General features: G+C 61.0%; 100 protein-coding genes and 2 tRNA genes (1 of these 102 running past the window's edge). 61 read left to right on the forward strand and 41 right to left on the reverse strand.

Annotation, left to right across the window (positions count from 1 at the left end; genetic code table 11):
* Positions 1 to 86: 86 nt before the first annotated feature.
* Positions 87 to 161, reverse strand: a tRNA-Gln gene (locus FJ543_RS27845).
* Between the two features lie 127 nt (positions 162 to 288).
* Complete coding sequence (locus FJ543_RS27850; RefSeq protein ID WP_140878553.1) at positions 289 to 633, reverse strand: VOC family protein; 345 nt, start codon at positions 631 to 633, stop codon at positions 289 to 291.
* Between the two features lie 223 nt (positions 634 to 856).
* On the opposite strand from FJ543_RS27850, the gene ppdK reads away from it, so the two are divergent.
* The 4 genes from ppdK (at position 857) to FJ543_RS27865 (ending at position 5,653) form a co-directional block, all read left to right on the forward strand.
* Positions 857 to 3,532, forward strand: a complete 2,676-nt coding sequence (gene ppdK / locus FJ543_RS27855) for a pyruvate, phosphate dikinase (RefSeq protein ID WP_140878390.1) — start codon at positions 857 to 859, stop codon at positions 3,530 to 3,532.
* A gap of 277 nt (positions 3,533 to 3,809) precedes the next feature.
* On the forward strand, positions 3,810 to 4,754 hold the full coding sequence (locus FJ543_RS27860; RefSeq protein WP_246678890.1) for a glycosyltransferase family 9 protein: 945 nt from the start codon (positions 3,810 to 3,812) through the stop codon (positions 4,752 to 4,754).
* Complete coding sequence (locus FJ543_RS31610) at positions 4,738 to 4,887, forward strand: hypothetical protein (protein WP_015318751.1); 150 nt, start codon at positions 4,738 to 4,740, stop codon at positions 4,885 to 4,887. Before FJ543_RS27860 ends, FJ543_RS31610 begins: the two co-directional genes overlap by 17 nt.
* Before the next feature lie 25 nt (positions 4,888 to 4,912).
* Positions 4,913 to 5,653: a polysaccharide deacetylase family protein gene (locus FJ543_RS27865; RefSeq protein WP_140878394.1), complete on the forward strand. Its 741-nt coding sequence runs from the start codon at positions 4,913 to 4,915 to the stop codon at positions 5,651 to 5,653.
* Between the two features lie 53 nt (positions 5,654 to 5,706).
* Here the strand turns inward: FJ543_RS27865 and FJ543_RS27870 are convergent, their stop codons facing one another.
* Together FJ543_RS27870 and FJ543_RS27875 are read right to left on the reverse strand one after the other, a co-directional pair.
* Positions 5,707 to 6,096, reverse strand: coding sequence for a DUF427 domain-containing protein (locus FJ543_RS27870; RefSeq protein ID WP_015318749.1), 390 nt, complete (start codon positions 6,094 to 6,096; stop codon positions 5,707 to 5,709).
* Positions 6,097 to 6,224: 128 nt separating this feature from the next.
* Complete coding sequence (locus FJ543_RS27875; protein ID WP_015318748.1) at positions 6,225 to 6,578, reverse strand: hypothetical protein; 354 nt, start codon at positions 6,576 to 6,578, stop codon at positions 6,225 to 6,227.
* A gap of 316 nt (positions 6,579 to 6,894) precedes the next feature.
* Here FJ543_RS27875 and FJ543_RS27880 point away from each other — a divergent pair, with 316 nt between their 5' ends.
* Positions 6,895 to 8,523, forward strand: coding sequence for a fatty-acid--CoA ligase (locus FJ543_RS27880; protein ID WP_140878396.1), 1,629 nt, complete (start codon positions 6,895 to 6,897; stop codon positions 8,521 to 8,523).
* A gap of 67 nt (positions 8,524 to 8,590) precedes the next feature.
* A complete protein-coding gene (locus FJ543_RS27885; protein WP_140878398.1) occupies positions 8,591 to 9,376 on the forward strand; it encodes a DUF1499 domain-containing protein in 786 nt (261 codons plus the stop codon).
* A 730-nt stretch (positions 9,377 to 10,106) separates the two neighbouring features.
* Here FJ543_RS27885 and FJ543_RS27890 read toward each other — a convergent pair.
* Entirely contained in the window at positions 10,107 to 10,439 is a 333-nt protein-coding gene (locus FJ543_RS27890; protein WP_140878400.1) for a hypothetical protein, read from the reverse strand.
* Between the two features lie 586 nt (positions 10,440 to 11,025).
* On the opposite strand from FJ543_RS27890, the gene FJ543_RS27895 reads away from it, so the two are divergent.
* The 6 genes from FJ543_RS27895 to FJ543_RS27920 all read left to right on the forward strand — a co-directional run bounded on the left by FJ543_RS27895 (position 11,026) and on the right by FJ543_RS27920 (position 16,571).
* Positions 11,026 to 12,405 (forward strand): DNA methyltransferase, encoded by a 1,380-nt coding sequence (locus FJ543_RS27895; protein WP_181174099.1) that lies wholly within the window; start codon positions 11,026 to 11,028, stop codon positions 12,403 to 12,405.
* Between the two features lie 2 nt (positions 12,406 to 12,407).
* Positions 12,408 to 12,830 carry a DUF5681 domain-containing protein gene (locus FJ543_RS27900; protein WP_140878404.1) on the forward strand — a complete coding sequence of 141 codons (423 nt, stop codon included), beginning with the start codon at positions 12,408 to 12,410 and terminating at the stop codon, positions 12,828 to 12,830.
* Positions 12,802 to 13,962, forward strand: a complete 1,161-nt coding sequence (locus tag FJ543_RS27905; RefSeq protein WP_140878406.1) for a hypothetical protein — start codon at positions 12,802 to 12,804, stop codon at positions 13,960 to 13,962. Before FJ543_RS27900 ends, FJ543_RS27905 begins: the two co-directional genes overlap by 29 nt.
* 568 nt (positions 13,963 to 14,530) lie before the next feature.
* Positions 14,531 to 15,118, forward strand: a complete 588-nt coding sequence (locus FJ543_RS27910; protein WP_140878408.1) for a siphovirus Gp157 family protein — start codon at positions 14,531 to 14,533, stop codon at positions 15,116 to 15,118.
* A gap of 3 nt (positions 15,119 to 15,121) precedes the next feature.
* Positions 15,122 to 16,072, forward strand: coding sequence for a phage recombination protein Bet (gene bet / locus FJ543_RS27915; protein ID WP_140878410.1), 951 nt, complete (start codon positions 15,122 to 15,124; stop codon positions 16,070 to 16,072).
* On the forward strand, positions 16,062 to 16,571 hold the full coding sequence (locus FJ543_RS27920) for a hypothetical protein (RefSeq protein WP_140878412.1): 510 nt from the start codon (positions 16,062 to 16,064) through the stop codon (positions 16,569 to 16,571). The genes bet and FJ543_RS27920 overlap by 11 nt, the downstream gene beginning before the upstream one ends.
* Here FJ543_RS27920 and FJ543_RS27925 read toward each other — a convergent pair.
* Positions 16,555 to 17,463 carry an MBL fold metallo-hydrolase gene (locus tag FJ543_RS27925; protein WP_140878414.1) on the reverse strand — a complete coding sequence of 303 codons (909 nt, stop codon included), beginning with the start codon at positions 17,461 to 17,463 and terminating at the stop codon, positions 16,555 to 16,557. The genes FJ543_RS27920 and FJ543_RS27925 overlap by 17 nt on opposite strands.
* A gap of 115 nt (positions 17,464 to 17,578) precedes the next feature.
* Between FJ543_RS27925 and FJ543_RS27930 the strand changes: the two genes are divergently transcribed.
* The 13 genes from FJ543_RS27930 (at position 17,579) to FJ543_RS27990 (ending at position 32,290) form a co-directional block, all read left to right on the forward strand.
* Entirely contained in the window at positions 17,579 to 18,169 is a 591-nt protein-coding gene (locus FJ543_RS27930; protein ID WP_140878416.1) for a biotin transporter BioY, read from the forward strand.
* Positions 18,170 to 18,266: 97 nt separating this feature from the next.
* Complete coding sequence (locus FJ543_RS27935) at positions 18,267 to 19,292, forward strand: NAD-dependent epimerase (RefSeq protein ID WP_140878418.1); 1,026 nt, start codon at positions 18,267 to 18,269, stop codon at positions 19,290 to 19,292.
* Positions 19,293 to 19,446: 154 nt separating this feature from the next.
* Positions 19,447 to 20,202 (forward strand): class I SAM-dependent methyltransferase, encoded by a 756-nt coding sequence (locus tag FJ543_RS27940; protein ID WP_140878555.1) that lies wholly within the window; start codon positions 19,447 to 19,449, stop codon positions 20,200 to 20,202.
* A 246-nt stretch (positions 20,203 to 20,448) separates the two neighbouring features.
* Complete coding sequence (gene rfbA, locus FJ543_RS27945; protein WP_140878420.1) at positions 20,449 to 21,330, forward strand: glucose-1-phosphate thymidylyltransferase RfbA; 882 nt, start codon at positions 20,449 to 20,451, stop codon at positions 21,328 to 21,330.
* Positions 21,331 to 21,885 carry a dTDP-4-dehydrorhamnose 3,5-epimerase gene (rfbC, locus tag FJ543_RS27950; RefSeq protein WP_140878422.1) on the forward strand — a complete coding sequence of 185 codons (555 nt, stop codon included), beginning with the start codon at positions 21,331 to 21,333 and terminating at the stop codon, positions 21,883 to 21,885. It begins immediately after the preceding gene.
* A gap of 25 nt (positions 21,886 to 21,910) precedes the next feature.
* On the forward strand, positions 21,911 to 22,981 hold the full coding sequence (rfbB, locus tag FJ543_RS27955; protein ID WP_140878424.1) for a dTDP-glucose 4,6-dehydratase: 1,071 nt from the start codon (positions 21,911 to 21,913) through the stop codon (positions 22,979 to 22,981).
* A complete protein-coding gene (gene rfbD / locus FJ543_RS27960) occupies positions 22,978 to 23,886 on the forward strand; it encodes a dTDP-4-dehydrorhamnose reductase (protein WP_140878426.1) in 909 nt (302 codons plus the stop codon). Before rfbB ends, rfbD begins: the two co-directional genes overlap by 4 nt.
* A 25-nt stretch (positions 23,887 to 23,911) precedes the next feature.
* Positions 23,912 to 25,039 (forward strand): DegT/DnrJ/EryC1/StrS family aminotransferase, encoded by a 1,128-nt coding sequence (locus FJ543_RS27965; RefSeq protein WP_140878428.1) that lies wholly within the window; start codon positions 23,912 to 23,914, stop codon positions 25,037 to 25,039.
* Complete coding sequence (locus tag FJ543_RS27970; protein WP_140878430.1) at positions 25,036 to 25,539, forward strand: GNAT family N-acetyltransferase; 504 nt, start codon at positions 25,036 to 25,038, stop codon at positions 25,537 to 25,539. Before FJ543_RS27965 ends, FJ543_RS27970 begins: the two co-directional genes overlap by 4 nt.
* Positions 25,540 to 25,603: 64 nt before the next feature.
* On the forward strand, positions 25,604 to 26,767 hold the full coding sequence (locus FJ543_RS27975) for a glycosyltransferase family 1 protein (protein ID WP_246678891.1): 1,164 nt from the start codon (positions 25,604 to 25,606) through the stop codon (positions 26,765 to 26,767).
* Between the two features lie 249 nt (positions 26,768 to 27,016).
* Positions 27,017 to 27,781, forward strand: a complete 765-nt coding sequence (locus tag FJ543_RS27980) for an ABC transporter permease (protein ID WP_246678892.1) — start codon at positions 27,017 to 27,019, stop codon at positions 27,779 to 27,781.
* Positions 27,778 to 28,518 carry an ABC transporter ATP-binding protein gene (locus FJ543_RS27985; protein WP_140878434.1) on the forward strand — a complete coding sequence of 247 codons (741 nt, stop codon included), beginning with the start codon at positions 27,778 to 27,780 and terminating at the stop codon, positions 28,516 to 28,518. Before FJ543_RS27980 ends, FJ543_RS27985 begins: the two co-directional genes overlap by 4 nt.
* 58 nt (positions 28,519 to 28,576) lie before the next feature.
* Positions 28,577 to 32,290 carry a glycosyltransferase gene (locus FJ543_RS27990; protein WP_140878436.1) on the forward strand — a complete coding sequence of 1,238 codons (3,714 nt, stop codon included), beginning with the start codon at positions 28,577 to 28,579 and terminating at the stop codon, positions 32,288 to 32,290.
* Positions 32,291 to 32,396: 106 nt separating this feature from the next.
* Here the strand turns inward: FJ543_RS27990 and FJ543_RS27995 are convergent, their stop codons facing one another.
* Entirely contained in the window at positions 32,397 to 33,023 is a 627-nt protein-coding gene (locus FJ543_RS27995; protein WP_140878438.1) for a class I SAM-dependent methyltransferase, read from the reverse strand.
* A gap of 363 nt (positions 33,024 to 33,386) precedes the next feature.
* Between FJ543_RS27995 and FJ543_RS28000 the strand changes: the two genes are divergently transcribed.
* From FJ543_RS28000 to FJ543_RS28010, 3 genes are all read left to right on the forward strand, one after another.
* Positions 33,387 to 35,375 (forward strand): nucleoside-diphosphate sugar epimerase/dehydratase, encoded by a 1,989-nt coding sequence (locus tag FJ543_RS28000; protein ID WP_181174100.1) that lies wholly within the window; start codon positions 33,387 to 33,389, stop codon positions 35,373 to 35,375.
* Positions 35,376 to 35,434: 59 nt separating this feature from the next.
* Entirely contained in the window at positions 35,435 to 36,367 is a 933-nt protein-coding gene (locus FJ543_RS28005) for a glycosyltransferase family 2 protein (protein WP_140878440.1), read from the forward strand.
* Positions 36,368 to 36,481: 114 nt separating this feature from the next.
* The gene (locus FJ543_RS28010) at positions 36,482 to 37,021 is read left to right on the forward strand and encodes a sugar transferase (protein ID WP_140878442.1); all 540 of its coding nucleotides are present in this window, start codon (positions 36,482 to 36,484) and stop codon (positions 37,019 to 37,021) included.
* Positions 37,022 to 37,063: 42 nt separating this feature from the next.
* Here the strand turns inward: FJ543_RS28010 and FJ543_RS28015 are convergent, their stop codons facing one another.
* A complete protein-coding gene (locus FJ543_RS28015) occupies positions 37,064 to 38,011 on the reverse strand; it encodes an NAD-dependent epimerase/dehydratase family protein (RefSeq protein WP_140878444.1) in 948 nt (315 codons plus the stop codon).
* Between the two features lie 17 nt (positions 38,012 to 38,028).
* Entirely contained in the window at positions 38,029 to 39,396 is a 1,368-nt protein-coding gene (locus FJ543_RS28020) for an O-antigen ligase (protein WP_140878446.1), read from the reverse strand.
* A 469-nt stretch (positions 39,397 to 39,865) separates the two neighbouring features.
* Here FJ543_RS28020 and cysD point away from each other — a divergent pair, with 469 nt between their 5' ends.
* The 4 genes from cysD to FJ543_RS28040 are packed head-to-tail and all read left to right on the forward strand — an operon-like array spanning position 39,866 to position 44,843.
* A complete protein-coding gene (cysD, locus tag FJ543_RS28025) occupies positions 39,866 to 40,771 on the forward strand; it encodes a sulfate adenylyltransferase subunit CysD (RefSeq protein ID WP_015318702.1) in 906 nt (301 codons plus the stop codon).
* Positions 40,772 to 40,773: 2 nt separating this feature from the next.
* A complete protein-coding gene (gene cysN / locus FJ543_RS28030; protein ID WP_181174101.1) occupies positions 40,774 to 42,711 on the forward strand; it encodes a sulfate adenylyltransferase subunit CysN in 1,938 nt (645 codons plus the stop codon).
* 10 nt (positions 42,712 to 42,721) lie between these two features.
* A complete protein-coding gene (gene cysQ / locus FJ543_RS28035) occupies positions 42,722 to 43,525 on the forward strand; it encodes a 3'(2'),5'-bisphosphate nucleotidase CysQ (protein ID WP_181174106.1) in 804 nt (267 codons plus the stop codon).
* 55 nt (positions 43,526 to 43,580) lie between these two features.
* Complete coding sequence (locus tag FJ543_RS28040; protein WP_140878452.1) at positions 43,581 to 44,843, forward strand: O-antigen ligase family protein; 1,263 nt, start codon at positions 43,581 to 43,583, stop codon at positions 44,841 to 44,843.
* Positions 44,844 to 44,917: 74 nt separating this feature from the next.
* Here the strand turns inward: FJ543_RS28040 and FJ543_RS28045 are convergent, their stop codons facing one another.
* The 4 genes from FJ543_RS28045 to FJ543_RS28060 all read right to left on the reverse strand — a co-directional run bounded on the left by FJ543_RS28045 (position 44,918) and on the right by FJ543_RS28060 (position 48,884).
* Positions 44,918 to 46,060, reverse strand: coding sequence for a DegT/DnrJ/EryC1/StrS aminotransferase family protein (locus FJ543_RS28045; RefSeq protein ID WP_140878454.1), 1,143 nt, complete (start codon positions 46,058 to 46,060; stop codon positions 44,918 to 44,920).
* A gap of 229 nt (positions 46,061 to 46,289) precedes the next feature.
* A complete protein-coding gene (locus tag FJ543_RS28050) occupies positions 46,290 to 47,213 on the reverse strand; it encodes a carbohydrate kinase (RefSeq protein ID WP_140878456.1) in 924 nt (307 codons plus the stop codon).
* The gene (locus FJ543_RS28055) at positions 47,210 to 47,656 is read right to left on the reverse strand and encodes an RbsD/FucU domain-containing protein (RefSeq protein WP_015318696.1); all 447 of its coding nucleotides are present in this window, start codon (positions 47,654 to 47,656) and stop codon (positions 47,210 to 47,212) included. Before FJ543_RS28055 ends, FJ543_RS28050 begins: the two co-directional genes overlap by 4 nt.
* Before the next feature lies 1 nt (position 47,657).
* Positions 47,658 to 48,884, reverse strand: a complete 1,227-nt coding sequence (locus tag FJ543_RS28060) for an ROK family transcriptional regulator (protein ID WP_140878458.1) — start codon at positions 48,882 to 48,884, stop codon at positions 47,658 to 47,660.
* Between the two features lie 228 nt (positions 48,885 to 49,112).
* On the opposite strand from FJ543_RS28060, the gene FJ543_RS28065 reads away from it, so the two are divergent.
* From FJ543_RS28065 to FJ543_RS28110, 10 genes are all read left to right on the forward strand, one after another.
* Positions 49,113 to 50,129: a sugar ABC transporter substrate-binding protein gene (locus FJ543_RS28065; protein WP_023771510.1), complete on the forward strand. Its 1,017-nt coding sequence runs from the start codon at positions 49,113 to 49,115 to the stop codon at positions 50,127 to 50,129.
* Positions 50,130 to 50,288: 159 nt separating this feature from the next.
* Positions 50,289 to 51,350 (forward strand): ABC transporter permease, encoded by a 1,062-nt coding sequence (locus FJ543_RS28070; protein ID WP_015318693.1) that lies wholly within the window; start codon positions 50,289 to 50,291, stop codon positions 51,348 to 51,350.
* Positions 51,347 to 52,129: an ATP-binding cassette domain-containing protein gene (locus FJ543_RS28075; protein ID WP_015318692.1), complete on the forward strand. Its 783-nt coding sequence runs from the start codon at positions 51,347 to 51,349 to the stop codon at positions 52,127 to 52,129. Before FJ543_RS28070 ends, FJ543_RS28075 begins: the two co-directional genes overlap by 4 nt.
* A gap of 133 nt (positions 52,130 to 52,262) precedes the next feature.
* Positions 52,263 to 54,725 (forward strand): glycogen/starch/alpha-glucan phosphorylase, encoded by a 2,463-nt coding sequence (locus FJ543_RS28080; RefSeq protein ID WP_015318691.1) that lies wholly within the window; start codon positions 52,263 to 52,265, stop codon positions 54,723 to 54,725.
* 71 nt (positions 54,726 to 54,796) lie between these two features.
* Positions 54,797 to 57,010 (forward strand): 1,4-alpha-glucan branching protein GlgB, encoded by a 2,214-nt coding sequence (glgB, locus tag FJ543_RS28085; RefSeq protein WP_140878460.1) that lies wholly within the window; start codon positions 54,797 to 54,799, stop codon positions 57,008 to 57,010.
* A gap of 51 nt (positions 57,011 to 57,061) precedes the next feature.
* The gene (gene glgC, locus FJ543_RS28090; RefSeq protein WP_015318689.1) at positions 57,062 to 58,327 is read left to right on the forward strand and encodes a glucose-1-phosphate adenylyltransferase; all 1,266 of its coding nucleotides are present in this window, start codon (positions 57,062 to 57,064) and stop codon (positions 58,325 to 58,327) included.
* Positions 58,328 to 58,429: 102 nt separating this feature from the next.
* Positions 58,430 to 59,875, forward strand: a complete 1,446-nt coding sequence (gene glgA, locus FJ543_RS28095; RefSeq protein WP_140878462.1) for a glycogen synthase GlgA — start codon at positions 58,430 to 58,432, stop codon at positions 59,873 to 59,875.
* Between the two features lie 3 nt (positions 59,876 to 59,878).
* Entirely contained in the window at positions 59,879 to 61,507 is a 1,629-nt protein-coding gene (locus FJ543_RS28100; protein ID WP_140878464.1) for an alpha-D-glucose phosphate-specific phosphoglucomutase, read from the forward strand.
* 16 nt (positions 61,508 to 61,523) lie between these two features.
* Entirely contained in the window at positions 61,524 to 63,521 is a 1,998-nt protein-coding gene (gene glgX, locus FJ543_RS28105; protein ID WP_140878466.1) for a glycogen debranching protein GlgX, read from the forward strand.
* A complete protein-coding gene (locus FJ543_RS28110; protein ID WP_140878468.1) occupies positions 63,521 to 65,155 on the forward strand; it encodes an alpha-glucosidase family protein in 1,635 nt (544 codons plus the stop codon). The genes glgX and FJ543_RS28110 overlap by 1 nt, the downstream gene beginning before the upstream one ends.
* A gap of 28 nt (positions 65,156 to 65,183) precedes the next feature.
* Here FJ543_RS28110 and FJ543_RS28115 read toward each other — a convergent pair whose 3' ends face one another.
* Both FJ543_RS28115 and FJ543_RS28120 read right to left on the reverse strand, forming a co-directional pair.
* Positions 65,184 to 66,938: a TadG family pilus assembly protein gene (locus FJ543_RS28115; protein WP_140663196.1), complete on the reverse strand. Its 1,755-nt coding sequence runs from the start codon at positions 66,936 to 66,938 to the stop codon at positions 65,184 to 65,186.
* Positions 66,939 to 67,385: a TadE/TadG family type IV pilus assembly protein gene (locus FJ543_RS28120; RefSeq protein WP_140618623.1), complete on the reverse strand. Its 447-nt coding sequence runs from the start codon at positions 67,383 to 67,385 to the stop codon at positions 66,939 to 66,941.
* A 282-nt stretch (positions 67,386 to 67,667) separates the two neighbouring features.
* Between FJ543_RS28120 and FJ543_RS28125 the strand changes: the two genes are divergently transcribed.
* The 4 genes from FJ543_RS28125 to FJ543_RS28140 all read left to right on the forward strand — a co-directional run bounded on the left by FJ543_RS28125 (position 67,668) and on the right by FJ543_RS28140 (position 73,101).
* Positions 67,668 to 69,260, forward strand: a complete 1,593-nt coding sequence (locus FJ543_RS28125; RefSeq protein ID WP_140878470.1) for a peptide ABC transporter substrate-binding protein — start codon at positions 67,668 to 67,670, stop codon at positions 69,258 to 69,260.
* A gap of 166 nt (positions 69,261 to 69,426) precedes the next feature.
* Positions 69,427 to 70,350, forward strand: a complete 924-nt coding sequence (locus tag FJ543_RS28130) for an ABC transporter permease subunit (RefSeq protein WP_015318681.1) — start codon at positions 69,427 to 69,429, stop codon at positions 70,348 to 70,350.
* Positions 70,343 to 71,464, forward strand: a complete 1,122-nt coding sequence (locus FJ543_RS28135; protein WP_015318680.1) for an ABC transporter permease subunit — start codon at positions 70,343 to 70,345, stop codon at positions 71,462 to 71,464. The genes FJ543_RS28130 and FJ543_RS28135 overlap by 8 nt, the downstream gene beginning before the upstream one ends.
* Positions 71,465 to 71,481: 17 nt before the next feature.
* Positions 71,482 to 73,101, forward strand: coding sequence for an ABC transporter ATP-binding protein (locus FJ543_RS28140; protein WP_140878472.1), 1,620 nt, complete (start codon positions 71,482 to 71,484; stop codon positions 73,099 to 73,101).
* A 39-nt stretch (positions 73,102 to 73,140) separates the two neighbouring features.
* On the opposite strand, the gene FJ543_RS28145 is transcribed toward FJ543_RS28140, so the two are convergent.
* The 5 genes from FJ543_RS28145 to FJ543_RS28165 all read right to left on the reverse strand — a co-directional run bounded on the left by FJ543_RS28145 (position 73,141) and on the right by FJ543_RS28165 (position 75,873).
* A complete protein-coding gene (locus FJ543_RS28145) occupies positions 73,141 to 73,476 on the reverse strand; it encodes a hypothetical protein (RefSeq protein WP_140823817.1) in 336 nt (111 codons plus the stop codon).
* A gap of 145 nt (positions 73,477 to 73,621) precedes the next feature.
* Positions 73,622 to 74,059, reverse strand: coding sequence for a hypothetical protein (locus tag FJ543_RS28150; RefSeq protein ID WP_140717825.1), 438 nt, complete (start codon positions 74,057 to 74,059; stop codon positions 73,622 to 73,624).
* Positions 74,060 to 74,061: 2 nt separating this feature from the next.
* Entirely contained in the window at positions 74,062 to 74,289 is a 228-nt protein-coding gene (locus tag FJ543_RS28155) for a hypothetical protein (protein ID WP_318011560.1), read from the reverse strand.
* 582 nt (positions 74,290 to 74,871) lie between these two features.
* Complete coding sequence (locus FJ543_RS28160) at positions 74,872 to 75,156, reverse strand: hypothetical protein (protein WP_140618613.1); 285 nt, start codon at positions 75,154 to 75,156, stop codon at positions 74,872 to 74,874.
* Between the two features lie 640 nt (positions 75,157 to 75,796).
* Positions 75,797 to 75,873 (reverse strand) — tRNA-Pro (locus FJ543_RS28165).
* A gap of 199 nt (positions 75,874 to 76,072) precedes the next feature.
* On the opposite strand from FJ543_RS28165, the gene FJ543_RS28170 reads away from it, so the two are divergent.
* Together FJ543_RS28170 and FJ543_RS28175 are read left to right on the forward strand one after the other, a co-directional pair.
* Entirely contained in the window at positions 76,073 to 77,593 is a 1,521-nt protein-coding gene (locus FJ543_RS28170) for a phosphomannomutase/phosphoglucomutase (RefSeq protein WP_140878474.1), read from the forward strand.
* Between the two features lie 10 nt (positions 77,594 to 77,603).
* On the forward strand, positions 77,604 to 79,838 hold the full coding sequence (locus tag FJ543_RS28175) for a mannose-1-phosphate guanylyltransferase/mannose-6-phosphate isomerase (protein ID WP_140878476.1): 2,235 nt from the start codon (positions 77,604 to 77,606) through the stop codon (positions 79,836 to 79,838).
* Between the two features lie 6 nt (positions 79,839 to 79,844).
* Here FJ543_RS28175 and betB read toward each other — a convergent pair whose 3' ends face one another.
* The 5 genes from betB to betI all read right to left on the reverse strand — a co-directional run bounded on the left by betB (position 79,845) and on the right by betI (position 86,152).
* A complete protein-coding gene (betB, locus tag FJ543_RS28180) occupies positions 79,845 to 81,308 on the reverse strand; it encodes a betaine-aldehyde dehydrogenase (RefSeq protein WP_140878478.1) in 1,464 nt (487 codons plus the stop codon).
* Positions 81,309 to 81,389: 81 nt separating this feature from the next.
* Positions 81,390 to 83,042 carry a choline dehydrogenase gene (betA, locus tag FJ543_RS28185; RefSeq protein WP_140618605.1) on the reverse strand — a complete coding sequence of 551 codons (1,653 nt, stop codon included), beginning with the start codon at positions 83,040 to 83,042 and terminating at the stop codon, positions 81,390 to 81,392.
* Complete coding sequence (locus FJ543_RS28190) at positions 83,035 to 84,039, reverse strand: threonine/serine dehydratase (protein WP_041163494.1); 1,005 nt, start codon at positions 84,037 to 84,039, stop codon at positions 83,035 to 83,037. Before FJ543_RS28190 ends, betA begins: the two co-directional genes overlap by 8 nt.
* Positions 84,036 to 85,565, reverse strand: coding sequence for a choline-sulfatase (gene betC, locus FJ543_RS28195; protein WP_140878480.1), 1,530 nt, complete (start codon positions 85,563 to 85,565; stop codon positions 84,036 to 84,038). The genes FJ543_RS28190 and betC overlap by 4 nt, the downstream gene beginning before the upstream one ends.
* Positions 85,562 to 86,152, reverse strand: a complete 591-nt coding sequence (gene betI, locus FJ543_RS28200) for a transcriptional regulator BetI (RefSeq protein WP_015318667.1) — start codon at positions 86,150 to 86,152, stop codon at positions 85,562 to 85,564. The genes betC and betI overlap by 4 nt, the downstream gene beginning before the upstream one ends.
* A 194-nt stretch (positions 86,153 to 86,346) precedes the next feature.
* Here betI and FJ543_RS28205 point away from each other — a divergent pair, with 194 nt between their 5' ends.
* Together FJ543_RS28205 and FJ543_RS28210 are read left to right on the forward strand one after the other, a co-directional pair.
* Positions 86,347 to 87,513, forward strand: a complete 1,167-nt coding sequence (locus FJ543_RS28205) for an acetyl-CoA acetyltransferase (protein WP_140618602.1) — start codon at positions 86,347 to 86,349, stop codon at positions 87,511 to 87,513.
* A gap of 27 nt (positions 87,514 to 87,540) precedes the next feature.
* Positions 87,541 to 88,545 carry an asparaginase gene (locus FJ543_RS28210; RefSeq protein WP_140878482.1) on the forward strand — a complete coding sequence of 335 codons (1,005 nt, stop codon included), beginning with the start codon at positions 87,541 to 87,543 and terminating at the stop codon, positions 88,543 to 88,545.
* A 9-nt stretch (positions 88,546 to 88,554) separates the two neighbouring features.
* On the opposite strand, the gene FJ543_RS28215 is transcribed toward FJ543_RS28210, so the two are convergent.
* Entirely contained in the window at positions 88,555 to 89,931 is a 1,377-nt protein-coding gene (locus FJ543_RS28215) for a TIGR03808 family TAT-translocated repetitive protein (protein ID WP_140878484.1), read from the reverse strand.
* A gap of 117 nt (positions 89,932 to 90,048) precedes the next feature.
* On the opposite strand from FJ543_RS28215, the gene greA reads away from it, so the two are divergent.
* Positions 90,049 to 90,522 carry a transcription elongation factor GreA gene (gene greA, locus FJ543_RS28220; RefSeq protein ID WP_015318663.1) on the forward strand — a complete coding sequence of 158 codons (474 nt, stop codon included), beginning with the start codon at positions 90,049 to 90,051 and terminating at the stop codon, positions 90,520 to 90,522.
* Here greA and FJ543_RS28225 read toward each other — a convergent pair.
* From FJ543_RS28225 to FJ543_RS28240, 4 genes are all read right to left on the reverse strand, one after another.
* Complete coding sequence (locus FJ543_RS28225) at positions 90,519 to 90,905, reverse strand: type II toxin-antitoxin system death-on-curing family toxin (protein WP_015318662.1); 387 nt, start codon at positions 90,903 to 90,905, stop codon at positions 90,519 to 90,521. The genes greA and FJ543_RS28225 overlap by 4 nt on opposite strands.
* Positions 90,902 to 91,132, reverse strand: coding sequence for an AbrB/MazE/SpoVT family DNA-binding domain-containing protein (locus tag FJ543_RS28230; protein WP_140878486.1), 231 nt, complete (start codon positions 91,130 to 91,132; stop codon positions 90,902 to 90,904). The genes FJ543_RS28225 and FJ543_RS28230 overlap by 4 nt, the downstream gene beginning before the upstream one ends.
* Positions 91,133 to 91,206: 74 nt before the next feature.
* The gene (gene scpA, locus FJ543_RS28235) at positions 91,207 to 93,327 is read right to left on the reverse strand and encodes a methylmalonyl-CoA mutase (protein WP_140726647.1); all 2,121 of its coding nucleotides are present in this window, start codon (positions 93,325 to 93,327) and stop codon (positions 91,207 to 91,209) included.
* Positions 93,324 to 94,766, reverse strand: a complete 1,443-nt coding sequence (locus FJ543_RS28240) for a methylmalonyl-CoA mutase subunit beta (RefSeq protein ID WP_140878488.1) — start codon at positions 94,764 to 94,766, stop codon at positions 93,324 to 93,326. Before FJ543_RS28240 ends, scpA begins: the two co-directional genes overlap by 4 nt.
* 341 nt (positions 94,767 to 95,107) lie before the next feature.
* On the opposite strand from FJ543_RS28240, the gene FJ543_RS28245 reads away from it, so the two are divergent.
* On the forward strand, positions 95,108 to 96,655 hold the full coding sequence (locus FJ543_RS28245) for a helicase HerA-like C-terminal domain-containing protein (RefSeq protein WP_140878490.1): 1,548 nt from the start codon (positions 95,108 to 95,110) through the stop codon (positions 96,653 to 96,655).
* A 53-nt stretch (positions 96,656 to 96,708) separates the two neighbouring features.
* On the opposite strand, the gene FJ543_RS28250 is transcribed toward FJ543_RS28245, so the two are convergent.
* Together FJ543_RS28250 and FJ543_RS28255 are read right to left on the reverse strand one after the other, a co-directional pair.
* Positions 96,709 to 97,536 carry a L,D-transpeptidase gene (locus tag FJ543_RS28250; RefSeq protein ID WP_015318657.1) on the reverse strand — a complete coding sequence of 276 codons (828 nt, stop codon included), beginning with the start codon at positions 97,534 to 97,536 and terminating at the stop codon, positions 96,709 to 96,711.
* A gap of 170 nt (positions 97,537 to 97,706) precedes the next feature.
* Entirely contained in the window at positions 97,707 to 98,369 is a 663-nt protein-coding gene (locus FJ543_RS28255) for a haloacid dehalogenase type II (protein ID WP_140618589.1), read from the reverse strand.
* Positions 98,370 to 98,522: 153 nt separating this feature from the next.
* Here FJ543_RS28255 and FJ543_RS28260 point away from each other — a divergent pair, with 153 nt between their 5' ends.
* The 4 genes from FJ543_RS28260 to FJ543_RS28275 all read left to right on the forward strand — a co-directional run bounded on the left by FJ543_RS28260 (position 98,523) and on the right by FJ543_RS28275 (position 101,730).
* Entirely contained in the window at positions 98,523 to 99,401 is an 879-nt protein-coding gene (locus FJ543_RS28260) for a branched-chain amino acid aminotransferase (RefSeq protein WP_015318655.1), read from the forward strand.
* A gap of 171 nt (positions 99,402 to 99,572) precedes the next feature.
* Positions 99,573 to 100,175: a superoxide dismutase gene (locus FJ543_RS28265; protein WP_140618585.1), complete on the forward strand. Its 603-nt coding sequence runs from the start codon at positions 99,573 to 99,575 to the stop codon at positions 100,173 to 100,175.
* A gap of 157 nt (positions 100,176 to 100,332) precedes the next feature.
* The gene (locus FJ543_RS28270) at positions 100,333 to 100,770 is read left to right on the forward strand and encodes a cytochrome c (RefSeq protein ID WP_140618583.1); all 438 of its coding nucleotides are present in this window, start codon (positions 100,333 to 100,335) and stop codon (positions 100,768 to 100,770) included.
* A 9-nt stretch (positions 100,771 to 100,779) separates the two neighbouring features.
* Positions 100,780 to 101,730 carry a cytochrome c gene (locus tag FJ543_RS28275; RefSeq protein ID WP_140878492.1) on the forward strand — a complete coding sequence of 317 codons (951 nt, stop codon included), beginning with the start codon at positions 100,780 to 100,782 and terminating at the stop codon, positions 101,728 to 101,730.
* Here the strand turns inward: FJ543_RS28275 and FJ543_RS28280 are convergent.
* The 3 genes from FJ543_RS28280 to FJ543_RS28290 all read right to left on the reverse strand — a co-directional run bounded on the left by FJ543_RS28280 (position 101,727) and on the right by FJ543_RS28290 (position 105,024).
* Positions 101,727 to 102,128, reverse strand: coding sequence for an SET domain-containing protein-lysine N-methyltransferase (locus FJ543_RS28280; RefSeq protein ID WP_015318651.1), 402 nt, complete (start codon positions 102,126 to 102,128; stop codon positions 101,727 to 101,729). The genes FJ543_RS28275 and FJ543_RS28280 overlap by 4 nt on opposite strands.
* Positions 102,129 to 102,278: 150 nt before the next feature.
* Positions 102,279 to 102,905 carry a LysE family translocator gene (locus tag FJ543_RS28285; RefSeq protein WP_140878494.1) on the reverse strand — a complete coding sequence of 209 codons (627 nt, stop codon included), beginning with the start codon at positions 102,903 to 102,905 and terminating at the stop codon, positions 102,279 to 102,281.
* Positions 102,906 to 102,924: 19 nt separating this feature from the next.
* On the reverse strand, positions 102,925 to 105,024 hold the full coding sequence (locus tag FJ543_RS28290) for a S9 family peptidase (protein ID WP_140878496.1): 2,100 nt from the start codon (positions 105,022 to 105,024) through the stop codon (positions 102,925 to 102,927).
* A 114-nt stretch (positions 105,025 to 105,138) separates the two neighbouring features.
* On the opposite strand from FJ543_RS28290, the gene FJ543_RS28295 reads away from it, so the two are divergent.
* Both FJ543_RS28295 and FJ543_RS28300 read left to right on the forward strand, forming a co-directional pair.
* On the forward strand, positions 105,139 to 105,507 hold the full coding sequence (locus FJ543_RS28295; protein ID WP_015318649.1) for a hypothetical protein: 369 nt from the start codon (positions 105,139 to 105,141) through the stop codon (positions 105,505 to 105,507).
* A gap of 450 nt (positions 105,508 to 105,957) precedes the next feature.
* Complete coding sequence (locus tag FJ543_RS28300; RefSeq protein WP_015318648.1) at positions 105,958 to 106,386, forward strand: MucR family transcriptional regulator; 429 nt, start codon at positions 105,958 to 105,960, stop codon at positions 106,384 to 106,386.
* A gap of 87 nt (positions 106,387 to 106,473) precedes the next feature.
* On the opposite strand, the gene FJ543_RS28305 is transcribed toward FJ543_RS28300, so the two are convergent.
* Both FJ543_RS28305 and FJ543_RS28310 read right to left on the reverse strand, forming a co-directional pair.
* Positions 106,474 to 106,902: a SufE family protein gene (locus FJ543_RS28305; protein WP_140878498.1), complete on the reverse strand. Its 429-nt coding sequence runs from the start codon at positions 106,900 to 106,902 to the stop codon at positions 106,474 to 106,476.
* Between the two features lie 100 nt (positions 106,903 to 107,002).
* Positions 107,003 to 107,350: a DUF5330 domain-containing protein gene (locus FJ543_RS28310; protein WP_140878500.1), complete on the reverse strand. Its 348-nt coding sequence runs from the start codon at positions 107,348 to 107,350 to the stop codon at positions 107,003 to 107,005.
* A 533-nt stretch (positions 107,351 to 107,883) separates the two neighbouring features.
* On the opposite strand from FJ543_RS28310, the gene FJ543_RS28315 reads away from it, so the two are divergent.
* The 3 genes from FJ543_RS28315 to FJ543_RS28325 all read left to right on the forward strand — a co-directional run bounded on the left by FJ543_RS28315 (position 107,884) and on the right by FJ543_RS28325 (position 110,811).
* Positions 107,884 to 109,635 carry a HAMP domain-containing sensor histidine kinase gene (locus FJ543_RS28315; protein ID WP_140878502.1) on the forward strand — a complete coding sequence of 584 codons (1,752 nt, stop codon included), beginning with the start codon at positions 107,884 to 107,886 and terminating at the stop codon, positions 109,633 to 109,635.
* Entirely contained in the window at positions 109,610 to 110,392 is a 783-nt protein-coding gene (locus tag FJ543_RS28320; RefSeq protein WP_140878504.1) for a peptidoglycan-binding protein, read from the forward strand. The genes FJ543_RS28315 and FJ543_RS28320 overlap by 26 nt, the downstream gene beginning before the upstream one ends.
* A gap of 71 nt (positions 110,393 to 110,463) precedes the next feature.
* Positions 110,464 to 110,811: a DUF1491 family protein gene (locus FJ543_RS28325; RefSeq protein WP_140718152.1), complete on the forward strand. Its 348-nt coding sequence runs from the start codon at positions 110,464 to 110,466 to the stop codon at positions 110,809 to 110,811.
* On the opposite strand, the gene FJ543_RS28330 is transcribed toward FJ543_RS28325, so the two are convergent.
* From FJ543_RS28330 to FJ543_RS28350, 4 genes are all read right to left on the reverse strand, one after another.
* Positions 110,789 to 111,814 (reverse strand): hypothetical protein, encoded by a 1,026-nt coding sequence (locus FJ543_RS28330; protein WP_140878506.1) that lies wholly within the window; start codon positions 111,812 to 111,814, stop codon positions 110,789 to 110,791. The genes FJ543_RS28325 and FJ543_RS28330 overlap by 23 nt on opposite strands.
* A 480-nt stretch (positions 111,815 to 112,294) precedes the next feature.
* Positions 112,295 to 112,864, reverse strand: a complete 570-nt coding sequence (locus tag FJ543_RS28340) for a DUF1254 domain-containing protein (protein WP_140618565.1) — start codon at positions 112,862 to 112,864, stop codon at positions 112,295 to 112,297.
* Positions 112,857 to 113,441: a DUF1214 domain-containing protein gene (locus FJ543_RS28345; protein WP_015318639.1), complete on the reverse strand. Its 585-nt coding sequence runs from the start codon at positions 113,439 to 113,441 to the stop codon at positions 112,857 to 112,859. Before FJ543_RS28345 ends, FJ543_RS28340 begins: the two co-directional genes overlap by 8 nt.
* A gap of 109 nt (positions 113,442 to 113,550) precedes the next feature.
* Positions 113,551 to 115,343: the 3' portion of a penicillin-binding protein 1A gene (locus tag FJ543_RS28350; protein WP_140618563.1), read on the reverse strand. It continues 361 nt past the right edge of the window; the window shows 1,793 of its 2,154 coding nt (coding positions 362-2,154); the start codon falls outside the window, past its right edge; it ends in the stop codon at positions 113,551 to 113,553.

Consider the following 115,343-nt stretch of genomic DNA (forward strand, 5'->3'; position numbering starts at 1 on the left):
ACTCCAAAACCCCTTCGGGCCAAAAGTGTTACCCATGTCTCCGGTATAAACCGTAACCTATGTGTCCGGAACGGACCGTCTGCGCTTGGCTGGGGCGCCAGGATTCGAACCTGGGAATGTCGGTACCAAAAACCGATGCCTTACCACTTGGCGACGCCCCAATAGCCGTCAGAGTCGCTGTGCGGCGCGTTATTAGCAGAGCAGCCGAAAAGCACAATGCTTATGAACGACCGCGAAGACGCTCGGCTGACCAGCGGTGCAATCGGCGCTTGGTGATCCACAAGCGGACTAGTGGGACCACACAGCCAGCTCGTTGCCGGCTGGATCGACGAAGTGGAAGCGTCGGCCGCCGGGGAATGAGAATATCCGCCTGACGATCGTTCCGCCGGCGCTTTCGACGGCGCGAAGGGTTTCCTCCAGATTGTCGCTGTAAAGCACGGGCAACGGCTTGGCCGGTGCTTCCGCGGCATCGGCCTGAAAGCCGCCATCCAGGCCCTCGGCGAAGACCGAATAGGTCGGCCCATAATCTGTGAAAGACCAAGCGAAGGCGGCGCTGTAGAAGGCCTTCAACCGATCCAGCGTGCCGCCGGTCGCCGGCATTTCCAGATAGTCCAGTTTTCCAGGCTGTTTCATGACGCACCTCTTGTTCCCTTTATGTTCTAGACGTCGAGCCGTGAGGTGGCAAGTCTTTTTGCCACAGGCCCAGGCGGAGTTTTTTCTTAATCGATTGTAGCGGCCGAACGGCTTGCCGACGCCTTGCCTTTCGCACTGCAGCATCATATCGCTCCAAAGTCGGGCACGGATGGAACTTTGCGTTTCGCCAATCTTTCCAATCTCCTGCAACCGGAGAGCAAGCATGACCAAATGGGTTTTCACCTTTGGCGATGGTGCGGCGGAAGGCCGTGCCAGCGACAAGAATCTGCTGGGCGGAAAGGGCGCCAACCTGGCCGAGATGTGCAGCCTGGGGCTGCCAGTGCCGCCGGGCTTTACGATCACCACCGAGGTCTGCAATGCCTATTATGCCAACGGTCGCACCCACCCGGCGGGATTGGAGGCTGATGTCGCAGTCGCCCTCGACCATATCGGCCGGCTGACTGGCCGCCGGTTCGGCGACCCGTCGAAGCTGCTCCTGGTTTCGGTGCGTTCCGGCGCCCGGGCGTCGATGCCCGGCATGATGGACACCGTGCTCAATCTCGGATTGAACGACGAGACAGTCGAGGCGCTGGCCGCCGATTCCGGCGATGCGCGCTTTGCCTATGACAGCTACCGCCGTTTCATCCAGATGTATTCCGATGTCGTCATGGGCCTCGATCACGAGGTGTTCGAGGAAATCCTGGAAGACCAGAAAGCCAGCCTCGGCCACGAGCTCGATACCGAACTGACGGCGATCGAATGGCAAGGCGTCATCGCGCTCTACAAGGCCAAGGTCGAGGAGGAACTCGGCAGGCCGTTCCCGCAGGATCCGCACGAGCAACTCTGGGGCGCGATCGGCGCGGTGTTTTCAAGCTGGATGAACAACCGGGCCATCACCTACCGGCGTCTGCACGATATCCCGGAAAGCTGGGGCACGGCGGTCAATGTCCAGGCCATGGTGTTTGGCAATATGGGCGAGACCTCGGCCACCGGCGTTGCCTTCACCCGCAACCCCTCGACCGGTGAAAAAATGCTTTATGGAGAGTTCCTGGTGAATGCGCAGGGCGAGGATGTCGTCGCCGGCATCCGCACGCCGCAGAACATCACCGAGGCGGCGCGCATCGCGGCCGGTTCCGACAAGCCTTCGCTGCAGAAGCTGATGCCGGATGCCTTCCAGTCCTTCGTCACCATCTCCGACAGCCTGGAAAAGCACTACCGCGACATGCAGGATCTCGAATTCACCATCGAGCGCGGTAAATTGTGGATGCTGCAGACCCGGTCCGGCAAGCGGACCGCCAAGGCGGCGCTCAGGATCGCGGTTGAAATGGCAAGGGACGGCCTGATCACGAAGCAAGAAGCCGTCGCACGCATCGATCCTGCTTCTCTTGACCAATTGCTCCACCCGACCATCGACCCAAAGGCCGCACGAGACATCATCGGCGTCGGGCTGCCGGCGTCTCCGGGTGCTGCCACCGGCGAGATCGTCTTTTCTTCCGGCGATGCCGAGGATCTGAAGACGCAGGGGCGCAAGGCGATCCTGGTGCGTATCGAGACCAGTCCGGAAGATATCCATGGCATGCATGCGGCCGAAGGCATCCTGACCACGCGCGGCGGCATGACCAGCCACGCAGCGGTCGTCGCGCGCGGCATGGGCAAGCCTTGCGTGTCGGGAGCCGGCTCGCTGCGCGTCGACTACAAGGCAGGCACGCTGGTCTCGATGGGGCAGACCTTCCGCAAGGGCGACATCATCACCATCGACGGCGGCAACGGCCAGGTGCTCAAGGGCGCCGTGGCGATGCTGCAGCCGGAATTGTCCGGCGATTTCGCCGCCATCATGGAATGGGCGGACGCGGTACGCCGCATGAAGGTGCGCACCAATGCCGAAACGCCGCTCGATGCCCGCATGGCGCGCTCCTTCGGCGCCGAGGGCATCGGGCTATGCCGCACCGAGCACATGTTCTTCGACGGCGCCCGCATCGTCGCCATGCGCGAGATGATCCTGGCCGACACCGAGAAGGATCGCCGCGCGGCGCTGGCCAAGCTTCTGCCCATGCAGCGCTCGGATTTCCTGGAGCTGTTCGAGATCATGGCCGGCCTGCCGGTGACGATCCGCCTGCTCGATCCGCCGCTGCACGAATTCCTGCCCAAGACCGAAGCGGAAGTCGCCGAAGTCGCGGCCGCCATGAACGTGTCGGCAGACAAGCTCAGGCAGCGCACCGAGGCCCTGCACGAATTCAACCCGATGCTAGGCCATCGCGGCTGCCGGCTCGCCGTCTCCTACCCCGAGATCGCCGAGATGCAGGCGCGCGCCATTTTCGAGGCGGCAGTCGAGGCCGGCAAGAAAGCCGGCGCGCTGGTCGTCCCCGAGATCATGGTGCCGCTGGTCGGTCTGGCGAAGGAACTCGATTTTGTGAAGGCACGCATCGACGCCGTCGCCAAGAGCGTCATGGACGAGAGCGGCGTCAACATCGATTACCTGACTGGGACCATGATTGAGCTTCCCCGCGCGGCGATCCGCGCCCATGTCATTGCCGAGTCGGCCGAGTTCTTCTCCTTCGGCACCAACGACCTCACCCAGACCACCTTCGGCATCTCGCGCGACGATGCCGCCTCCTTCCTGGAGACGTATCGCCAGAAAGGCATCATCGAGCAGGATCCGTTCGTTTCGCTCGACATTGAGGGCGTCGGCGAACTGGTGCGCATGGCGGCGCAGAAGGGCAGGGCGACGCGACCCGACATCAAGCTCGGCATCTGCGGCGAACATGGCGGCGATCCCTCGTCGATCCGCTTCTGCGAGGAGGTCGGGCTCGACTACGTCTCCTGCTCGCCCTACCGCGTGCCGATCGCCAGACTGGCAGCGGCGCAGGCTGCGGTGCAGACGGCCACGGGGCGTGGATAGACCGGTCCGAGCTTACGGTTTTGTATGAAAACTCACGCGAACGTGCTAGAGGTATCGCACAATCTCGCCATTGTTTCTGACCAATTTCGTGATGATCGCCAAACGTCTCCGGAAACATATGTTGCAGATTTCACCCGCTCCGTTCCGCTCGATCCTGATCATTCAAACGAAGTTCATAGGCGATATCGTCCTCGCTTCGACCCTCGCCAGGAACCTTCGGCTCGAATTCCCCGGTGCCAGGATCGTGTTCCTCTGCGAAGCGCACTTGGAGAGCTTCGTGATTGCGCATGGCATCGCTTCGGAGGTGGTTCCGTTCAGGCGGGCTCGCGCGCGGGGCACCCCGCTGGAGCGCGGAAAAGAGCTCTACGCAACGGTGAAGGCGCTGCGCGGCTTCTGCTTCGATTTGACGATCGACCTGACCGATTCGAAGACCTCTCGGCTTATCAGCGGCTTGGTCAACGCAAAGACGCGCGTCGGCTACAATCCCCCGGAAAGGCCTCTGAAGCTGCTGGAGCGGCAGCCCGCCAATGTGTTTGCCAAACCATTCGGGTTTGGCGGCCAGCATTTTGTTTATCGCTATCTCTCCCCTCTTGAAGCGCTCGGCATCGATCTGCGGGTGACGGTACCGAGCCTCCAGCCGCCGCCATTCGAGGCCGCGAAAGCCTTGGCGCTTCTGGGCACGCACCACATCCGTCCGAACGCCTTCGTCGCTGTCCACGCAGGCGCGAGTTTCAAGGGCCGGCAGTGGCAGCCGGAACGGTTTGCCGAGGCGATTGACCAGATTGCGGCCGAAACCGGACTGGGCATCGTCCTGGTGGGAGGGCCGGGTGAAGGTGAAACCGCCGCGCGGATCGTTGCCGAGACGGCGACGCCGGTGGTGGACCTGGTCGGAGCGCTGTCGCTCGAGACCCTACTGGCCGTCCTGGAACAGGCTCGGCTGTTTCTGGGCAATGAAAGCGGGCCGATGCATATGGCCGCTGCCGCCGGCACCCCGGTTGTCGGCCTTTTCGGCCTGACGCATCCGTCACGCTGGGGACCTGTCGGCGTGCCCAGCATCGCGCTTCGGCCGTCAATGCCATGTGACTGCGTGGCCAAGGATTTGTGTCGCCGAACCGATCCCAGCAAGGCGTGCTGCGTTTGGCGCCTGGAGGTGAAGCCGGTTGTCGAAGCGGCGCGCGAAATTCTCGCGCGCACCGAGCTGAAAAATGAACGCGCTGTCTGAGGGCGATGGAACGGCAAGACTGTCGCTGAACGGCTCGTCGACCAAGTGGGAGGTCAAATTGCCGCGCCAGGCGTTTTTCTGCTATCCCTCGTCCGATTTCCGCCTTCATGCGGGTCTTGGGATGTCGGCTTGAAACCGCCGGTCGGGAACTTGGTTCGATGCATTTGCCGCAAAGACATCTCTGCATGATGGCCATGTCGGTGGCGCTGATATCCAGCGCCCATGCCACGCCGCTGGTCGAACCCACGCTGCACATCAAGCCGGCTGCAAGCGGAACCGGTCGCGTTGCACTCACGCTCGATGCCTGCGGCGGCAAGACCGACACGCGCATTCTCTCGGCGTTGGTGGACAACAAGATACCGGCTACCATTTTCGTCACCGGCATCTGGCTGAAGCGCAACGCCGAGGCCGTCGCGATCATGCGGGCGCATCCCGACCTGTTCGAGCTGGAAAATCACGGTGGCCGGCATATCCCGGCGGTCGACACGCCACAGAAGATCTATGGCATACGCAGCGCCGGCAGCCCGGAAGCAGTCCTTGCCGAAGTCGAATCGGGGGCCGCGGCTCTGGCCACGACCGGCGAACCGGCGCCGAAATGGTTCCGTGGCGCAACAGCCGAATACAGTCCCTCGGCCATTGCGATGATCCGCAAGCTCGGCTTCAAGATTGCCGGCTTCTCGATCAATGGCGACGGTGGCTCGCTGCTCGGCGCCAAGGAAACGGCCAGGCGCATCGCCGCCGCCAAGGACGGTGATGTCATCATCTCCCACATCAATCAGCCGACCCATGCCGCCGGCGAGGGCGTGGTTCAGGGCCTGCTGGCGCTCAAGGACAAGGGCATGACCTTCGTGCGCCTCGACGATGCCGACGGAACAGGTAATCACGGCACCACCGACTAAGGGCCGGCATCACCCGAATATCAATGCCCCTGAGTGTCTTCAAGCCGAAGCGTTCAGTCCGGCTTGGCCTCGATGCTGACCTTGCTGGCGTAGAACGCGCCGTGGTCGCGGATGTCGGTCATCTCGTCGAAGGGCTGCCGATAGGCCCACATCGCGTCCTTGCCCGCTTCGCCCGCCGGCAGCACGCTCCAATAGCTGGCATCACCCTTGTAGGGGCAGTGCGTCGCGTGATCCGTTCGGCTGAGCTTGTCAAAATCGATGTCGGCGAACGGAATGTAGAAGGCGGCGGGGTAGGGGGCCTCCGTCAGCACTTTCGCCTTGGCGGAAGAAGCGATGACCGTACTGCCGGCGCGGATTGTGACGGTGCCGGAATAGGGCTCTATCGTAATGATCTTGTCGGGATTGCGCTGGAAGCCGGGTGCCGGGTTGGCGATCTTGTCCATGCTGGTTCTCCTTGCCCCGACCTTAGGTGTGGTGGGCGACCGGATAGAACAAGGCCCGTGGTCACAAACAAGCAGACACCAAGCGCCCGTGCGTGGCGCAAGACTGGCCTTGGCGTGGCAGCGGAAAATCAGGCAGCGGTTTTGAAGGCGTCCATCAGCCCGGCATAGGCGGCCGCGATGCCCGCCACCGGGTTGCTGCTTCTCGAGATCGTCTCGACCTTCAGCGCCCCTCCGACGGTTGGCAAGGTGAGCAGAAGGAACTGGCGATTGCCGCCATCACCGACGGATGCCGCCGCGACGTGCTGGCCTTCGCCTTCGTTCTGGACGCACATCTTGAACAGCAGTGTGCCGCCGACCGCTTCGAGCGCGCCGCCGACAACTTCGACGAACTCGTCTTCGGAAACGGTCTTTTCGTCCGGCACCAGATCGGCCAGGCTTTCGGCAAGCGTACTCTCGAGAACCTTATCGTCGAGCGCGTCCATGCGAACCTCTTTCAGTCGCCAATCGCACCCCTTTGCCCGTTAACGAAGCTTAACACCGACGATGGCCGGATTATGGCACTTTTTGCTGTTGGTCCGATCACGAGGAGTTTGCGCCGATGGAATCTGTTTGAAGCTCCTGCCATTCGATCGGCAGGGTCGCCAAACGAAATCAAAAAGCCCTCCGGATTCAATCGTTTGCCGATACAGATCGAACTCCGACTTTCGTCCGCTGCGTTTGTGGACGCTGGACAATTCCCCGGTTCGCTTCACAATGCGATCAAAAGCGCACCGCGAAAAGCGTGAGGAGGAACCCGGCATGCTGGGACTGATGCAGGAATGGCCGCTGCTGTGCCACAAACTGATCGACAACGCCGAGCGGCAGCATGGTGCGCGGGAGATCGTGTCGCGTTCGATCGAGGGGCCGATCGTGCGCACCACCTATGCCGACCTTCATCGTCGTTCCCTCAAGGTCGCCCAGCGCCTGGAGCGCGACGGTTTTGCCTTGGGCGACCGCATCGCCACCCTGGCCTGGAACACCGCCCGCCACATCGAGGCCTGGTACGGCATCATGGGCATCGGTGCTATCTACCACACCCTCAATCCGCGCCTGTTTCCCGAACAGATCGTCTGGATCATGAACCACGCCGAGGACAAGGCCGTCTTCGTCGACCTCACCTTCATCCCGTTGCTCGAGAAGATTGCCGGTGCCGTCAAATCGCTGAAGAAGGTAATCGTGCTCACCGACAAGGCGCACATGCCGCAAACGACCCTGCCCGACGCCGTCGCCTATGAGGAGTGGCTCGGAGAGGTCGATGGCGATTTCGCCTGGAGGAGCTTCGACGAAGGCACCGCCGCCGGCATGTGCTACACGTCGGGCACGACGGGCGATCCCAAGGGGGTCGTCTACAGTCATCGCTCGAACGTGCTGCACGCCATGATCGCGGCCATGCCCGACGCCATGGGCCTGTCGTCGCGCGACACGGTTCTGCCGGTGGTGCCGATGTTCCACGCCAATGCCTGGGGTCTTGGCCAGAGCGGCCCGATGATCGGCGCCAAGCTGGTCATGCCAGGCTGCAAGATGGACGGCGCCTCGATCTATGAATTGCTCGATCAGGAAAAGGTGACGTTCAGCGCCGCCGTGCCGACCGTGTGGATGATGCTGCTGCAATATCTGGAGGAGACTGGCAAGACGCTTCCCCATCTGGGCAAGGTCGTGATCGGCGGCTCGTCGTGCCCGCGCGCGATCATGACGAAATTCCAGGACGATTACGGTGTCCAGGTCATCCATGCCTGGGGCATGACCGAAATGTCGCCGCTCGGCACGCTGTGCACCTTGAAGCCGGACTATGCCGGCCTGGAAGGCGAGGCTCGGCTCGACGTCCAGAGCAAGCAGGGTTACCCGCCTTTCGGCGTCGAAATGAAGGTGACCGACGACGAGAACAATCCTCAGCCCTGGGACGGCAAAACGTTCGGCCGGCTGAAGGTGCGCGGCCCGGCCGTCGCCCGCGCCTATTATGGCGGTGCGGGCGCGGAGCAGTTCGACGTGGACGGCTGGTTCGACACTGGAGACGTCGCCCATATCGATGCCGGCGGCTACATGCAGATCACCGACCGTGCCAAGGACGTCATCAAGTCCGGCGGCGAATGGATTTCGACCATCGACCTGGAGAATCTGGCCGTTGGCCATCCCGATGTGGCGGAAGCCGCGGCCATCGGCGTCAAGCATTCGAAATGGGGCGAGCGGCCCCTGTTGGTCGTCGTTGCCAAGCCGGGCAAGCAACCGACCAAGGCCGGAATTCTCGATTTCATGGATGGCAAGGTGGCCAAATGGTGGATGCCGGACGACGTCGCGTTCGTCGGCGAGATACCGCACACCGCCACAGGGAAGATCCAGAAGATCACCTTGCGTCAGCAGTTCAGGGACTATCGCTTGCCGACGGATTGACAGGATGTTGCGTGTTTCCGCAAAAAGGCACTAAACCTCCATCCGGGTTGGGGCAGCGCAGAGAAGAATGGTTAGCATTCCCGAACGGCAAACGTCGAAGGCTGCCGGCTGGTCGCGGCGCACGGGCGCCTTTTCGGCGGTGCTTTTGCTGACGAACTTTGTCGGCCATCGCTTCGGCCTCGTCCAAACGCCGGTCTTCCTGTGGGTGCTGGGCATTGCTGCCCTGCTGGCGGCGCTGGCGCTGCTGTTTGCCGGCCTGGCCTTTGCAAGGCTGTGGAATTTTGGTGACCGTGGTGGCCGTGATCTCACCGTCGGCGCCTTACTGGCGCTGCTGGTGCTCACTCCCTACGGCGTTGCCGCCTACTGGGCGACGATCTATCCGCCGCTGCGGGACATTTCGACTGATTTCGATGAACCGCCCGCGCTCGATGTCAGTGACCGGACCAAGGACATGAACGCAGTGTCCCCGTCGACGCCGGGTGAGCAGACGTTGCAGACGGACAGCTATCCATTGGTCACCGCACGCAGCTACGACCTGCCGTTCGAGACCGTCGTCAATGCTGTTGAAACCGTGCTCGACCGGCGCGGCTGGGACCTTTCGGAGCCTTATCCCGAACTCGCCGGACAGACGGAGGTGACCATCACCGCCGTCGCCTCGAGTTTCGTTCTTGGCCTTCCCGCCGACGTCGCCATTCGCGTCACGGATGACGGCGACACGGTCATCGTCGACATGCGCTCCGCCTCGCGTTACGGCCGCCATGACCTTGGCGACAATGCCGCGCGCATCACTGAATTCCTCACGGATCTGGATCAGGAAGTCGCCGGCCAGATCGGCGCAGCGCCGGCCGAGTAAGGCTCATGCGGCAGGTGTCAGAGCGCGGTGGGCGTTATCCCTGTTCGAGCGCAATATACAGGGATCTTGGCCAGGAAACGCTTGTTTTGGGCGGTCTCCGCTTGGAATTGTCCAATAACATGAGAAAGATATCAGAAAAATTCCCTGCTCAATTCAACAGGGACTTTTCTTTGAGCCATCAGGGATAGAAATCGGCATAACAGTGATGCGCAGGGTGACAAATCCACGAGCGCCAGATGCTTGGGTGTGACGGTTGCGAGCTCTTGTGCTCGGCTAGTTTTGGCTTGCTTCGATTAGCTCTGGCTGCACAGCCTTGGCGCCGATATGCAGATCACTGGCGAGATGTTGGGGGCTGGGGCAAGCGGCACGTAGCGACCGGCAATTCGAAGTGGTCACAGCATCCCTTCGATCACTTGGCGGTCCTGAACCCGGTCACGCACAAGCCGGTTTCTGTTGTTGTAGGCGAGATCGGTACAATCGATTTCGATCAGCCGGATTCCATTTGCCGGCAGTACGTCACGGCGGCGTTGATCGTAGAGACGACTCTGCTCACCGCGATGGAGCCGCTAAGCGTCAGACGATTTGGCTTGTCGAAGTGAGCCACGGCTTTCGCGTGCCGTTGCTCCCGATACTCGATGGCGATGCTCAGACCCGAATAGTATGCGTCAACCGGAAGCTTGCGGCGAACGCCGTTCTTGCCGGGATCACCGCGTAGGAACTCGAAGCGTCTTTACTTTTCGGATATTGCTCCGAAAACCTCATCGCAGATGGCCAACACGTAGGCCTCATCGCTGTTAGCTCGACTCATCGCTTGGATCTTCGCCAACCCGCCCGTCGTGCTTGCGCCTCTGAACCAGCGCTCTCCGAATTCCGGTCGGATGATAGTTTGCGAATAGAATTTTTGACCGGGCACATGATGGATGCGCTCCCCGCCCTGGATCGAGATGTTACCATTGACCTTGCAAGCGGCTCCCGGCTCAGCCGCCGTATAGGCATTGGAGAATTCGTTGGCAAATCGCCGGTACCCGCAGCTCCGCCCAAGGAAAATAATCGGCAAGGCCATCGGTTCGCGGAGGCAGGCTCCCTGCCAGGCTGGAGGTCTTGAAACGGGCTTGCATTTTATGTCGCGCATTCTGCTAAAATACAACAGGCCGCTTTCCCGCTGCTAACGCGATTGCTCAAACTTTAACGGCTGCTCAACGCCTGTCAGCAGACGAGTTCAAACTTCGAGATTGCTTTTGACTCGCAGGGCAGGGGCGTTTGAAGCTCGCGGCCCGAACTTTGTTCGCGGCGCCACGCGTAATCTCGAGATCTCCGCAAACGGTTTTGTTCCCGCCTGACCTATGGCTATTCGCCACAAACTGGCCGGGCTCAATTCGCGATAATTCACCGCGGCTATTTCCCTTCTCGATTTCACGGAAACTGACCGGGAATCAATGCGCGCTAACTCATAGTGGTTAAATAGCGAGGTTCTCGGAAGGATTTCAAATATCTGTTCAACCTGATGACCATACAAGAATTGCAGCGAAATATAACACCGGTATAAGGTGCCGATAACTGGGATCGAAATCTCGTATTAGTCAACATACATCTAATAGCATCCACAAATCCTTCCAATACTAAAAAATTCGTAAAGAAGTATGCTTGACATGCGGGATTCTTTTTATAAAATTCCGATATGTAGGATAGAATTTCTGGTGGTGGTGGCGGAGCAGGCGGCAATGTCGGGCAGCGTAACCAAGATGGAAATGATGGACGTGACCGCGCTGCGTCCCTATGCGCGCAACGCGAGAATCCATTCCAAAAAGCAGGTTGCCAGGATTGCTGCCAGCATCGCCGAGTATGGTTTCACCAACCCGCCCCTGATTGACGAGGACGGCGAAATCATCGCCGGGCACGGCCGCGTGGCTGCGGCCAAGCAGCTGCGCCTACAGGGAATTCCCGTGATCCGCCTAATGGGACTGTCCGACGTTCAGAAACGCGCGCTCCGGTTGGCCGATAATAAGCTGGCGCTGGATTCGGTTTGGTCGGTTGAGTTGCTCGCCGAAGAGCTTAAAGGCCTGATTACAACAGACTTCGATCTTTCTCTGACCGGGTTCGATGCCATTGAGATTGATAAGCTGGTCACGCCCTCTTTAAGCGTCGCTGACCAGGAGGACGAGGTGCCCGCTCCGCCCAGTGATCCGGTTACGCAAGGTGGAGACATCTGGGCGCTGGGCATCCACCGAATTGTCTGCGGCGATGCTCGTGAGGTGGGCAGCTATCACGCGGTTCTGGGTGCCGAACTCGCCGATGCTGTCGTCGCCGATCCGCCTTTCAACGTTCCCATCGCTGGTAACGTAAGCGGCAAGGGATCAGTCAAGCACGCCGACTTTGAGATGGCCTCAGGCGAGATGTCCCGAAACGAATTTCGAGAGTTTCTTTCAACCGGGCTGTCGCTGGCGCGGCAGAACTCTCGCAACGGCTCGCTGCATTACGTGTTCAGCGATTGGCGGATGATCGGCCTGCTGACCGGCATTGGTGAGGAGGTGTATTCCAAGCTTCTCAACATAATCGCCTGGATAAAGCCCAATGCTGGGCTTGGCTCGCACTACAGAAGCCAACATGAGCTGATCGCGGTTTTCAAGAATGGCGACGCCGCTCATATCAACAACGTGCAGCTTGGCCGCATGGGACGCTACCGATCGAACGTTTGGCAATACGCGGGCGCTTCGAGCTTTTCCAAGATGCGCAAACGCGATCTTGCCGATCACCCTACGGTAAAGCCTCTCATGATGATCGCCGATGCGATCCGAGATGCGACAAATCCTGGCGGTTTGGTTCTCGATCCGTTCGGTGGCTCTGGCACGACGCTCATAGCGGCCGAGCTTATTGGCCGTCGTGCATGCCTGATTGAGATCGAACCAAAATTTGTCGATGTGACCATGCGTAGGTTCCAGGACCGGACTGGTGTTGAACCAAAGCTCTTGCCCGAGATGACGCCGCTTTCACAGATTCGCAAACAGCGCGAAAAACACAAGCAGGTCTGAGTATGGATAAGAAAGTCGGATTTAAGAATCCACCGGTCAAGTACAGATTCAAGAAAGGCCAGTCCGGCAATGCAAGGGGACGGCCTCCGAAGGTCAAGAACGCGAGCACCTTGCTGGCCATGGAGCTGGATAAGCTCATAGTCGTTCGTGAAAACGGTCGAGAAACCAAGATCACGAAACGTGAAGCTCTTGTCATCAGTTTGGTGAATGATGCGATCGCAGGAAAAAATCAGGCTCGTGCACTGCTAGTGAAAATCATTGATGTATCGACGCCAGTAGATCCGTTTGTAAGGACAGCCGAGGACGACGCCGCGTTCCGAGCCTTCATAGGACAATTCGCCAAACCGATAGAACCAGAATTCTTGGAACCAGAACTCCAACACAGGGAGGAAGTCGATGGCGATGGACATGACCGAGCTGATTAAGGAACTTTATCGTTCGCACTTTCCATCGTTCACAGAGTTCGTGTATCGCGAGCTCCACAATGCCCAATGGCTGGCCAATTGGCACATCGACGTCATGGCTGACGAACTTGCCGGCATTGCTAAAGGTGAGCACGGGCGCCTCATTCTCAATGCACCACCACGTTCGCTGAAATCGTTTTGCGGTTCGATTGCGTTGCCAGCATTCCTGTTAGGCAACGATCCGAAAAAACAAATTCTCATCGTATTGGGTAACCCAGGCCTTGGGATTGAGCTCCTCGCAAAGCTGCGACGGCTTATGTCATCGTCGCGCTATCGAGGCATCTTCCCGCATGTTCGCTTCGATCAGACCGCCTCGGGCATTGCGCTGCCACAAGGCGGTGCTATTCGCTTTGCCACCATCGGGCATCAATTTAGCGGCCGCGGCGCCGATCTCATCATCGTCGATGACCCGCTGTCGCCCAGCCACGCCAAGAATGAAAAACGCCGCGCTTCCGTCAATAAATTCTATAACTCTGATGTCGCTACCCGCCTGAACAGCAAAGGTGGCGCGATATTGGTCATCATGCAGCGCGTCCACCCGAAAGACTTGACCGGGCACATTCTCGCCAATCATCCGGACTTTAAGCAGCTGGTCCTCTCGGCCATTGCTCGCGCGGATGAGACATGGAAGCTCTCGAACGGAAAGGTCATCCGCCGGGCGAAGTTCCAAGCGCTACATCCGGAACGAGAAAGCTGGCAGCAGCTTCTGGATACGTTGCGCCAGATCGGCAGCTTTCAATTTTGCGGGCAGTACCTTCAAGGCGGAGCCTATTTCACGGAGCGTGAATCTGAACGCAATTTTTTTTGGGAGGTGCGGGGTTCGGGACCAGGATCGCAACCATACGAAGGAATCTGCGGAATGATCATAATAAGATATGTAGATTGCATTGTTCACAGGATATTCGGAGTCGCCTACGATGGTCCGAAAATGTCGAGGGCGATGCCGGAGCAAAGCGAAGAAGATGAAGACTACGGAATAGAGTATCAGGCCGCTCTGTCAAAATCACATCTAATACCATTGCCAGAAAAATTTCGATTTCCCGAAAGGAAATACCCGGAATATTTCATTCTAAATATGCCGGCACTGGCTTAATTGCGACACACTTCGATCTGTCACGTCCGTCTTGAATGATCTAAGCGATCACGGGTTGGTTTGTACTCAAAATTATGCGCGTCGACGGTAGGTACGGATCGCAGCGCCAAATCCGTTGCGCGTTGACGTAAGCCATATCGACAGTGTGCCAATATGCACGGCGAGTTCCGCCAACAAGGAAGACCACCTCCCACAGAGGCGGGTGCTGTTGGTTTGCGCAAGCTCGGAGAAACTCCGTCGGATTGTCGGAAGCGGCGGTTGGGGAAGCTGGACATACGCGTCTCAACAACCGCCTTTGCCTACCATTTACCTGCATGTTCCCGAGTTCGTTCGTGTTTCGATGGTCGGTTCTGAGGCGCATCGACAGGCGTCTGCGTCGTCTAATGTGTCCAACGATACTGCCATCGCGAGAATACCTCGCAGTAACATCCTTAAAAATTAAGCATGTCATAACAGATATCTCAAAGAGTGACGCTGTGTTTAGTTGACTGCTGATCCGCGTCGAGCGTTAATCGATAAGTAAAACAGAAAACTCGCAGATAACTTCCGACAGGTAAGAGGTGTCTCGATGAAAGAGCGTACTAGTGTCGTAATGGCATCGGAGTTCCGCGCGCAAATTTCTCACCTGAAGGAAATTTGTGGAGAGGACGACAGTGATCTTCTTGAGGGAATGATCGAGGGAGAAACGGATGTCGATCGCTTTATCGGCAAGATGGTTGAAATCATCCAGATCGACCAGGCGGACTGCGAGGGGCTAAAAAGTTACCAAAGGAAACTAGCAGATCGAAGAAAACGCCTGGAGGACAGGGTATCTCGACTGCGAATGCTGTTGGCTAGCGTTGTTACCGAACTGCCGGGGAGGGTCTATCGACACCCACTGGCGCATGTCCGCGCATTTGACGTTGATCCTCGGGTCATCGTCACGGATGAAAGCGCCATTCCATCGGCGTACTGGGTCCCTCAGGATCCAAAGCTCAATGAAGCGGCGATGCGAAAACATCTCCTTGAACGTCAGACGCTCATTGATCTGCTGAAGGAATGCCGCTCGGAGGACGAAAGGCGGGCACAACGAAAAGCGATCGATCGAGAGTTTCCCGACATCGCTGGCGCTTCGCTGGGGAATGGTGAAGTTTCGGTTCGAATTCGAGGGGCATGAACAATGAACATGCCTTCTCGGCCGGATCTGTTTCCGCCAACAACATTAAGCTTTCAAAAATACGATCTTACCCCTGCGCAGCTGGATCTTGTCTGGGACATGAATCGCGGGTTGAGCCGGCGTGAGTTCGATCAGTTCATCGAAACAAGCCGGGCATTGGGTCTCAATCCCTTCAGGCGGCAGATTTGTGCCTTTGTCCTGAATGAGCAGAGCTCGAAAAAGCGTCAGTTTGTCATCGTCACGACGATTGCCGGGTTGCGAGCCATCGCTGATAGGACTGGGACATATCGACCGGATTCGAGAGCGGCGCGAATGACGTTCAGCGAGGAAGCAAAGAACCCTCGCTCCAACCCGCACGGGATTGTGGATTGTATCGTCACGCCGTTTCGGTATACGAAGGGGCGATGGCATCGCATTATGGGCCAGGTTTGGTGGGATGAAATCGCACCTATCCGCCATCGCGATGACGGCGAGACTTACCTTGATACCCGCACACCTTGGCCGGCTCGCCCGCGCGGGCAGATCATCAAATGCGCGGAAGCAGCAGCTCTCAGGGCAGGTTGGCCCGATGATCTGGCAAACGTCTACTCCGAAGACGAATTGGATCGCGCCAGGGTTTCAGATTTGACTCCTTCGGAGGTCGCGGACGAAGCCAAAAAGTCGCGTTTGCTGGAACGCATGCAACCGCGCGGCACCATCCTGATCGATATGTGGGACGGCGACGGTCTATCCGCTGTTCCCATCAGCGCCTTCCACGACCGGGTTAGTGAATTTATTCGATCCTACAACGACAAGAAACTGGGCGAATTGCTCACATGGCGGGACCAGCAGCGCATCGCGTTTCGACAATTTTTTGTCCACGACAAGAATGCTGGGCTGGATCTCAAACGCCAGTTCGAGGCCATCGAGACAGCGGCATCGAAGCAGCCGGTGGAGATGGCCAATGGCAACTAAGCTGCCGAACGCATCCCGCGATGAAGTTTTGCGCCCGCCTAAAGGCTGGCGAAAGTCAATCCCATTGGCCGTGAAACTCCAGGTGATCGTCAATCAACGAGGGAAGGCCCCGGACGGAACACCGCTTGATGCGATCTTTGTCGGGATCCATTTTGACCACCGGCCGCCGCTTCATGAGCGGGCCTATGATCCCGATCACGATGAAACCGTGCCGGCGGCCAACGATATCGCGTTCATTGTTGCATTACCGGTACCGGTCCACCGTGAAATGAGCGCGCAGGATGTTTCGCGCATGAGCAAAACAGAACGGCAGCGGATGCTAGAAGTGAATTTTCGAGAACGGCTGCAAAGAAGGATTCCAGGTCAAAAGCGCCTTTGCAAGGGAACAATCCCGAGTCGTCCTTTTCGAATAAAGGAAGAAATAGGTGCGGTATTAACCGGCGAGACAACAATCGACCAAGTTCGGTCGATATCTGAGCGTCCTACGCGGCATGGGTGAAGATACCATTGATGGCCGGGGCACCATCGGTCCTGACCAGACCACGCGCCACCAGGTCCTCGAGATGTGCAAGCACTGAAAGTCCGGCGGCGCCATGTAGCCGGGGATCGGTGTCGCGATAGATTGCCTTGACCATGTCGGGAATGGTCCGGTCGCCGGCTCTGACCCGCTCCAATATCGCACGCTCGCGCATCTTGCGATGCGTCTTCAACCCGCGCATGACAGCGCGCGGGTTGGTCACCGCCCCGCCATGCCCAGGCAGAAGCAGGCTGTCATCGCGCGCGATGAGCCTGTCCAGCGATGCCATGTAGTCGGCCATTGCCCCGTCCGGCGGCGCGACGATCGAGGTTGCCCAGCCCATGACGTGATCGGCTGAAAACAGGATGCCGGTGCCTTCCAGCGCGAATGCCGCATGGTTGGCGGTATGGCCGGGCGTCAGGACGGTCCGGATCGCCCAGCCGTCGCCGCTGACCAGCTCGCCGTCCGGCAAGGCGATGTCGGGAATGAAAGCGGTGTCGGCGCTGGCGTCGAGCGCATTGGTTTCGCCAATGTGCAAGGGCCTCGCCGGCCGGTGCGGTCCCTCCGCCAGCACTTGGGCGCCGGTGCGCTCCTTCAACCGGGCCGCCAGCGGAGAATGGTCGCGATGCGTGTGGCTGACGAAAATGTGGCTCACCGGCCGGCCCGCTATCACGTCGAGCAAGTTCTGAAGATGCGCTTCGTCATCGGGCCCCGGATCGATCACCGCCAGCGTATCGTGGCCCACGACGTAGCTGTTGGTGCCGTGGAAAGTGAAGGGACTGGGATTAGGGGCCGTGACGCGTTGCACGTCGGGGGCCACCCTTACACCTCGGCCGTAAGCAGGGTCGAAGCTGATATCGAATTTGAGAGCCATGTCGGCGCTTTGTTCCCGGAACGGCAAAACAGATTGCCGCATAGCACGCAAGCCAATATAGGAAAATGCAAGACCGCGATTTCTGGTTCGCGGCAAGATTGGATTGGGGAAGACCATGACAACCGCAACGACGACACGCCCGCTTGTTTTCCTGGCCTTGCCGCAGGAAGGTGCCTCGCGACTGGCAACGCAGTTTTTGCTGGCGATCGCCGGGACGCTGCTCTTGACGCTTTCGGCCAAGACCAAGGTGATGCTTGGGCCTGTCGACCTCTCGATGCAGACGCTTGCCGTCCTGCTGATCGCCGCCGCCTTCGGCATGCGGCTCGGCGTCGCCACCCTGCTGCTCTACATTGCGGAAGGTGCCATGGGCTTCCCGGTCTTCCAGGGCACGCCGGAAAAAGGCTTCGGCATTGCCTACATGCTCGGCTCGACCGGCGGCTATCTCGCCGGCTTCGTGGTCACGGCGGCGATCGTCGGCTGGGCCGCCGACCGCGGCTGGGACCGTCATCCAATCAAGCTTTTCAACGCCATGCTCGTTGCCGAAGTAGTAATGATGGCGATGGGTTTCGCCTGGCTGGCGCTGCTCATTGGTCCCGAAAAGTCCTGGCAGTTCGGCGTGGTGCCATTCATCGTCGGCGACCTCATCAAGGTTTCGCTCGCAGCCAGCCTCGTGCCGGCCGTCTGGTCGCTGCTGAAGCGCTCGTGATTTTGAGAGCATCGGACCCGAATCACTCCGGGGACGGAGCTTGGCCTGCGATGAACTCGGGCCTGTTCCCCAGTCATGTCACGGACGGGCGCTTCTGATGAAGGTACTGGTCACCGGCGCTGCCGGCTTCATAGGCTATCATGTCGCCAGGCGGCTCCTGGAGCGCGGTGACGAGGTTGTCGGCATCGACAGCATCAACGATTACTACGACCCGCAAATCAAGCAGGCGCGGCTGCGGCTCCTGGACGAGGCGAGCCGCAAGACCAATGCCGGCTATCATTTCATCCATGGCGATCTCGCCGACAGGGGCGTGGTCGACGGCTGCTTTGCCGACCATGCCTTCGACCGGGTGATCCATCTCGCCGCCCAGGCCGGCGTGCGCTACAGCCTGGAAAACCCGCGTGCCTATGTCGAGAGCAACATCATCGCCTACACCAACATGCTCGAGGCCTGCCGCGGCAGCCGTGTCGGGCACCTGACCTATGCCAGCACCTCGAGCGTCTACGGCGCCAACACCGACATGCCGTTTTCCGAGCATCGTCCGGCCGACCATCCACTGCAGTTCTACGCCGCCACCAAGCGTGCCAACGAACTGATGGCGCACAGCTACAGCCACCTGTTCGGCCTGCCGACCACGGGGCTGCGCTTCTTCACCGTGTACGGCCCCTGGGGACGCCCTGACATGGCGCTGTTCCTGTTCACCAGGAGCATCCTGGCCGGTGAGCCGATCAAGCTGTTCAACAACGGCAACCACACGCGCGACTTCACCTATGTCGAGGACATCGCCGAGGGCGTGATCCGTGCCAGCGACAGCCCCGCCGCGGCCAACCCGGCCTGGGATTCCGGCCGTCCGGATCCGGCGACCAGCAGCGCGCCCTGGCGCATCTTCAACATCGGCAACAACAACCCGGTGAAGCTGACCGCCTATGTCGAGGCGCTGGAAAACGCGCTCGGCCGCAAGGCGGTGATCGAGCTGCTGCCGCTGCAGGCCGGCGACGTGCCCGACACTTTCGCCGACACTTCGGCGCTGCAGGCGGCGGTCGGCTATCGCCCCCGCACCTCCGTCACCGAGGGGGTAGGGCGGTTCGTCGAGTGGTACCAGGATTATTTTGGGCGGCGTTGAACGAGCCCTTGACCACGCAGAGGCCGGCTCTCAGTCGAAAAGGAACAGGAACAAAAATATGTGCTAGTCTCCGCAGTCATTAGACGGTGGGGATTGCCAATTGGAAACGGACAAGCTGTTCGCGGGCTCGATTCCGGAAAACTACGACCGCTACATGGTGCCTTTGATATTCGAGCCGTTCGCCGTAGATATCGCGCAACGAGCCGCCGCTCTATCGCCCGGAGCGGTCCTGGAAATCGCCGCGGGCACCGGCGTCGTCACCCGCGCATTGGCGCCAAGATTGTCTCTGGACGCAAGCTATGTTGTGACCGACCTGAACCAGCCGATGCTCGACTACGCTGCCTCGCGACAAACTCCCGATAGCCGCATTGAATGGCGCCAGGCGGATGCGATGGCGCTGCCGTTCGAGGATGCCACCTTCGACCTCGTGTGTTGTCAGTTCGGTGCGATGTTCTTTCCAAACCGCACCTCCGCCTACGAAGAAGCCAGGCGGGTGCTGAAACCGGGAGGACGGTTGTTGTTCAACGTATGGGATCGCATCGAGGAGAATGTGTTCGCGGATGACGTGACCAATGCGCTGGCGCGGATTTTTCCCGATGATCCCCCGCGCTTTCTGGCACGCACGCCGCACGGCTACCACGATAAGGTGCTGATCCGTCGCGATCTGGAGTCAGCGGGTTTTTCCGATGTCGCGATCGAGACGAGAGCCGAACAAAGCCGCGCATCTTCGCCGCGCCTTCCGGCCGTCGCTTATTGTCAGGGCACCATTCTTCGCAACGAAATCGAGGCCAGGGAGGCTGGAAGGCTGGACGCGGCAACCGATTACGCGGCATCCGCCATTGCCGACAGGCATGGCAGTGGCGAAGTTGCCTCTAAAATTCAGGCACATGTAATCATGGCTGTGGGCTAAATGCTGGAACGCCTACGCAAATGGCCGCTGCCGGTCCTCGACAAGGCCGAAAGTGCGATCAGTGGTCATGGCCTCCGCCTTCCCAAGATGGGATCAGGCGGGTTCGGCCGAAGTGGAGGGCGCTGTCGATGGCTGGTATCCAACGTGGCCAATGCGTTTGTTGTGTGCCGCATTGACAAGGCAATGCATGAAACCTAAGCACAGGCACTCAGGGCCGGGGGGCTTTGGCATGTCGAGGAGAGCTTCTTGAAAGGAATTATCCTTGCTGGGGGCAGTGGAACGCGTCTCTATCCACTAACATTAGCAGTCTCTAAGCAAATTCTTCCCATCTACGACAAGCCGATGATCTATTATCCGCTGAGCGTTTTGATGCTCGCGGGAATAAGAGAGATCCTGGTCATTTCGACGCCGCGTGATCTACCGGCTTTCCGTGACTTGCTCGGCGACGGGTCGGACTTCGGGCTGACGCTGTCTTACGCCGGGCAACCTCAGCCCAATGGTCTCGCGGAAGCCTTCATCATCGGCCGCGATTTCATCGGCAAGGACAGCGTGTCGATGATCCTGGGCGACAACATCTATTTTGGCGACGGGCTGTCGCAGCTTTGCCGCGCGGCGGCATCGCGCCAGACAGGCGCTTCGGTGTTCGCCTACCATGTCGAGGATCCCGAACGCTATGGCGTGGTGTCCTTCGACAAGGCGACCGGGACCGCGCTGACGATCGAGGAAAAGCCACAAAGCCCCAAGTCCAACTGGGCCGTCACGGGTCTCTATTTCTACGACAATGACGTCGTCGACATCGCTCCGACCATCCGCCCTTCGACCCGGGGCGAGATCGAGATCACAGCGGTCAACAATGTCTATCTCGAGCGCGGGCAGCTCCATGTTCACCGGCTGGGACGCGGCTATGCCTGGCTCGACACCGGCACGCATGACAGCCTACATGAAGCCTCTTCCTTCGTGCGCACGATCGAACACCGCCAGGGCATCAAGGTCGCCTGTCCGGAGGAAATCGCCTTCGAACAAGGCTGGCTGAGCGCTGACGAGGTGTTGCAGCGTGCAGTTCGCCTGGGAAAGAACGAATACGCCGCCTATCTGCGCCGGCGTGTCGTCGATCTTTCGGAGGGCTAGATGCTGGAGGTGAGATCCCTTGGCATCGACGGGGTGCTGGAAATCGTTCCCAAACGCCATGGCGACGCGCGCGGTTTCTTCATGGAAACCTACAATGCCAAGCGCTTTTCGCAGACCGGCATCGACCTGGTTTTCGTGCAGGACAACCACTCCTATTCCGCCGCCGCGGGCGTGCTGCGCGGGCTCCACTACCAGCTAGCGCCGCGTGCCCAGGACAAGCTGCTGCGGGTGATCCGCGGCAGCATTCTCGATGTCGCGGTCGACATCCGCCGCCCCTCGAAAACCTTCGGAAAATGGGTCGCTCTCGAGGTGTCAGCGCAAAAAGGCAACCAGATCCTGGTGCCGAAGGGCTTCGCGCACGGCTTCGTCACGCTCGTGCCCGACACCGAGGTGCTGTACAAGGTGACCGACACCTATTCGCCCGAGCATGACCGGTCGATCCGTTTTGACGATCCTGCCATCGGCATCGAATGGCCGTCGCTGGCCGGCGGCTTCCAGCTTTCGGACAAGGATCTCAAGGCGCCGCTGCTCGACGTCGCCGAGGTATTCGCCTGATGGGTATTTGCGTGAGGACTGCAGTATGAATTTTCTGGTGACGGGCGGTGCCGGCTTCATCGGCTCGGCGGTATGCAGGCATTTGTGCGCCAACCCGGCCTACCGGGTGACCAATCTCGACAAGCTGACCTATGCGGGCAATCTGGCCTCGCTGCGGCCGATCGAGAACGCCCATAATTACAGCTTCGCCGAGGCCGACATCTGTGACGAGAGGGCGGTGCTCGACCTTCTGCGCCGGCACGATATCGACATCGTCATGAACCTGGCCGCCGAGAGCCATGTCGACCGCTCGATCGACGGACCGGGCGCCTTCATCGAGACCAACATCGTCGGCACCTACAAGATCCTCAACGCTGCGCTGGAATACTGGCGTGGCCTGTCCGACGACAGGAAAAGCCGCTTCCGCTTCCATCACGTCTCCACCGACGAGGTGTTCGGCGACCTGCCTTTCGACGGCGGCATGTTCGTCGAGGAGACGCCCTACGCGCCGTCCTCGCCCTATTCCGCCTCGAAGGCGGCCTCGGACCATCTGGTGCGCGCCTGGCACGAGACCTACGGGCTGCCGGTCGTGCTTTCCAACTGTTCGAACAATTACGGCCCCTATCATTTTCCCGAGAAGCTGATCCCGCTCGTCATCCTCAACGCGCTCGACGAAAAGCCGCTGCCGGTCTATGGCGCCGGCGCCAATGTGCGCGACTGGCTGTTCGTCGAGGATCACGCGCGTGCCCTGGAGCTAGTCGCCACGAAAGGGCAACCGGGCGAGAGCTACAATGTCGGCGGCAATTCGGAACGCACCAATCTTGCCGTCGTCGAGACTATCTGCGACCTGCTCGACACCAGGCGTCCGCGCGCCGGCGGCAGGCGCTATCGCGAGCTGATCTCCTTCGTCACCGACCGTCCCGGCCACGACCGCCGCTACGCCATCGACGCTACCAAGATAAGCCGCGACCTCGGCTGGACGCCCAGGGAGAATTTCGACAGCGGCCTTGCCAGGACCGTGGACTGGTTCCTCGACAACGAATGGTGGTGGGGACCGATCCGCGAACAGCGCTATGCCGGCGAAAGACTGGGCGAAGCCCGCAAGGTGGGCGCGTGAGGCTCCTCGTCACCGGACGCGACGGCCAGGTCGCTGCGAGCCTGCTCGCGGCCGGCCAGGCGCGCGCGGGCGTGGAGGTCGTCGCCATCGGCCGCCCGGAGCTTGACCTGGCACGGCCCGACACCATCATCGAGGTCATCGCGGCGGCCAAGCCCGATATCGTCGTATCCGCTGCCGCCTATACCGCCGTCGACCAGGCCGAGGAGGAGCCCGATCTGGCCTTTGCGGTGAACGCGACCGGTGCCGGCAAGGTGGCGGAGGCCGCGGCGCGGCTGGGCGTGCCGGTCATCCATCTTTCGACCGACTATGTCTTCGACGGAACCAAGGCCGATGCCTATATCGAAACCGACCCGACGGCGCCACGCAACACCTACGGGGCCTCCAAGCTTGCCGGCGAGCAGGCGGCGGCCGCCGCCAATCCGCGTCATCTGATCCTGCGCACCGCATGGGCATACAGCCCGTTCGGCCGGAATTTCGTCAAGACGATGCTGAAGCTTGCCGTCGACAGGGACGAGATCGCCGTAGTGGCTGACCAGTGGGGAAATCCCACTTCAGCGCTTGATATTGCTGACGCAATCTTGCATGCGGCAGCGATGCTGCATCCCAGAACGGGCTTCTCGTCTTTCGGTGTGTACCATTTGGTGGGAACAGGCGAGACCAATTGGAGTGGTTTTGCCCGTCATATCCTGGACACAAGCCTGAAGGTTGGTGGCCCTTGGGCGCGGATACGGGACATTGCTACAGTAGACTATCCGACCAAGGCGCGCCGCCCTGCCAATTCAAGGTTGTCCACGGCGAAGTTCACCGCGACCTGTGGTTGGACGGCGCCCGAATGGCAGCAATCGACAAAAGAAATCGTGTCTCGTCTCCTGAACGGTCAGACGGGGCACGCCAGCAACGTGTGAACCGCCAGCGTCACGGAGAGTCTTCATGAGCGTCCAATTATTCGTACCGAGTTTCCGCATCGAAGAATGTCTTGCGGAAATCCGTGAGTGCCTGGAAAAAGGGTGGACGGGGCTAGGCTTCAAGACAGCCGAATTTGAGACGGCCTGGAAGAACTATACGGGTCTCTCGCACGCCCATTTTCTGAATTCCAATACGGTTGGACTTCATCTCGCTTTCCAGTTGTTCAAGTCCAAATATGAATGGGATGATGACAGTGAAGTCATCACTACGCCGTTGACATTCGTGTCGACAAATCATGCCATTCTGTATGCTGGCCTCAAGCCGGTATTCGCCGATGTTGACGAGTCTCTCTGCCTTGATCCGCAAAGTGTACTCGAGCGGATCACCGACAAAACAAAAGCGCTGATATTCGTCGGCATGGGAGGTAACGTTGGCCAATATCGGAAGGTATTGGAGATTTGCCGCGCGCGCGACATCAAGCTGGTGCTCGACGCTGCTCACATGTCAGGCACCCGCGTCGACGGCAGGCACATTGGAGGTGACGCCGATGTATCGGTGTTCAGTTTCCAGGCAGTCAAAAATCTTCCAACCGCCGATTCCGGAATGATTTGCTTCAAGGAAGCGGAGGACGATGAGCGCGTCCGCAAACTCACCTGGTTGGGCATCAACAAGGATACCTATGCCCGCACCGCCTCCCAGGGGGCTTACAAATGGATGTATGACGTCGAGGAGGTCGGGCATAAGTATCACGGCAACTCGATCATGGCGGCGATTGCCATTGTCCAGTTGAAATATCTCGATATCGACAATTCCTTTCGGCGCCAGCTCGCCACCTGGTACCGGCAGCATCTGGATGGGCACAACCATGTCAGCGTCGTGCCGACGGCGCGAGGCTGTGAGTCAGCCCAGCACCTTCTACAGATACGGGTCCACAACCGCGACAATCTGATGCTTGCCCTCAATGAGCACGGCATCTATCCCGGAGTTCACTATCGCGACAATACGGATTATCGGATGTACGCCTTTGCGGCAGGCACGTGTCCGAGGGCGTCGGCGGCAAGCAAAGAGATCATCTCGCTGCCGCTACATCTTCGCATGAGCAAAGCGGACGTGGATCTGGTTTCGGAACTGGTTCTCAGATACGCCCAATGAAACCGCAGATCGCCCCTTTTGGAGACGGCACCATTGTCATGAGGCTCGTAGAGGAGCGGGATCTCAAGACAATCCTCGACTGGCGCAACCGAGACGACGCACGTGTCTGGTTCAAGACATCGGACCGGCTCGCGTTTGACCAGCATCTGGCGTGGTACAAGAGCTACTTCGAAAGGGACGATGACCTCTTCTTCCTGGTCGAAGCTGGCGGACAGCCTGTCGGCCAGTGTGCCATTTACAACATTAATCAGAACGCCGGTAGCGCCGAAGTCGGCAGATTTTTGGTCGCCCCGGAGATGGCCGGCAAGGGCTACATCAGTCGCTCGTGTGCGCAGATCGTCCGCTTCGGCACGCAATTTCTGAAACTCCCCTATCTCTTCCTTGAAGTCATGGAGCAAAACACCAGGGCCATTCGCCTTTACACCAGTAAGGGGTTTGTTGAAGAGACCCGCTCTAGCGGCTTGATCCGCATGGGCTTTGACCGGGATAGAGCGTCATGACCCCGAGGTGCAACTTAGCGCCGATGTGTCTGTCGCTTAACCAAGCCGTCTTGTGAGTTCTGCATTGGCTCGTATCTTGATGATTATAGAGGCCAGAATCGCCACCACCTATTTGGTTGAGCAACTTATGGAGGCGTGCCGAGAGTACGGCGTGGACCACAAAACTAAATTCTTGAACGAACTTCAGGTCCACGATATTACGCCGGGCGTCATTCCTATGTTTGTACGGTGTGCGGACCCGCATGTTCTGTTGTGGGCTCAATTACTAGTCGATGCCAATAGGCCATATATATACTATATTGATGATAATTTCTGGCGAATTATCGGAGATAATCCTCTGGCAGCCTATTATCAGCACCCGATGGTACGAAGGTCGCTTGAGTTTGCTGTCTCCCACGCCGAAACCGTCATTGTGAACTCGCTCGAATTGGCGAAATTCATATCAAATTTCAATACCCGCGTGACAGTGCTCCCAGCGTCCTTCGATTTTTCACTTATTGAGAGCGTGTCTCCGTCTTCGACCGATGAAATCCGTATCGGCTTTGCGGGAAGTCCGTCACGTGTCGATGATCTGAACTTGGTGTCACCCCTCATTCGTCCGATCCTGGAGAGATTCCCAGAGACGGTATTCGAGTTTGCAGGTGTTCTTCCAACGGGAGTTCAAACTGGAGCAAGAGTTCGCTTCTTCCCGCATATCAATGACTACAATGCCTATATAAAATTCCAAGCTTCGAGAAGTTGGGCGATAGGGTTGGCGCCGCTGCTCGACCACGAGGCAAACCGCGGCAAGACGGACAACAAATATCGCGAATATGGCGCGTTTCGTATCGCTGGAATTTATTCAAATATTACTCCATACAATAATGTTGTAAGAAACCTAGAAACCGGAATTATTGTCGACGATGACGTAGGGTCTTGGATAAAAGCAATATCATCGTTGATTGAATCGCCAAAAAAAAGGATAGAAATAAGAAATAATGCTTTCGAAGATGTTAAATGTAGATATGATATTAGGGTAGTATCGTATCAGTGGGCAAACCTATTTTTGGAATTTAGTAAATCTAATGATTGGAAAATAGAAGATTTTAATAGCAGACGTATCGAGTGGAAACTTTTCTGCCGAAAAGTGCAAAGACGTCTGGTTCATCTTGAGATAACTTACGAGGAGGGTGGAGTGAGGCTTGTATTTAGACGTATCTTAAAAAGAATACTCATGAGAACAGGGTAGTTGTCTTTTGGTGCTCGCCTCGCTCTTGACAGACGACGTAGCTGCATAAATGTGTAGCCGGTCTGATGGGCTGGACGTGAACTCGTCGTTTGCGTCGCAAAGTTTCTCGCCAAGCGGAGGCCGAAGAGCGCTGCCGCTTGGCCTTGCAATTGCCCGCTACGGCGGTGACTCAAATGACCTGACAACCCGGTGCGCCTCATGAAGCATAGCTATTCAAGTGTAGACAAGAGCAGGCTGCTTCGAGATGCCATGCGTTCCCTTCTGCTGCATCGCGTCTGGTTTTTCATCGGCATGCAAGATGTCAAGCGGCGCTACCGCCGATCCTTTATTGGCCCGCTATGGATCCTTCTCAACTTAGGCATGTACGTCGGCGCCATAGGTTTCGTCTACGGGGTTATGTTTGGGCAGGACCTGAGGTCTTTCCTTCCATATCTGATGCTGGGTTTTGTTGTCTGGGGCTTGATTTCCGCGTCTGTGGTTGATGCTGGTACCGTTTTCATCAACGCCGAAGGTTATATAAAGCAGTTTTCATACCCTAAGCAGATATATATATTAAGGGCACTCGTTAGCACCAGCATGAATTTCGCAATGGGTTTGCTGGCGTTGGCGTCGGTACAATTGGCGCTCGGTACTTTAGACATTTATGGATGGATTTTGTCTATTCCTGGCATAGCAATGTTGTATCTAGCGTTACTTGGACAAACGACTGTTTTTTCCTACCTAGGGGTTGTGTTTCGTGACCTAACGCATGCATTAGTTGGTGTTCTGCAGATCGTATTTTATTTAACTCCAATCGTTTTCCCGGTTAGTGTGCTCAACGCGCATGGCCTAGAGTTAATCTATTTGGCTAATCCTTTATATCATCTGATAGAAATTGTTCGGTATCCAATTTTAAACGGTAGCCTCGCGCCAACCTATACGTATGAATTTGCAGGCGGCTATATTTTGGTCCTCTATTGCATTGCGTGGTACGTGGCGTCGCGATTGGACAAAAAAGTGGTGTTTCTCCTTTGACCCAGAATTTCATACGGCTACAAAACGTCGGCGTGCGTTTTACCGGAGATATGAATAGCGATGGCCTGATGGGCTGGCTCACACGGAGGCGCAATGGGAAGATGGTTTCCGGCGCCTACGCTGTCGATGCTTTGAAGGGCGTGTCAACTGTCATCACGCAGGGAGAGCGCGTAGGACTCATCGGGCTCAATGGGGCTGGCAAGAGCACTCTTCTAAAGGTCATGGCGGGTATTTATATGCCCACCAGCGGGGTGGCGGAAACGGAGGGTCATATTTGCCCGATGTTTGAGTTCGCAACGGGTTTCGAGATGCATCAGAGCGGCCGCGACAATATCCGGATTCGCGGACTGTTGCTCGGCATGACGCCCGATGAGATCGAGACGAAGCTCCCGGAGATTGAGGATTTTACGGAGCTTGGCGAATTCCTATCCTACCCGGTTCGGACATATTCTGCAGGCATGTTTATTCGCCTGGCGTTCGCAGTTTCGACAAGCATAAATCCTGAAATATTGCTGATAGATGAAGTAATGGGTGCCGGAGACATTAGATTCGCAAACAAAGCAAAAAAGAGAATGTTTGAGTTTATGGAGCAAGGGAAGATTCTAGTATTTTCATCTCATAATTTTGATTTAATAAAGAGTTTTTGCTCTAGGACAATATGGCTTGACAGGGGCGGCGTTGTTATGGATGGCGGAACTGAAGAGGTGATCAACAGTTATGAAATGTCGCAGGGGTGATCAGTGACCGCAGCCAAGGAGCGATGCCTGGTGTCTACAACGAGGAGGCGGAGGTAATATGAAGTTCGGCGATTGTGGCCACGATCTCTCCATAAGGCGCAGTGACAAAGGACGATCTGTGCCGAAGGTGACAGTGATCCTTCCTACTTTCGCGCGTGCTCACGGTCCTTTGCAGCGTTCGATTGAGAGCGTCCTTTCGCAGAGTTACGGGGATTTCGAGCTGATCATAGTGGATGACGGCTCGCGCGATGGAACGGCAGATATATTAACCGAGTACCAGGTTGCCGATTCTCGGATCGCTATTCATTCATATAAGTACAACAGCGGGCTTCCGGCCATGCGCGTGAACCAAGCTGCGCTTCGCGGTCGCGGTCAATACATCGCTTATCAATTCGATGATGATCTTTGGACTGAGGATAGCTTAAAGGTGCGTATGGCATGGCTTGAGCGGCAATCCGTGCCCAGCGTTGTCTATGGGAGCTGCGACGCTTATCGGATCACAGATGAAGGCGAAATCTTTCAGCGCGTATTGGGCCAAGATTTCAACTACGGTCTACTCCTTCATAACAATTACATTGCAAACAACTCGGTAATACATCATGGGGCTCTTTTCGAGAGACATGGCATGTATGACCCTCATTTGGCAGCTAGACGATATTCAGATTACGACCTTTGGCTGCGTTTCGGAAGGACTGCTCCCTTCCAATGGGTGGATGCGACCTGTTCTATCGTTCGCGGCAACATGGAGAACTCGCTTGGACGGGATGTTCAGGCAAATTTCACCCGAACGTCGAAATATCTTCAGCTTGCCCGAGATAATCAGTTGAAGCCTTCCAACATTGATCAATACGACTTGATCGCGGCCGAGCATTGGGTCAATCGTTTTTCACAAGAAGAAATCAAATCATATTATAGAGATGAGGCACTACCTTTTGTCGCCAAGTTCAATGATTACTGCGCCGGGGAAGAGCTGAGCACAGTGGCGGCTGGTGCTATGGATCATCGTAAAATACTGGTATTGAAGCCAGATTACAGTACCTCTGTTGATGTCGCGATTAGGAATTTTGAAAAACTTGAGAATCAGAGGGGGTTTACCAGTACCTTTGTAAGAGAAAAGGATATTCCGTCTTTCGACGTGTCCGGCATCGACGTGGCAATTCTATATCGTACTATAGGTCCAGCAGAAAGCCTATTGGCTCAAAAACCTGCAGGAGTTCCTTGCGCCTATCTGATGGATGACAATATGCTCCACTTCTATGAAGTGGGGCCGGAACATTCTTCGATCGCGCCAGGCACGCCAGCATACCGCAGTATAGTTGCGCAGATATCGCGAGCTGATGCTGTGATTGGATACAGTGACGAGATTATCGAAGATTTTAGAAATTACAACAGTCATACAATCCGCCTTCAAACAAATATTCAGAACAGGTATGTAAGACGCCGAGATTATCGCCGAACAGGAAGAGTAAGAATTGCAATTTTTAGCAATAATTTTCGTAGGGTTATTATAAAGAAGATATGGCCAGGATTGCAGTATATAGCGTCTAAGTATAAGAACGAGGTTGAATTTCATTTCTGGGGCATCGATCCGAAAGATTTCTCTCCCCTAGAGTGCGATGTCTATTTTAAGCCCTTTACCCATTCCTACAGTAGCTATCTTGCGGATCTAACCAGCACATATTTCGATATTTCGCTCACGCCTCTTGAGGGCAAGACGCGCGCAGAGCAAAGTAAGAGTCCTGTCAAATTGTTGGAGTCCGTCGCTGCCGGCGCGGTTAGCGTGATGAGTGACGTTGCGCCCTATAGCCGGTTGCCAGATTCACTCGTTGTTAAAGTGAAAAATAATCCTAAGGAGTGGGCAGAATCGATTGAAGATATGTTGGAACTCAAGACAGAACAGCGCGAAGAGCTATTGGAAGGGGCGCGAGTATACGTAGAGGAGGTATTTACTACAGAGGCACAGTATTACGACTTTTTCGGCGCTCTTGGCGCAACGCAGCTTCATGCGCATTTGAAAGGCAAGGCAATTTTATTCGCTTTCCATGAAGCAGCCCTGGGAGGGGCAACGCTTCATTTGCTAAGACATGCTGCCTTGGTGTCCTCATTTGGGTTTAGGGTTGTGGGCTTAGTTCAGGAGAGCGACAGATATGGCCCGGAGCTTGCCCGTCTCTGGCGCGAAGCAACCAAGAATTCCCCGCTGTTGCAGGAGAGTTGGGAGCACGGGATGGACAGCTTCGACTGGTCCAAAGTAAGGCCACGGCGTCCGACAGATATGGATGCTGCCCAACGCATTGGAAGGACGGTAGTCGAGCACGATATAGGTCTTCTTCATTTTGCCACCTGGCAACCGCCTATGATGGCGCTTGGATTGGAGCTGGATGTTCCGGTGGTTGCCAGTGTTCATCAGTATTATGAGGGAGCTAATACGAGAGCTTTCGCACACGCAATTCATTGCTCTTCAACAACGCATGGAGAAAAGTGGAGAAAGGCGTCTGGGGTATCTGTACGCCGCATCGTCTGTCCCGTCGGCGACGCTTATTTCTCGCTCTTCTTGCCACGGAAGGGTCGGAACTTCGCCGTACAACGTTCACTTCAGATAGTTGTATCGGGGACGCTGCAGCCCCGCAAAAACCAGCTTGCTGCCATAAAGGCTGCGCTACTTCTTCACAAAGCTGGGTATGACGTCACAGTCCATGTGATTGGTTACGACGACCTTCACTCTGACTACGCGCAAGAATGCCGCGACTACGTAGCAAAACAACGCCTTGACGATCGTGTCATTTTCCACGGGTTCGTTTCCGACCCAGAGCGCTTTTACGCGTTCTGCGACGTTCTACTCATTTCCGCCTTGGATGAATCCATGCCGCAAACGATGCTTCAAGCCATGGCGTCTGGCGTCGCTGTGGTGTCGCCGAGTGTTGGTGGTGTGTCTGAGGTGATTAAACATCGCTACAACGGGCTGATAGCCAAGGATAACTCCCCCGAAGAACTGGCAAATGCCGTGAAGGAATTTTTGGGGTACTCAGTCGAGCGGCGAGCGGAGATGTTGCACGGTGCGCACCAGACGATAAGTATTCTAGGGCGGTCAAGCTATGTTCGTGCCGAGTTGATGGACCTTTACGGGAGCGCTTTCAGGGCGTGGGTATCCGAGAAGTCGATTGACCCGGTCAGCGACCTATCCATAGCTCGATCTAACATGCTCTCCGACCGAACCGAGCCCGTTGTAGCGTCCACAATAGCTAGGCTTCATTCGGAGGTAGAAGCTCAGCATTTCTCGCGACCGCTCAGGCTAGCGCGCGCTGTTAAGTGGCGATCAAGCAAGATGTGGGACGTTATATCGCCCGTTTTCAGTCCACTTGATTTGTTCAGCCGCCAGTACTTCGGCAGAGCAAGACGCGACGAACTGCGTCTGAGTGAGAATCTCTCGGATATCCCCTACAGGGAATATACCATCCATTTTGCGCTCTCGTCCCTGTCATCTGTCCACCTTGGCATTGAGCCGCTCGTCCGAGCGTCGGCAGGTCTTATTGGCATCGAGATCGTCTCAAGCGAAGGCCAGATATTGGCGTCCGCAACGCGCTCCGTTATTGATATTGAATCGGGCCTCCCTACAAAATTCTCGTTGGCCAATCCTGTGTATGATCTCCACGAGGGATGGTTGCTCAGAGTGTTCGTGCGTGGAACTGACGTGCCGGTCACCATTTATGAGGTGGTGCGGCCAGCGGTTCTCTATGGCGGGTTAAAGCGCTTTCCGTTCGCCAAGTTTGAGTAGCCGTCGTGCGTTAATGATGCCTGTGCATACTCGGCAACGGGACTGGAACGTACGCTTAGGTGCGAACGAGGACACTGCGGCGAATCGGCTAAATCGTTTAGAATTGTCAGGGAAAGCGCGTGACTATGTAAGCTAGTCCCCCGGAGCGAAGGTTCGTGGACTCAATTTTGGCCAGACTCGTCGGCCCCACGGTGTGAAGTGTCTTCCGAATAAAGCTGTCTGAATATCGTTGGTGTAAAAATTGAACGCCACCGATAATTTCGTAATTCTCTTCGATGTCTATACCCTCGCTGAGCCAAGTGGTAAAAACGCATGTTTTCCGTGTGACACGAAGCAATTCGGCTACGAATTTTTCTATCTGGGGGATGTGGCCAAGGACCTCAAAGCACAAGACTACGTCGAACTCTTGATCTTCAAAGGTTAGTTCATAGCCGTCTCCAAAATGAAAATTGCCTTGTGGAAAATTTCTTTTCGCGATCTCCAGCATTCTCCACGATGAGTCGACGCCAGTATAGTTGGTATCTTCCGGTAAACGTCCGGCGAGTTTCTCGTAAATGAGGCCGGTTCCGCAGCCAACTTCCAGGAGGGATGTTGCGAAAGGCGGCACAACATGGCGCACGACAATATCGACTAGCTCTTGGCGATGAGCATCTTCGGTCGGCGAATTCTGCCATATGGTCTGGATTTCATCCGCGATTCCAGCTACGTTCCAGTTGTCCCAATCTCGGCCCATGGATCTCCTTCCTCTGATTCAAGTGGTTGGTCGACGGTATCTGCACTAGGTGTCTACGGCAATTTGGAAATTTCCAGGCCTGTTTCCAACTACGCAGACGGGCGTCGTTGGATCCAGCTGCCCTGCTGCGACAAGCGAAGTTGTCTAACGCAGGAGTGCCCACTTTGGTGCGGATTTGAACGCCGAAGTAGTATTCACTCACTCGTTGCCAAAAATCTCTAGCTATGCCTCGCACCGCGCAGTATGCGATACAGGACGGCGGGGGCCGCGGATGGCATTTGGCAGAGACTGGTCGCGAATGATTCTCGTGCTCAGACACTTTGCTGGCGGTCATGCCGACAGCCTGGAGTTTAGTACTGCCTAATGAATACTTCCCTGGAAGCTGTGTTCGGGCTCAGGCCACAGATTCGGCGCGCCTTCATCATGGTCCAGGACGTGGTCATGGTCCTGGTCGCCGTGGCGCTCAGCCTTGTCCTGTCGCGGTCGGATCTTTCCTTTGGGGGGCTCTCCACGGAGGGCCTTGTCACCTGGGCCGGCATCGTGGTCATCAGCCATCTGCTGTTCAGATATTGCGGCCTCTACACCACGGTCTGGCGCTTCGCCTCGACGCCTGATTTCTTCAACATCCTGAAGAGCTGCGCGATCCTGACATTCGTCCTCTACGCCGTTTCGCTGGTCGTGCGTTCCTTCCAGCCTGTCGCGGGGCTCAACGAGCGCCAGTTCATCGTCTTCCTGCTCGTCTCCTTCACCATCATCTCGGCGCCCCGGCTGTTCTACCGCTTCCTGCGTGACGGCGCGAGCTGGGGTGTCCTCAGCGGCAAGGCCGACACGGCGCGCACCAAGCAGGCCCTGTTCGTCGGCCGGCTCGGCGAGGCCGACCTGATCATTCGTTTCACGCGCACGGCGCAACCTCCCGACCATACAATAGCGGGCATCATGGCCACCGAGCATGGCGCACCGCTCGGCACGCGCATCCAAGGGGTCCCGGTGGTGGCGACCCGGCCGCGCTTGATCGATGTCCTGGAGGATTATGCGAGCGGCACCAAAAGCCTCGATCTGCTGATCTTCGGCAGCGGCGCCGAGCATGAGATCGAGGAATATTCGGAGCTGGTCCGCGTCGCGCGTCACGCCGACATAGCGGTCGTGCAGTTCGCCGGCCTTTCGCAGCTGGGCCAGGAGGGAAAGCTCGTTCTCGATGCCGTCGAGATGGAAACGATCCTGCGCCGTCCGACTGTGCCATCCGACATCGAGCGCATTGGCGCCTTCGTAGGCGGCAAGCGCGTCCTCGTCACGGGAGGCGCCGGCTCCATCGGGCGAATGCTGGTCAAGCGGTCGCTGGAGCTTGGAGCCGAGGCCGTGCTGGTCGCCGACAATTCCGAATTCGGCATCTTCCAGTTGAGCCAGTATATCGACGAGAAGCATCATGATCGCCTCAAGGTCCGCATCGTCGATGTCGCGGACCGGCGCCAGATGACGCGCGTCGTCACGGAGTTCAAACCCGACATCATCTTCCATGCCGCGGCCTTGAAGCATGTCCCGCTGCTGGAGGAGAATTGGGAATCCGCCATCCAGACCAATGTCTTCGGCACGCTTGTCTGCGCCGAGGTCGCCGCCAAATGCGGCGTGGCGCAATTCGTCATGGTCTCGAGCGACAAGGCCGTCGATCCGACATCCGTGCTCGGCATGACCAAGCGGACCGCCGAACAGATCGTCAGCGCGCTGCACGGGACACCGGCCGGCGAACCGGGCGGCCGCCGCGCCGCCACCAAGTTCATCGCGGTGCGCTTCGGCAACGTCTTCGGCAGCAATGGCTCGGTGGCGACCATATTCCAGGCGCAGATCGAGGCCGGCGGGCCGGTCACCATTACCGACCGGCGCATGACGCGCTATTTCATGACCGTCGCCGAGGCCGTCGATCTCGTCATCATGTCGGCGGCCGATGCCGCCTCGCGGCCGTCCGGCCAGGACTACGCAGTCTACATGCTCGACATGGGCAAGCCCGTGCCGATCGTCGAAGTGGCCGAGACGATGATCCGGATGGCGGGAAAAAACCCCTATACGGATATTCCAATCCGCTTCACGGGCATCCGCCCGGGCGAAAAGCTCCACGAGACGCTGCACGGCGAGGACGAGGAACTGGTCGAGCTCAGCATTGCCAAGATCTTCGGCCTGAGCACCGATGTCGCACTGTGGTCGGATGTCCAGGCAGCACTTGCGGCGCTGCAGCAATCCATGAAGGCCCAGGACAAGGCAGCCTCGCTCACCATCCTGGCCGATCTCGACCGCGCGACGAAGACAAGGGCGAACGCGCGGCAGGGCGCGGTCCCGAAAACGGCCGGGCAGGCGAGCTAAAGCAATTCCAGGAAAAGTGCGCAGCGGTTTTTCCTCGCGCGGCAAGGCGTTTGACATCAGTGGGTAAGACAGATCTGCGCATTGCGGTCCTGATGGGCACGAAGGATGGCGCCGCCTTTATCGACGAGCAGGTGCAGTCGCTGCTCGCGCAGTCCCATCCTCTGATCGACCTTTGGATATCCGACGACGGCTCCGTCGATGGCACGGTTGCCGTCATCGACGCCTGGAAGCCCCGCTGGACAAAAGGTCGGATAAATCTGGTGGAGGGGCCGCGGCAAGGCTTTGCCGCCAATTTCCGGTCGATGATCCTGGACCCGAGCATCGACGCGGATTGTTACGCCTTCTGCGATCAGGACGATGTCTGGGAGCCCGACAGGCTTGAAATCGCCCTTGGCTGGATGCAGGCATTTGATGCTGACATTCCGCTGATGTTCTGCTCGCGAACCGCGACCATGACCGAAACCGGACGCCTGGTCGGCCATTCGCCGCTGTTTAGCCGTCCGCCGTCGTTCCGCAATGCGCTGGTGCAGAGTATCGCCGGCGGCAACACCATGCTGCTCAACCACGCGGCGCGCGATCTGTTGGCCAAGGCCTCCGCGCGCACCGGTTTCGTCAGTCACGATTGGTGGGCCTATCTGATCGTCACCGGTGCCGGCGGGGTCGTCCGCTACGATCCGCGGCCATTGGTACGCTACCGCCAGCATGCGGCAAATCTGGTCGGCGCCAATGCATCGTGGCAGGCGCGGATCTCCCGGCTGGGTCGCCTGTTCAAGGGCCAGTTCGCGGACTGGACCGATCTCAATCTTGCCGGCCTTGCCGTCAATCGCGATCTCCTTACGAAGGATGCGGTGGCGTGCCTCGACCTGTTCGCGAACGGTCGGCGAGGTTCCCTTTTCCAACGCCTGGGCGCCCTGCGCAAAAGCGGCGTCTATCGACAGACTTTCGCCGGCACCCTTGGGCTCTATCTCGCCTTTGTCCTGGGTCGTATCTGAAATCGCGGACCGCGCGCGCTTGGTTAGGAAGGCGACCTCATGCTACGCCGGCCGGATTGACGGGCATCGCTCGCGGTCATCGCGTAGAGCCTGGCAGGGAGCCCTATCGGCCACATGAAGACAGCCAAGAAAATCTTCGATCTCGCCGGTGCGGCTGTGCTGCTGGTGGCAACCTCTCCCATTCTATTGCTGGCCATTGTTGCCGTCCGAGTATCCTCCCCCGGTCCGGTGATTTTTTCACAAACGCGGATTGGCCGCGAAGGTGTGCTTTTTCGCTGCCACAAGTTGCGGACGATGTACCAGGGAACGCCATCCTTGCCCTCGCATGAAACCCCGGTGAGCGCCGTGACATCGGTTGGAAGGGGCTTGCGGAAATTCAAGCTCGACGAGTTGCCGCAGCTCTGGAATGTCCTGCGCGGCGAAATGAGCCTGGTCGGGCCGCGTCCTTGCCTGCCGACCCAGACGGAACTGATCGAATGCCGCAGCCGGCTGGGCGTTTTGCAGGCTTTGCCCGGGATGACAGGCTTGGCCCAGATCAGGGGCATCGACATGTCGAACCCGCAACTTCTGGCCGAAACCGATGCCACCTATCTCAGGAGCGCGTCGTTCTGGCTCGACCTTCGGATCCTGTTTGGAACACTTTATCGCGGCTGAGCAGCCCCGCTCCAGAAGCGGAAACCTGTCTTTGGGCCGGGATCAAACAGGACGTCGGGGGTTTCGGAGCCGCGCGATCTCGGTCAGACGCTCCAGCGTGTTGGTTTCCGGCGCCCAGCCTTCCGAGGCAAGCAGCGAAGGGTCGCATATCTGCGTCGCCGTCAGGCTGTCCCAGAACATCCGCTTGCCAAGCAGTGTGGCGACCGTCCGCATTGGTCCAGCTGGCACGGTCATCAGGCGCGTCGGCCTCCGCAAGCCGCGGCGAAAGGCACCGATGACGGCAGCGACGGACACCGGCGGCTCGTCGCTGGCGAGATAGATCGGACGAAGTGGCTCGGAATGGCAAAGCAGATGCCACACCGCCCGTGCCGCGGATTGCGATGACAGCAGCGAACGGTTCGCCGTCAATGCGCCCGTTGGCATCGGCAGAGCCGTATCGGCGAGCCGCATCAGCGTCGCCAGGTTTCCTTTCATGCCGATCCCGTAGACTGGAGGCAGCCGCAATATGGCCGCGTCGGCACGGCCATTCGAGGCATAGGCGCCCAACACGGCAATTTCTGCTTCGCGTTTCGAGCGCCCGTAGGCGTCTTGTGGATCGGGGATCGTGTTTTCGTCGATCGTTGCGCTGGCACGCGCGCCGATCACGGCCCGGATCGAGGAAAGATGAATGAACCGTCCGCTTGCCTGCGTGGCGGCGGCATGCGCCAGGCGTGCGCTCAATTGCGCATTGGCTGCCCGAAAATCAGCTTCGGCGGCATTGCCCTGATCATTGTTCAGACCCGCGCTATGGACGACATCCGTAACATCCCTGGTCAGCGCCAGGAAAGCCTCGGCAGGTGCATCGTACCCCGGCATCTGCATCGTGTCGGGCCCGGCATCAAGTCTCTCCGGCTGACGGGAGGCAAGGCGAAGTTCGACACCGGCCTCACGAAACCGATGGACCACCTGGCGGCCGATGAAACCCGTCGCGCCCGTAACCAGGACCTTCATTGTCTTGCCCGGACCGGCTATCGGGCGGCTGGCGGAGGCGCCAGGTCTGATGGAATGGCTTCCGTCACCAGTGGAACGGCTTGGCTTTTCGGTGGTGACATCGCCTGGGCTCCCACCCTTGGTGGAGGGGCCTGCCTTTCCACCAACGCGGCCTGGCGCCCGCAGGCAAGATATGTTCCCGACACCAGGAAGACCATAAAGACCGAGTCCAGAATGTCATGGCCGATCAGAATGCCCGTCATGCCGGCAGTCAGATAGGTGATCACGACGGCGACGATCATGGTGGCGCCGAACCGTTCGATCGGATCGGTGCTGTCGCGAAGGACCAGGGCTGCATTTCTGACGGCAGCCACAAAGATCGCCGCCAGCGTCACCGCACCCAGGATTCCCGCTTGCACCAAGGCGGTCAGGAAGCCGTTGTGGAAATGACTGAAACCTGCATCCATCCCGAACTGATCCTGAAAGCCCTGCTTGATCAAGAGCCGGGTGGCACCCACCCCATGTCCAAACAATGGCATCTCATGAAATGCCTTCAGGCCGATATCCCAAAGCGCGACACGTAGTCCCAAAGCAGTCGTGTGGTCACCATGGGCCGCCAGCGCATCCCAGTCGGAGTGCAGAAATGCGACGCGCCCCGCTATCGTCTGGAACCCGAAAAACGCGATAGCGACCGCAATCGCGGCCAGCAGCAAAAGCACGCGAACGGCATCTCTCCCTCTTAGCTTCTGCTGGTTGATCAACAGAACGGCGACACCGGCAATCAGCAGTGCCAGCCAGACGATGCGCGTACCGGAGTAGATGATGGCGATCGTTCCGCCGAGTGCGGCGCAGGCGAGGGCGATCCTGTATTTCTCTATACCCGATAGGGCAGCGGCCACGCAGATCACCACTGCAAGACAGAGGACCTCAGCAAAAACGATCGCATTCCCCGCCCCGCCCTCGGCGCGCATGCCAAGTCGATATTGCTGATAAACCGCCAGCAGCAGCGCTCCGAAACAAGCCGCCATGCTGGCCAGCACAATGATGCGGACGAGCGTTGTTTTTTGCGTAGTGCTCCAGGTCGAATAGGAAATGGGAAAAAACAGAAAGGTGATCAGCGGGACAAGATGCCGTGCGTCCTTGACGATCGCGTGGTTGACGATGGACGCCAGGACATTGCTTGCGCAATAGGCGTAGATCGCGATCGTTAGCGCCATCATCGCCCGGTCGACATTGAAGTGCCTTCTCTTCAAGACGATTAACAGGACGGACCATAGTCCGCCGCCATTGAACACGAAGCTGACCGCCGATCCCAGGACCGGGGGAGAAAAGAAGCAGAGAATGGAGAAGTAGACATTGATACGCGAAGGCGTGATTTGCTGTCTTATGAATGAAAGCCGGTTCAATTTTCGGACCCGCTATTCTCGAGAAAATTTATGCGGCACATCGTGTTCGGTGAAACCCAACATGCTCACCTCGAAATTGCCCATTGATAATGCATCTTGCCCTTTCTAAGCGTATAGCGGCTGGGCCGCTGTTTCGATAGTACGCCGTGATCGATTGCCGCTGAAACCCCCGGTCGGCACCGGTTAACCCTGCAGCATCCCCAGCGATCTCGCAGGCAATATTTTTCCAGCCTTTTCCCGGCTGGAAGCTCTCCAAGCAGAAATTTCCGGGTTTTGGCGCAATCGTGGAAAATTCATTCCCGAACGAATGGCTGTCGGGCTCGTCTTGCATTGTTCTGGGCCGCGACGATCTGCTAGAACGCCCGCACGAAACACTTGTCCAGAAGCGAAGCTTTGAAACGGGCGCAAAAGGCTCGATGATTTGACGCAGGATCTTCTGTTGCAAGGCATGAGAGAACGCTCACGGTTCATGATACCAGCGCTTACGCATCTGCAGCGGCTTGAAGCCGAGTCCATTCACATATTCCGCGAGGTCGCGGCAGCCTTCACCAAGCCGGTCATGCTCTATTCCGTCGGCAAGGATTCGTCGGTGCTGATGCATCTGGCGATGAAGGCGTTCTATCCGGCCAAGCCGCCATTCCCGTTTCTTCACGTCGACACCACCTGGAAATTTCGCGAGATGATCGCATTTCGCGATCAGATGGCGAAGAAGCTGGGTTTCGATCTTCTGGTTCATGTCAACGAAGATGGCGTGCGCGACAACATCAATCCGTTCGATCACGGCTCGAACACCCACACTCATGTGATGAAAACCGTGGCGCTGCGCCAGGCGCTCGACAAATACGGCTTCGACGCTGCCTTTGGCGGCGCCCGTCGCGACGAGGAAAAGTCGCGCGCCAAGGAGCGCATCTTCTCTTTCCGCAACGCCCAGCATGTGTGGGATCCGAAGAACCAGCGGCCCGAAATGTGGAAGATCTTCAACACACGTATCGCGCAGGGTGAATCGATCCGCGTCTTCCCGCTGTCGAACTGGACCGAGCTCGACATCTGGCAGTACATTCTGCAGGAAAACATCCCGATCGTGCCGCTCTATTTCGCCAAGCGGCGGCCGGTTGTCGAACGCGATGGCATGCTGATCCTCAAGGATGATGATCGCATGAAGCTACTGCCCGGCGAGGTCGTGGAGGACAGGTTGGTGCGATTCCGTACGCTCGGCTGCTATCCGCTGACCGGCGCCATCGAATCCGACGCCGACACACTTGAAGCCATCGTTGGCGAGATGCTGACGGCACGCACCTCCGAACGGCAGGGTCGGTTGATCGACCGCGATGAAGCCGGTTCGATGGAAAAGAAGAAGCGCGAGGGGTACTTCTGACCATGCGCCACATCAGGGCAAAGAGCCTCGCTCCAACGGACGGCGTCCGCGATTATCTGGCCGCGCAGGAGAAGAAGTCGCTGCTGCGCTTCCTGACCTGCGGTTCGGTGGATGATGGCAAGTCGACGTTGATCGGACGCCTGCTCTCCGACACCAAGCAGATTTTCGAGGACCAGCTCGCCGCGCTCGAACGCGATTCGCGCAAGCACGGCACGACGGGCGACGACGTCGACTTCGCGCTGTTGGTCGACGGCCTCGAGGCGGAGCGCGAGCAAGGCATTACCATCGACGTCGCCTACCGCTTCTTTGCCACGCCGAAGCGCAAGTTCATCGTCGCCGACACGCCCGGCCACGAGCAATATACCCGCAACATGGCGACAGGCGCTTCGACCGCCGACCTGGCGATCGTGCTGATCGATGCCCGGCAGGGGGTGCTGCGCCAGACGCGGCGCCATTCGATCATCGCCTCGCTGCTCGGCATCCGCCACATCGTGCTGGCGGTCAACAAGATAGATCTCGTCGGTTTTGACCAGGCGGTCTTCAACAGGATCGTCGAGGACTACCGGCAGTTCTCACGCGATCTCGGCTTCCAGACCATCGCGCCGATCCCGATGTCGGCCCGCTACGGCGACAATGTCAGCGGCCGCTCCGAAAACACGCATTGGTATTCCGGCCCGACATTGATCGAGCATCTCGAAACCGTCTCCGTCGACGCAGCCACGGCCGAGCTGCCGTTCCGCTTTCCGGTTCAGTACGTCAATCGCCCCAATCTCGATTTTCGCGGTTTTGCCGGCACCATCGCGTCCGGTATGATTGCGCAAGGCGACGAGGTCGTGGTCGCCAAGTCGGGCAAGTCCTCGCATGTCAAACGCATCGTCGCCTATGGCGGCGATCTCAAACAGGCGGTGGCCGGCCAGGCCATCACGCTCGTTCTCGACGACGAGGTCGAGGTTTCCAGGGGCAACATGCTGGTTTCGCCGTCCGCACGGCCGCAGGTCGCCGACCAGTTCGCCGCCAACATCGTCTGGTTCGACGAGCATGCGCTGTTGCCGGGCCGTTCCTATATCCTGCGCACCGAGACCGATCAGACCAGCGCCACCGTCACCGACTTGAAGTACCGCATCAATGTCAACGACTTTGCGCATGAGGCGGCCAAGTCGCTTGAAATGAATGAAGTCGGTATCTGCAACATTTCGACCCGGGCGCCGATTGCCTTCGATCCGTTTGGCGAGAACCGGACCACTGGCGCCTTTATCCTGATCGATCGCATCAGCAACGCCACGGTTGGCGCAGGCATGATCGTGCACTCGCTGCGCCGCGCCGAAAACATCCATTGGCAATCGCTTGATGTCGGCAAGCGCGTGCGTGCCGACATGAAGAACCAGCGGCCCGCCGTGTTCTGGTTCACGGGGCTTTCGGGCTCCGGCAAGTCGACCATCGCCAACCTGTTCGAGAAGAAGCTTTTCGCCACTGGGCGTCATACCTACATTCTCGATGGCGACAATGTCCGCCACGGTCTCAACCGCGACCTTGGATTCACCGATGCCGATCGCGTCGAGAACATTCGCCGCGTCGCCGAAGTTGCCAAGCTGATGGCCGACGCCGGGCTGATCGTCATTGTCTCCTTCATTTCCCCGTTCAGCGCCGAGCGGCGGATGGCCAGGGAATTGATGGCCGATGGCGAGTTCATCGAGGTGTTTGTCGATACGCCTTTCGAGGAATGCGCCAGGCGTGATCCGAAGGGCCTCTATGCCCGCGCGCTGAATGGCGAGATCAAGAATTTCACCGGTGTCGATTCGCCTTACGAAGCACCGGAGAAACCGGAGATCCATCTGAAGACGCTCGGCAGATCGGCTGAAGAGATGGTAGATGCCTTGGAACACTGGCTGAACGAGCGTGACATTGCCGAAGACCAATATGACAATGGCGGCGGCATCTGACGACACGTCGATGCTTGAAATCTTCGAGCGGCTGGCGCTAGCCGCCGGGCGCGAGGTGATGCGCGTATTCCACGCCGGCTGCGCGGTCGACCGCAAGTCGGACGCCTCGCCGGTCACCGAGGCGGACCGGGAGAGCGAGAAGATCATTCTTGCAGGCCTGCGCGCCGCATTCCCCGATATTCCCTGCGTGGCCGAGGAGGAAGCGGCGGCCGGCATCATGCCGGGCGAACTTGGCGAGACCTTCTTCCTCATTGATCCGCTTGATGGCACCAAGGAATTCGTCAACCGGCGCACCGACTTCACCGTCAATATCGCGCTTGTCCGCCATGGTGTGCCGGAAGTCGGCGTTGTCTTCGCACCCTGCAGCGGCCGGTTTTTTTCCGGCCGGCCGGGCAGGGCGGAAGCCCTCGAAGTCGATAAGGACTACCGGATCGTTTCCCGCCGGCCGATTTCGGTGAGAATGGCCGCGACGCCGCTGGCCGTGGTTGCCAGCCGCTCGCACAACACGCCGGAAACCGAAGCCTATATTCGCGACCTTGGTGCCGCCGAGATCGTCTCGGTCGGTTCGTCACTGAAATTCTGCCTCCTCGCCAATGCCGAGGCGGATGTTTATCCGCGGTTCGGTCGCACCATGGAATGGGACACCGCTGCGGGTGACGCGGTGCTGCGTGCCGCCGGCGGCACGACGCGGACGCTGGACGGCAAGCCCTTGACCTATGGCAAGCGCAACCAGGCCGATGACGCGGACTTCGCCAATCCGCATTTCATCGCCAGCGGCGAGGCTGCAATCCAGGGACGTATCGGACGTAGGTGAAAAGCCCTCGTCGATGGCCTATCCTTTGTCGACGTCCCCTGAGTTCGGTAAGTGAATGTCCTTGTTTCAGAAATGCCATGCCGTCATTTTGGGCGGCTTTCCCGCATGGACCAGCAATCGTGATGAAATAGTCTTCAGGATGTTGCTGGGCCTCTACGCCCTCTCTCCCGCCCTTTTCGCCTTCGTCGAAATGTCCCCAACGGTCTTAACGCTTGTCGGGGCACTCATGGGCGCTCTCGCCCTTTTGACGAAGCGTGCGCGTTTTGGCAGAGGCACGACAGGCCTTGCAATTGCTCTCGCTCTCTTGTCAGGCTTTGTCCTTGCGAGCGCCCTGTGGTCGGTCGATGCGAGCCGCTCTCTCATGGCGGCGAGGGACGTGTTTGGCTACTCGATCGCCGCTATCCTGCTGTTTCAGGGCATCCTCGCGCTTGCGAGCGCTCAGCGCGAGCGGCTCGCGCGGGTGTCATTGGCCGGCATGTTGATCGGCGTCGTATCGGTGATGGGCTGGGAACTGTATTTTGCGTTTCTGACCGAAGATCCACGCTTTGTGGAGAACGTTTTCACCCTCCATAAGATCACGGTGTACGGAGCTTTTTTTGCCGTCATATTTCTTGCCCAGCCGAGGCTGGTCTGGAAAGGGCTTGCGGCTCTCTTTGCCGTTCTGACATTGCTCTACGGCCGATCGACCGGCGTCAATCTGGCGATTGTCCTCGTGGCGGTGATGTTTGTCATGCCCGCGAAATACCGCCAGCACGTTTTGGTTGGATTTTTCGCCGTCTATTTGTCTCTTGCCCTGATTGCCCCCTTCGTCGTCGCGCCGCTGTTCGCCTACCTCAAAACAACGGGATGGCTGGCTTTCTATCCAGGAACCTTCGCAGCGCGGCTTGATCTATGGCAGATGATTTCGCCCCGCATCGCGGACCAGCCGATCCTCGGCCATGGCGCCAATACGATCAGAAACGCGGCCGGGGTTGTCGTGAGTCCGACATATTATGCGCAGGCGGATCTCCCAAGCGCACATAATATCGTATTCGATTTGTGGTACGAACTGGGAGCGCTGGGCATCATCGTGTATGGGGTGCTCCTGGCGGCGATCATAAGAATGATCGGTGGTTTGAGCGGCCCCTGCCATTTCATAGCCAGCTCCTACCTGATCATAGCTGTCGTCGAACTCTCGGTCGACCATCGGATCTGGTTGTCATGGGTGCTGGGCATTTTGGTCTTCGCCGCGGGGATCTGCATAGTGCAGTGCCGTTCCATGACCCGATCGGGAATGGAAGACGGGACCACAAGACACGCGGCGGCCTTCTCAAAATAACGGGCGAAGCGCACGGCCTGCGCCGTCGTCGCTCTATGCCAAGGAAGTGTCGGTCGGGTGTCCGTGCCCAACGCCTATTCGGCCGCGGCCTGCGCCGAGTTCGAGCCGATATAATTGCGGATCGTTTCGATGATCCGGTCCTGGTCGGCCTCGCTGAGATAGGGGTGCATCGGCAGGCACAGGATGCGTTTCGGCAGGTCCTCCGAAACGGCAAGACCGGTCGGCGTGCGCGGGTAGTCGCGATAGGCGATCTGCTCATGCAGCGGCTTGACGTAGTAGATGACGGACGGAATGCCCTTTTCGCTCAAATGCGCTTTAAGCCCGTCGCGTTTCGGCGTTTCGATCGCATATTGCGCCCAGGCCGAGCGGCTGCCACCCAGGTTGCGGGCTGCGGTGACGATGTCACCAAGGCCTTCAGCGTAGCGTTGGGCCACCACCTGCCGCGCCACCATTTCTTCCTCGAGGATAGCGAGCTTCTCGAGCAGGATCGCCGCCTGCAGCGTGTCGAGCCGTGAATTGATGCCGACGCGGATGTTGTCGTACTGCGTCTCGCCCTTGCCATGGAAGGCGAAGGATCTGAGCGCGTCGGCCAGCGCGTCATCATTGGTGAACATCGCACCGCCGTCGCCATAGCAGCCGAGCGGCTTGGCCGGATAGAAGCTGGTCGAGCCGACATGGCCGAACGCGCCGCACATCCTGCCTTCGAGCGAGCCCCCCATGGACTGGGCTGCGTCCTCGATCACCAATAAGCCTTCGCGATTGGCAATAGTCATGAGCGCCTCATAGTCGGCGGCAAGACCGAACAGGTCGACGGGGATGATCGCCTTAGGCTTCAGTCGACCTTCCTTCTTGATGGCCGCGATCGCCGCCTCGAGGCTGGCGATGTCGATGTTGTAGGTTGTCGGATCGACATCGACGAAAACCGGCTCGGCCTTGGCCAGCGCCACCACTTCCGCCGTGGCGGCGAAGGTGAAGCTCGGCACGAACACCGCGTCACCCGGGCCGATGCCGGCGGCGAACAGCGGCAAAAGCAGTGCGTCGGTGCCGTTGGCGCAGGCAATCACATGCTTGACGCCGACATAGGCGGCGAGCTTCTTCTCGAATTCGGCGACCTGCGGGCCAAGGATGTAGCGGCCATCCTCGACCACGTGGTCGATCGCGGCTTTCAGCCGGTCGCGGATTCGTTCGCGCTGCGCGCCAAGATCGATGAATTGCATGTCGGCCTCAATACCTGCCAATAACCGGCCCGCTGGTACCAGACTTGGCGCGGCTGAAAAAGCCGGCTGCGGATCGGGGACTTGGTGCAAGTGTCGCAGCCCGTTACCACGTTTTGCCGGTATATTGTCCCACAAAGCCGGGAATCCGGGCTTGGCGGTGCAATTCAGCCCATTCTTATCGAGGTTTTCCGGCGCCTGGAAACATAAAGTGATCGCGCTGGAGAGCCGATCAGCCGATCTCGTGCCGCCACGGGGGATTGGCGCCGGCTCGTGATACCGTCACTGCCGCCGCCTTGGCGCCGAGCGTCAATGCTTTGCGGATGGCGTCTTCGGACAGGCTGGAGATGGCCGCCTTCGTCAACAGGCCTTGCTCATGCAGGGAGGCAAGGATGCCGGCGTTGAACGTGTCTCCGGCGCCGACGGTGTCCACCACCTTCACTGCCTCCGGCATGACGGTGACACGATGCTGTTTGCTGTAGCCAACGGCACCCTCGCTGCCATGCGTGACGACGATCAGCTTCGGGCCGCGGTCGAGCCAATTGCGCACGACATCCTCGTGCGAGCCGGCTTCGCCGAACCAGTGGAGGTCTTCGTCCGACAGTTTGACGATGTCGGCCATCGCCATCATCTCCCGGATGCGCCTGAGGTGCTTGGCCTTGTCGGGAATGAAGTTCGGCCGGATGTTGGGATCGAGCATCATCACGCGGGCCTCATGCTCGCGCTGCATGAATTCCTCATAGGCCGACCCAGCCGGCTCCGAGATCAGGCTGATGGCGCCGAACAGCATGGCCTCGATCTCGCTGCCGAGTTGCGGCAGGTCTTCGATGGTCAGCATGCGCCCGGCCGTGTTCTCGTCATAGAAGGTGTAGGTCGCCTGGCCATTGTTCAGCCGCACGAAGGCCAGGGTCGTCGGTCGGGGCGAGGTGTGCGCGTAGGTGGAACTGACCTTGCTCGCCCCCAACGCGTCCCTGAACTGACCGCCGAACAGGTCCGACGACAGGCCCGAGAAAAAGCCGGCCGGCGCGCCCAAGCGGCCGAGCGCGATCGCTGTGTTGAAGACAGCGCCGCCGACATAGGGGGCAAAAGCCGGCTCATTCTCCGTAGTGGTGCGCGGCAGCATGTCGATCAGGGCTTCGCCGCAGCAGAGGATCATGGCTTCTCGGTCTCCGGCGGATAGATCACGCCCTTGCGGATGATGATATTGGCGTAAAGCCGCGGCTCGCTTGTCGCGACGATGGCATGCGCCGATTTGACCCGTGCATAGAAGTCGGCGCCGGCCAGTGCAACCACCTTGCGGCCAGGCGCGCGTTTGGCGCAGATCGCCTCCATTTCACGATGGACGGGGTCGGCAAGCGACGGATCGCCTTTCACCGAGGCGCGAAACAGCGCCTCCGGCACGACATCGTCGACCGGAAGCAGCGTCAGTATCGCGTCGAGTACGGGCATGAGGGCGTGGCCATCGGTCCTGATGAGGCGCCTTGCCTGCTCCTGTGCCGGATAGTTCCCGTCGACCACGGCAATCTCGTCACCATGGCCCATGGCGCGCAACGTCGCCAGAAGCTCCGGACCAAGCAGCGCCGGAATCCCGATCAGCATTTCACGCGCCCCTGGAGATCGTCGTCGAACCGATCAGGAAGCGTTCGGAAAGCGGCAGGCTGGCGCCGCCGAGCGCCCGGGCATGGATACCCACGCTTCCCTCGCGGACGGCCGGAAGTTTCAGCCCTTCGCCGTCGATCGCGCCGATTGCCGTCACGACCGCCTCGACCAGCCTCTGGCGCACGGCCTTCGGCATCCAGCCGTCGATCACCGCGGCTTCGAAATCGATGACCGAGGACGCTGCCACGATGGCGTAAGCGAGCGCCTGCGAGGCGCTGGCGATCCACTCGTCCAGCGCGGCGCCGATCTCCCCCCAATCCTCGGGTGAGGTCCACAGATAAGAGGCCTCGACGCCACGCGCGTTGAGTGTTTTTTCGAGCATGGCGATCGAGGCCACGTCGATCAGCTGGGTCGGTTTTCCATCCAGCCCCGGCACAGGCATGGAGCCGAGCGCGCCGGCATTGCCCGTCGGCCCGCCAAACAGCCGGCCGTTGAGCACGATGCCGCCGCCGGCAAAGGCGCCGATATAGAAATAGACGAAATCCCGCGCCGCGCCTGTCTGGCCGAAGACCAGTTCGGCGCCGCAGGCGGAGGTGGCATCGTTCTGCAGATAAACCGGAAAATCGCATTGCGCCTGGATGTCGGTCCTGATGTCACGATGGCGCCATTCGTCCATCACGTCGCGCGGCGCGCCGGCGGTGTCGGCCCAGTTCCAGAGCTCGAACGGCATGGCGATGCCAAGTCCGGCGATGCGCTTGTCCTGTGCCGGCGTCAGCTCGCCGCGCATCGTCTTCATGCCTGACGTGACGAACTCGACCGTCTCGCGTGGGGCAGGGTAGCGGTAGGAATGCTGCAGCATCGCGCGCACCTGTCCGAGGAAATCGATCAGCACGAGTTCGGCGCTGCGGCGGCCGATCTTGAGGCCGATGAAGAAGGCGCCTTCGGGGTTGAGTGCCATGGGGATCGAGGGCTGGCCGATCTTGCCGCGCAACGGCGCCTGGCGCACGAGCAGGCTTTCTTCCTCCAGTTCGCGCATGATGACCGAGACCGTCTGCGCCGAAAGTCCGGTCATCCGGGCAATGTCAGACTTCGCCAGACTGCCGTGCTGGCGCACCAGCGAAAGCACCAGGCGCTCGTTGTGGTCGCGCATGCCACTCTGGTTGGTGCCGCGGTGAATGAGGCTCTCGTTCGCTTCGGGCGAACCATGCCTCGCAGTGGCCGTCTCCACCCTGTTCCTCCCGTCGTTTCCCCACAATGCTTTTGGGTCAGAATGAGTGAACGACGCAAGGGTGTCAATAATAAATAAGAGTGATTTAATTATTGACAGATGCGCTGGCGTGGTGTTCCTTGAGGGAGCATCCGCGCTGGGAGAAGTCGCTGGATGCCGTGCGGGTGCCGGTTGGCCGGCATTCGAAAAATGTTCCACTGGGAGGAAATCGTGACCAATACAAAATTGTTGAAGTCCACCGTTTTCGCGGCGGCCGCGCTGGGTCTGATGGCGTTCGCTTCGTCTGCGTCCGCGGCCGGCGTCGGCGCCTGCCTGATCACCAAGACCGACACCAATCCGTTCTTCGTCAAGATGAAGGAGGGCGCGACCGCCAAGGCCAAGGAACTTGGTGTCGATCTCAAGACCTATGCGGGCAAGATCGACGGTGACAGCGAGAGCCAGGTGGCGGCGATCGAAAGCTGCATCGCCGACGGCGCCAAGGGCATTTTGATCACCGCGTCCGACACCAAGGGCATCGTGCCGACGGTGAAGAAGGCGCGCGATGCGGGCCTGCTGGTGATTGCGCTGGACACGCCGCTCGATCCGATCGACGCCGCCGACGCGACCTTCGCCACCGACAATCTGGAGGCCGGCAAGCTGATCGGCGCCTGGGCCGCCGCCACGCTCGGTGACAAGGCCAAGGACGCCAAGATCGGCTTCCTCGACCTGACACCCTCGCAGCCGACCGTGGACGTTCTGCGCGACCAGGGCTTCATGATGGGCTACGGCATCGACGTGAAGGACCCCAACAAGATCGGCGATGAGACCGATCCGCGCATCGTTGGCCATGATGTGACGAACGGTAACGAGGAAGGCGGCCGCAAGGCGATGGAAAACCTTCTGCAGAAGGACAACACCATCACCGTCATCCACACCATCAATGAGCCGGCCGCGGTCGGTGCCTACCAGGCGCTCAAGGCTGTCGGCCTCGAAAGCCAGGTGCTGATCGTCTCGGTCGACGGCGGTTGCCCCGGCGTGAAGTCGGTCGCCGAAGGCGTCATCGGCGCCACCTCGCAGCAATATCCGCTGCAGATGGCCGCACTTGGCATCGAGGCGATCGCCGCTTTCGCCAAGGACGGCACCAAGCCGAAGCCGACCGAGGGCAAGAACTTCTTCGACACCGGCGTCAACCTCGTCACCGACAAGCCGGCGACGGGCGTCAAGTCCATCGACACCAAGGAAGGCCTCGCCAAGTGCTGGGGCTGATACTGGCCTGACCGGCAACGGAACCGATGCGACCGGGGGGACTTGATCCCCGGTCGCATCGGGTGGACGATGCATCACTGTAAACGCGAATAATCCCGGCGACAGACCGGAAGGCGTGGACGGCGTCAGCGTGTGGCTGAAGCCCTACGGGGAGGAAACATGGCTCAAGCTCAGGAATTCGAGAAGGTTCTCTCGGCTAGCGATACAAGTGTAGCCGCTTTTGACGAGCACAAATCAGCCGTCAAGCGCATCCAGCATTTTCTGCATTCGACGCCGGCGGCGGTGCCGCTGATCGTGCTGCTACTGTCAATCGTCATCTTCGGCATCACGATCGGGGGGCGGTTCTTCTCGTCCTACACGCTGACGCTGATCCTGCAGCAGATCGCCATCGTCGGCATTCTCGGGGCCGCGCAGACACTGGTCATCCTGACCGCCGGCATCGACCTGTCGATCGGGGTAATCATGGTGATTTCGGCCGTGATCATGGGCAATTGCGCGGTCAGCTACGGCATGCCGAGTGTGCTCGCCGTGGCGATCGGGCTTGCCGCCGGTGCGGCTTGCGGGCTGCTGAACGGGCTGCTGGTCGCCTATATGAAGCTGCCACCCTTCATCGTGACGCTTGGCACCTGGAACATCGTCATGGCCACGAACTTCATCTATTCGGCCAATGAGACGATCCGCGACACCGACGTCGACAACCAGGCACCGCTGCTGCACCTGTTTGCCCTGAGCTTCAAGGTAGGCACGGCGGTGCTGACGCTCGGCGTCATCGCCACGGTCGTGCTCGTGCTGGTTCTTTGGTACGTGCTCAACCACACCGCATGGGGTCGTCATGTCTACGCTGTCGGCGACGACCAGGAGGCGGCGAAGCTGTCGGGTATCCAGACAAAGAAGGTGCTGATGACGGTCTACACCCTTGCCGGGCTGATCGCCGCTTTCGCGGCCTGGGTCTCCATCGGCCGCAACGGCTCGATCTCGCCGTCCGCCGCTGTTACCGACTACAATCTGCAGGCGATCACCGCGACCGTGATCGGCGGTATTTCTCTCTTCGGCGGCCGCGGCTCCATCCTCGGCACGCTGTTCGGCGCGATGATCGTCGGCGTCGTCTCGATGGGCCTCAACATGCTCGGCGCCGATCCGCAATGGAAAGTGCTGCTTACCGGCGTGCTGATCATCGGCGCCGTCGCCATCGACCAATGGATCAGAAAGGTTTCGGCATGACCCAGGAACCCATCCTCACAGCACGTGGACTGGTCAAGCGCTATGGCCGCGTCACCGCTCTCGACAATGCCGATTTCGACCTTTACCCCGGCGAAATCCTTGCCGTCATCGGCGACAACGGTGCCGGCAAGTCGTCGCTCATCAAGGCGATTTCCGGCGCGGCCGTGCCGGACGAAGGCGAAATCCGGCTCGAAGGCAAACCCGTCTCCTTCAAGTCGCCCATGGAAGCCCGTGAAGCCGGCATCGAAACCGTCTACCAGAACCTGGCCTTGTCGCCGGCGCTTTCGATTGCCGACAATATGTTCCTTGGCCGCGAGATCCGCAAACCCGGCTTCGTCGGCCAGTGGCTTCGCATGCTGGACCGTCCGGCAATGGAAAAGCGTGCCCGCGACAAGCTCACCGAACTAGGCTTGATGACCATCCAGAACATCAGCCAGGCGGTGGAGACCCTGTCGGGCGGCCAACGCCAGGGCGTTGCGGTGGCCCGCGCCGCCGCCTTCGGGTCGAAGATGGTCATCATGGACGAGCCGACGGCGGCGCTCGGCGTCAAGGAGAGCCGCCGCGTGCTTGAACTGATCCTCGACGTGAAGAAGCGCGGCCTGCCGATCGTGCTCATCTCGCACAACATGCCACACGTCTTCGAGGTGGCGGACCGTATCCACATCCACCGTCTGGGCCGTCGACTGTGCGTCATCGACCCCAAGCAATATACGATGTCCGACGCCGTTGCCTTCATGACCGGGGCAAAAACACCCCCGGAGGCGGCATTGGCGGCCTGACTGCCAACTTGCCGCAGGGTAAGTAGATGACGGCGTTCTCTAAATCGATTGAAAAGATGTTGCAATGCACTAGGGTGGGCTGGGAGAAACGGTGAAAGCCGGTATGATCAGGCCAAACCGAACGAGAGGCGATATGACATCCGCCATGACGATCGAAGCCCCCGCTCTCGACAATCCCGATCCCAAGACGCTTGCTGAAGAAGTCTTGATGTCGCTCAAGTACCGGGTCGGCAAGGACACCACCGTCGCGACCCAGTACGACTGGCTGACCGCCACGATCAAGGTCGTGCGCGACCGCGTCGTCGACCATTGGATGCAGGCGACCAAGGAAGCCTACGACCAACAGGAAAAGCGCGTTTATTACCTGTCGCTCGAATTCCTGATTGGGCGTCTGATGCGCGACGCCTTTTCCAACCTCGGCCTGATGGAGAACATGCGTGAGGCGCTGTCGTCGCTCGGCGTCGATCTCGACCTGATCGCCGCGCTGGAACCGGACGCGGCCCTCGGCAATGGCGGCCTTGGCCGGCTCGCCGCCTGCTTCATGGAAAGCATGGCCACCGTCGACATCCCCGCGCATGGCTACGGCATCCGCTATGCCAACGGCATGTTCCGCCAGGAAATCCACGATGGCTGGCAGGTCGAGTTGCCCGAGACCTGGCTTGACCACGGCAACCCCTGGGAATTCGAGCGGCGCGAGCGCTCCTTCGAAGTCGGTTTCGGTGGTTCGGTCGAATCGATCACCTCGAAGGACGGCCGCCTCGAACGCCATGTCTGGAAGCCGAGGGAGCATGTGCTTGCGGTCGCCTATGACACGCCCGTGGCTGGCTGGCGGGCCAAGCGCGTCAACACGCTGCGCCTTTGGTCCGGCATGCCGATCGACCCGATCCGCCTCGACAAGTTCAACGCCGGCGACCACATCGGGGCGCTGGCCGAAAGCAACAAGGCCGATGCACTGTCGCGGGTGCTCTATCCAGCCGATTCCCACATGGCCGGCCAGGAACTCAGACTTCGCCAGGAATACTTCTTCTCCACCGCTTCGCTGCAGGACATCCTGCAGCGCCATCTCAGCCAATATGGCGATCTCAAGTCTCTGCCCGACAAGGCGGCGATCCACCTCAACGACACCCATCCGGCGATCGCCGTGCCCGAGCTGATGCGGCTCTTGATGGATGTCCATGGCATGGATTTCGATCTCGCCTGGGATGTCACCAAGCGCACCTTCGGCTACACCAACCACACGCTATTGCCAGAGGCACTGGAAAGCTGGCCCGTGCCGCTGTTCGAGAGGCTTTTGCCCCGCCACATGCAGATCGTCTACGCCATCAACGCGCAGGTGCTGCTCGAAGCCCGCGCCACCGATCAGTTCTCGGACGAGCAGATCAGCCGTATCTCGCTTATCCAGGAGAATGGCGACCGCAGGGTGCGCATGGGCAATTTGGCCTTTGTCGGCTCGCATTCGATCAATGGCGTGTCGGCGCTGCACACCGAGTTGATGAAGGAGACGGTCTTCGCCGACCTCCACAAACTTTATCCCGATCGCATCAACAACAAGACCAACGGCATCACGCCGCGGCGCTGGCTCATCCAGTGCAATCCAGGCCTCACCGCGCTTGCCCGCGAGGCGATCGGCGACCGCTTCATGGATGACATCGAAGCGATCAAAGGGCTTGATCCCTTAGCCGACGACACCGCCTTTCGCGAAAAATTCGCCGCCGTGAAACGCCAGAACAAGGTGAGGCTTGCCAATCTGGTCGCCGATCGCCTTGGCATCAAGCTCGACCCTTCGGCGCTCTTCGACATTCAGGTCAAGCGTATCCACGAATACAAGCGCCAGCTGCTCAACATCCTCGAAGCGATCGCGCTCTATGACCAGATCCGTTCGCATCCCGAACGCGACTGGATGCCACGCGTGAAATTCTTCGGCGGCAAGGCCGCGCCCAGCTACCATAACGCCAAGCTGATCATCAAACTGGCCAACGACGTCGCCAGGGTGATCAACAGCGACCCTTCGGTGCGCGGCCTGCTGAAGGTCGTGTTCGTGCCGAACTACAATGTCAGCCTGGCCGAGGTGCTGATGCCAGCCGCCGATCTTTCCGAGCAGATCTCGACCGCCGGCATGGAAGCCTCCGGCACGGGCAACATGAAGTTCGCGCTGAACGGCGCGCTGACCATCGGCACGCTCGACGGCGCCAATGTCGAGATCAAGGAGCATGTCGGCGACGACAATATCTTCATCTTCGGCCTCACCACCGAAGAAGTCGCCGAGCGGCGCAACAATGGCTACAATCCGCGCGGCGTCATCGAGGCATCGCCCGAACTGGCGCAGGCGGTTGCGGCCGTTTCATCGGGCGTCTTCTCGCCCGATGATCCCAATCGCTACCGCGACCTCATCAATGGCCTCTATGACAGCGACTGGTTCATGGTCGCGGCGGATTTCGACGCCTATGCCGCTTGTCAGCGCGAGGTGGACGCTGTCTGGCGCAACAGCCCGGACTGGTACGCGCGCGCCATCCGCAACGTCGCGCGCGTCGGCTGGTTCTCCTCCGATCGCACGATCCGTCAATATGCGAAAGAAATCTGGAACGTACCCGTCTGATATGATTGCATAAGGCCACGAACGATGGCCGCAAAAACAAACACTTGGTGCCCGGGGAGGGCGACCGCCTGATGAGGAAGCCGCGCGCGACCGCTGCGACAAGCGGGCCGGACGGACTGGCGCCAGCCAGCGATGTCGAGGCGATTGTCGCCGGTACGCACGGCAATCCCTTTGCGGTTCTCGGTGTCCAGGAGACCGGCAAGAGCCTGTTCGCACGCTGCTTCGTTCCGCACGCGGAGTCGGTTACGGCCTACACCCTGACCGGCGTCGAGGTCGGCGAATTGACCAGGCGCGACGAGGCCGGTTTCTTCGAAGGCAAGCTGTCGATCAAGAAGCGCCAGCCGCTGCGCTACCACGCCCGCAATGCCGGCGGCGACTGGTGGCTGACCGACCCCTATTCGTTCGGTCCGGTACTCGGTCCGATGGACGATTACTACATCGCCGAGGGTTCGCACCTCAGGCTGTTCGACAAGCTCGGCGCGCATGTCATCGAGCACGAAGGCGCGTCCGGCGTGCATTTCGCTGTATGGGCCCCAAATGCCAGGCGCGTTTCGGTGGTCGGTGACTTCAACGACTGGGACGGCCGCCAGCATACGATGCGCGACCGTCGCGACACCGGCATCTGGGAGCTGTTCATTCCCGATATCGGTGCCGGCCGGCCCTATAAATATGAAATCATCGGTCCCGATGGCGTGAGGTTGCCGCTGAAGGCCGATCCGTTCGCCTTCAAATCAGAGCTGCGCCCGGCAACCGCCTCGGTGACCGCGATGCCGCCGGCGCATGCATGGGGTGACGAGGCGCATCGCAATTTCTGGCGCAACGCCGACCCTCGCCGCGAGGCCATCTCGATCTACGAGGTCCACGCCGGGTCCTGGCAGCTTGGCGATGACGGCTCCTTCCTGTCATGGGATGAACTGGCCGACCGGCTGATCCCCTATGTAATCGAGACCGGTTTCACCCATATTGAATTCCTGCCGATCTCCGAGCATCCCTATGATCCCTCCTGGGGTTACCAGACAACCGGCCTCTACGCGCCATCGGCCCGCTTCGGCGATCCGGACGGCTTTGCCCGCTTTGTCGACGGCGCCCACCGTGCCGGCGTCGGCGTCATCCTCGACTGGGTGCCGGCGCATTTTCCTGTCGACGAGCACGGTCTGGTCCATTTCGACGGCACCGCGCTCTACGAGCATGCCGACCCGCGCAAGGGCTTCCATCCGGACTGGAACACCGCGATCTACAATTTCGGCCGCCGCGAGGTGGTGTCGTTCCTGGTCAACAACGCGCTGTTCTGGGCCGAAAAATACCATGTCGACGGTCTTCGCGTCGACGCGGTCGCCTCGATGCTCTACCTCGACTATTCGCGCAAGGCCGGCGAGTGGATCCCCAATGAGAAGGGTGGGCGCGAAAACCTCGAGGCGGTCAGCTTCCTGCAGAAGATGAACAAGGAGGTGTACGGCCACCATCCGGGCGTCATGACCATCGCCGAGGAATCGACGTCATGGCCAAAGGTCTCGGCGCCTGTCCATGAAGGCGGGCTGGGCTTCGGCTTCAAATGGAACATGGGCTTCATGCACGACACGCTGGAGTATTTTTCCAAGGAGCCGATTTTCCGCAAGCATCACCACAACGAGCTGACCTTCGGCCTGACCTACGCCTTCTCGGAGAATTTCGTGCTGCCGCTCTCGCATGACGAGGTCGTGCACGGCAAAGGCACGCTGCTGGGCAAGATGGCCGGCGACGACTGGCAGAAATTCGCGACCTTGCGTGCCTATTACGGCTTCATGTGGGGTTATCCCGGCAAGAAGCTGCTGTTCATGGGCCAGGAATTCGCGCAGCGCCGCGAATGGAGCGAAGCGCGCGCGCTTGATTGGGACCTGCTCGATTTCCGCCCGCATCGCGGGGTCTGGCAGACGGTGCGCGACCTCAACTATCTCTATCGTTCACGCCCGGCCCTGCATGGCCGCGACTGCGAGCCGGAAGGGTTTTCCTGGCTGATCGTCGACGACAGCCAGAATTCGGTTTTCGCCTGGGTGCGCAGCGCTCCCGGCGGCGATCCGGTCGCCGTCATCTCCAATTTCACACCGGTGCCGCGCGACAATTATCGTGTGCCGCTGCCGAAGGCCGGCAAGTGGCGCGAGATCATCAACACCGACGCTTCCGAATATGGCGGTTCCGGCATGGGCAATGGCGGCATGGTCGAGGCAAGGGCGGAGGGCAAGGGCATCTCGGCAACGATGCTCCTGCCTCCGCTGTCGACGATCATGCTTGAACTCGCTGCCGACTGAACTCGTTAAGGCTGGTTAGCGCATCGATACGAGTAACTTGGGAGGGTATAAATGGCAGACTTGAAGAGAACGCAGCCGCTGGCCCGCGACGCCATGGCCTACGTGTTGGCCGGCGGGCGCGGCAGCCGCCTCAAGGAACTGACCGACCGGCGCGCCAAGCCCGCGGTCTATTTCGGCGGCAAGACACGCATTATCGATTTCGCGCTCTCCAATGCGCTCAACTCCGGCATCCGCCGCCTCGGCGTCGCCACCCAATACAAGGCGCATTCGCTGATCCGCCACCTGCAGCGCGGCTGGAACTTCCTGCGGCCCGAACGAAACGAGAGTTTTGACATCCTGCCGGCCAGCCAGCGTGTGTCGGAAACGCAGTGGTATGAGGGCACGGCGGACGCCGTCTACCAGAACATCGATATCATCGAGGCCTATGGCCCGGAATACATGGTAATCCTGGCCGGCGATCACATCTACAAGATGGACTACGAGATGATGCTGCGCCAGCATGTCGATGCCGGCGCCGATGTCACGGTCGGCTGCCTCGAAGTGCCGCGCATGGAGGCGACCGGCTTCGGCGTCATGCATGTCGATGCCAAGGACAACATCATCGCCTTCGTCGAAAAACCCGCTGACCCGCCCGGCATTCCGGGTAACCCGGAATTCGCCTTGGCCTCGATGGGCATCTACGTCTTCAAGACCAAGTTCCTGATGGAGCAACTGCGCCGCGATGCCGCCGAGCCGGGCTCCAGCCGCGACTTCGGCAAGGACATCATCCCCTATATCGTCACGCACGGTAAGGCGATCGCGCACCGCTTCACCAAGTCCTGCGTGCGTTCGACCGCCGAGAACGAGGCCTACTGGCGCGATGTCGGGACGGTCGACGCGTATTGGGAGGCCAACATCGACCTGACCGACGTGACGCCGGAACTCGACCTCTACGACCGCGATTGGCCGATCTGGACCTATGCCGAACTGAAGCCGCCGGCAAAGTTCGTGCATGACGAGGACGGCAGGCGCGGTTCCGCCATTTCGTCACTGGTGTCGGGCGATTGCATCGTCTCGGGCGCTTCGCTGAAGAAAAGCCTGATCTTCACCGGCGCGCGCATTAATTCCTATTCGACGCTGGAAGAGGTTGTCATGCTGCCCGACGTTCATGTCGGCCGGAACGCAAAGTTGAAGCGCGTCGTCATCGACCACGGCGTAAGGATACCCGAAGGGCTGGTGGTCGGCGAGGATCCCGTCCTCGACGCCAAGCGCTTCCGGGTTTCGGAAAAGGGTATCTGCCTGATCACACAGGACATGATCAACAAGTTGTCAACCTGAACAGGTGATCAACAAGCTGTCACTTTAGGGTGTTTTGTGCATGTCGTGGTCCAAACCGCACACGGTTTGGGCGGCATGGATGGGAAGCGGATCGTTAAGCGCATGCAGGTTCTGTCGGTCACTCCCGAAATCTTCCCGCTGATCAAGACCGGCGGGCTTGCCGACGTGACCGGGGCGCTGCCCATCGCGCTCGCGGCCAAGGGCGTGGCCATGCGTACGCTCGTTCCGGGCTTTCCTGTGGTGATGAGCGCCTTCAAGAAAAAGAAGGCCGTCTATCAGTATCCCTTGCTGCAAGGCGGCAAGGCCGCGGTCCATGCTGTCCAAGTCGCCGGGCTCGATTTGTTCGTGCTCGACGCGCCGCATCTGTTCGACCGCCCCGGCGGCCCCTATGGCAACGCCTCGGGCGCGGACTGGCCGGACAATTGGCGGCGCTTCGCGGCGCTGAGCCAGGCCGGCGGCGATATCGCCGGGGGCGCCATCTCGGGCTACCTCCCCGACATCGTCCATGCCCATGACTGGCAGTCGGCGATGACGCTGGCCTATATGCGCTATGGCAAGGCGGTCGGCACCCCATCCATGATGACCGTCCACAATCTCGCCTTCCAGGGCCAGTTCGGGGCCGGTATCTTCGGCGAGCTCGGCCTGCCTGCCGCGGCGATGGCGCTTGACGGCGTCGAATATTATGGCGGTGTCGGCTTCCTTAAGGCTGGCCTGCAGGCCGCCTGGGCGATCACCACGGTGAGCCCGACCTATGCGCAGGAGATACGTTCGCCGGAATTCGGCATGGGCCTCGACGGCCTTATCAACATGCGTTCCAGCGATCTCCATGGCATCGTCAACGGCATCGACACCGCCATCTGGGATCCGGCAACCGACAAGCATCTGGTATCTACCTATACGGCCGAAACGTTGAAGGCCCGCGCGCCGAACAGGGCCGCGGTCGAGGACCGTTTCGGCCTCGACCGCGACGGCAGTCCGATTGTCTGCGTCGTCAGCCGCCTGACCTGGCAGAAGGGCATGGACATATTGGCGACGGTGGTCGACGGCATCGTCGCGACAGGCGCAAGGCTGGCCATCCTCGGCTCGGGCGACGCCGGCCTCGAAGGCGCGCTGCTGGCCGCGGCCGCACGCCATCGTGGCCGCATCGGCGTGGTCGTCGGCTATGACGAGGGACTGTCGCACACCATGCAGGGCGGCTGCGACGCCATCGTCATCCCGTCGCGCTTCGAGCCTTGCGGGCTGACGCAGCTTTACGGCCTGCGCTATGGCTGCGTGCCGGTCGTCGCCCGCACCGGCGGCCTGGCGGACACCATCATCGATGCCAATGAAGCAGCGTTTGCCGCCGGCGTGGCGACCGGCTTCCAGTTTGCCCCCAACAATGGCGGCGCGCTGCTGCACGCGATCCGACGCCTGGCCGACGCCCACGCCAGTCCCGCAATCTTCGAAACCATCCAGCGCCAGGGCATGAAGACCGATGTGTCGTGGGATCGAAGCGCCGAAAAATACGTCGAACTCTATCGCCTGCTGCTTTCGAAAAGGGTTGCCTGAAGCATGATACGCACCGTTTCCACCAAGCCCTATTCCGACCAGAAGCCCGGCACGTCGGGCCTGCGCAAGAAGGTGCCAGTGTTCCAGCAGGAGCACTATGCCGAGAACTTCATCCAGTCGATTTTCGATGCACTCGACGGGTTCAAGGGCAAGACCCTGGTGATCGGCGGCGACGGCCGTTTCTATAACCGGGAGGTCATCCAGAAGGCCATTGCCATGGCGGCCGCCAATGGCTTCGGCAAGGTGATGGTCGGGCAGGGCGGCATCCTGTCGACGCCCGCGGCCTCGCATGTCATCCGCAAATACAAGACCTTCGGCGGCATCATCCTCTCGGCCAGCCACAATCCCGGCGGCCCGCACGAGGACTTCGGCATCAAGTACAATGCCGGCAATGGCGGCCCGGCGCCGGAAAAGCTGACCGACGCCATCTTTGCCAAGACCAAGACGATTTCGAGCTTCAAGATCGCCGACATCGACCCGATTGACATCGATACGGTCGCGACAGTCGAGGCTGCCGGCATGACCGTCGAGATCATCGATCCGGTTACCGACTATGCCGAGTTGATGGAGAGCCTGTTCGATTTCGATGCGCTGCGCAAACTGTTCAAGTCGGGCTTCCGCATGCGCTTCGACGCCATGCATGCGGTGACCGGGCCCTACGCCAAGGAAATCCTCGAACACCGCCTCGGCGCACCGAACGGCACCTGCCGCAATTTCAAGCCGCTGCCCGATTTCGGCGGTCATCACCCGGACCCCAACCTGGTCCATGCCAAGCACCTTTATGATGAGATGATGGGACCGGACGCGCCCGATTTCGGCGCCGCCTCCGATGGCGATGGAGACCGCAACCTGATCATCGGCAAGGGCATTTTCGTCACCCCTTCGGATTCGGTCGCCATGCTCGCCGCCAATGCCCGGCTGGCGCCGGGCTACAAGGATGGGCTGAAAGGCATCGCCCGTTCGATGCCGACCAGTGGCGCGGCCGACCGCGTCGCTCACAAGCTAGGTGTCGGGATTTACGAGACGCCGACCGGCTGGAAGTTCTTCGGCAATCTGCTCGACGCCGGCATGGCGACGATCTGCGGCGAGGAAAGTGCCGGCACCGGCTCCAACCATGTCCGCGAAAAGGACGGTCTGTGGGCGGTCCTCTTGTGGCTCAACATCCTCGCCGCGCGCGGCGAAAGCTGCAAGCAGATCGTCACCGAGCATTGGGAGACCTATGGCCGGAACTACTACTCGCGCCATGATTATGAGGAGGTTGAGAGCGGCCGCGCCAATGCGCTGGTCGACGAACTCAGGGCCAAGCTCGGCTCGCTACCGGGCACCAGCGTGCGCGGCCTGAAGATCGCCAATGCCGATGATTTCGCCTACCACGACCCGGTCGACGGCTCGACCAGCGAGCACCAGGGCATAAGGGTGCTGTTCGAAGGCGGCTCGCGCGTGGTCTTTCGGCTTTCGGGCACCGGTACGTCTGGCGCGACCTTGCGCGTCTATATCGAGCGCTACGAGCCGGACAAGTCGAGGCACGACCTCGACACGCAGGAGGCGCTCGCCGACCTGATTTCGGCGGCCGACGACATTGCCGGGATCAAGAGCCACACCGGGCGCAACAAGCCGAGCGTCATTACTTGAGGGCGGTGGAGCGCTCTTGACCCAGCTCGGCCCCACCATCACCAGCGAAGGCATCCGCTTCGCCGCATGGTCCTCGTCGGCAAGACGGCTCTGGGTTTCGATCTTTGACGAGCAGGGAAACCGCGAACTCGATCGTCTCGAGCTGGCGTTGGAAGGCAACGGCGTCCATTCACTCTTTGTCTCCGGCCTGGCCGCGGGCGCGCGCTATGGCCTGCGCGCCGATGGCGACTATGCGCCCGAGCGGGGGCTGTGGTTCGACCCCGACAAGTTGCTCACCGATCCCTACGCCGTCGAAATCGACCGGCCCTACGCCTATCACTGGCGGCTCGCCGCGCGGCGCAATGAGGGCGCCGACACCGCGTCGCTGATGCCCAAGACCGTGACCAAGGCCTTGCCCACGGCTCCATCGATCCTGCCGCCGCTGTTTCGCCCTGGCGGCCTGATCTACGAACTGAACGTCCGCGCCTTCACCAAGCTGCATCCGGATGTACCGCAAGAGAAGCGCGGTACGATCGGTGCTCTTGCCCACCCAGCCATCATCGAGCATCTGCAAAAGCTCGGCGTCTCCGCCGTGGAACTGATGCCGATCACGGCCTCCATCGACGAGCGGCATCTGCCGCCGCTCGGCCTGAGCAACGCCTGGGGCTACAATCCCGTCACCTTCATGGCGCTCGACCCGCGCCTCGCGCCCGGCGGCCTGACGGAATTGCAGGACACGGTCGCCGCGTTGCGCCGGGCCGGCATCGGCACCATTCTCGACCTGGTCTTCAACCACACCGGCGAAAGCGACAGGCTGGGGCCGACGCTCTCGCTGCGCGGCCTCGACAATAAGGCCTACTATCGGCACCGGCCGGATGGCGGGCTGGTCAATGACACGGGCACCGGCAACACGATCGCTTGCGACCATCCGGTGATGCGGGAAATGGTGCTCGACACACTTCGTCACTTCGTTCGCCAGGCCGGTGTCGACGGCTTCCGTTTCGATCTGGCTCCGGTGCTGGGCCGGGTCGATGGTGCTTTCGATCCGGAAGCGCCGCTGCTCCAGGCCATCACCCATGATGCGGTGCTTTACGACCGCGTGCTGATCGCCGAGCCTTGGGACATCGGGGCAAACGGCTATCAACTCGGCAATTTCCGGCCGCCTTTCCTTGAATGGAACGACCGCTATCGCGACGATGTCAGACGCTTCTGGCGCGGCGATGCCGGCATGGTCGGTGCTCTCGCAACGCGCCTTGCTGGTTCGTCCGACGTGTTTAACAGGGCAGGGGAGCCGGCAAGCCGCGGCGTGAATTTTATCGCCGCCCATGACGGCATGACGCTGGCTGACATCGTCGCCTATGAGCGCAAGCACAACGCGGCCAATGGCGAGCAGGACCGCGACGGCCATAACGAGAACCTGTCCTGGAACAATGGCGTCGAAGGCGAGACGGACGACACGGCGATCGTCAAGGCCCGTTTCGACGACCAGCGCGCTCTGCTCGCCACGCTGTTCGCCTCGCACGGCACCATCATGCTGACCGCGGGCGATGAATTCGGTCGTACCCAGAAGGGCAACAACAACGCCTACGCCCAAGACAACCCCACCACCTGGCTTGACTGGGCAGGCCGCGATCAGAAGCTGGAGCGTTACGCATTCGTACTCGCGGCACTTCGCCAGGCGGTGCCCGCATTGTCGGACACGCGTTTCCTGACCGGAGAACCGATTGCGGCTTCAGGCGTTCCCGAAGTCGTCTGGCTGACCGAGACCGGTGAGCCGCTCGACGCGACCGACTGGAACGATACCAGCCGGCATCGCCTCGTCATGCTGCTTGGCGGCGAGGAAGGCAGGCTTGCCGTCCTGATCAATGGCGACCGCCGCCAATGCGTCTTCACCTTGCCGGCGCGGGAAGGTTTTCGATGGCATCCGGCGATCGAAACGCACGTGACTGACCTTGCGCGCCCGCTGCCGGGGCGCAGCGTCAATTTCATGATCGAGAGCCGAACCGGAAACGGCGGCGTCAGGAAGGGTTCGTGATGACCGGTGAGAGTTTGGGGCAGGGAGCCGAATGGTGGCGCGGCTGCGTCATCTATCAGGTCTATCCGCGCTCTTTTCAGGACACGACCGGTGATGGCAGCGGCGATCTCGGCGGCATTACGTCGAGGCTCGCTTATATCGCCTCGCTCGGCGTCGACGCTGTCTGGCTGTCGCCCTTCTTCAAGTCTCCGATGGCCGACATGGGCTATGATGTATCGGATTATCGCGACGTCGACCCGATGTTCGGCACATTGGCCGATTTTGATGCGCTGATCGCCGAAGCCCACCGGCTCGGCCTGAAGATCATCATCGACCAGGTGCTGTCGCATTCATCCGACAGGCATGAATGGTTCATCGAAAGCCGGGCCAGCCGCGATAATGCCAAGGCCGACTGGTACGTCTGGGCCGATGCGAAGCCCGACGGCGGCGCGCCCAACAACTGGCTGTCGGTCTTCGGGGGGCCGTCCTGGGAATGGGATGCGACCCGCCGCCAATATTACATGCATAATTTCCTCGCCTCGCAGCCAGACCTCAATTTCCACAACCCGGAAGTCCAGGATGCGTTGCTAGACACGGTGCGGTTCTGGCTCGATCGCGGTGTCGACGGCTTCCGGCTGGACACGGTCAATTACTATGTCCACGACCGCTGGCTGCGCGGCAATCCGCCCTTGGCGTCGAGCGTCGCCGGCACCAACACAGAGACCAACACCTACCTCTATCAGGAGCATCTGTTCGACAAGACGCAGCCCGAAAACCTGGCGTTCCTACGGCGCTTCCGCGCGTTGCTCGACGAATATGGCGACCGCGCCGCCGTCGGCGAAATCGGCGACGAGGGCCGCTCGCTGCAGACGCTCGCCGCCTACACCTCCGGCGGCGACAAGCTTCAGATGAGCTACACTTTCGACCTGCTCGGTTCGCAGTTTTCGGCGGCGCATGTGCGCGGCTGCGTCGAGGCCTGCGAAAGCGCGGTGGCCGACGGCTGGGTTTGCTGGGCGTTTTCCAACCACGACGTGGTGCGCCATGTCAGCCGCTGGATGCGGCCCGGTGGCGATCCCGATCTTGTGGCCAAATTCTCGATCATGCTGCTCGCCTGCCTGCGCGGCTCGATCTGCCTCTATCAGGGCGAGGAACTCGGCCTTGAGGAGGCGGAGCTTGCCTACGAGGATCTGCGCGATCCGGTCGGCATCCGCTTCTGGCCCGGCGTGAAGGGCAGGGATGGTTCCCGCACGCCGATGGTCTGGGAGGCCGACGCCGACAATGCGGGCTTTTCCACTGCAAAACCCTGGCTGCCTGTGCCGGCAAGCCATCGCGCCCGCGCTGTCGATGTGCAGAACGGCGAGGAGCAATCGGTGCTGTCGGCCTACCGCTCGGCGCTTGCCTTGCGCAAACAGCATCCGGCGCTGGTCGGCGGCTCGATCCGCTTTCTCGATACCGAGGGCGACGTGCTCGCCTTCATCCGCGAAGGTGGCGACGAGAGGTTGCTCTGTGTCTTCAATTTCGCTGAGGAGCCGGCGACCTTGCCGTTGGTGGGTGATATCGGACCCGTCACGGCTGTCTTCGGCGGGACCGCTTCTGTCGAGGAAAACACCCTCTCGCTGCCAACTCTCGGCTGCTTTCTCGGCCGGCTCGACTGATTGGCACTTCGGTTGTGGCTAGGCGGTCCTACTGAACGAGCACCGCCCGGCCGCAGGTCGCGCCGGTGACGCGCACGTCGGCCTGGCCGACACGCACACCAAGGGCTCCGAGCAAATTGTAAACCAACTCGTCGACCGGCGCCGCCACGCCGTTCAAGAGCGCAACCACTGCCGGCCGCACGGTGGAAAGCAAGGTATTCAGATTCAGCAGCGGCAAGCCCAGCAAATTGGTCGTCAGCGACAGATCAGTGATCAGGGAGGTCGTCAAAGACTGTGTCAGGTTTTGCGTGGAGACTGTCTTTATCGTTTTGGCGTCGATGTCGGCCTTGTTGAAGGTCAATGCGGTCGGCGCGTTGTTGGCCATTTCAAATGCCGCTGAGCCCGTCACTGAAAGTAGATTGATCAGAAGACTGACCTTTGCGATTTCAGTGTCGGAGAACGATTCCGGTTTGGTGAAATCGGCAAAGCCGGAGCTACTGCTGTCGGCCAAATGCGCTTCCACAACACCGGGGCGGGCAGAAACGGTGACCTTGATGCTGTCGGGACCCGTAGGACAGCTTATGTCGGTGAGTTTGGCTTCGGCGTAGGCGACTTCCACATGCAGTGGCAGGTTGACCGACACCAGAGTAATGCCCCCACCGACATTGCCGCCTGCGCCGCCGACTGTCGCGGCTACTTTGATGCGCGTCTGGGCGGTCCGCACGACAGTGCCGATACCATCGATCGCCAGCCAGGGCGAGGACTGCATCGGCTCGCCGATGGCGATGCTGAGTTTGGTGGAGAGCAGCCCCGGGATGGTGGCGCCGAGATCGATCGCGGCCTGGTTGGTACCGTTGGCGAGCACGGCGGCTGCCGTCAGCATGCCCATGGCGCTTGCGTCTACCCCAAGCCCGGACGGCTGTTGGCCGAGGCCCAGGCTGCCGACCGAACCAAGGTCGACAAGGCTGCTGAGCGGGATCTTGACGGTGCTGGTCGATTTGGAGGCGATGGTCTGCAGGGCGACCTTGGCCGTATTGCCGAGGCCGGGAACATTGGCCATGGCGGTAGCGATCTGGCCGACCGTCGCCTTCGATGCCAGAACGTCGGAATAGGTACCGGCCGTGATGTTCAGTTGCGTGGCGAGCGCACTGATGAAGGAAAGCACGCTCACATCCGCCGAGATCAGCCCGTTGTAGTCCATGACGCTGAGCGAGATGTTGCCGCCGAGAAGTCCGCTCAAAAGTGCGTTGAGGATGCCGCCATTGACGCTGAGCAACCGCGATCCGACCGAGAACGTCGCCAGCGGCGTCATGCTGGCCGTGGCCTGGGTGCCGATGACGGGAGTGGGGATCAGCGAACTTGCGAAATAGCGGTTCGGAATCTTTGCCAAAGTGACGCGGACGGCATTGTAAGGCGTGACACCCGCCTGGAAGCGCTGGCTGACATTGGCGGTCGATGAGGCATATCGGCCCTGCGTGACCGTCACCACCGTTTTGCCGGTGGCCGGGGCAATGGTCTGGCCCGAAGCTTGAACGACGACGCCCGGCATGCCGTTGTCGGTTAGTGTGGTGACGACCGCGGTGTTGACGTTGTTGATGTTCGAGGCGGCGGTAATCGCCGCCAGGTCGACCATCGCCTGGGCTTCCCGGCGCTCGGTGTAGATGGAGGCTTCGTCAATGGCCACAGCCGCCAATGCCAATGCGACCGGCGCGCTCAATGCGGTCATGACGGCGAAGTTCGCCTTCCTGTCTCCCATCATCGACCGTGCAAGCCGGTCGATACCCTTGCCCGCCCGCCGCAGCATTCAGATACCCCCGACCCTGATCGTTGACTGACGCTTGATGGTCGTCCCTGGCATGGCTATGCCGGGGAACAGGTTCCAGATCGGCAGGTTGCGGGCATCGTAGGAGATGGACACCACGAACTGGCTTCCGTCGGCGATGCTGTCGTTGGCCTGATAGGTCAGTTTGCTGGCGTCCACGAAGGGGTAGCCGCCGGCATTGTTGGTGAGATAGCTGGCCACGAGCGTCTGCCGCTCGGTCTGGTTCACCCCAGCGATGGCTGTTCGGGCAGCGTCGGCTGCAATTTGCTGGATCGAATTGGCGGCGCCAAAATAGATGCCGTATGCAACCATTCCGAGTAGAAGAAGAATGAAAAGCGGTGACAGCAAAGCGAACTCGACGGCTGAAGTTCCCGAGTTGTCTGATCGGAAACGGCGACTTCGGGCCTCGAAAATGGGGTGGTGAACCATGGCACCAGCATGCCCAAATTCGCATGCAGAAAGCGAAAACTCTGGGTGCAACCAAAGGGTGCGGTCGATTGAAAACGAATCTCTAATTTAGCCGTTGCTTTCTCGACAATGGGGATTGACTTAGGGTCAATCAGTACTCGGTTGAAAAGAGCTTACCTCCTGTCTAGTCTCCTGCCACCAGCCGCCGGAGGGAACCGGGGGCGCGCTCAAAGGAGCCAGTCATCGGCTTCGGGGCGTCAACACGTAAGGCGCGCCGATGGCAGCGCCGACAGGGAGAACTTCATGCTGAAAAACATGCTGAAGGCGACGGTATTCGCCACCACCATGGCCGTAACCGCCGGCGCATTCTACACGCCGGCTTTCGCGGAGAGTGTCTATAACAGGGGCACCGCCGCTGAATCGGAGTCGGTCGATCCGCACAAGACCTCGACGGTCTATGAAGCCAATGTGCTGCGTGACCTGTTCCAGGGATTGGTCATGCAGGACCAGAAGGCGAACCTCATTCCGGGCGCGGCCGAAAGCTGGACGGTATCGGATGACGGCACCGTCTACACCTTCAAGCTGCGCAAGGACGGCATGTGGTCGGACGGCAGCCCGGTGACGGCGGAGGACTTCGTCTATGCCTTCCACAGGCTGGAAGATCCGGCGACCGGCGCCGAATACGCCTCGATGCTGTATCCGGTTAAGGGCGCGGAGGATGTCAACACCAAGAAGGGCAAGCCCGAGGACATGGGTGTCAAGGCGATCGACGCCGGCACCCTTGAGGTGACGCTGAAGGCGCCGACGCCGTACTTCCTGGAGATGCTGACCCATCAGGCGACCTATCCGGTCAGCAAGGCCTCGATTGGAAAGCTTGGCGCCGACTGGATCAAGCCGGGCAATCTGGTTTCGAACGGCGCCTATACGCTGGCCGAATGGGTTCCCAACGACCACATGAAACTGGTCAAGAATCCCAAATTCTGGGACGCCGCGACCGTCAAGTTCGACGTGGTCAACTACATTCCGACCGAGGATCGTTCGTCGGCGATGAAGCGCTTCGAGGCCGGCGAACTCGACAGCTATGACGATCTGCCGACCGAACAGCTCGCCGACCTCAAGACCAAGTTCGGCGACCAGATCCATGTCGGGCCGTATCTCGGCACCTACTATTATGCCATCAAGACCGACAAGGCGCCGTGGAACAACCCCGAACTGCGTAACGCCATCTCGATGGCGATCGACCGTGATTTCATCGCCGAGAAGGTCTGGCAGAATTCGATGCTGCCCGGCTATTCGATGGTGCCCCCCGGCATCGAGGGCTATACGCCCGCAATGGCCAAATACGCCGACATGCCGCAGATCGACCGCGAGGACGCGGCCAAGAAGATCCTCGAGAAGCTTGGCTACACCCCCGAACATCCGCTGAAGATGGAAATCCGCTACAACACCTCGGAAAACCACAAGAACACGGCAGTGGCGATCCAGGAACAATTGAAGCCGCTTGGCGTCGACGTCACGCTGCTCAACACCGACACCAAGACCCACTACTCCTTCCTCGAGCAGAAGGGCGACTATGACGTGGCGCGTGCCGCCTGGATTGCCGACTATAAGGATCCAGAGACCTTCCTCGGTATCACGCGCAAGGCCAGCGGCAACAACTATTCCAACTACAACAGCCCGCAATACGAAGCGGCAATGGACAAGGCGGCGGCCGCGGGCGGCAAGCCCGAAGAGCGCATGAAGGACCTCTCCGCGGCCGAGCGCATCCTCATCGACGACGTCGGCCAGATCCCGCTTCTCTACTACAGCTACCACGACATCGTTTCCTCGAAGCTGCATGGCTTCGTCGACAATGTGATGGACGTGCATCCGTCGCGCTTCGTCAGCAAGGATTGATCCCTGGCCAAGCCGCCGCGCTCTAAAGAGCGCGGCGGTGCTGGTTTGCCATCGCATCGGCCCGGGAAGCGGAAATCGATTTTCGGAAGAATCCGGTGTGAAGATTTGAAGGCTGGAGCGCAATCGTCCGAGTGGAAGGGCGTGCTCTGGATCAAGTGGGGCACCGATGCTGCGATACGTATTCCGGCGGCTTTTGACCGCCATCCCGACGCTGTTCGTCATCGTGACGATGGCGTTCTTCCTGATGCGCGTCGCGCCAGGCGGTCCATTCAACCAGGAGCGGGGGCTGAGCCCAGAGATCAAGGCCAACTTGGAAGCCCAGTTCGGCCTCAACGATCCGCTCTGGCTGCAATATGTCCATTATCTCGGCAATCTGCTGCGCGGCAATTTCGGCCCGAGCTACAACATGCCGGATTTCACCGTCACCGAACTGTTTGCCAAGGGCCTGCCCATTTCCGTGCAGCTCGGAGCCTCGGCGCTGATCCTGGCGCTGCTGCTCGGCAGCGTGCTCGGCACCATCGCCGCGCTCAACCAGAACAAGCTTGGCGACTATACGGTGATTGCCCTGGCGACCGCCGGCAGCACCATCCCGACCTTCGTCATCGCGCCGGTGATCCAGCTTGTCTTCGGGCTGACCTGGAGGCTGCTGCCGATCGGCGGCTGGGGTGACGGCGCCTTCATCAACAAGGTCGGCCCGGTGCTGACACTTGCCTTGCCGCAAATCGCCATCGTTGCCCGCCTGATGCGCGGCTCGATGATCGAATCGCTGCGATCCCATCATATCCGAACGGCGCGCGCGCTCGGCCTTTCCGACTGGTCGGTGGTGGTCAAGCACGCGTTGCGCGGCGCCATCCTGCCGATCGTCTCCTTCACCGGCCCGGCGGCGGCGGCACTGCTGACCGGCTCGGTCATCGTCGAGACGATCTTCTCCATTCCCGGCGTCGGCCGCTATTTCGTCGATGCCGCGCTCAACCGCGATTATACGCTGGTGATGGGAACGGTGGTGGTGATCGCCATTTTTACCATCGTCTTCAACCTGATCGTCGACGTCATGTACGCGGTCGTCGACCCGAGGGTGCGCTATGACTGACATCGCAGCCACGGCCCCCGCAATCGTTGGTCGCTCGCTTTGGGGCGATGCCTGGGCGCGCCTCAAGGCCAATCGCGCCGCCATGTTCAGCCTCTACTACCTCGTTCTGATTGGGATCATCAGCGTCTTTGGCCCGTGGTTCGTGCCGCATCAATACACGACCATCTACGCCGACTATGTGCGCATGCCGCCAAGCCTCTCAGCCTATCCGAAACCCGACATGATCGAGACGGCACTTACCGAAGCGATCAAGCGCATGCGAGTCGACATCAAGGACTGGCACCAAGAGGGGAGCCAGGTCTTCGTCACGGTCAAGTCGACCAAGCCGATCGACGACCGCAACATCCGCTACCTCGACCGTTCCGATGCCTTCGATGACACCAAGATCGAAAACAAGTCGCCCGACGGCCTCGAAGTAACGATGAGCGCATCGGTCAAGCAGCAGTATTTCCTGTTCGGCACCGACAATACCGGCCGCGATCTTCTCTCCCGCACGCTGATGGCCGGGCGCATATCGCTGGCCATCGGTCTGCTGGCCGGTGTCGTGGCGGTGGTGATCGGCGTGATCTACGGCGCCGCCGCCGGCTTTTCCGGCGGCAAGGTCGATGAAGTGATGATGCGCATCGTCGACGTGCTCTATTCCTTGCCGTTCATCTTCTTCGTCATCATGCTGGTGGTGTTCTTCGGCCGCAACTTCGTGCTGATGTTCCTGGCGGTCGGTGCCGTGCTGTGGCTCGACATGGCGCGCATCGTGCGCGGCCAGGCGCTGTCGATTCGCCGGCAGGAATATGTCCAGGCGGCGGAAGCCATGGGCATTGGCCAGCGTGGCATCCTGATCCGCCATGTCATCCCGAACCTGCTTGGCCCGGTGGTGATCTACATGACACTGCTGGTGCCGCAGGTCATCATCCTGGAGAGCTTCCTGTCGTTCCTCGGGCTTGGCATCCAGGAGCCGATGACCAGCTGGGGCGTGCTGATCTCGGTCGGCGCCAAGAACATCGGCACCGCCAACTGGCTGCTCCTGTTTCCCGCCTTCTTTCTGGTCTCGACGCTGTTCGCCTTGAATTTCGTCGGCGACGGCCTGCGCGACGCGCTCGACCCACGGGATCGATAAAGATGGGGACCGCTGAAATGGCTGCTTCCGAAACGATCCTCAGCGTCAAGGACCTTCGCGTCCGCTTCCGCACGCTCGACGGTACGGTCGAAGCGGTCAAGGGAATCAACATCCACGTCAACGCGGGCGAAACGGTTGCCGTGGTCGGCGAGTCCGGTTCCGGCAAGAGCCAGACGATGATGGCGGCGATGAGCCTGCTGGCCTCCAATGGCGAAGCGTCGGGCCATGTCGACTATCGCGGCCGCAACCTGCTGACCCTGAGCAAGTCCGAGCTGAACAAGGTCCGCGGCCGCAAGATCAGCATGATCTTCCAGGAACCGATGACTTCGCTCGATCCGCTCTATTCGATCGGCAACCAGCTGATCGAGCCGATCCGCCGCCATCGGGGCCTGAGCGCTGCCGCAGCGCATGAAGAGGCGCTCAAGCTGCTGCGGCTCGTGCATATTCCCGATCCGGAGCGACGGATGAAATCCTATCCGCACGAAATGTCCGGCGGCCAACGCCAGCGCGTGATGATCGCGATGGCGCTCGCCAATGACCCCGACATCCTGATCGCCGACGAGCCGACGACGGCGCTTGACGTCACCATCCAGGCGCAGATCCTGATGCTTTTGGCCGAACTGCAGCGCAAGCTCGGCATGGCGATCGTCTTCATCACCCATGACCTCGGTATCGTCCGGCGCTTTGCCGACCGTGTCTATGTCATGCGCCAGGGCGAGGTGGTCGAGGAAGGCGAGGCGGAAACCATTTTTGCCAATCCGCGGCACGCCTACACCAAAATGCTGCTGGCGGCCGAGCCGACGGGAACCAAGGCGCCGCCGCCAGCCGATGCGCCGGTGGTGCTCGAAGGTAGGAATGTCGAAGTCACATTCAGGATCGGCGGTGGGTTTCTGGCCGGCGAACCGCTGATGCTGCGGGCCGTCGATCACATCTCGATCCGGCTGCAGCGCAACCAGACCATCGGCATTGTCGGCGAATCCGGCTCGGGCAAGTCGACGCTCGGCCGCGCCTTGCTGCGGTTGCTGCCGAGCGATGGGCTCATTCGGTTCGGCGATCGCGATATCTCCACTGCCGACCGGCAGCAGATGCGGCCACTGCGGCGCCAGATGCAACTCGTCTTCCAGGACCCGTTCGGCTCGCTGTCGCCGCGCATGACCGTCGGTCAGGTCGTCACCGAGGGGCTGCTGGTGCATGAGCCCAACCTTTCAGGAAAGCAGCGCGACCAGCGCGCGGTCGAGGCCCTGCGCGAGGTCGGCCTCGACCCCAATGCCCGCAACCGCTACCCGCACGAATTTTCCGGCGGACAACGGCAGCGCATCGCCATTGCCCGCGCCATGATTCTGAAGCCGAAGATGGTCGTGCTGGACGAGCCGACATCGGCGCTTGACCGCTCGGTGCAGAAACAGATCGTCGAACTGCTGCGCAAGCTGCAAGCCGACCACGAACTGTCCTACCTCTTCATCAGCCACGATCTGTCGGTCGTGCGCGCCATGGCCGACTACATCATCGTCATGAAGCAAGGCAAGATCGTCGAAGAGGGGCCGACGGAAGAGATCTTCAACAATCCACGGGCGCCTTATACGCAGACGCTGATGAACGCCGCGATCGACGTCACACGGTTTCGACTGAGCGCGTAAGGCGCCGGCAGGGGCAATTGTCGTGGCGTCGTCTGTCGCTCAGCTCGCGCACTTGCGTGCGCGCACAGCGACAATGGCATCCTGCTGTCGCTTCAGCCGGTCGATCCTGGCCGTTTCGCGGTTGGCGACTGCGGTCTTGACGCGCGATCCGCCCAGCAGCCAGCGCGGCACGCTGGTGTTGACGACCTTGCCGCGGGTGATCGCCGTCTGCGAGATGTCGCGCGCGCTGCTTCCCAGCGCACTGTTGAGGTCGCTACAGCTCATGCTCTCGTATTTGGCCGGATCGGCCGTCCTGCCGATCGATGAGCATCCGGCAGCCATGAAGGCCGCAGCCAGAAGAGCGGGTGCCGACCTTGTCCTTGAAATCAAACTCATGCGCGCGTCCGGCCCGGCCGTTTTTGCCGCCTCCCTGATCTTCATCGATCAACCTAGCGCTGATAGCCAATTCGTCAAAGTTTCACCGGCCGGCCAGTGCTCGCGTTCTGCACTGGCTATCGGCCAATTATCGCTGTCGGAATTTTTACGCTGCTTGGGCGGCCAATTCGGTCATGGAGTCACAACCGCCGAGCATCATCTGGGCAATGTCGGTCGCATTGTCGTCGACATGCGCCGTCACCAGCACAATCCCCCCGCCAATACTTGGCCGCTCGGGTCTTCTGGCGGCCGCGACAATGGCTTCGAGCAATCCGCCAAGGCCGCCGCAGAACACGCTGGCCAAGGCTATAGCCGATAGGCCGGTCGGGAAAAGGTTGATGTCGTAAACAGCAACGGCGCCGAGGCACGCCAACAGCCCGGCGGCAGCGCCCAGCATGACACCCGGAGACCTCAGGACATCGATTTCGTCACGGTAGGGCCCGATAATGGCGACCTGTACGCGCGGAACCCCGGCCGCCAACAGGTCGCCGGCAATCCGCGCCGCTTCGGCATGGGATTCGAAAAGCTTACTGATTGTTGGCATGGTTACTCGGACATCGCGTCCGTCAGCGTGTCGGTAACGAAGGATGCGGCGATCAGATCGTCGCCGTCGATGCGGCCTCGCCCGCCTTCAATCACGGCCGCTACCTTTTGGAAGGTCTTCATTTCACCCTCGGTGATCTGAGCGTGTTGCATTCTGGTTTTGAGGCTATCTATGCGCATCCCCAACACATGGGATGTTACAGTCTCATGGTTCGACATGGTGGTGCTCATCCGTTCCCGCTTCGCTTGGTTTTCCCGCGCCCGATCTCGAACTTGGGCCGAGCGGAAACGTTCCCAGGGCAGGGCTTCGGTCGGGCGGAGGTCGGACCTAAGTCTGGGCCTGGAACGCATTGGTCTTGCCAAGCGGGCCGGCCGGAACAGTCGCTCTTCGTCACCGTTGTCTGCTGCAAATACCGGAGGAATTTGATGGAGAAGAGTGTTGGTCAGGCGCGCTGGTTGCTCGCACCGATTTTCGCGGTTGCCATCACCTTCATGGTGGCTGGAATAGTCCTCAGCTAATCTCTTGGCACATTAGCGCAGCCCAGTTCTTTCCCAAGCCGATAGGCTTCGTGAGCGAGCATGGATCTGGCGAACCCTGAAGTCTTGGCCAGGCCAGCTCAAATGACCTGGTCACCGAGCAGAATTCCCGCGATTCCGAGCGGTATGGGAGATTCGAAGTTGAAACGATCGCTTCGCATGGCTGCATTCAGCCGCGGGCGAGAACTCGAAGCTATTCACATGAAACGCGCGCGAGCGTGCTAGGCAAAGTCACCTGGTGGCCGGGCTCGCGAGAGCCGGGCCACCAGTTGGGCATCAGTAACCGCCGTTTTCCATTACCACCGGATGATGGTGACGGTGGTGGGTGGAAACGGAGCCGGTGACGACGACTGCATTCCGATCGTGATGCCGGCGGCCGTGGTCATAGAACGCCACCGTCCCGTGGTGTCGGTGATGCAGGCGCTGGCCTTCCTCATTGATGATCCTGACGTTGTGGTGGTGCCGATGGTGGGTCCTGATGACGACGTCGGCCTCGGCTGCCGAAGCCAAAGCGGGCAATCCCATTGAAAGCGCCAAAGCGCACATGATCATTGTTTTCATTGCAAGTTCTCCAACTGCTTTGATTAGCCCTTCGTTGGTTACAACTGCTGCTGATCCCTTTGGTTCCGGTTCCCGGGGGACAGCCGCACGCAAGCGAAGGGCTGGCTATCGCGTCGCCACGATTGGCAAAGAGGAGGCTTGCTTCCGGCCATCTGCGCAGGCGGCGGCAAACATCACCCGCGTTCTGTCACTGCCAGGGAGGAACGCTCTGCCGCAATTGTTAAGACAATTCGCCCACCTGTCGCCAGATCCCCGTCAGGCGACGGAACATTAGGCCGGCCTAACAGTTCTTCCCGCAGCGGACATCACGGTTTGGTGTTCGCTGAAGATCAGCAGGCAAAGGCTGATCGGCCCGCGTCCTCCGCCAGAGGCGCGGGCTTCACCAGGCAACAGGAGTGAGATTATGAACAACATCATTTGGCTTGTGGGAGCGGTGGTCGTCGTCATAGCGGTATTGAGCTTTTTCGGCCTCCGTTAAACGCCTGCATATGGGGGCAGGGACTTCGTGGCCCATGCCCCCAAAGAGGAACGAATCTCGTGTCCGTTCCCTAGGAACAGGCATCATCTTGGACAAGGCTCTATCTCTGGTGAATCTCGGGTGGAGCGCCAAAGTCGGGATGCGCTAACACATTGTTTTTTCTGGTCGGAGTGGCAGGATTTGAACCTGCGACCCCCTCGTCCCGAACGAGGTGCGCTACCAGGCTGCGCTACACTCCGTGACCAGATCGCGGGCTTATAGCCGCCACACATCGTTCCTGCAAGCGGCAATGGCAGCCCTTCTGTCGCATTTCGTCCGCTTTCTGCGGGCATTGCCGGAAGGCCCGAATTTCCGTCCGGGATAAACGCGGCTTAAAGCCTTGTGTGCTAAGCCGCTGCGTTGATGGATCGTATTTCTGCCGCTTGGAGCCCTGCCGTCTTGCCCCTAAATATTGTCGGCGAAGCGTGGCCAAACAGCTTCGAATTCGAAACCGCGGCGCTGATCAAGGCATCCGGTTTTCGTGAATATGATGCGCGCTGGTGGTTCGGCCATCCCGGTTCGGCAGTGCCGCCTGAACTCAATCTGATCGGCGTCCAGGCGCTTGGCATGGGGCTCGGCACGGTGATCCGGCGGCTCGGCGCTGGGCCTGACATCGTCACCGGGCATGATTTCAGATCCTATTCGCTCGGCATCAAGCTGGCGTTGGTTTCCGGGCTGATGGCGGCCGGCGCACGGGTGAAGGATATCGGTCTGGCGCTGTCGCCGATGGCCTATTTCGCGCAGTTCGCGCTGGAGACGCAGTCGGTGGCCATGGTCACCGCATCGCACAACGAGAATGGCTGGACCGGCGTCAAGATGGGAGCGGCGCGGGCGCTGACCTTCGGCCCCGAGGAGATGAGCGCGCTGAAGGCGATCGTGCTGGCCGCCGATTTCGACCTTACCGGCGGCGGCTCCTATGATTTCGTCGACAATTTTCGCGCCACCTATCTCGACGATGTGACAAGGGACAAGCGCATCACACGAAAGCTGAAAGTGGTCGCCGCCTGCGGCAACGGCACTGCTGGCGCCTTTGCCCCGGAAGCCCTGCAGCGCATCGGCTGCGAAGTGATCCCGCTCGATGTCGAGCTTGATCATACGTTTCCAAACTACAACCCCAATCCGGAGGACATGCAGATGCTGCATGCAATCAGGGACAAGGTGCTGGAGACAGGGGCCGATGTCGGTCTGGGCTTCGATGGCGACGGCGACCGCTGCGGTGTCGTCGACAATGAAGGCAACGAGATCTTTGCCGATAAGGTCGGCGTCATGCTTGCGCGGGATATTTCGCGGCTCCATCCGGGTTCGACCTTCGTTGTCGACGTCAAGTCGACCGGACTGTTCAACACCGACACGGTGCTGCGCGCCAATGGCGCCGTTACCGACTATTGGAAGACCGGCCATTCCTACATCAAGCGCCGGGTTGCCGAACTCGGCGCGGTCGCCGGCTTCGAAAAATCAGGCCACTTCTTCTTCAACCCCCCGATCGGGCGCGGCTATGACGACGGACTGGTCACGGCAATCGCCATCTGTCAGATGCTGGACCGTAACCCCGCCAGTTCGATGGCCGATCTCTACGGGGCACTGCCACTGACCTTCGGCACGCCCACAATGTCCCCGCAATGCGCGGACGATGTGAAGTACGGCGTGGTCGAGCGGGTGGTCTCCGATTTTCACGCGATGAAGCGGGACGGCTCCAGTTTCGCCGGCCAGAAGATCGTCGACCTTGTCACCGTCAATGGCGTGCGGGTCATTGCGGAGGACGGCACCTGGGGTCTGGTGCGCGCCTCGTCGAACAAGCCGGAACTGGTCGTGGTCGTCGAAAGTCCGGTCTCGTCCGAGCGTCGCCGGCAGATGTTCGATGCCGTCGATGCCGTGCTGCGCCGCAGTCCGGAAGTCGGCGCTTACAACCAGACTTTTTGACAGGGCATCCATGGGCCAGCGCATCGTCAGTTTTGTCATGAGCGGCGGCGTCGGCTCTCGGCTGTGGCCGCTGTCACGCGAGGACAATCCCAAGCAGTTCCACGATCTGTCGGGCGACGGTTCCATGCTCGCCAAGACCTTGCGCCGCCTGACGGCGAGACCGGCTGGCGAGACGCCGATCTTCCTGATCGCATCGGAGCGTCACGCCGATCGTGTCCATGCCGACTTGGCCGGTCTCGATCTTGCCGGCGGCGGCCCGCTGTTCGAGCCGGCGGGACGCAACACGGCCGCCGCCGTCGCACTGGCGACCCTGCGCACGCTGTCGGAATTCGGCGACAGCCTGGTTCTGGTGGTGCCCTCGGACCATGAAATAGCGACGGCAGGGCAATTCTGGCAAAGTATCGAGGCGGGATCGCAGGCGGCGCGCGCCGGTCGTCTGGTGGTGTTCGGCATCAAACCGACCCAGCCGGAAACCGGTTACGGCTATATCGAGGTATCGGCCGAGAAGGGCGGGGTGTTCGACGTTTCGCGCTTCGTCGAGAAGCCCGACCTTGCGACGGCCAACGACTATCTCAAGGCGGGAAATTTCTACTGGAATACCGGCATCTTCCTGTTTCGGGCCGGTGCCATGCGCGACGCCTTCAAGACATTCCAGCCCGACATCTGGCACGCCACCGAAGCGGCCTACGAGGCGGCCACGACGGACCTGTCCGGCCTCTATATGCCGCTGGAACTTTACGCGGCGATCCCGTCGAACTCGATCGACTATGCCATCATGGAGCGGGCAAAAGACATAGCCATGGTGCCGGCCGGCTTCCGCTGGAACGATCTCGGCTCCTGGCAATCGCTCCTCGATGTCGGTCCCGCCGACGACCGGGGCAACGTCGTTGTCGGCGATGTCGTCGCCATAGATTGCGAGAATTCCTATATCCGCAGCGACGGCCGCCTGCTGTCGGCCATCGGCATGAAGGACGTTGCCATTGTCTCGACGGCGGATGCCACTTTCGTTGCCCCGGTGAGCCACAGCCAGCACGTCAAGAAGATCGTCGAACAACTCGAAAAATCGGGACGGCTGGAAACCAGGTTCACGCCGGCGCATGACCGCGTCATCGAAAGTGGCGCCTGGCGGCGGCGCGTTCATCACTGGCTGTTCCAGGAGACCTTGCCGTTGTGGTCGACATCAGGCGTCGACGAGCGCCACGGTGGCTTCCACGAGGCGCTGGGTTTCGACGCCAAGCCGCTCGTCAAGCCCAAGCGCATGCGCACCCAGGCCAGGCAGGTCTATGCCTTCGCGGTTGCCAAGGAGCGCGGTTGGACCGGGCCGGCCGACCGGCTGATCGCGCATGGCATCGACTTCATGGCGGGGCAGGGCCGCACCGAACGGGGCGGTTGGGTGCGCACGCTGAATGTCGATGGCTCCGTCGCCGATCCCGTCGAGGACGCCTACGATCATTCCTGCATCCTGCTGGCGCTGGCGCATGCGCATATGTCGGGCAATGCCGACGCCTTGCGGCTCGGCCAAGAGACCTTCACCTTCCTCGATGCGCATCTGGAGGACAGCCGCATGACCGGCTTCCTCGACACCTCGGACGGGGCGGGCGAGCGACGCTCCAACCCGCACATGCATTTGCTCGAAGCTTTCCTGGCCTGGCACCAGGCAACCGGTGAGCGTGCGCATCTGCGTCGCGCGGCGCGCATCATAGACCTCTTCCGCAGCCATTTCTTCGACGCCGAGAGCTGGACGCTCGGAGAGTATTTCGATGCAGAATGGAAACCGGTACCGGGAGAGAAGGGGACCTGGACCGAACCTGGCCATCACTTCGAATGGGCATCGCTGCTGGTCGATTTCGCCGGCCGCAGCGGCCAGGCCGAACTGAGCGTCTTTGCCCGAAAACTCTACGCCTCGGCAATCGCCAATGGCCTCAACCGGGCCACCGGCCTTGCCTATGGTGCAGTCTCGCGGCAAGGACTGCCGCTCGACCTGATATCGCGCAGCTGGCCGCAGGCCGAGGCGCTCAAGGCGGCGATCGCCCTGGATGGCTCGGGCGGCCCCGATCTGAAGCCGGAGATCGAGGCGAGGGTCGGCCGGCTGTTCCGCTGGCACGTCGACCCGGCGCCGCTCGGCCTGTGGATCGATCGCATCGACGAGCGCGGCCGCTCGCTGGCATCTGACGTGCCGGCGAGCATCTTCTACCATCTGGTCTGTGCACTGACGCAGTATCTGGATGGAACGGCGGAGAAGTAGGCGGGATCAATACGGACTGGCGACGTCCCCGGTCTCGACATAGATCGACTTCAGCTGCGAATAGAGCGCCAGCGCCGCCAGCGAGTTCTCCCGCCCGATGCCCGATTGCTTGACGCCGCCGAAGGGAATTTCCACCGGTGTCAGATTGTAGGCATTGATCCAGCAGGTTCCGGCCTGCAACTCGGCGATGACGCGGTGGGCGCGCGGCAGGTCGCGCGTGAAGACGCCGGCGGCAAGACCGAACTCGGTGTCGTTGGCGCGGTCGATCACCTCGTCCTCGCTGTCGAATTTCAGCACGCTCATGACCGGGCCGAAAATCTCCTCGCGGGCGATCCGCATCGTGTCGGTAACGGCGGTGAATACGGTCGGCTCGACGAAGAAGCCGCCCTGGAAACCCTGCAGCGACGGCACATTGCCGCCACAGGCCAGCGTCGCCCCATCGTGCTTGCCGGCCTCGATATAGCCGACGACTTTGTCTTGCTGTGCCTTGGAGACCAGCGGCCCCATCTGCGTTTCCGGGTCGAGCGGATCGCCGATGCGGATTTTCTTGGTCCGTTCGATCAGCCGCTCGACAAAGCGGTCGTGAATGCCACTCTGGACGAAAACGCGCGTGCCGTTGGAACAGATCTGGCCGGTCGAATAGAAGTTGCCGAGCATGGCGCCGCCAATCGCATTTTCGAGATCGGCATCGTCGAAGACGATCAGCGGCGACTTGCCGCCGAGTTCCATCGTCGCGTGCTTCATCCTGGAGCCCGCTAGCGACAGCACCTTGCGCCCGGTCGGCACCGAGCCGGTCACCGAGACCTTGGCCACGACATCATGGCCGACAAGGCCGGCGCCGACGTCGCCATAGCCTTGCACGACGTTGAACAGCCCGTCGGGCAGGCCGGCTTCCGAGTAGATCTCGGCCAGCGCCAGCGCCGAAAGCGGCGTGTTTTCCGATGGCTTGAACACCATGGCATTGCCCATGGCGAGTGCGGGTGCGGATTTCCAGCCGGCGATCTGGATCGGATAGTTCCATGCGCCGATGCCGACGCAGACGCCGAGCGCATCGCGGCGCGTATAGGCGAATGGCCCGCCGAGGTCGACCGCTTCGCCGTTGAAGACAGCGACCGCGCCGGCGAAATATTCAAGGCAGTCCGCGGCGGAAGGTGCATCCGCCACCAGTGTCTCCTGGATCGCCTTCCCGGTGTCGAGCGTCTCGATGCGGGCAAGATCGGCGTTGCGGGCGCGCAAAATGTCGGCGGCTCGGCGCAGGATGCGGCCGCGCTCGACCGGCTTAAGCCGCGCCCAGGCCGGCTGTGCGGCGCGGGCGGCCTCGACCGCCAGTTCCAGCACGTTCGGCGTCGCCGATCGCAGCATGGCGATGGTCTCGCCCGTGGCCGGATAGATCACCGGCAGCGGCGCGCCGCCTTCGTCCTCGATATAGCGTCCGTTGACATAGTGCGAAGCCGTGGGCTGGGCGCGCATGGGAGGTCTCCAATCGTTGTGCCCAAGACGGCTATTGGGCGGGCGCCTGTCGGGCAGCTCACTCTATCGGCGGATCATGGCCTATCTGTCGGAAGCCTGCCAGCGCGGATTGATCCATGGTTCCTGGTTGGACGGCGCGAGCGGCGTGCGGCCAAGGATGTGATCGGACGCTTTTTCGCCGGTCATGATCGATGGCGCGTTGAGGTTGCCGTTGGTCACGCGCGGGAAGATCGAGGAGTCGGCGACCCGCAATCCGTCGACGCCGATGACCCGGCATTCCGGATCGACCACGCTCGATTGATCATCGACGCGGCCCATTCGGCAGGTGCCGCAGGGGTGGTAGGCGCTTTCGGCATGGTCGCGGATGAACAAGTCGAGATCGTCGTCCGACTGGACATGGCTGCCCGGCGAGAGTTCCTGTCCGCGATAGGCATCGAAGGCCGACTGGCCGAAGATCTCGCGGGTCAGGCGGATGCAGTGGCGGAACTCCGCCCAGTCGTCCGGATGCGACATGTAGTTGAAGCGGATGACCGGCTTCGCTTTCGGATCCGGCGAGCGCAGCGTCACCGAGCCGCGCGACTTCGAGCGCATCGGTCCGACATGCGCCTGGAAGCCGTGCGACTTCGCCGCCGCCTTGCCGTCGTAACGCACCGCCGCCGGGATGAAGTGGTACTGGATGTCGGGATAGTCGACGCCTGCCTGCGAGCGCACGAAGGCGGCCGCCTCGAAATGATTGGTGGCGCCAAGGCCCGATTTGAAGAACAGCCACTGCGCCCCGATCATCGCCTTGGAGAACGGGTTCAGCACTGAATTCAGCGTGATCGGTTTGGTCGATTCCTGCTGGATGTAGAGCTCCAGATGGTCCTGCAGGTTGCCGCCGACGCCAGGCCGGTCGGCCACGACGGCAATGCCGTTTTCGTGCAAATGCCCGGCCGGGCCGATACCGGACAGCATCAGGATCTTCGGCGAGTTGATCGACGACGCCGCGACGATTACTTCACGTCGCGCCTTAACGACCTGAATCTGTTTGTGAGCTTCGATCTCGACGCCGATGGCGCGTTGATTCTCGATGATCACCCGGCGCGCAAAGCCTTTGACCAGTCTGACGTTTTTGCGCCGGAGCGCCGGCTTCAGATAGGCTGATGCCGCCGACCAGCGGCGGCCGCCCAGAATGGTCTGCTCCATCGGGCCGAAGCCTTCCTGCTTGGCGCCATTGTAGTCGTCGGTCAGTTCAAACCCTGCCTGGCGGCCCGCTTCGACGAAGGCGCCATAGAGCGGATTGCGCCGGGAGCCGCGCTGCACATGCAGCGGGCCGCCGTGCCCGCGCCAGCCATCCTCGCCGCCATCTGAATCCTCCATGCGTTTGAAGTAGGGCAGCACGTCGGCGAAGCCCCAGCCGGCCGCGCCCTGTTCGGCCCAATGGTCGAAGTCGCGGGCGTGGCCGCGCACATAGACCATGCCGTTGATCGAGGACGAGCCGCCGATCACCTTGCCGCGCGGCGTCGCCAGCACGCGGCCACCCAGATGCGGTTCCGGTTCACTGGCGAATCCCCAGTCGTAGAGGCTCATGTTGAGCGGTATCGACAGCGCCGAAGGCATCTGGATCAGCGGCCCGATATCAGTGCCGCCGAATTCGATGACGATGACCGAATGCTTGCCGTCTTCCGACAAGCGATAGGCCATGGCCGAGCCGGCGGAGCCGGAGCCGATGATAACGAAATCCGCTTCAAGCATGGTTCATATGCGCCATAAAATCGGCGAGCGAAACGTTGCCGCCGGTAGCCACCACCAGGACGGTTTTTCCCGCCACATCCACCTTGCCACCGAGCAATGCCGCCAGCGACGCCGCACCTGACGGTTCGAGCACCAGCTTCATCCGCTCGAAAGCGATCCGCATCGCGCGCCGCACCGACTGATCGTCGACCGTGATGCCGCGCACGCCAGCGGTCTTGACCGCGGCGAACGGCGCGTCGCCGGGCCGGCGCGACATCAGTCCGTCGCAGATCGATTTCGGACCGATCGGCATGGTCTCGATGCTGCCATGCGCCAGTGAAGAGCCCATGCCGTCGAACCCTTCGGGCTCTACGCCGATGATCTCGGTCGCCGGCGACAGATAGTGGAAGGCGAGCGAAACGCCGCCGATCAGCCCACCGCCGCCGACCGAGCAGAACAAGAGATCGGCGCTGGCATCCTTACCCGACAGCTGGTCGAGCGCTTCGAGGCCGGCACCCGCCTGACCGGCGACGATCTCGGGATCGTCGAATGGATGCAGGAGCGCTAGCCCTTCTGTTTCAGCGATTTCGCGCGCCTTGGCCGCCGCGACCTCTTCACGCGCGCGATCGTCATGGTCGGTCAGCACGACGCGCGCGCCATAACCCGCGGTAGCATCGCGCTTGGCGGCCGGCGCGTCGATCGGCATGACGATGGTCACGGGAATGCCGAGCGCCTGGCCGGCCGCGGCCAGCCCTTGCGCGAAATTGCCCGAGGAATAGGCGACGACGCCCTTCTTCGCCTCGTCGGGCGAAAGCCGCTTCAGCCGCCAATAAGCGCCGCGAACCTTGAAGGATCCGGCCCATTGCAGCGATTCCGGCTTGATGAAGACCCGGGCCGCGCCGGTTTCTCTGGCGAGCGCCGCCGATTCCAGCAGCGGCGTGACCTGTGTCGCCCGTGACGTTACCGCGTAGGCCTGCCTGAGATGGTCGAGAGTGGGAACGAGAAGGTCTGCCATCATTCGCCTCGCGGATACCTTTTGCTCTCTTCGAGATTGTCGAGGTTCATGTGATTGCGCATGTACCGCTCTGACGCTTTCTGCAACGGCTGGAAATCCCAAGGGTAATAGGCGCCGTTGCGCAGCGCCGGATAGACGACCCAGCGGCGTGCCTGGTTTTCGCGCACGGCGGCATCGAAGCCGGCCATGTCCCAACGCGCCCGGACCTTTTCCAGGAATGCCGCCACAAGACCCGCATTGGCGGGGTCGGCGGCCAGATTGTCCCGCTCGAGCGGATCGGCTTCGAGATCGAACAATTGCGGCGGATCGAGTTCGCAATGGACGAATTTGTACCTGCCTTCGCGGATTGCCACCAAGGGCGCATAGGAGCCCTCCGCCGCGTACTCGATCAGCACCGGTGTCGTGCGCTGCCCGCCCTTGGTGAGCGGCAGCAGCGACTGGCCGTCGGTCCACGGCGCGATCGCCCCGATGTCGATGCCGGCAAGGTCGCAAAGCGTTGGTGCTACGTCGAGATTGGAGACCGGCGCCTCGATCAGCCCGGCACGAATGCCCTTGCCGGCAATCATCAACGGCACTCGCGCCGAGCCTTCGAAGAAGCTCATCTTGAACCACAGGCCTCGCTCGCCGAGCATGTCGCCGTGATCCGAACAGAACAGGATGATCGTGTCGTCGGACATGCGCGTTCGCGTGAGAACGTCGAGGAGCTCACCGACCTTGTCGTCGACATAGGAGATGTTGGCGAAATAGCCGCGCCGCGAACGACGCACCTCTTCAGGCGTGATCTCGAAAGAGGAATAGTCGCTGGCATGGTACAGCCGCCGAGAATGCGGGTCCTGCTCGTCTTCAGCGATGTACCCGGTTTCCGGATCCAGCACCTGGCAATGCTCATAGAGATCCCAATACTGCTTGCGCGCGACATAGGGATCGTGCGGATGCGACAGCGAGACGGTGAGGCACCAGGGCCGATGGCTCGCATCGTCCTGTTCGCGCGAAAGCTGATAGAGCTTCTGAGACGCGAGGAACACGACCTCGTCGTCATACTCCATCTGGTTGGTTGTTTCCGCGACGCCGGCGCCGGTCACCGAACCCAGATTATGATACCACCACTCGATGCGCTCGCCGGGTTTGCGGTAGTCCGGCGTCCAGCCGAAATCCGCCGGATAGATGTCGGTGGTCAGCCGTTCCTCGAAACCGTGCAGCTGATCCGGTCCGACGAAATGCATCTTGCCCGACAGGCAGGTGTAGTAGCCGGCCGCACGCAAATGATGGGCGAAGGTGGGGATCGACGAGGCGAACTCGGCGGCATTGTCATAGACCCCGGTGCGCGACGGCAACTGGCCGCTCATGAACGAGGCACGGCCCGGCGCGCAGAGTGGCGAGGCGGTGTAGTTGTTGGCAAAGCGCGCCGAACGCGCCGCCAGTGCCTTCAGATGCGGTGTGTGCAGAAATTCCGCCGGCCCATCCGGGAACAAGGTCCCGTTGAGCTGGTCGACCATGACGATCAGGAAATTGGGTCGCTTCGCTGTCACTGCTTGTGCCGTCCGCCAAGTTTGGTTTCGAGATAATCTTCGACCAGCGCGATCGCGGTCGCGGCGTCAGGCACGCCATCCTTCAGCGCGCGCCTGATGTAGAGCCCGTCGATCATCGCCGCCGTCGCTTCCGCGGCGCGGTCGGCTTCGGTCCTCGGCAGGATACCGGTCAATCCACTCATCAGGTTGGAATGCAGCCGCCGGGCATAGATTCTGAGCAGCCGGCGCAGCGAAGACGATTGCTGCGCCTCGACATAGAAAGCGAGCCATGCGGCAATGGTTTCGGCCTGGAACTGGACATCGGAGAAGTTGACGGCGACCACGGCCGAGACGCGCTCGCGCGCGGTGCCGGCGCACTGCAGGGCGCGGCGCATATCGATGGTCAGTTCGGCCAGGATGTGCCGCATCGTCGCGAACAGCAGCTCGTCCTTGGCGCCGAAATAGTGGTGGGCGAGCGCCGAAGACACACCGGCGCGTCCGGCGATCTCGGACATGGTCACGTCAAGCGAGCCACGCTCGCCGATTGCCGAGATCGTCGCGTCGATGAGCGCCCTGCGGCGCAATGGCTCCATTCCGACTTTTGGCATGCCGTTTCCGATTTTTGCGGGAGATTATTTTTTATTGACGCGTCAATCAATGAAAAATCGACCTCGACGCGACCTGTACCAAGCGATTGTTGCGTTGCGGCCCTTCACGGCCCGGGCGAGAATGTTTATATTTGAACAATAAAGGCGAAGTGCGTCACGAGCCATGGGCGCTGGCGCCAAGGATGGAGACCGCCATGACCGCATGCATCGTTGGCTGGGCGCATTCGCGCTTCGGCAAGCTTGAGGGCGAGACGCTCGAAAACCTGATCGTCAAGGTCGCGACGGACGCGCTCGACCATGCCGGCATCGGCCCGGACGAGGTCGACGAGATCGTGCTCGGCCATTTCAATGCCGGGTTTTCGGCGCAGGATTTCACGGCAAGCCTGGTTCTCCAGGCGGACGACCGGCTGCGCTTCAAGCCGGCGACACGCGTCGAGAACGCTTGCGCCACCGGTTCGGCGGCGGTCAGGCAAGGTATCCGCGCCATCGATGCAAACGCCGCCCGCATCGTGCTGGTGGTTGGCGCCGAGCAGATGACGACGACGCCCGGGCCCGAAATCGGCAAGAATTTGCTGAAAGCTTCCTATCTGCCCGAGGACGGCGACACGCCAGCCGGCTTCGCCGGCGTCTTCGGCAAGATCGCGCAGGCCTATTTCCAGCGCTATGGCGACCAGTCGGATGCGCTCGCCATGATCGCTGCCAAGAACCACAAGAATGGCGTCGACAATCCCTATGCGCAGATGCGCAAGGATTTCGGCTATGACTTCTGCCGGCAGGAGAGCGAGAAAAACCCGTTCGTCGCTGGGCCCTTGAAGCGCACCGACTGCTCGCTGGTCTCCGACGGCGCTGCTGCCCTTGTCCTTGCCGACACGGCAACGGCGCTGAAGATGCGCCGCGCGGTCGCCTTCCGCGCCAACGAGCATGTGCAGGATTTCCTGCCGATGTCGAAGCGCGACATCCTGACCTTCGAAGGCTGCGAACAGGCCTGGACCCGCGCGCTGAAGAACGCCGGCGTAACGCTCGACGATCTCTCCTTCGTCGAAACGCATGACTGCTTCACCATCGCCGAATTGATCGAGTATGAAGCGATGGGACTGGCCAAGCCGGGTGAGGGCGCCAAACTGGCGCTGGATGGCACAACGGCAAAAGACGGCCGTCTGCCGGTCAATCCCTCCGGCGGACTGAAGGCCAAGGGCCATCCGATCGGCGCCACCGGCGTCTCCATGCATGTCTTGACCGCCATGCAGCTTGTCGGCGAAGCCGGCGGCATCCAGGTGCCGGGCGCGAAACTCGGCGGCATCTTCAACATGGGCGGTGCGGCGGTCGCCAACTACGTTTCCATTCTCGACCGGATCAGGTAAACCGCCCCGGCATTCGCGGGAGGTAGCATGGCAAATCCGGTTCTGATCGAAGTTTTGCGCGGCGCCATTGTCGAGAGCGCCCATCGCGGCGCCGTTGCCGTCTTCGATGCCGACGGCAAGCCGGTGCTGGAGATCGGCGATACGTCGAAGCCGGTCTTTCCGCGTTCCGCCGTAAAGGCGATCCAGGCCCTGCCGCTTGTTGAAACGGGTGCCGCGGATGCCTATGGCTTCGGCAATCGCGAACTGGCGCTGGCCTGTGCCTCCCACTCCGGCGAGCCGGCGCATGTCGAACTGGCGCGGTCCATGCTGGCCAGGGCCGGGCTGGACGGGTCGGCGCTCGAATGCGGGGTTCACTGGCCCTCGAACCATGACGCCGAGATTGCGCTCGCGCGTGCCGATGGTTTGCCGAATGCGCTGCACAACAATTGTTCCGGCAAGCACTCCGGTTTCCTCTGTACCTGCGTCCATTCGGGCATCGCGCATCGCGGCTATGTCAGGCCGGATCACGCCCTGCAGGAAATGGTGCGCGACGCCATGCAGGCAGTCACCGGCGCTGTGCACGGCCCCGACGAACGCGCGGTCGACGGCTGCTCGATTCCGACCTATGCGGTGCCGCTCAGGAGTTTCGCGCTCGGCTTTGCTCGCATGGCCACGGCCCAAGGCTTTGGCCCGGAGCGGGCGAAGGCCGCGAAGCGGCTGCTTTCGGCCTGCATGGCGGAGCCGTTCTTCGTGGCCGGCACCGGCCGCGCGGACCTGTTGCTGATGGAAGCCGCTCCGGGGCGAATTTTTGCCAAAGGCGGGGCCGAGGGCGTCCATTGTGCCGCAATTCCGGAACTCGGCCTCGGCATCGCGGTCAAATGCGATGACGGTGCCGGGCGCGCCGGCGATGCAATCGCCGCCGCGGTCCTCGCCAGGCTGCTGCGGGCGGACGAGGCCTTGGCGGCGAAGCTGCTCGAACTGGCGAATGCGCCTATCGAAAGCCGGATTGGCGCCAAGGTCGGGGCGCTGAGGCCGACGCCGGCCCTGAATTGAAGGTGGCAATCAGCTGACGCGGTTGCGCTCGACGGTCAGGTGCGCATAGCCGCTGCGGCTGGTCTGGGTGAGGTCTGATGTCACCGGCTCGGCCCAGCGCTGGCCGACAACCGCTCCGTTCGACGCACCATCGATGACGTTGTCGGAGATGACGGCCGTGCCGGCACCTTCGACCACACTGACGACGATGCCGGTGCCTGCCTTGCGAATGATGTTGCCGGTGGCCACGACGTTGCGCAGATACGGCCCCCAGCCGATCGACATGCCGTAGAGCGGCGCGTTCTCGATGACATTGTTGGAAGCGACGGTGTCGGCCTCGACGGCGATGCCAACGCCGAAGCCGGGTGGATCCGCGGTGTAGGGGCCTGATGTCGACAGATTGCGCACGATGTTGCCGGAGCAGACACCCATGCGGCCGCCTTCGTTGAAGTTGACGATCGAGATGCCGTTGGCGGCGCCGTCGACGATGTTGTTGGAAATGACGGCGCCTTCGAACGAGAACTCGGAATAGACCGCGGTCTCGCCCGAGCGCGAGCAGGTGTTGCCCGATATCTGCAAATTGCTGGAACTGTTGGCCCGGATGGCCGAGAAGGCGCAGTCGGAGACCACATTGCCCGAGATGACGACATTGCCGGCGCGGAAGGCATTGATGCCGTTGCCGTTCTGGCCGGTGCCGCCGCTGCGCGCGCCAATGCGTTCGACGCGGTTGCCGGTGACCATGGTGGCGTCTTCCGCAGCTTGCCAGCGGTGCACCAGGATGCCGCCATTGGCGCAATCGGAGACGGTGTTGCCTGATATCGCCAGCCCTGCGGCCTCCACCGAATAGATGCCGGCGTCCGCCGCCCCCGATATGTCCGAACGCTCGATCCGGCCCGCGGCGTGTTCCAGCGCCAGCCCGTTCTTGCCGCTGCCCGTGATCTGGCAGTTGTCAACCACGAGATGCGCCACCCGGCGCAGATCGAGCAGTCCTTGCGCGTAGTCGCCCATAGAGCGGTTCGCGCCGTCGAAAACCAGTCCGCTGAGTTCGATATGGTCGGCCTGTTCGGCCATGAACAAATGGCCGTCGCCGCCATAGACGATCCGCGTCGCGCCCGGCACGCCGGAAAGACGCACGCGACCAGGCAGCGAGAGATTGGACACCACATAGGTGCCGGGCGGCAGGAAGACCGGCATGTCACGGCCATTCGCGTCGCGCAGCAGCTTGGCGAAGGCCTTGCTCTGGTCGTCAAACGTACCGGGCTGGACGCCAAGTTCGGTGGCGTTGATCGAGCCGCGCATCGAGGCTTTCTCCATGCCGGTCAGGCTGGCGGCCGCCGCCTTGCCGAGCGCGAGGCCCATGACGGCAAAGCAGGTGGTCTGCGTCAGCAGGGTTCGTCTGTTCAACATCGGCACAGAATCCCAGTGTTCGGCCCCGACACCGCAGGAATCATGCCAGACGTTCAACGCGCCTCTTCTCGGCGGCAATGACTTGTCGGGCAGCCACTCGGCGCCTAAGTTCAGGGGATGAGCAGAGCTTTTACCCGCGAAGAAGACAGCGAAAACGCGATCGCCGGTGTTGGCGAGCGGCCGATCAGCACGCACCGGAACCTGGTGACGGAGCGCGGCCTGGCGCAGATCGACGACAATCTGGCCGATCTGCGCGATATCATGGCGAAAGCGGAGCGGAAAGCCGACCGCGAGCGCATCGCGGTCGTGTCGCGCGATCTGCGCTACTGGACCGCGCGACGCGAGAGTGCCGAGCTTTCCGTGCCGGAGCCCGGCAGCGATGTCGTCCGCTTCGGCATGGGTGTCACGCTGCAAAGTGACGACGGCAGGAAGGTGCACTGGAAGATTGTCGGCGAGGATGAAGCCGATCCGGCCAAGGGCAGCATCTCGCACGTCTCGCCTATGGCGGTCGCGCTGTTCGGCAAGAAGGTTGGCGACGTGGCCAGCGTCAACGGCAAGGAGTGGGAGATCGTCAAGCTCTCGGAGAGTTAGTCTTCAAGCTTGACCACATGGTCGCGGAAGAATGCGGCCGCACCCGCTTCGTCTATCTCGCTGGCAGCGACCATCATCACCAGTTGGATGACCTCCTCCTGTTCGGCTTCGATGCTTAATCCGTTGAAATAGAGAAACAAGTCGGCCGCAGCGAAAGCCGTGCGCTTGTTCCCATCGACGAACGGATGGTTCTTTGCGATGCCGAAGAGATAGGCGGCAGCGAGTTCGCTCAGATCCGGCTCGCCGTATGCTTCTTTCTGTTGCGGACGTGCGAGCGCCGATTCCAACAGGCCTTCATCGCGGATACCCGACGCGCCGCCGTGAAGACGCAACTGCTCGGCATGCATCGCCTCCACGAACTCTCGCGAATGATGTGCCGTCATTTTGCGAGCGCGCGGTAGGCAACCTCGTATTTCCTCATCCGCTCGCGCGCTACCTTCATCTTGCGCTCGAATTCTTCGGCAGAATCTTCCAATCGGCGCAAGCGAAGCTCTTGACCTTCCTGGACGACGATCACGTTGTCGCCTGTCTTGAGATTCAATCGATCGAGAAGCTCTTTCGGCAGAATCACGCCGTCCGAATTCCCGATCTTGCGAATTGTGGTGTTCATGATGAAACATCCTGTTGCAACGCTAATTATAACGCGGTGCGCCGGGTGTTGCAACAGATATTATAACAGATTCGTCACGAGGATAGCAGCCGATCCAGCAGCCGCTCCGCCGCTTCCGGAATGACCGTGCCCGGCGGGAAGATTTCCGCCGCGCCGGCTTGCAGCACCGCATCATAGTCCTGCGGCGGGATGACGCCGCCGGCCACGATCAGCATGTCGCCGCGGCCGAGCTTCTTCAGCGTGTCGCGCAATTCTGGGATCAGCGTCAGGTGACCCGCTGCCAGCGATGAGGCGCCGATGATGTGGACGTCATTCTGGACAGCCAGTTTCGCGATCTCTTCCGGCGTTTGGAACATGGCGCCGACGGTAACGTCGAAGCCGAGATCGGCGAAGGCCGTGGCGATCACCTTCTGCCCGCGGTCGTGGCCGTCCTGTCCCATCTTGGCCACGAGGATGCGCGGCTTGCCGCCGTTTTTCTTTTCGAAGGCACCGAGCTTGTCCTGCAGGCGGTCGATCACCGGACTGTCGCCAAGCGCCTTGCGGTAGACACCGGAAATGGTCTGCACCGTGGCCACATGGCGGCCATAAGCTCTTTCCAGGGCGAACGAGATTTCGCCGACAGTGGCATTGGCGCGCGCGGCGCGGATGGCGAACTCCAGGAGGTTGTCCTCGCTCTGTGCGGCACGGGTCAGCGCATCGAGCGCGCTTTCGACGGCAGCGACGTCGCGCGTGCCCTTCAGCCGTTGCAGCTTCGAGAGTTGCCGGGCCCTGACCTCGGCATTGTCTATCTTCAGCACGTCGACCTCAATATCGGTCCCGGGGCGATGCGCATTGACGCCGACCAGCATCTGCTCGCCGGAATCGATGCGCGCCTGCGTGCGGGCGGCGGCTTCCTCGATGCGCAGCTTGGGTATGCCCTTTTCGATCGCCGCCGCCATGCCGCCGAGAGCCTCGACCTCCTCGATATGGGCGAGCGCACGCGCCGCCAGATCATGTGTCAGCCGTTCGAGATAGGCCGAACCGCCCCACGGATCGATGATGCGCGTGGTGCCGGATTCCTTCTGCAGGACGAGTTGCGTGTTGCGGGCGATGCGCGCCGAATGGTCGGTCGGCAGCGCCATTGCCTCGTCGAACGAGTTGGTGTGCAGCGACTGGGTATGCCCCTGGGTCGCGGCCATCGCCTCGATCATGGTGCGGATTATGTTGTTGTAGGGATCCTGCGCCGTCAGCGACCAGCCGGAGGTCTGGCAATGGGTGCGCAGGGACAGCGACCGCTCGTCCTTTGGCGCGAAGTTCTTTTTCATCAGCGTCGCCCACAACAGGCGTGCGGCCCTGAGCTTGGCCACTTCCATGAAGAAATTCATGCCGATCGCCCAGAAGAACGACAGGCGCGGCGCGAAACGGTCGATGTCGAGCCCCGCCGCGACGCCGGCGCGGGCATATTCGATCCCGTCGGCGATCGTATAGGCGAGCTCCAGGTCGGCGGTCGCGCCGGCCTCCTGCATGTGATAGCCGGAGATCGAAATCGAATTGAACTTCGGCATGTTCTTCGAGGTGTAGGAGAAGATGTCCGAGACGATCCGCATCGAGGGCTTCGGCGGATAGATGTAGGTGTTGCGGACCATGAACTCCTTCAGAATGTCGTTCTGAATGGTCCCGGCCAAATCCTTCTGCGCGACGCCTTGCTCTTCCGCCGCCACGATGTAGAGCGCCATGATCGGCAGCACCGCGCCGTTCATCGTCATCGACACGGTCATCTCGCCGAGCGGAATGCCGTCGAACAATTGCCGCATGTCGAGGATGGAATCGATAGCCACACCCGCCATGCCGACATCGCCGGCGACGCGCGGATGGTCCGAGTCATAGCCGCGGTGCGTGGCGAGATCGAAGGCAACCGAAAGGCCTTTCTGGCCGGCGGCAAGGTTGCGCCGGTAGAAGGCGTTGGATTCTTCGGCGGTCGAAAAACCGGCATATTGCCGGATGGTCCAGGGTTGCTGGACATACATGGTCGGGTAGGGGCCGCGCACGAAGGGCGGCAGGCCCGGATAGGTGTCGAGATGCGACAATCCCTTGAGGTCGGCCTGACTGTACAGCTGCTTGACGACAAGGCCTTCCGGCGTTGTTCGCTGTCCCTTGACCTCGACAGGCGCGCGGCGCGGCGGCACCCAGCCGATCTGACTGAAATCCGGAATCAAGAAGCGGCCCCGATGGATTGATCGATGCGGACCGGAGACAACGCTTCGCACAGGACGACGCCCTCGGTGAAGGCAGGTCGCTTCTCTGCGTCCAGCGTCTCGACCGGGCGCTCGCTTTTCAACGGATAAAGCGTGGCGCCGACAATGGCCCGCTCGTCTGACTTGAAGGCTATGGCGCGATGGGCGGCGGCGTTGCGGACGCGCTGCTGGATATGTCCGTCCCGAAGGCTGGACAGCACGCCACCCTCAGCCTCGATGGCCTGTAATTCCGCCCACGCGGCTTCGCAAAGGTCTGAGGTCAGCGCTTCGACGGCGCCGGAGCCATGGGCGGGATCGGCGACATGATCGACATGGCTTTCATTGGCCATGATCAGCTGCGCGTTGCGCGCGACGCGGCGGGCAAAGGCGGCCGGCAGGCCGTGCGCGATCGTATGCGGCAGGATTGAGATCGAATCGGCGCCTCCCGCCGCCGCGGCGAAGCAGCCGATCGTCGTGCGCAGGATGTTGGTTTCGGGATCCAATGCCGTCATCATGCGAAATGATGTCTCGGCATGGATGTTGGCCGTGGAATTGGGGATCGAGCAGGCCTCCTGCACCCGTGCCCACAGCCTGCGCAGGGCTCGCACCTTGGCCATCGACAGGAACTGGTCCTGGTCGACGCTGAGCGCGAAGCCGATATGAGGCGCGGCATAGACGAGCGGCTGCCGCGCCTTCTCGAACATTCGCAGATACGAGACCGCCGAGGCCAGCATGATGCCGAGTTCCTGCGCTTCCGTGGCGCCGGCATTGTGGAAGACGCGACCGTCTGCCTCCAGAAGCACACCCGGAACGCCCATCGAGAAGAAATGCGCCAGCGATTGCGGCATGGATTCCTGCAGCGCCTCGATCGACATGCGCAGCCGGCCGGTGCCGGCGAGAATAGCAGCCGGATCGATGCCGAAGGAAAGGTTGAGCTTTGCCGGATCGGAGCGGCGCTTGCTCAGGAACGCCACCAGCCAGTCGGCCATGGGGCGGCTCCAGGGGTGGGTGTCGATACGGATCTGGACCCGGTTGAGGGGCACGCCCTCCAGCACCGTCTCGAGCGCCTGCGCCGTCCTCGGCAGGCCGTAGCCAAACGCGTTCGGGGCGCCCTCGAAGACGAGCGACAACCCCGTCGCGCCCTGGGCGACATCTTCCAGGGCCTGCCTCTTGGCGCGTTCGACATCGGGGTCGTCGACGCGCTGGCTGACGATCCACGGCGATTGAGGATTGGCGCGCACGATCGGTTCCGTTCCGGTCGCGCGTTCATAGAGCGGCTCGACGCGGATATTGTCGTCGGTATGCGAGACCAGCTGTTCCTCGAAGGAGGCGCCGGCCAACGCTTTTCCCGCCAGGGTCAGCCATCGCTGACGCTCCGCATTCGTTGGCTCAACATCCCTGGTCAAGGCTCCGGCGCCCATTCATCGTCCTCATTCTATATGGCCGCACCAGCCCGGGCAGCCTAATCTACGGTCCCCGGTCAGTTATCGCAATGCACGCCCAGGGCTTGAATTCGACCCACCTGATATTCGATCCACCTGATATAGGTCGCTTGCGTGGACGGACCATGAACGATTGCCAAACACCATCGAAATCCGCAAGTTCCAAATCCGATTTTGGCGATTGGTCCGATTTGGGCGATAGCCCTGATTGGACGATTGGTCCTGCCTTAGACAATTGTCATTGTCGCTGTGCGGCAGCCTCACTATACCATCGGGCAAAGGCTGGCTTTAGACACATCAGTTTTGCGGAGACCCGACCTATGGCTGACGACACCAGTATTTTTATCGGCGCCAGCCGCAAGCCCGACGACAGCTATCAGCGCGCCGAAAACCTGCTGCTGCAATACGGAAATCGCCATGGCCTGGTGACCGGCGCCACCGGTACGGGCAAGACCGTCACCTTGCAGATCCTGGCAGAGGGATTTTCCAACGCCGGCGTGCCGGTCTTCTGCGCCGACATCAAGGGCGACCTTTCCGGTATCGCCATGATGGGCACCGCCCAGGATTCCCTGGTCAAGCGGGCAGAACAGGTCAAGCTCGACCCTTACGACTTCCAGGAATTTCCCGTCATCTTCTGGGATCTGTTCGGCGAGCAGGGTCACCCCATCCGCGCCACCATTTCGGAGATGGGACCGCTGCTTCTGTCGCGGCTGATGAACCTGACCGACGCGCAGGAAGGCATCATGAACATTGCCTTCCGCATTGCCGATGAAGAGGGCCTTCTTCTCCTCGACCTCAAGGACCTGCAGGCGCTGCTCGCCAACATCGCGGAGCGCGCCGAAGAAATCAGCGCCCGTTATGGCAACGTCACCAAGCCGTCGGTGGGGGCGATTCAGCGCACGCTGCTGGTACTTGAGCAGCAGGGCGCGGCGAACTTCTTCGGCGAGCCGGCTTTGCGCATTGCCGACATCATGCGCACCACCCGCGATGGTCGCGGCGCCATCAGCGTGCTGGCCGCCGACAAGCTGATGATGAATCCGCGCCTCTACGCGACGTTCCTGCTCTGGCTGATGTCGGAGCTGTTCGAGGAACTGCCGGAGGTTGGCGACCCCGACAAGCCGAAGCTGGTGTTCTTCTTCGACGAGGCGCACCTCTTGTTCGACGAGGCGCCGAAGGTGCTGATCGACCGGGTCGAGCAGGTGGTCCGCCTGATCCGCTCGAAAGGCGTCGGCGTCTATTTCGTCACGCAAAACCCCTTGGATATCCCCGAAAAGGTCCTGGCCCAGCTCGGCAACCGCGTGCAGCACGCGCTGCGCGCCTACACGCCGCGCGAGCAGCAGGCGGTGAGGACGGCGGCCGAAACCTTCCGGCCCAATCCGGATTTCGACTGCGCCACCGCCATCACCCAGCTCGCCACCGGCGAGGCCCTGGTCTCTACCCTGGAGGCCAAGGGCATTCCGTCCATGGTCCAGCGCACGTTGATCCGTCCGCCGTCATCGCGGCTTGGACCCATCACCCCTGCCGAGCGGCAGAAGCTGATCGGGGAAAGCCCGGTCACCGGCCAGTATGACCAGGTTGTCGATCGCGAATCGGCCTTCGAAATGCTGCAGAAGAAGGCAAAGCAGGCGCAGGACGCCGAGGCGCAGGCGCAGCAGGCCGGCACCGGCGGCTCGCGCTGGACCATTCCAGGCTTCGGCAATGACGATCCCGCGCCGCAGTCCGGTGGCCGGCGCGCGCCTGCGCCGCGCCCCTCCAATCGCCAGACGGTGGCCGAGGCCGCGATCAAGTCGGTGGTGCGCTCGGTCGGCTCGTCGGTTGGACGTGCCATTGTGCGCGGGATTCTGGGTAGTTTGTCGCGGGGACGGTAGGATCGGGGCAGCCGCAACGCCACTGCCCCCTGAAACTCAGAAGCCCCTGAAACTCAGAAGATCGCGTTCGTGACCGCTTTGACTGGGCCGAGCAGCACGGATCCATCCGGCACGCCGGCATCGATCGGGATCGCCTTGTGGTTGGCCGTCGCCACCATCGGCTGGCGAGCGTCGCTGGTCACGATGACCGGCGTCTTCGAGGGCACGCGGTCATAAAGGTCGATAATGTCCTGGTTCATCAGGCGCACGCAGCCCGACGACACCGATTTGCCGATCGAGCGCCATTCCGGCGAGCCGTGCAGGCGATAGAGCGTGTCCACATTGCCCTGGAAGAGATAGAGCGCACGTGCGCCGAGCGGGTTCTTTAGGCCGCCGGGCATGCCGCCATTGTCGGCGCTGTACTGCTTCAATTCCGGCTGGCGGGCGATCATCTCATCCGGCGGCGTCCACTTCGGCCATTTCTGCTTCCACTGGACGACAGCGTCGCCCGACCATTCGAAGCCGGCGCGGCCAAGGCCGACACCATAGCGAATGGCCTGGCCGCCAGGGCGAACCAGATAGAGGAAATGGCCTGTCGTATCGACGACGATGGTCCCCGGCTTCTGCCCGGTCGGGTCGGGTACGATCTGGCGCAGGAACTGCGGATCGATCCTGTCGACGGGGATGGCCGGCAGATCGAAACCGCCATCGTTGACCGCAGCGTACATCGACGCATAGTCGGCGAGCGGAGGCTCGACATACGTTGGTGGCGGCGGCGGCTCGACTGGTCCCGGTCCGGTGGTGGCGCATGCGGAAACCGCGATCGAGGCGGCGCCCAGGGCTGCGGCGTTGAGGAAGCCGCGACGGCTCAGGCGATAGGATTCGATTTCGGTTATGGACATGGCTGCCTTCTTTAAGACTCAAATCGCAACAAAGCGTCAACACGCGACGTTCGCTGCGGGTGCCTGACAACACCTGAGGCGATAGGCGGTTCCGATTCTGGCTCGAACGTGGACAAACAAAGGCGAAGCTGTGACTGCGCCGCCACTGTGGCGCTGGGGCCACAGGTCAGTTAGGCGCCGGATACGAGTGCCTCCAACGATGGCAGGATCAGGGCCGGTGGCAAGTCCTGGTATTCCTCCGGCTGGTTGGAGCGGTTGATCCAGACCGTGCGGAAGCCGAATTTGGTGGCGCCCGCAATGTCCCAGCGATTGGAGGACTGGAAGGAGACCGCGCCGGGATAGAGGCGCCATCCGGTGGCGACCATGTCGTAGACAACAGGATCGGTCTTGAAGCGACGCACCGCGTCGACCGAATAGATGTCGTCCAGGACCTGGTCGAGTGCCGCCGACTTGACCGCTGCCTGCAGCATTTCGGGCGAACCGTTGGAGAGGATCGCCAGCCTGGCGCCCGAAGCCTTGAGCGCTTTCAGCACGGCCGGCACTTCGGGATAACAGTCCAGCCGCCAGTAGGCTTCTAGAAGTTTCGCCTTGAGGCTCGGATCGGCCGAAGGGACCTTGCGCAAGGCGAAGTCCAACGCCTGTTCGGTCAGCTGCCAGAAATCGGCATAGGCGCCCATCAGCGTGCGAACCCAGGAATACTCGAGCTGTTTGGCGCGCCAGATTTCGGACAGGAGTTGGCCGTCCGGGCCGATCGCGTCCGCATGGCGGCGCACGGCGGCGTGCACGTCGAACAGCGTGCCATAGGCGTCGAACACGTAGGCGGCGTATTGCATGGCAACAGTTTTGAGGCGAGGCGGGACAAGGTGCAAGCCTTGATTGCAGCGCACCCGTCGCTGGCCTCAACAAAACTCCCCGATGCTGGTTGACGGCGGCGGTCAAAGCGTCATCCAATGTTGTCACAAGATTGACCGGAACGGGAAAACGCGATGACACTGGCGGCGGCGGCGCAATCCGCGACATGGACTTTCGTCGATGGCGATTGGTACGAAGGCAATGTCGCCATTCTGGGGCCGCGCAGCCATGCCATGTGGCTCGGCACCAGCGTGTTCGACGGCGCGCGGTGGTTCGAAGGCGTGGCGCCCGATCTCGAACTTCATGCCGCACGCGTCAATGCCTCGGCGATCGCGCTTGGGCTGGCGCCGAACATGACGCCCGAGCAGATCGTCGGGCTGACCTGGGACGGATTGAAGAAATTCGACGGCAAGACGGCGGTCTACATCAGGCCGATGTACTGGGCCGAGCATGGCGGCTACATGGGCGTGCCGGCCGATCCCGCCTCGACCCGTTTCTGCCTCTGCCTCTATGAATCGCCGATGATCTCACCGACCGGCTTTTCGGTGACCGTGTCGCCATTCCGGCGCCCGACTATCGAAACCATGCCGACCAACGCCAAGGCCGGCTGCCTCTATCCCAACAACGGCCGCGCCATCCTCGAGGCCAAGGCGCGCGGCTTCGACAACGCGCTTGTGCTCGACATGCTGGGCAATGTCGCGGAGACCGGAAGCTCGAACATCTTCCTGGTCAAGGACGGCCATGTGCTGACGCCGGCGCCGAACGGAACCTTCCTGTCCGGCATTACCCGCGCGCGCACGATGACGCTGCTTGGTGACTATGGGTTCACGACGACTGAAAAGACGCTGTCGGTGCGAGATTTCCTCGAAGCGGACGAAATCTTCTCGACCGGCAACCACTCCAAGGTGGTGCCGGTCACCCGCATGGAGGGCCGTGATCTGCAACCCGGCCCGGTGGCCAAGAAGGCACGTGAACTCTATTGGGAGTGGGCGCATTCGACCTCGGCTGGCTGAGATAGCCGGCCTTTTTGTCGCCGCGCGGCTGGTCACAGGAAAAGCATGTGACAGTTCCCGGGAACCCGCTTAGAAAGGGACCGGCGCTTCACTTCCGGAGTTGCTCCAGCTCAATCCCGACCTATCTTACTCCGGTATCCACACCGGATTTTCCACGAGGGAGTACTACCCATGGCTTTCGAATTGCCCGCTCTGCCCTACGACTATGAGGCCCTGCAGCCCTATATGTCCAAAGAGACGCTGGAGTATCACCACGACAAGCATCACAAGGCCTATGTCGACAACGGCAACAAGCTCGCCGCCGAAGCCGGCCTTGGCGATCTTTCGGTCGAAGAGGTGGTGAAGCAATCGTTCGGCAAGAATGCCGGTCTCTTCAACAATGCTGCCCAGCACTACAATCACATCCATTTCTGGAAATGGATGAAGAAGAGCGGCGGCGGCAACAAGCTCCCTGGCGCGCTGCAGAAGGCTTTCGACAGCGATCTCGGCGGTTACGACAAGTTCAAGGCTGATTTCATTGCCGCCGGCACAACGCAGTTCGGTTCGGGCTGGGCCTGGGTTTCGGTCAAGGACGGCAAGCTGGCGATATCGAAGACGCCGAACGGCGAGAACCCGCTGGTTCATGGCGCATCGCCGATCCTCGGCGTCGACGTCTGGGAGCACTCCTACTACATCGATTATCGCAACGCCCGGCCGAAATACCTCGAGGCCTTCGTAGATAGCCTGATCAACTGGGATCACGTGCTTGAACTCTACGAAAAGGCGAATGCCTGATCAATCTTCCGAAAGGCCCGGCACCCCCGGGCCTTTTCTTTTCGTCTCGAACCCCACGGCTAGGGTCATGCAATTTCATGCGGGAGAATGGGAATATTCCACCTCCCGCATCCGTTAACGTCCTGTCCTGAAATGCCTTCACCACGGAGCCAAATGAATGAGAAAGCTTGTCATCGCCATCTCCATGCTCGCACTCGCCGCATCGGCGGCCTTTGCCGATCCGATCCTCGATCGGCAGGCTCTGATGAAGGAACGCGGAAAGATCGTCGGCGGCCTGTCGAAAGTGGTCAAGGGCCAGGAGCCCTTTGATGCCGCCGCGGTGCTGACGCAGTTGCAGGCACTGCAGGCAAATGCCGAGAAGTTCGACGTAGAGGCCTTGTTCCCGAAGGGCACCGACACCGGCGACACCACGGCGGCGCCAAAAATCTGGGAAGACATGGCCGGCTTCAAGGCGACCGAGGACAAGTATCTCGCCGATGTCAAGGCTGCGGTCGCGGCGGCTCCGGCCGACGTCGATGCGCTGAAGACGCAGATCGGCACCATCGGCTCGGACTGTGGTACCTGCCACCAGGGCTACAGGGTCAAAAAGGGCTGATCGCCAGCCATGGCATGGCTGAAGAAGCTCGTCGGCGCGGCCCTCGTCCTGGGCGTCGCCGGCGCGTCGGCGGGGTGGCTGCTGTCGGCACCGGTCACGCTTGATGCGGCGACCCTGGCGCAACTCGGCCCAGGCGATGTTGCCCGGGGCAAGCGCATCTTCTATGCCGGCGGCTGCACCTCCTGCCATGCCAAGCCCGGGTCGCAGGGCGATGCACGGCTTCAGCTCATAGGCGGGCTCGAACTCAAGACGCCATTCGGCATCTTTGTTCCGCCCAATATTTCGCAAGATCCCAAGGACGGCATCGGCGCATGGTCGGCCGGGGATCTCGCTAACGCCATGCTGAAAGGTGTGACGCCTTCGGGCGAGCATTTCTATCCGGCATTCCCCTATGCCTCCTATGCTCGCATGAAACCGTCAGATGTCGCCGACCTTTACGCTTTCTTGAAGACGCTTCCCGCCGTCGCCGGCAAGGCGCCCGGCAATTCGCTGGCGTTCCCATTCAGCATCCGGCGCGGCATTGGCCTGTGGAAGCGGCTCTATCTCAGTGACAAGCCTGTCGTGCCCCTGCCTGATGGCGCGCCAGACCCTGTGATGGCAGGCCGCTACCTGGTCGAAGGACCGGGCCATTGCGGCGAATGCCACACGCCGCGCGACCTCGCTGGAGGCACCAAGAAAAGCGAATGGCTGGCCGGTGCGGTGGCCGCCGAGGGCTCGGGCGTCGTGCCGAACATCACTTCGGGCGAGGGAGGTATCGGCAGCTGGTCCGCGTCCGACATCGCAAACTACCTCGAAACCGGATTCACGCCGGACTTCGATTCCGTCGGCGGCGCCATGGTCGACGTGCAGCGCAACATGGCCGAGCTGACGGCGGACGACCGTGCGGCGATTGCTGCCTATCTGAAGGCGGTGCCGCCGCATCCCAACGGCTATCCGGCGCGCAAGAAAAGTACGAACTAATCCTCGGACTGCAGGTGGCGATCGCCGAGGAAATCGAAGCCCGTTTCGAAGAAAAGGTTGTAGTTGCAGGTCATCTCCTCGCCAGGCGCGATGTCGCGCAAGGCGTAGGTCTCCTCGGGCGACGAGACATCGCAATTCGGCTCGTCGTCATGGTTCATGTAGCGGGCATCGTCGGCTTCGAAGACGATATAGGCGGGATCGCGACGGTCGGGGTAGGAATAGCGGTCGAGGTAGTTCTTCACCGGCCCGGTTTCGCTCTCATAGGTCTCGACGTCGATGATCCGATCGAACCGGGGGTCGAGCTTCCAGACCAGCGTGCCCTTGGCAATATGGTTCTTGGCAAACACACCGATGCCCTGGATCGGCGATTTGTCGAGATAGACGTCGACGAGCAGCATAATGGACCCTTGTGCAAGTGCGGACTTCGTGCCCGGGAAAACCGTGCCTTGGGTAGCGCGCGACCGTCGCAATTGCGAGCGGAAATGAGCCGCGCGGAATTCAAAAAGTGATGATCATCAGGCCTGCCAGCAGACGTGGGTCGCCTGGCCTCAGCGCTCTTGCAAGGCGAGGCGGACACCCAGGGCGCAGTAGATGCCGCCGACAACCTTGCCTTGCCATTTCAGCACTGTCGGATTTCGGCGCAGGAAACTGCCGAGCCGCCCTGCGCTCACGGCAAACACGACCGTGCTGAAAAGCCCCAGCATGACGAAGATGATCCCCAAGACGGCCAATTGAACCATCACTGATCCGTTTTCGGGCCGCACGAACTGAGGCAGGAACGCCAGGAAGAAAAGCGCGGTCTTGGGGTTGAGCACCTCGGTCAGGACAGCCTGTCGAAACGCCTTGCCGGCGGAGCTTGCAAGCGCGCCGGCGGTCGGATCGGTTGGCGCTTTCTCGATGATGGCCCGAATGCCGAGGTAAACGAGGTAGGCCGCGCCGATATACTTTACGATGCTGAACAGCGTCGCCGATGTGGCGATGATCGCCGAGATCCCAACCATCGCCATGGCGGTATGAAACACATCGCCGGCCGCGATCCCGCCGCCTGTGGCGATTCCGACTCTCGTCCCCGAACTCGTTGCGCGGGCGATCGTCAACAATGTGGCCGGGCCAGGAATGAAGACAAAGCCGAGCACAACCGCGATGTAAGCTATCCCTGTGGCCAGATCGATCATCGCGGCGTTCCTCCGTGAGCTATGCCTTGTCCGTCACCTTCAGCGTGAAGGCATAAGTATAGGCGATCTCCTCCAGGCGTGAAAACCGGCCGGAGGCACCGGCATGGCCGGAATCCATGTTGATCCTGAACAGTACCGGATTGTCGCCGCTCTTGCGGTCGCGCAGCCGCGCAACCCATTTGGCCGGCTCCCAATAGGTGACGCGCGGATCGGTGAGACCGGCGAGCGCCAGGATCGGCGGATAGTCGAGCACGGCGACATTGTCGTATGGCGAATAGGCGGCGATCGTCAGGTAATCGTCGGCCGACGCGATCGGATTGCCCCATTCTGGCCATTCTGGCGGGGTCAGCGGCAACGTTGCATCGAGCATGGTGGTGAGTACATCGACGAAGGGAACCTCGGCCACGATGCCGCCGAAGCAATCCGGCGCCATGTTGGCGATGGCGCCCATCAGCATACCGCCGGCCGAGCCGCCTTGCGCGACGATTCGGTCATGCGCGGTATAGCGCTCGGCAACGAGGTGGCGGGCGCAGGCGATGAAATCGGTGAAGGTGTTCATCTTGTGCGCCCGCTTGCCGTCGTCGTACCAGCCATATCCCTTGTCCTTGCCGCCGCGCACGTGGGCAATGGCAAACACGAACCCCCGGTCCACCAGCGAGAACCAGTTGGTGTTGAAGGCGGCCGGCACGGTGATGCCGTAGGAGCCGTAACCGTAGAGCAGGCATGGCGCGGAGCCATCCAGCGGCGTGTCGCGGTGATGCAGAAGCGAGATCGGCACCAGTTCGCCATCGGCCGCCGGCGCCATCAGCCGCCTCGTGACGTAGAGGTGCGGATCGTGGCCGGACGGCACTTCCTGGGTCTTGAGCAGCACACGCTCACGAGTGCGCATGTTGTAGTCGAACATCTGCGACGGTGTCGTCATCGACGAGTAGGAAAAACGCATCATCTCGGTGTCGTATTCCAGGGACCCTGAAAGGCCGAGCGAGAAGGCTTCCTCATCGAAGGAAATCAGATGCTCTTCGCCGCTGGCCCGATCCCGCACGACGATGCGCGGCAGGCCTTCCTTGCGCTCGAGCCGCACCATGTGGTCCTTGAAGCCGATCACCGACAGGATCAGCCGGCCCGGTTCATGCGGCACCAGTTCCTGCCAGTTGGCGCGGACCGGGTCGCTCGCCGGCGCCGTCATGATCTTGAAGTCCTTGGCACCGTCCGCGTTGGTCAGGACGAAGAAGATATCGCCGCCTTCCTCAAGTTCATATTGAAGGCCGGTCTCGCGCGCCGAAACCAGCTTCGGCTCGGCAAATGGATCGCTGGCGCTCAACAGGCGGTATTCCGAAGTCTCGTGATCGTTGATGCCGATCATGATCCATTGGTTGTTGCGGGTCCCGTCGACGTTCATGAAGAAGCCGGGGTCGGTTTCCTCGTAGATCAGCCGGTCGTTTTCAGGGGCCTGCCCCAGTGCGTGGAACAGCACCTTCGACGGCCGGTGGTTTGGGTCGAGACGCGTATAGAAGAACCCGTCATTGCCCGCGTCCCAGACCCCCGAACCGCCGGTGGCCTGTATCTGGTCCGCCAGTTCCTTGCCGTCGGCAAGGTCGCGCACACGCAGCGTGTAGAATTCCGAACCCTTGTCGTCGAACGCCCATAGCAACTTGCTATGATCGGCCGAATGATCGACGCCGCCAAGCCGGAAATAGGCCTTGCCCTCGGCCTCGGCGTCGCCGTCGAGCAGGATCTGCTCGGGTCCGCCGCCGCGCGGCGTTCGGAAATAGCGCGGCTGCTCGCCGCCGAGCTTGAAGGAAGAGCCGTAGGCATAAGGCCCGTCCTTCATAGGAACGGAAGAATCATCTTCCTTGATGCGGCCCTTCATTTCCTTGAAAAGCTGCTTTTGCAGATCTGACGTGTCGGCCATCAGCGTCGACTGATAGGCATTCTCGGCTTCGAGTTCGGCGCGGATCCCAGGATCGAGCAAGGAAGGATCCCTGAACATTTCTTGCCAGTTATCCGCTCGCAGCCAGGCATATTCATCGGTTCGCGTGATGCCGTGATGCGTGTCCGAGACGGGCCTTTTCTCGGGGGCAGGGGCGCTGGCGATTGGAAATCGGGAAGTCCTGGTCATTGCGTCTCGCTCTGGAAATATCTTGAATGACGAATGAACACGCCGATCAGGGCAGGTTCAAGAGCCGTGGCGTAGAGGTGGTGTCGGCCCATGCGACGGCCGGGAGGAGAGAAGATGACTATTCGGTCTCGTATTGCTGCGGCTTCCGCCGTCGCTTCGCTAAGTCTGGTCTTTGCCGGCCAGTCTCATGCGACCGTATTTTCGGCTTGGCAAGTGGCCAATGTGCCGTTCGGCGACACGCTCAATGTGCGCAAATATCCGTCGGGAACATCCCAGAAGCAGGCAGCCTATCCGAACGGGACCGTCCTGCAGATGACCGGACGATGCACCGGCGGCATAAACCTGCTCGATATCGCCAATCAACCGGCATGGAAACAGCAGCAGACGGTTCGCTATCGCTGGTGCGAAATCTGGCATGACCCGGCCAAGAACGGCACCTTCGTGACCGGCTGGGCCTATGGCAGATACATCATCCCGAATTGAACGACCATCGATTTTGGCCCCGACGGGTTCGGCCGGCGGGCATGTCGCCTGGTTGCCTGCCCGACAGAGAGGTGCGGCAACCTGTGGTTTTGAGGACAGATGCGAACAACCAAGTTTGCCGAAGCGACGGCAAAGCAAACGAGAGCATTGAAACCTGATTTGTGAGTTATCGCGAATGTAACGGTGAACTGACGTTACGTCAGGCTTTATCGGTTTGGCGGGCGAAATATCGAAAAATTACATGATGCACGAAAGATTGAAGCTGATCGCGGAATAGTTGATCAAGATTCATAAATATAATGCGCGCAACGAATTGACTTACTTGACCTGCGGCCGCATTGATGTCCCCGTGACACGAATCGCGGCAGCTCTATCTGCGCAAATTCGTGCAATGCCCTGCCTGTAAAAAGGGGCACAGACCGACGTAACTCTTGTTGGGGCCTGAAGACCATGGATATTGTCGAAACACCTTCCAGAAACAATGATGCGCTGATTGAGCTCACCGCCGACGTGGTGGCTGCCTATGTCAGCAACAATCCGGTGCCGGTCGGCGAACTGCCGAACCTGATATCCGATGTCCATGCCGCCCTCGGGCGTGTGGGCGGAACCGTCGAACAGGCGCCTGCCGACAAGCAGAAGCCGGCTGTCAACCCGAAGCGCTCCGTTCATGACGACTACATTGTCTGTCTCGAAGACGGCAAGAAGTTCAAGTCGCTCAAGCGTCATCTGATGACCCACTACGATCTGACGCCCGATCAGTATCGTGAAAAGTGGAACCTGGACCCAAGCTATCCGATGGTTGCCCCGAATTACGCGGCGGCCCGCTCGCAGCTTGCCAAGAAGATGGGCCTCGGCCGCAAGCGCAAGGCGGCGCGGTAGTCGCTGCTTGCCAGATTGGATTGAAATCAAACGGCGCCTTCGGGCGCCGTTTTGATTTCAGGGGTGGGCGGAAGATCGACAGGTCGATCAGGCAGTCTGGGCGAGCGCCATCTCGGCATCGCGTTTGATGCGCTTGACCATCGAGCGAAGGCCGTTGGCACGCTGGGGCGACAGGTGCTCGTCGAGGCCGAGTGCCTTCAGCGTCGCTTCCGCATCGATTTTCTGGATTTCGCTGGCCGTCTTTCCGGAAAACAGCGCCAGCATGATCGCAACCAGTCCGCGCACGATATGGGCGTCCGAATCGCCAGTGAAGGTGATGACGGGGTCGGCGCCCAGACCCCGTTCGGTGGTCAGCCAGACCTGGCTGACGCAACCTGGCACCTTGTTGGTGGCGTTGCGCTCCGCATCGGGAAAGGGCGGCAGCGCTTCGCCGAGTTCGATGACGTAGCGATAACGATCCTCCCATTCGTCAAGGAACGAGAAGTCGTCGCGGATCGTCTGGATCGTGGTCGTCATGACCCGGATATAGTCACGCGGCGGCGCCGCGTCACGGAAAAAACAAGGACACCGCGGGCGTCGAGAGGGCAGACTGCCCGCGGTGCGCCGTCGAGACGGCTTAATTGTTTATCGGCAGGTTGACCGTTTCAGGCAGGACGACTTCCGGCACGCTGCCCGTCATTGTCGAGGTATCGGGGCCGGCGGACTTGTCGTCCAGCATGGCCGCCGCGATCTTGGCGGTTTCCTTGGCGCGTGCGGTGATGGTGTGCATCGCCGACTTGCCCGTCTCGCAGACATCGGGCTTGCGTTCGCAGATACCGGCGATGTCGCCGACGGCGTCTCGCGCCGCGAACAGGGCCTGGATCGGCCCGACGCTTTCCTGGCCCGTTTCATCGGACCCGACACCCAGCGGCAGCGCCATCAGCACCAGTGAAAACCAGAAAGCCATTCTTATCAGGAAGAACATGCCTTGCCTCTCGTCGTGACCGGATCATGCATCATATGGCATGACCTCTTTTATGGGCAGGATGTTGACACACAGGCACGAAGGACGGCTTGCATGATCGCCGAGAATTTTCCTCAAATTTTAGGCAAATTCGAAACGAAGCGTTTTGCTGTCGATTTGTTTCATATCGGAACGATCCTTCTCACCATTCGATAACCATCTATCCCGTTGAATGAATTGTGTCTTCGAGGAAGTAAAGCGGCTTCGACGACTTGGCCCGCGGTCCGACGACAGGGCCGCCAGGATAACCCTCCGTTTACTATGGCTGCATTTGACCGGGTTTTCGGCCGCCGTCATCCCGATATTTGCCGCAGGGCGGCCCTTGGTCGGCCCTGCCTTATCCATTCCTTAAACGCTGGATGCGAGTTTCAAAGCCAACCAAGACAATCTGCAAAAGCAGAGCTGTTCACGACGAGTGCGAGTGCGTTGAATTGATGCCGATCGAGGCCAGATACGCTGAATTGCCTGGTGCAATAGCGGCCGGTTGTGAGCGCATGGTTCATCCCAGCGTTCTCGAACGGAGCGACCGCGAGCGCCAGCGCCGTTTCATCGGCGTGATGCTGGCCGCGCCGTTTTTTGCAGCGGGTGCCGCGGTCACGCTGGTTACATCGGGGATGGGCGCCGCGGTGACCATGGCCGCCATTTTCGCGGCCTTCGGCCTGTGCTGGTTCGTCGCCCTGCTGGTAGCCGCTACCGGCAAGATGGCTGCCGCGGGGCCGATCGCCCTGGCGATGGCGGCGCTTGCCCTTGCCGGTCTCATCGGTGCCGCCGGCGGATTGAGTTCACCTGTCGCCATGCTTGCCCTGGCGTTGCCATTCGAAGCCTGGTGGATCGGCGCGTCACGGCGTGCGGCATTGTGGGGGGGCGCGACAGCCGTCATCGCCATCGCCCTTCAGTCCTTGTCGGCCGCTTTCCTTCCATTCGCGGATGCGCACATCGCCGCCTGGCATTGGCTGGTGCCATTGGCCTGGGCGCTGGCCCTCATCCCGCGGATATCGGCTTTTCGCGGCACCGCCGGCGCGGCCGATACGCTCGATGCCGGTGATCGACTGGAAGACATCATCGACGCGGTGGTCTTGCGGGTCGCCCGCCATGGCGAAGTCGTGGATGCATCCGCCAAGTCGCGTACGCTTCTGAAATTGCCGCCTGAGCTGTTGTCCGGAACGGGCCTCTTCGATCGGGTCCACCTGTCGGATCGTGTCTCCTATCTCAGCGCCCTGGCCGACATGCGTGACGGCGCACGGTCGCGCCGCCTCGACTTGCGCATCAGGCTGCCCCAGAGTGGCAACGGCGCCCACAATGGAAATGGCTTTGTGGCCGACAATTACCAGCCATTCGCGCTCGAACTGGTGCGTGGCGAGAAACAAGGCGACGTCTTCACGCTTGTCCTGCGCCAAAATGACGAGACCGCGCGGCTGCGCGAAGAACTGGCGCAAGCCAATGAGACGGCCGCCGCCGCCGAAGTGGCTAAGGGCCGGTTCCTGGCAGTCGTGAGCCATGAACTGCGCACGCCGTTGAACGCCATCATCGGTTTCTCCGACATGCTGCTGCACGAGATGTTCGGCGCCTTCAAGGATCCGCGCCAGAAGGAATATGTCGGTCTGGTGCGGGATTCGGGCCAGCATCTGCTGGCAGTCGTGACATCCATACTCGACGTATCGAGGATCGAATCGGGCGTCTACGCCACCGAGCCGGAGCCGTTCCGGTTCGTGGAAGCCGTGGACATGTGCCAGTCGATGATGCGGCTGCAGGCGCAGGCCAAGAATATCGACCTGCAGACGCAGATCGCCCCTGACGCCGGCGATATCAATGCCGATCGCCGCGCCGTACAGCAGATGCTCATCAACCTCGTTTCCAACGCGATCAAGTTCACCCCCGACGGCGGCGATGTCGTCGTCGGCGCCAAGCGGATCGGCTCACGTCTGCATTTCTGGGTGAGGGACACCGGTATCGGCATTGCCGAGGAGGATTTCGCCAATCTCGGCAAACCCTTCACGCAGATCCAGAACGACTATACCCGCCGTTTTGAGGGCACGGGTCTTGGCCTTTCCCTGGTGAAGGGGCTGGTGGCCTTGCATGAAGGGACCATGTCGATCGAAAGCATGCCGGGCGAGGGCACCACGGTCACCATCAGCCTGCCGGTCGGCGGGCCGAAGGGGCGCCCCGCCAACCCGACCGGAGTGCTGACAATGCCGGTGACGAGGGCGAAAGGGGACGGAAATGGCTCGCTCCGCAAAACAGGCTAAGGCGGTCAAACGCCGCGGCAATGCCTTTCAAGACGGCGCCATCGCCGTCGGCGGCATGATTTCGCGCAATCCCGTCCTGGTGGGAGGATCGACCGCATTCCTGGTGACGCTGTTCTACGTCTCGGCGAATGCGCTATGGTATCAGCCTTTCCCGCACGCCGGAGCGTTTTTCGCCACACGCAATTTCCAGGGCTTTCCGCACGCCGCCGCCGACGAGCCCGAGACGACAATCAACATCGTGCGGTCCAATGCCGCGCCCGCCCCGATCAAGGGCGACCCGGTGGTCGAGCAGGTGCAAGGCATATTGAAGGACCTCGATTTCTACTCCGGCACCGTCGACGGCATCTCCGGCCCCAACACGCGCAAGGCCATACAGGCCTATCAACAGAGGGTCGGGCTGAACGCCTCGGGCGAGATCGACGCACTGCTCCTGGATCAACTGGGTGCAACGCCGAAGACGGCTGCCGTGCCGAAACCGCAACCTCGTCCTGACATGCCGCCGGCCGCCGTTCCCGTGTCCTTGCAGACCAACGAGGCACAGGCGAATGCCGCTTTGCAGGGGCCTGACCCCCGCATCGTCAAGATCCAGGCCGGGCTGAAGGCCTTCGGCAATGACGACATGCAACTGGATGGCGTCGTCGGTGCACGTACCAAGGCGGCGATCAAGGAGTTCCAGTCGCTGTTCGGCTTGCCGCAGACCGGCGAGCCCGACGAGATCGTCTACGTCAAGATGCGCGAGATCGGCCTCACCAACTGACGGCCGAAAACGACGGCTCGCCCTCCACGGGAAATTTCGGTAGAGAGCCCGCATGTCGTCGGGAGTCTTCCATGCGCGTAACCGCTGATCTGTGGGTCTCGGCCCTGTTGCGCCGGGTTTTCAGCGCCGGCGGATTTGCCGCTGTGGTCAATCGCGGCGCGACGGAGGCCGGGGCCGTGTTCATCCTGGCGCGGGGCAGGCTGGGTGAAACGGCTCTCTACGGGCCGGCACCGCAGACAAGCTACGATTCGGCCAAGCCCGAAGACCGTTTTTTCAGCCTTCTCGCCGCCGGCAATGATGCCGCCGTGCTGGATGCGAGACTGGAGCGCGAGAAAAAATTCGATCCCGACATCTGGGTGGTCGAGATCGAGGCCGGTAGCGTTCCCGTCGAGGAGCTTATTTCCGTGAAGACGCCCTGAGGCCGGGGGCGTCGGCTTCGTCGCTGTTGGAGGCCCTGCGGCTGTCGCCGTTTGCCGATGGCTTGCCGCGAACCGTCTTGGACAGGGTTTCGGCCTTCCACTCCCGCACCTTATCCAGGGCCGCGTCGCGATGCAGCAGGCGGTAGCGGTCGAGATAGGTGCGGATGGCCTGGGGATGCGGGAACAGGCCGGGATAGACGGCGACAGTGATCAGGAATGCCCGGTCCTCGCTGAAGTCGAGCGAACGCAGCGCCGCAAGCAGCGGCGCATAGTTCTGGTGGGCGGTCAGCGATTGCGCAATCGAAAAATCAATGTCGAGGGCGTCCGCCAGCGCGGTGTGGAAGAACGCGGCGTTTCCCGTCAGTGCCGTCTCGCGCAGTTTGACAAAGGTGTCCGCGCCGGGGAACGCGTCGACCTTCGCCGCCAAGGCCTGGTCGCCGGTGCGCATCATGGAGCGCAGCTTGCGCCGCGCGCTCTCGGCGGCAACGCCGGGCGTCTGCTGAGTTTCCGCGCTGTCCGCCGTCGCTTGGGCCTTTACGACAAGGCTCTGCGCCGGGGCTGCTTCCGGATCCCGCGTCCGCACCAGGGTTGGCTTTTCGAGCGCCCTGATCAGATCGGCGATGGTCGGGTTCAGGTCCTTGCGCCGCGCTATGGCGCGCGCATGCGGCAGCCCATGCCGGCCAATCAGCGCGATCAGGTCGATGTCGCTGACGGCGCGCGAGCGGATGAGCAGTGGAGCGGCAATGTCGACCGGTTCCTCGCAGAGGCGCCGCACCAGGGCCGCGGGTGCGGATTCGCATTCGGAAAGGGCGGCTGCCACGTAGCGCCGCGATTCGACGGATACATCATCGAACAGAGGCAGCGTCAGGTCTTCGAGTTGGCCGATCTCCCGGCGCGACGGCCGCGTCAGCGAGCAGAACGCGGAAACGGCGGCGCGGAACAGCCTTTCGGCTTTTCCCGATTGCGTCCTTATCGCGATTTGCCTGAAATCCGAAGATGACACGAAGGATACGCCTGACACCAGATACACACTCGACCTCGCGCACCGGGACTATGTCGGTTTCGCGATTGCCTCGGTCAGAACTCACTGACCCGGGAACAAAGATCAATTTAGCCGCGATCCGTTAGCGCTCCGTTAACCCTCTGCCGGCCTTAATGATATTTGGAGGCGTTGCGTTGTGCTCCGGGGAAACCGAGAGGAATGCGCGAATCATGGGCATGGTACTGTCTTTCGTGCCGCGTGCGGCACCGGCCAATCGAGCCAAGCAAACCACCGAAATACCGGCGGCTGTGATCATATTTCCCGGCATCCGTTATGAGCGGTCCAGCACCGGCGAAGCCCGGCCTGCAGGGCCGGACAAGCCGGGATCGCCACGGACGCCAGTCCCCCATCACTGAGCAGTCCCCCACCACTGAGCTTTGCTGAAGCCATGGTTTGGTCCGTCAGTCCCTCTGCTCCGGATCCGCGATCGAGGATCGCGGCTTAGAAATCCTGCAACTCGCAGGAACTCTGATCGAGAAAGCGCGACACGATCGGCTTCCAGCTCTCGTCGGGTACGAAGCTGCGGATGACGAAGATGCCTTCATCGATGGGCGCCTCGACGAAGATCGCTCCCTGAAGATCCTCGGGCAGGTCCTTGCGCACGTCGATCATCTGCGCCGGCGTCAGCACGACGGCATCCAGCTTGCCGCCCGCCGCCGTGTGGTCGTTGAAGGAATAGATGTTGTGACCGCTGCGGTCATAGACCGACACCGACCAGAACGGGACGTCCCCCGGCGCCTTGATCCGGACCATTCCTTCCTCGAGGTCGAAGCGGCAGGCCGTTGCGTAGAACAGCGGGTCAACCGATTTCACCACCGGTGCGCCGCCCGCTTCGGCATCGAGCCGGTTCATCTTGTAGAGATCCGAAGCCATGGAGAGACGCGACCAGGCGTCGCGTTCCGAAAATTCCGGCACCAGAAGCAGGACGACAATGTGGACGATGCCGGCGCCGACGAGGCCGAGCAGGATGGCATGCAGAAGCCTGCGCAATGCGGCACGCAAACTACGCATCGCAGCCCGCCTTGACGATCCTGGGCAGCGAAACGTCTGACAGGCCGGTGCTGCTGGCGATCGGCGTGTCGTAGAGGGTCAGGACGAAATACATCCGTCCAGAACCGTCGGTCAGCAGCCAGTTGCCCGGCATCGGGTGATGGCCCACGGATATAATCACGGAATTGTCCGGTTGGCGTAGCACCTCGTAGGACTGAAGAGCCGCAAGCCGCGATTTGCCGGTCTCGACGACGCCGAGCGACTGATCGGCGGCATAAAGCGTCCAGAACCGCGCTGTCGGAAATCCGCCCTCGATCCTGTAAGTGCATTCCCGCTTGAGCTGGTCGCCGGCGGCATCCTTTTCCGCCACGAAGGACAGGCCCTCGGCGCGACCAAGCGCCAGCACGCCCTCGCGCGCCACGCGGGCCTTGGAATAGGGGTCCGCGGCCGGTGTGCCGATGTCGGGGAAGGCAGTCCACTGGCCGATCCTGATTGCGCCGACACCGTCCTGGATCTTCAGCGCATACCAGACGCTGGCACCGCCTCCGCCAATGGCTATGGCAAGCGAAATCAGCATCAGGAAGGCGTTCTTGAGCATGAAGGGCCAGGTGCGCGCAGGATTGCCGTTCGGGGATATCGCGGCGCGGGGCCTTGTGGCAAGCAGGCGTGATGGATTTGCCAGTCGGTCTTGTCTCAGCGGGCGGATATCACAGTGCCGACAACGTTTCGGGTGAAGCGGGGGCGTCGAGTTTGGGGGCCGCCTGGAACATCTGGCTCATGTCCCGCAACGTCTGTGTGGTTCGACTGGACAGCACCGGCGGCCGCTCGGCGGCGGCTTCAGCCGCTGCCTGCTCCTCGCTCTTCTTCTGTGCCTCGGCGGCCTTTGCCGCGACCTCCTCGTCGACGAAGGGCTTGTCTATCCCCGGGATCGGCTTCAAGTCGATGTTCTGGTGCGCGTAGACCATCAACCGCTGCCACACCATCGCCGGCAGCGAGCCGCCGGTCATGTTCTTGGTCGGGGTGAAATCGTCATTGCCCAGCCACACGGCTGCCGTGTAGTTGCCGGTAAAGCCGACGAACCAGGCATCGCGGTAGGATTGCGTGGTGCCGGTCTTGCCGGCGACGACGATGTTGGGAATTTGCGCCCGCCGCGCCGTGCCCATCACCGGCACGGCCGCCAGCATGGTGTTCATGGATTTCAGGGCCTGCTCGGACAGGACGCGATGCGGCGGCGGCGCGTCCTTGGTCCAGTCATACACCACGTCGCCGGTGCGGGTTACGAGCTGGGTGATGCCGTGCCGGGAACCGACGAAGCCATTCTGGGCGAACACGCTGTAGCCCGTCGCCTGGTCCATCACGGTCATGCCCGAGGTGCCGAGCACCATCGTCTTGTGCCCTTCGAGCGGCGATTCCACCCCAAACGATTCCGCCAATGCCTTGATCGGCGCGATGCCGAGATGGTCCTTGGCCAGCCGCACCGGCACGGTGTTGATCGACTTGGCCATCGCCATAATCAGCGTGATGTTGCCCGCCGACTCGCCGCTGTAATTGTGCGGCGACCAGTTGCCCCAGCTGATCGGCCCGCCAGAAATGATCGAGTTCGGCGTGAAGCCGTGTTCCATCGCCGTGGCGTAGACATAGGGCTTGAACGATGAGCCGGTCTGGCGCAGTGCCTTGGTGGCGCGGTTGAACTGGCTGGCGCCGTAGTCGCGGCCGCCGACGATCGCCCGCACCGCGCCATTGGTCTCGATGACCACCACGGCCCCTTCGGTGACGTTGTACTCCTTGCCGAACTGGCGCAGGTGGAACTCGACGGACTCCTCCGCCGCCTTCTGGATGTTGGCGTCGAAGGTGGTGTGGGCAACCAGCGAGTGCTGGCCTGGCTTGGCGATCTTCTTGACCTCATCGAAGGCCCAGTCGAGGTAGTAGTCGGGGCTCTTCTGTTCGCCGCGGTCGACGACGTCGGCCGGGTGCAGTCTGGCCTGCAGCACCTGGCCCTCGGTCATGAAGCCGGAATCGACGAGGTTGGACAGCACCACGTTGGCCCGCGCGCGCGCCGCCGGCAGGTTGATATGCGGCGCATATTTGGTCGGCGCCTTGAACAGGCCGGCCAGCATCGCCGCCTCGGCAAGGTTCAGGTCCTTGACGCTCTTGCCGAAATAGAAGTCCGCCGCCGCCTCGATGCCGAACGTGCCACCGCCCATATAGGCGCGGTCCAGATAGAGCTGCAGGATTTCCTTCTTCGACAGATTGGCCTCCAGCCACAGCGACAGGAACGCCTCCTTGATCTTGCGCTCGAACGTGCGCTCATTGGTCAGGAACAGGTTCTTGGCCAGCTGCTGGGTGATGCTCGAGCCACCCTGGACGACCGAATTCGCCCGCACGTTCTCGAAGATCGCGCGCGACAGGCCGAGCACATCAATACCGTAATGGTCGAAAAACCGGCGGTCCTCGGTGGCGAGCACCGCCTTGATGACATGGTCCGGCATCTCGTCGACCG

The organism is Mesorhizobium sp. B2-5-7 (genome assembly GCF_006440875.1).
Lineage (GTDB): Bacteria > Pseudomonadota > Alphaproteobacteria > Rhizobiales > Rhizobiaceae > Mesorhizobium > Mesorhizobium australicum.

Excerpts from the sequence above, each read along its gene's own strand:
- FJ543_RS27965 (WP_140878428.1), top strand. The coding sequence starts at position 23,912 with ATGAGCGTCCAATTATTCGTACCGAGTTTCCGCATCGAAGAATGTCTT.
- FJ543_RS27885 (WP_140878398.1), top strand. The coding sequence starts at position 8,591 with ATGGTTAGCATTCCCGAACGGCAAACGTCGAAGGCTGCCGGCTGGTCG.
- FJ543_RS27990 (WP_140878436.1), top strand. The coding sequence starts at position 28,577 with ATGAAGTTCGGCGATTGTGGCCACGATCTCTCCATAAGGCGCAGTGAC.
- ppdK (WP_140878390.1), top strand. The coding sequence starts at position 857 with ATGACCAAATGGGTTTTCACCTTTGGCGATGGTGCGGCGGAAGGCCGT.
- FJ543_RS28140 (WP_140878472.1), top strand. The coding sequence starts at position 71,482 with ATGGCTGCTTCCGAAACGATCCTCAGCGTCAAGGACCTTCGCGTCCGC.
- FJ543_RS28215 (WP_140878484.1), bottom strand. The coding sequence starts at position 89,931 with ATGTTGAACAGACGAACCCTGCTGACGCAGACCACCTGCTTTGCCGTC.
- cysQ (WP_181174106.1), top strand. The coding sequence starts at position 42,722 with ATGCTTGAAATCTTCGAGCGGCTGGCGCTAGCCGCCGGGCGCGAGGTG.
- FJ543_RS28285 (WP_140878494.1), bottom strand. The coding sequence starts at position 102,905 with ATGATCGATCTGGCCACAGGGATAGCTTACATCGCGGTTGTGCTCGGC.
- FJ543_RS28190 (WP_041163494.1), bottom strand. The coding sequence starts at position 84,039 with ATGATGGCAGACCTTCTCGTTCCCACTCTCGACCATCTCAGGCAGGCC.
- FJ543_RS28080 (WP_015318691.1), top strand. The coding sequence starts at position 52,263 with ATGACATCCGCCATGACGATCGAAGCCCCCGCTCTCGACAATCCCGAT.
- FJ543_RS28265 (WP_140618585.1), top strand. The coding sequence starts at position 99,573 with ATGGCTTTCGAATTGCCCGCTCTGCCCTACGACTATGAGGCCCTGCAG.
- FJ543_RS27905 (WP_140878406.1), top strand. The coding sequence starts at position 12,802 with ATGGCGATGGACATGACCGAGCTGATTAAGGAACTTTATCGTTCGCAC.
- FJ543_RS27890 (WP_140878400.1), bottom strand. The coding sequence starts at position 10,439 with ATGGCCTTGCCGATTATTTTCCTTGGGCGGAGCTGCGGGTACCGGCGA.
- FJ543_RS27880 (WP_140878396.1), top strand. The coding sequence starts at position 6,895 with ATGCTGGGACTGATGCAGGAATGGCCGCTGCTGTGCCACAAACTGATC.
- FJ543_RS28325 (WP_140718152.1), top strand. The coding sequence starts at position 110,464 with ATGCGCGTAACCGCTGATCTGTGGGTCTCGGCCCTGTTGCGCCGGGTT.
- FJ543_RS28210 (WP_140878482.1), top strand. The coding sequence starts at position 87,541 with ATGGCAAATCCGGTTCTGATCGAAGTTTTGCGCGGCGCCATTGTCGAG.
- FJ543_RS28300 (WP_015318648.1), top strand. The coding sequence starts at position 105,958 with ATGGATATTGTCGAAACACCTTCCAGAAACAATGATGCGCTGATTGAG.
- FJ543_RS28290 (WP_140878496.1), bottom strand. The coding sequence starts at position 105,024 with ATGACCAGGACTTCCCGATTTCCAATCGCCAGCGCCCCTGCCCCCGAG.
- FJ543_RS27895 (WP_181174099.1), top strand. The coding sequence starts at position 11,026 with ATGCGGGATTCTTTTTATAAAATTCCGATATGTAGGATAGAATTTCTG.
- FJ543_RS28275 (WP_140878492.1), top strand. The coding sequence starts at position 100,780 with ATGGCATGGCTGAAGAAGCTCGTCGGCGCGGCCCTCGTCCTGGGCGTC.
- FJ543_RS28250 (WP_015318657.1), bottom strand. The coding sequence starts at position 97,536 with ATGTCCATAACCGAAATCGAATCCTATCGCCTGAGCCGTCGCGGCTTC.
- FJ543_RS28070 (WP_015318693.1), top strand. The coding sequence starts at position 50,289 with ATGGCTCAAGCTCAGGAATTCGAGAAGGTTCTCTCGGCTAGCGATACA.
- FJ543_RS27920 (WP_140878412.1), top strand. The coding sequence starts at position 16,062 with ATGGCAACTAAGCTGCCGAACGCATCCCGCGATGAAGTTTTGCGCCCG.
- FJ543_RS28260 (WP_015318655.1), top strand. The coding sequence starts at position 98,523 with ATGACACTGGCGGCGGCGGCGCAATCCGCGACATGGACTTTCGTCGAT.
- FJ543_RS28055 (WP_015318696.1), bottom strand. The coding sequence starts at position 47,656 with ATGCTGATCGGGATTCCGGCGCTGCTTGGTCCGGAGCTTCTGGCGACG.
- cysD (WP_015318702.1), top strand. The coding sequence starts at position 39,866 with ATGATACCAGCGCTTACGCATCTGCAGCGGCTTGAAGCCGAGTCCATT.
- FJ543_RS31610 (WP_015318751.1), top strand. The coding sequence starts at position 4,738 with ATGAACGCGCTGTCTGAGGGCGATGGAACGGCAAGACTGTCGCTGAAC.
- FJ543_RS28315 (WP_140878502.1), top strand. The coding sequence starts at position 107,884 with ATGGTTCATCCCAGCGTTCTCGAACGGAGCGACCGCGAGCGCCAGCGC.
- FJ543_RS28295 (WP_015318649.1), top strand. The coding sequence starts at position 105,139 with ATGACTATTCGGTCTCGTATTGCTGCGGCTTCCGCCGTCGCTTCGCTA.
- FJ543_RS28045 (WP_140878454.1), bottom strand. The coding sequence starts at position 46,060 with ATGCAATTCATCGATCTTGGCGCGCAGCGCGAACGAATCCGCGACCGG.
- bet (WP_140878410.1), top strand. The coding sequence starts at position 15,122 with ATGAACATGCCTTCTCGGCCGGATCTGTTTCCGCCAACAACATTAAGC.
- FJ543_RS28155 (WP_318011560.1), bottom strand. The coding sequence starts at position 74,289 with ATGAGCACCACCATGTCGAACCATGAGACTGTAACATCCCATGTGTTG.
- FJ543_RS27970 (WP_140878430.1), top strand. The coding sequence starts at position 25,036 with ATGAAACCGCAGATCGCCCCTTTTGGAGACGGCACCATTGTCATGAGG.
- FJ543_RS27930 (WP_140878416.1), top strand. The coding sequence starts at position 17,579 with ATGACAACCGCAACGACGACACGCCCGCTTGTTTTCCTGGCCTTGCCG.
- FJ543_RS27870 (WP_015318749.1), bottom strand. The coding sequence starts at position 6,096 with ATGGACAAGATCGCCAACCCGGCACCCGGCTTCCAGCGCAATCCCGAC.
- FJ543_RS28280 (WP_015318651.1), bottom strand. The coding sequence starts at position 102,128 with ATGCTGCTCGTCGACGTCTATCTCGACAAATCGCCGATCCAGGGCATC.
- FJ543_RS27925 (WP_140878414.1), bottom strand. The coding sequence starts at position 17,463 with ATGGCTCTCAAATTCGATATCAGCTTCGACCCTGCTTACGGCCGAGGT.
- rfbB (WP_140878424.1), top strand. The coding sequence starts at position 21,911 with ATGAATTTTCTGGTGACGGGCGGTGCCGGCTTCATCGGCTCGGCGGTA.
- FJ543_RS28010 (WP_140878442.1), top strand. The coding sequence starts at position 36,482 with ATGAAGACAGCCAAGAAAATCTTCGATCTCGCCGGTGCGGCTGTGCTG.
- rfbC (WP_140878422.1), top strand. The coding sequence starts at position 21,331 with ATGCTGGAGGTGAGATCCCTTGGCATCGACGGGGTGCTGGAAATCGTT.
- FJ543_RS28115 (WP_140663196.1), bottom strand. The coding sequence starts at position 66,938 with ATGCTGCGGCGGGCGGGCAAGGGTATCGACCGGCTTGCACGGTCGATG.
- FJ543_RS28345 (WP_015318639.1), bottom strand. The coding sequence starts at position 113,441 with ATGCTCAAGAACGCCTTCCTGATGCTGATTTCGCTTGCCATAGCCATT.
- FJ543_RS28120 (WP_140618623.1), bottom strand. The coding sequence starts at position 67,385 with ATGGTTCACCACCCCATTTTCGAGGCCCGAAGTCGCCGTTTCCGATCA.
- FJ543_RS27910 (WP_140878408.1), top strand. The coding sequence starts at position 14,531 with ATGAAAGAGCGTACTAGTGTCGTAATGGCATCGGAGTTCCGCGCGCAA.
- betB (WP_140878478.1), bottom strand. The coding sequence starts at position 81,308 with ATGCGCGCCCAGCCCACGGCTTCGCACTATGTCAACGGACGCTATATC.
- FJ543_RS28245 (WP_140878490.1), top strand. The coding sequence starts at position 95,108 with ATGGCTGACGACACCAGTATTTTTATCGGCGCCAGCCGCAAGCCCGAC.
- FJ543_RS28130 (WP_015318681.1), top strand. The coding sequence starts at position 69,427 with ATGCTGCGATACGTATTCCGGCGGCTTTTGACCGCCATCCCGACGCTG.
- FJ543_RS27875 (WP_015318748.1), bottom strand. The coding sequence starts at position 6,578 with ATGGACGCGCTCGACGATAAGGTTCTCGAGAGTACGCTTGCCGAAAGC.
- FJ543_RS27850 (WP_140878553.1), bottom strand. The coding sequence starts at position 633 with ATGAAACAGCCTGGAAAACTGGACTATCTGGAAATGCCGGCGACCGGC.
- FJ543_RS28320 (WP_140878504.1), top strand. The coding sequence starts at position 109,610 with ATGGCTCGCTCCGCAAAACAGGCTAAGGCGGTCAAACGCCGCGGCAAT.
- FJ543_RS28100 (WP_140878464.1), top strand. The coding sequence starts at position 59,879 with ATGATACGCACCGTTTCCACCAAGCCCTATTCCGACCAGAAGCCCGGC.
- cysN (WP_181174101.1), top strand. The coding sequence starts at position 40,774 with ATGCGCCACATCAGGGCAAAGAGCCTCGCTCCAACGGACGGCGTCCGC.
- FJ543_RS28175 (WP_140878476.1), top strand. The coding sequence starts at position 77,604 with ATGGGCCAGCGCATCGTCAGTTTTGTCATGAGCGGCGGCGTCGGCTCT.
- betA (WP_140618605.1), bottom strand. The coding sequence starts at position 83,042 with ATGCTTGAAGCGGATTTCGTTATCATCGGCTCCGGCTCCGCCGGCTCG.
- FJ543_RS27900 (WP_140878404.1), top strand. The coding sequence starts at position 12,408 with ATGGATAAGAAAGTCGGATTTAAGAATCCACCGGTCAAGTACAGATTC.
- FJ543_RS28015 (WP_140878444.1), bottom strand. The coding sequence starts at position 38,011 with ATGAAGGTCCTGGTTACGGGCGCGACGGGTTTCATCGGCCGCCAGGTG.
- FJ543_RS27865 (WP_140878394.1), top strand. The coding sequence starts at position 4,913 with ATGCATTTGCCGCAAAGACATCTCTGCATGATGGCCATGTCGGTGGCG.
- FJ543_RS28240 (WP_140878488.1), bottom strand. The coding sequence starts at position 94,766 with ATGGGCGCCGGAGCCTTGACCAGGGATGTTGAGCCAACGAATGCGGAG.
- FJ543_RS28255 (WP_140618589.1), bottom strand. The coding sequence starts at position 98,369 with ATGCAATACGCCGCCTACGTGTTCGACGCCTATGGCACGCTGTTCGAC.
- glgA (WP_140878462.1), top strand. The coding sequence starts at position 58,430 with ATGCAGGTTCTGTCGGTCACTCCCGAAATCTTCCCGCTGATCAAGACC.
- greA (WP_015318663.1), top strand. The coding sequence starts at position 90,049 with ATGAGCAGAGCTTTTACCCGCGAAGAAGACAGCGAAAACGCGATCGCC.
- FJ543_RS28040 (WP_140878452.1), top strand. The coding sequence starts at position 43,581 with ATGTCCTTGTTTCAGAAATGCCATGCCGTCATTTTGGGCGGCTTTCCC.
- FJ543_RS28110 (WP_140878468.1), top strand. The coding sequence starts at position 63,521 with ATGACCGGTGAGAGTTTGGGGCAGGGAGCCGAATGGTGGCGCGGCTGC.
- FJ543_RS28340 (WP_140618565.1), bottom strand. The coding sequence starts at position 112,864 with ATGCGTAGTTTGCGTGCCGCATTGCGCAGGCTTCTGCATGCCATCCTG.
- FJ543_RS28075 (WP_015318692.1), top strand. The coding sequence starts at position 51,347 with ATGACCCAGGAACCCATCCTCACAGCACGTGGACTGGTCAAGCGCTAT.
- glgC (WP_015318689.1), top strand. The coding sequence starts at position 57,062 with ATGGCAGACTTGAAGAGAACGCAGCCGCTGGCCCGCGACGCCATGGCC.
- FJ543_RS28305 (WP_140878498.1), bottom strand. The coding sequence starts at position 106,902 with ATGACGACCACGATCCAGACGATCCGCGACGACTTCTCGTTCCTTGAC.
- FJ543_RS27995 (WP_140878438.1), bottom strand. The coding sequence starts at position 33,023 with ATGGGCCGAGATTGGGACAACTGGAACGTAGCTGGAATCGCGGATGAA.
- FJ543_RS28230 (WP_140878486.1), bottom strand. The coding sequence starts at position 91,132 with ATGAACACCACAATTCGCAAGATCGGGAATTCGGACGGCGTGATTCTG.
- FJ543_RS28000 (WP_181174100.1), top strand. The coding sequence starts at position 33,387 with ATGAATACTTCCCTGGAAGCTGTGTTCGGGCTCAGGCCACAGATTCGG.
- FJ543_RS28150 (WP_140717825.1), bottom strand. The coding sequence starts at position 74,059 with ATGCCAACAATCAGTAAGCTTTTCGAATCCCATGCCGAAGCGGCGCGG.
- FJ543_RS27935 (WP_140878418.1), top strand. The coding sequence starts at position 18,267 with ATGAAGGTACTGGTCACCGGCGCTGCCGGCTTCATAGGCTATCATGTC.
- FJ543_RS27980 (WP_246678892.1), top strand. The coding sequence starts at position 27,017 with ATGCGTTCCCTTCTGCTGCATCGCGTCTGGTTTTTCATCGGCATGCAA.
- FJ543_RS28225 (WP_015318662.1), bottom strand. The coding sequence starts at position 90,905 with ATGACGGCACATCATTCGCGAGAGTTCGTGGAGGCGATGCATGCCGAG.
- FJ543_RS28160 (WP_140618613.1), bottom strand. The coding sequence starts at position 75,156 with ATGAAAACAATGATCATGTGCGCTTTGGCGCTTTCAATGGGATTGCCC.
- glgB (WP_140878460.1), top strand. The coding sequence starts at position 54,797 with ATGAGGAAGCCGCGCGCGACCGCTGCGACAAGCGGGCCGGACGGACTG.
- betI (WP_015318667.1), bottom strand. The coding sequence starts at position 86,152 with ATGCCAAAAGTCGGAATGGAGCCATTGCGCCGCAGGGCGCTCATCGAC.
- FJ543_RS28135 (WP_015318680.1), top strand. The coding sequence starts at position 70,343 with ATGACTGACATCGCAGCCACGGCCCCCGCAATCGTTGGTCGCTCGCTT.
- FJ543_RS28270 (WP_140618583.1), top strand. The coding sequence starts at position 100,333 with ATGAGAAAGCTTGTCATCGCCATCTCCATGCTCGCACTCGCCGCATCG.
- FJ543_RS28310 (WP_140878500.1), bottom strand. The coding sequence starts at position 107,350 with ATGTTCTTCCTGATAAGAATGGCTTTCTGGTTTTCACTGGTGCTGATG.
- FJ543_RS28125 (WP_140878470.1), top strand. The coding sequence starts at position 67,668 with ATGCTGAAAAACATGCTGAAGGCGACGGTATTCGCCACCACCATGGCC.
- FJ543_RS28205 (WP_140618602.1), top strand. The coding sequence starts at position 86,347 with ATGACCGCATGCATCGTTGGCTGGGCGCATTCGCGCTTCGGCAAGCTT.
- FJ543_RS28050 (WP_140878456.1), bottom strand. The coding sequence starts at position 47,213 with ATGATCCTCTGCTGCGGCGAAGCCCTGATCGACATGCTGCCGCGCACC.
- FJ543_RS27940 (WP_140878555.1), top strand. The coding sequence starts at position 19,447 with ATGGTGCCTTTGATATTCGAGCCGTTCGCCGTAGATATCGCGCAACGA.
- FJ543_RS28145 (WP_140823817.1), bottom strand. The coding sequence starts at position 73,476 with ATGAGTTTGATTTCAAGGACAAGGTCGGCACCCGCTCTTCTGGCTGCG.